Source organism: Dactylosporangium thailandense (assembly GCF_059739745.1).
The window spans coordinates 3,002,177-3,117,519 of record NZ_AP029195.1 but is presented as its reverse complement, the minus strand read 5'-3'; the positions used below and the strand labels follow the sequence as shown (position 1 = coordinate 3,117,519).

Annotated in this window: 97 protein-coding genes and 1 pseudogene (2 of these 98 running past the window's edge); 17 read left to right on the top strand and 81 right to left on the bottom strand. The window is 71.9% G+C overall.

Annotated features, from left to right (window positions below):
* Positions 1-266, bottom strand: the beginning of a protein-coding gene (locus tag AC6JBM_RS14010) for a sensor histidine kinase (RefSeq protein WP_497984043.1). 913 nt of this gene lie to the left of the window's left edge; 266 of the gene's 1,179 nt are visible here — the first part of the coding sequence; its start codon is at positions 264-266; the stop codon falls past the left edge of the window.
* Between the two features lie 161 nt (positions 267-427).
* Between AC6JBM_RS14010 and AC6JBM_RS14005 the strand changes: the two genes are divergently transcribed.
* Positions 428-2,578, top strand: a complete 2,151-nt coding sequence (locus AC6JBM_RS14005; RefSeq protein ID WP_497984042.1) for an MMPL family transporter — start codon at positions 428-430, stop codon at positions 2,576-2,578.
* A 390-nt stretch (positions 2,579-2,968) separates the two neighbouring features.
* Positions 2,969-3,589 carry a helix-turn-helix domain-containing protein gene (locus tag AC6JBM_RS14000; protein ID WP_497984041.1) on the top strand — a complete coding sequence of 207 codons (621 nt, stop codon included), beginning with the start codon at positions 2,969-2,971 and terminating at the stop codon, positions 3,587-3,589.
* A 16-nt stretch (positions 3,590-3,605) separates the two neighbouring features.
* On the opposite strand, the gene AC6JBM_RS13995 is transcribed toward AC6JBM_RS14000, so the two are convergent.
* From AC6JBM_RS13995 to AC6JBM_RS13880, 24 genes are all read right to left on the bottom strand, one after another.
* A complete protein-coding gene (locus AC6JBM_RS13995) occupies positions 3,606-4,664 on the bottom strand; it encodes an alpha/beta hydrolase (RefSeq protein ID WP_497984040.1) in 1,059 nt (352 codons plus the stop codon).
* Positions 4,661-5,680, bottom strand: coding sequence for an LLM class flavin-dependent oxidoreductase (locus AC6JBM_RS13990; protein ID WP_497984039.1), 1,020 nt, complete (start codon positions 5,678-5,680; stop codon positions 4,661-4,663). Before AC6JBM_RS13990 ends, AC6JBM_RS13995 begins: the two co-directional genes overlap by 4 nt.
* Positions 5,677-6,000: a TIGR04076 family protein gene (locus tag AC6JBM_RS13985; RefSeq protein ID WP_497984038.1), complete on the bottom strand. Its 324-nt coding sequence runs from the start codon at positions 5,998-6,000 to the stop codon at positions 5,677-5,679. Before AC6JBM_RS13985 ends, AC6JBM_RS13990 begins: the two co-directional genes overlap by 4 nt.
* A gap of 3 nt (positions 6,001-6,003) precedes the next feature.
* Positions 6,004-6,978 carry an NADPH:quinone oxidoreductase family protein gene (locus AC6JBM_RS13980; protein ID WP_497984037.1) on the bottom strand — a complete coding sequence of 325 codons (975 nt, stop codon included), beginning with the start codon at positions 6,976-6,978 and terminating at the stop codon, positions 6,004-6,006.
* Complete coding sequence (locus AC6JBM_RS13975; RefSeq protein ID WP_497984036.1) at positions 6,975-7,355, bottom strand: nuclear transport factor 2 family protein; 381 nt, start codon at positions 7,353-7,355, stop codon at positions 6,975-6,977. Before AC6JBM_RS13975 ends, AC6JBM_RS13980 begins: the two co-directional genes overlap by 4 nt.
* Entirely contained in the window at positions 7,352-8,569 is a 1,218-nt protein-coding gene (locus AC6JBM_RS13970; RefSeq protein ID WP_497984035.1) for an amidohydrolase family protein, read from the bottom strand. Before AC6JBM_RS13970 ends, AC6JBM_RS13975 begins: the two co-directional genes overlap by 4 nt.
* Positions 8,566-10,224 (bottom strand): hydantoinase B/oxoprolinase family protein, encoded by a 1,659-nt coding sequence (locus tag AC6JBM_RS13965; RefSeq protein WP_497984034.1) that lies wholly within the window; start codon positions 10,222-10,224, stop codon positions 8,566-8,568. The genes AC6JBM_RS13970 and AC6JBM_RS13965 overlap by 4 nt, the downstream gene beginning before the upstream one ends.
* Complete coding sequence (locus tag AC6JBM_RS13960; protein WP_497984033.1) at positions 10,217-11,881, bottom strand: hydantoinase B/oxoprolinase family protein; 1,665 nt, start codon at positions 11,879-11,881, stop codon at positions 10,217-10,219. The genes AC6JBM_RS13965 and AC6JBM_RS13960 overlap by 8 nt, the downstream gene beginning before the upstream one ends.
* Complete coding sequence (locus AC6JBM_RS13955) at positions 11,878-13,914, bottom strand: hydantoinase/oxoprolinase family protein (protein ID WP_497984032.1); 2,037 nt, start codon at positions 13,912-13,914, stop codon at positions 11,878-11,880. Before AC6JBM_RS13955 ends, AC6JBM_RS13960 begins: the two co-directional genes overlap by 4 nt.
* Positions 13,911-15,815, bottom strand: coding sequence for a dipeptide ABC transporter ATP-binding protein (locus tag AC6JBM_RS13950; protein WP_497984031.1), 1,905 nt, complete (start codon positions 15,813-15,815; stop codon positions 13,911-13,913). Before AC6JBM_RS13950 ends, AC6JBM_RS13955 begins: the two co-directional genes overlap by 4 nt.
* Positions 15,816-15,825: 10 nt before the next feature.
* Complete coding sequence (locus AC6JBM_RS13945; protein WP_497984030.1) at positions 15,826-16,683, bottom strand: ABC transporter permease; 858 nt, start codon at positions 16,681-16,683, stop codon at positions 15,826-15,828.
* Positions 16,683-17,693, bottom strand: coding sequence for an ABC transporter permease (locus AC6JBM_RS13940; RefSeq protein WP_497984029.1), 1,011 nt, complete (start codon positions 17,691-17,693; stop codon positions 16,683-16,685). The genes AC6JBM_RS13945 and AC6JBM_RS13940 overlap by 1 nt, the downstream gene beginning before the upstream one ends.
* Positions 17,694-19,328, bottom strand: coding sequence for an ABC transporter substrate-binding protein (locus tag AC6JBM_RS13935; RefSeq protein ID WP_497984028.1), 1,635 nt, complete (start codon positions 19,326-19,328; stop codon positions 17,694-17,696).
* A gap of 242 nt (positions 19,329-19,570) precedes the next feature.
* Positions 19,571-20,563, bottom strand: a complete 993-nt coding sequence (locus AC6JBM_RS13930; protein WP_497984027.1) for an amidohydrolase family protein — start codon at positions 20,561-20,563, stop codon at positions 19,571-19,573.
* The gene (locus tag AC6JBM_RS13925; RefSeq protein ID WP_497984026.1) at positions 20,560-21,078 is read right to left on the bottom strand and encodes a 3-hydroxyanthranilate 3,4-dioxygenase; all 519 of its coding nucleotides are present in this window, start codon (positions 21,076-21,078) and stop codon (positions 20,560-20,562) included. Before AC6JBM_RS13925 ends, AC6JBM_RS13930 begins: the two co-directional genes overlap by 4 nt.
* On the bottom strand, positions 21,071-21,484 hold the full coding sequence (locus AC6JBM_RS13920) for a RidA family protein (RefSeq protein ID WP_350611345.1): 414 nt from the start codon (positions 21,482-21,484) through the stop codon (positions 21,071-21,073). Before AC6JBM_RS13920 ends, AC6JBM_RS13925 begins: the two co-directional genes overlap by 8 nt.
* Positions 21,484-22,206 carry a 2-keto-4-pentenoate hydratase gene (locus tag AC6JBM_RS13915; RefSeq protein WP_497984025.1) on the bottom strand — a complete coding sequence of 241 codons (723 nt, stop codon included), beginning with the start codon at positions 22,204-22,206 and terminating at the stop codon, positions 21,484-21,486. Before AC6JBM_RS13915 ends, AC6JBM_RS13920 begins: the two co-directional genes overlap by 1 nt.
* A gap of 174 nt (positions 22,207-22,380) precedes the next feature.
* Positions 22,381-23,394, bottom strand: a complete 1,014-nt coding sequence (dmpG, locus tag AC6JBM_RS13910; RefSeq protein ID WP_350611136.1) for a 4-hydroxy-2-oxovalerate aldolase — start codon at positions 23,392-23,394, stop codon at positions 22,381-22,383.
* A complete protein-coding gene (locus tag AC6JBM_RS13905) occupies positions 23,391-24,272 on the bottom strand; it encodes an acetaldehyde dehydrogenase (acetylating) (RefSeq protein ID WP_497984024.1) in 882 nt (293 codons plus the stop codon). The genes dmpG and AC6JBM_RS13905 overlap by 4 nt, the downstream gene beginning before the upstream one ends.
* Complete coding sequence (locus AC6JBM_RS13900; protein WP_497984023.1) at positions 24,269-25,069, bottom strand: 2-keto-4-pentenoate hydratase; 801 nt, start codon at positions 25,067-25,069, stop codon at positions 24,269-24,271. Before AC6JBM_RS13900 ends, AC6JBM_RS13905 begins: the two co-directional genes overlap by 4 nt.
* Positions 25,066-26,520 (bottom strand): 2-hydroxymuconic semialdehyde dehydrogenase, encoded by a 1,455-nt coding sequence (locus tag AC6JBM_RS13895; protein WP_497984022.1) that lies wholly within the window; start codon positions 26,518-26,520, stop codon positions 25,066-25,068. The genes AC6JBM_RS13900 and AC6JBM_RS13895 overlap by 4 nt, the downstream gene beginning before the upstream one ends.
* Complete coding sequence (locus tag AC6JBM_RS13890) at positions 26,517-27,830, bottom strand: FAD-dependent oxidoreductase (protein ID WP_497984021.1); 1,314 nt, start codon at positions 27,828-27,830, stop codon at positions 26,517-26,519. The genes AC6JBM_RS13895 and AC6JBM_RS13890 overlap by 4 nt, the downstream gene beginning before the upstream one ends.
* Positions 27,827-29,074, bottom strand: a complete 1,248-nt coding sequence (gene kynU / locus AC6JBM_RS13885) for a kynureninase (RefSeq protein ID WP_497984020.1) — start codon at positions 29,072-29,074, stop codon at positions 27,827-27,829. Before kynU ends, AC6JBM_RS13890 begins: the two co-directional genes overlap by 4 nt.
* Positions 29,074-29,886, bottom strand: a complete 813-nt coding sequence (locus tag AC6JBM_RS13880; protein WP_497984019.1) for a tryptophan 2,3-dioxygenase — start codon at positions 29,884-29,886, stop codon at positions 29,074-29,076. Before AC6JBM_RS13880 ends, kynU begins: the two co-directional genes overlap by 1 nt.
* A gap of 119 nt (positions 29,887-30,005) precedes the next feature.
* Between AC6JBM_RS13880 and AC6JBM_RS13875 the strand changes: the two genes are divergently transcribed.
* Positions 30,006-30,437, top strand: coding sequence for an Lrp/AsnC family transcriptional regulator (locus tag AC6JBM_RS13875; protein ID WP_497984018.1), 432 nt, complete (start codon positions 30,006-30,008; stop codon positions 30,435-30,437).
* A 241-nt stretch (positions 30,438-30,678) separates the two neighbouring features.
* Here AC6JBM_RS13875 and AC6JBM_RS13870 read toward each other — a convergent pair whose 3' ends face one another.
* On the bottom strand, positions 30,679-31,860 hold the full coding sequence (locus AC6JBM_RS13870) for a beta propeller repeat protein (RefSeq protein WP_497984017.1): 1,182 nt from the start codon (positions 31,858-31,860) through the stop codon (positions 30,679-30,681).
* 189 nt (positions 31,861-32,049) lie between these two features.
* On the opposite strand from AC6JBM_RS13870, the gene AC6JBM_RS13865 reads away from it, so the two are divergent.
* The gene (locus AC6JBM_RS13865) at positions 32,050-32,805 is read left to right on the top strand and encodes a DUF6928 family protein (protein WP_497984016.1); all 756 of its coding nucleotides are present in this window, start codon (positions 32,050-32,052) and stop codon (positions 32,803-32,805) included.
* A 132-nt stretch (positions 32,806-32,937) separates the two neighbouring features.
* On the opposite strand, the gene AC6JBM_RS13860 is transcribed toward AC6JBM_RS13865, so the two are convergent.
* Positions 32,938-33,810: an MFS transporter gene (locus AC6JBM_RS13860; RefSeq protein ID WP_497984015.1), complete on the bottom strand. Its 873-nt coding sequence runs from the start codon at positions 33,808-33,810 to the stop codon at positions 32,938-32,940.
* A complete protein-coding gene (locus AC6JBM_RS13855; protein ID WP_497984014.1) occupies positions 33,765-34,028 on the bottom strand; it encodes an MFS transporter in 264 nt (87 codons plus the stop codon). The genes AC6JBM_RS13860 and AC6JBM_RS13855 overlap by 46 nt, the downstream gene beginning before the upstream one ends.
* Here AC6JBM_RS13855 and AC6JBM_RS13850 point away from each other — a divergent pair.
* Positions 33,935-34,420 carry a substrate-binding domain-containing protein gene (locus AC6JBM_RS13850; protein ID WP_497984013.1) on the top strand — a complete coding sequence of 162 codons (486 nt, stop codon included), beginning with the start codon at positions 33,935-33,937 and terminating at the stop codon, positions 34,418-34,420. The genes AC6JBM_RS13855 and AC6JBM_RS13850 overlap by 94 nt on opposite strands.
* Positions 34,421-34,525: 105 nt before the next feature.
* Here AC6JBM_RS13850 and AC6JBM_RS13845 read toward each other — a convergent pair whose 3' ends face one another.
* A complete protein-coding gene (locus AC6JBM_RS13845; RefSeq protein WP_497984012.1) occupies positions 34,526-35,479 on the bottom strand; it encodes an aldo/keto reductase in 954 nt (317 codons plus the stop codon).
* A gap of 125 nt (positions 35,480-35,604) precedes the next feature.
* On the opposite strand from AC6JBM_RS13845, the gene AC6JBM_RS13840 reads away from it, so the two are divergent.
* On the top strand, positions 35,605-36,522 hold the full coding sequence (locus AC6JBM_RS13840) for a helix-turn-helix transcriptional regulator (protein ID WP_497984011.1): 918 nt from the start codon (positions 35,605-35,607) through the stop codon (positions 36,520-36,522).
* Positions 36,523-36,578: 56 nt separating this feature from the next.
* On the opposite strand, the gene AC6JBM_RS13835 is transcribed toward AC6JBM_RS13840, so the two are convergent.
* Positions 36,579-37,445 (bottom strand): aldo/keto reductase family oxidoreductase, encoded by an 867-nt coding sequence (locus AC6JBM_RS13835; protein WP_497984010.1) that lies wholly within the window; start codon positions 37,443-37,445, stop codon positions 36,579-36,581.
* A gap of 142 nt (positions 37,446-37,587) precedes the next feature.
* On the opposite strand from AC6JBM_RS13835, the gene AC6JBM_RS13830 reads away from it, so the two are divergent.
* A complete protein-coding gene (locus AC6JBM_RS13830; protein WP_497984009.1) occupies positions 37,588-38,031 on the top strand; it encodes a winged helix-turn-helix transcriptional regulator in 444 nt (147 codons plus the stop codon).
* 55 nt (positions 38,032-38,086) lie between these two features.
* On the opposite strand, the gene AC6JBM_RS13825 is transcribed toward AC6JBM_RS13830, so the two are convergent.
* The 20 genes from AC6JBM_RS13825 to AC6JBM_RS13730 all read right to left on the bottom strand — a co-directional run bounded on the left by AC6JBM_RS13825 (position 38,087) and on the right by AC6JBM_RS13730 (position 71,132).
* Entirely contained in the window at positions 38,087-38,365 is a 279-nt protein-coding gene (locus tag AC6JBM_RS13825; protein ID WP_497984008.1) for a hypothetical protein, read from the bottom strand.
* On the bottom strand, positions 38,356-45,198 hold the full coding sequence (locus AC6JBM_RS13820) for an NIDO-like domain-containing protein (protein ID WP_497984007.1): 6,843 nt from the start codon (positions 45,196-45,198) through the stop codon (positions 38,356-38,358). Before AC6JBM_RS13820 ends, AC6JBM_RS13825 begins: the two co-directional genes overlap by 10 nt.
* 740 nt (positions 45,199-45,938) lie before the next feature.
* A complete protein-coding gene (locus AC6JBM_RS13815; RefSeq protein WP_497984006.1) occupies positions 45,939-47,513 on the bottom strand; it encodes a methyl-accepting chemotaxis protein in 1,575 nt (524 codons plus the stop codon).
* A 206-nt stretch (positions 47,514-47,719) separates the two neighbouring features.
* Positions 47,720-47,947 carry a hypothetical protein gene (locus tag AC6JBM_RS13810; protein WP_497984005.1) on the bottom strand — a complete coding sequence of 76 codons (228 nt, stop codon included), beginning with the start codon at positions 47,945-47,947 and terminating at the stop codon, positions 47,720-47,722.
* Positions 47,944-48,435 carry a hypothetical protein gene (locus tag AC6JBM_RS13805; protein WP_497984004.1) on the bottom strand — a complete coding sequence of 164 codons (492 nt, stop codon included), beginning with the start codon at positions 48,433-48,435 and terminating at the stop codon, positions 47,944-47,946. The genes AC6JBM_RS13810 and AC6JBM_RS13805 overlap by 4 nt, the downstream gene beginning before the upstream one ends.
* Positions 48,432-50,246, bottom strand: a complete 1,815-nt coding sequence (locus tag AC6JBM_RS13800) for a hypothetical protein (RefSeq protein ID WP_497984003.1) — start codon at positions 50,244-50,246, stop codon at positions 48,432-48,434. Before AC6JBM_RS13800 ends, AC6JBM_RS13805 begins: the two co-directional genes overlap by 4 nt.
* Positions 50,240-51,610 carry a lipopolysaccharide biosynthesis protein gene (locus AC6JBM_RS13795; protein ID WP_497984002.1) on the bottom strand — a complete coding sequence of 457 codons (1,371 nt, stop codon included), beginning with the start codon at positions 51,608-51,610 and terminating at the stop codon, positions 50,240-50,242. Before AC6JBM_RS13795 ends, AC6JBM_RS13800 begins: the two co-directional genes overlap by 7 nt.
* On the bottom strand, positions 51,607-52,473 hold the full coding sequence (locus tag AC6JBM_RS13790) for a polysaccharide deacetylase family protein (RefSeq protein WP_497984001.1): 867 nt from the start codon (positions 52,471-52,473) through the stop codon (positions 51,607-51,609). The genes AC6JBM_RS13795 and AC6JBM_RS13790 overlap by 4 nt, the downstream gene beginning before the upstream one ends.
* Positions 52,470-54,857 carry a glycosyltransferase gene (locus tag AC6JBM_RS13785; RefSeq protein WP_497986452.1) on the bottom strand — a complete coding sequence of 796 codons (2,388 nt, stop codon included), beginning with the start codon at positions 54,855-54,857 and terminating at the stop codon, positions 52,470-52,472. Before AC6JBM_RS13785 ends, AC6JBM_RS13790 begins: the two co-directional genes overlap by 4 nt.
* The gene (locus AC6JBM_RS13780; RefSeq protein WP_497984000.1) at positions 54,802-55,815 is read right to left on the bottom strand and encodes a phosphotransferase family protein; all 1,014 of its coding nucleotides are present in this window, start codon (positions 55,813-55,815) and stop codon (positions 54,802-54,804) included. The genes AC6JBM_RS13785 and AC6JBM_RS13780 overlap by 56 nt, the downstream gene beginning before the upstream one ends.
* A 26-nt stretch (positions 55,816-55,841) precedes the next feature.
* Positions 55,842-57,143, bottom strand: coding sequence for a nucleoside/nucleotide kinase family protein (locus AC6JBM_RS13775; protein WP_497983999.1), 1,302 nt, complete (start codon positions 57,141-57,143; stop codon positions 55,842-55,844).
* The gene (locus tag AC6JBM_RS13770; RefSeq protein ID WP_497983998.1) at positions 57,140-58,603 is read right to left on the bottom strand and encodes a GH39 family glycosyl hydrolase; all 1,464 of its coding nucleotides are present in this window, start codon (positions 58,601-58,603) and stop codon (positions 57,140-57,142) included. Before AC6JBM_RS13770 ends, AC6JBM_RS13775 begins: the two co-directional genes overlap by 4 nt.
* Positions 58,604-58,667: 64 nt before the next feature.
* On the bottom strand, positions 58,668-59,708 hold the full coding sequence (locus AC6JBM_RS13765; RefSeq protein ID WP_497983997.1) for a GNAT family N-acetyltransferase: 1,041 nt from the start codon (positions 59,706-59,708) through the stop codon (positions 58,668-58,670).
* Positions 59,709-59,829: 121 nt separating this feature from the next.
* Positions 59,830-60,762: a glycosyltransferase family 2 protein gene (locus AC6JBM_RS13760; RefSeq protein ID WP_497983996.1), complete on the bottom strand. Its 933-nt coding sequence runs from the start codon at positions 60,760-60,762 to the stop codon at positions 59,830-59,832.
* 464 nt (positions 60,763-61,226) lie between these two features.
* Positions 61,227-63,464 (bottom strand): hypothetical protein, encoded by a 2,238-nt coding sequence (locus AC6JBM_RS13755; RefSeq protein ID WP_497983995.1) that lies wholly within the window; start codon positions 63,462-63,464, stop codon positions 61,227-61,229.
* 421 nt (positions 63,465-63,885) lie between these two features.
* Positions 63,886-65,730, bottom strand: coding sequence for a sensor histidine kinase (locus tag AC6JBM_RS13750; RefSeq protein WP_497983994.1), 1,845 nt, complete (start codon positions 65,728-65,730; stop codon positions 63,886-63,888).
* 172 nt (positions 65,731-65,902) lie between these two features.
* Positions 65,903-66,652: an ABC transporter ATP-binding protein gene (locus AC6JBM_RS13745; protein ID WP_497983993.1), complete on the bottom strand. Its 750-nt coding sequence runs from the start codon at positions 66,650-66,652 to the stop codon at positions 65,903-65,905.
* A 1-nt stretch (position 66,653) separates the two neighbouring features.
* The gene (locus AC6JBM_RS13740; RefSeq protein WP_497983992.1) at positions 66,654-68,537 is read right to left on the bottom strand and encodes a dipeptide/oligopeptide/nickel ABC transporter permease/ATP-binding protein; all 1,884 of its coding nucleotides are present in this window, start codon (positions 68,535-68,537) and stop codon (positions 66,654-66,656) included.
* Between the two features lies 1 nt (position 68,538).
* Positions 68,539-69,507: an ABC transporter permease gene (locus AC6JBM_RS13735; protein WP_497983991.1), complete on the bottom strand. Its 969-nt coding sequence runs from the start codon at positions 69,505-69,507 to the stop codon at positions 68,539-68,541.
* 26 nt (positions 69,508-69,533) lie between these two features.
* Entirely contained in the window at positions 69,534-71,132 is a 1,599-nt protein-coding gene (locus AC6JBM_RS13730) for an ABC transporter substrate-binding protein (protein ID WP_497983990.1), read from the bottom strand.
* A gap of 230 nt (positions 71,133-71,362) precedes the next feature.
* Between AC6JBM_RS13730 and AC6JBM_RS13725 the strand changes: the two genes are divergently transcribed.
* A complete protein-coding gene (locus AC6JBM_RS13725) occupies positions 71,363-73,000 on the top strand; it encodes a DUF885 domain-containing protein (protein WP_497983989.1) in 1,638 nt (545 codons plus the stop codon).
* On the opposite strand, the gene AC6JBM_RS13720 is transcribed toward AC6JBM_RS13725, so the two are convergent.
* From AC6JBM_RS13720 to AC6JBM_RS13670, 11 genes are all read right to left on the bottom strand, one after another.
* Positions 72,980-74,209, bottom strand: a complete 1,230-nt coding sequence (locus AC6JBM_RS13720) for an amidase (protein ID WP_497983988.1) — start codon at positions 74,207-74,209, stop codon at positions 72,980-72,982. The two genes, AC6JBM_RS13725 and AC6JBM_RS13720, sit on opposite strands and share 21 nt — an antisense overlap.
* Positions 74,210-74,226: 17 nt before the next feature.
* Positions 74,227-75,429, bottom strand: a complete 1,203-nt coding sequence (locus tag AC6JBM_RS13715) for a CaiB/BaiF CoA transferase family protein (protein ID WP_497983987.1) — start codon at positions 75,427-75,429, stop codon at positions 74,227-74,229.
* Positions 75,413-76,642, bottom strand: a complete 1,230-nt coding sequence (locus AC6JBM_RS13710; protein ID WP_497983986.1) for a methylaspartate ammonia-lyase — start codon at positions 76,640-76,642, stop codon at positions 75,413-75,415. Before AC6JBM_RS13710 ends, AC6JBM_RS13715 begins: the two co-directional genes overlap by 17 nt.
* Entirely contained in the window at positions 76,642-78,582 is a 1,941-nt protein-coding gene (locus AC6JBM_RS13705; RefSeq protein ID WP_497983985.1) for a S9 family peptidase, read from the bottom strand. The genes AC6JBM_RS13710 and AC6JBM_RS13705 overlap by 1 nt, the downstream gene beginning before the upstream one ends.
* Before the next feature lie 194 nt (positions 78,583-78,776).
* Positions 78,777-80,423, bottom strand: coding sequence for a PucR family transcriptional regulator (locus AC6JBM_RS13700; RefSeq protein WP_497983984.1), 1,647 nt, complete (start codon positions 80,421-80,423; stop codon positions 78,777-78,779).
* An 82-nt stretch (positions 80,424-80,505) separates the two neighbouring features.
* Positions 80,506-81,621 carry an o-succinylbenzoate synthase gene (gene menC / locus AC6JBM_RS13695; RefSeq protein WP_497983983.1) on the bottom strand — a complete coding sequence of 372 codons (1,116 nt, stop codon included), beginning with the start codon at positions 81,619-81,621 and terminating at the stop codon, positions 80,506-80,508.
* 10 nt (positions 81,622-81,631) lie between these two features.
* Positions 81,632-83,146 carry a serine hydrolase domain-containing protein gene (locus AC6JBM_RS13690; RefSeq protein ID WP_497983982.1) on the bottom strand — a complete coding sequence of 505 codons (1,515 nt, stop codon included), beginning with the start codon at positions 83,144-83,146 and terminating at the stop codon, positions 81,632-81,634.
* The gene (locus tag AC6JBM_RS13685) at positions 83,130-84,329 is read right to left on the bottom strand and encodes a diaminopropionate ammonia-lyase (protein ID WP_497983981.1); all 1,200 of its coding nucleotides are present in this window, start codon (positions 84,327-84,329) and stop codon (positions 83,130-83,132) included. The genes AC6JBM_RS13690 and AC6JBM_RS13685 overlap by 17 nt, the downstream gene beginning before the upstream one ends.
* A 1-nt stretch (position 84,330) precedes the next feature.
* Positions 84,331-85,149 carry an HpcH/HpaI aldolase/citrate lyase family protein gene (locus tag AC6JBM_RS13680; protein WP_497983980.1) on the bottom strand — a complete coding sequence of 273 codons (819 nt, stop codon included), beginning with the start codon at positions 85,147-85,149 and terminating at the stop codon, positions 84,331-84,333.
* Entirely contained in the window at positions 85,146-86,126 is a 981-nt protein-coding gene (locus AC6JBM_RS13675) for a MaoC family dehydratase (RefSeq protein ID WP_497983979.1), read from the bottom strand. Before AC6JBM_RS13675 ends, AC6JBM_RS13680 begins: the two co-directional genes overlap by 4 nt.
* Complete coding sequence (locus AC6JBM_RS13670; protein WP_497983978.1) at positions 86,123-87,565, bottom strand: leucyl aminopeptidase family protein; 1,443 nt, start codon at positions 87,563-87,565, stop codon at positions 86,123-86,125. The genes AC6JBM_RS13675 and AC6JBM_RS13670 overlap by 4 nt, the downstream gene beginning before the upstream one ends.
* Before the next feature lie 190 nt (positions 87,566-87,755).
* Here AC6JBM_RS13670 and AC6JBM_RS13665 point away from each other — a divergent pair, with 190 nt between their 5' ends.
* From AC6JBM_RS13665 to AC6JBM_RS13650, 4 genes and pseudogenes are all read left to right on the top strand, one after another.
* A complete protein-coding gene (locus tag AC6JBM_RS13665; RefSeq protein WP_497983977.1) occupies positions 87,756-88,883 on the top strand; it encodes a M20/M25/M40 family metallo-hydrolase in 1,128 nt (375 codons plus the stop codon).
* Positions 88,880-89,662 carry a GNAT family N-acetyltransferase gene (locus AC6JBM_RS13660; protein ID WP_497983976.1) on the top strand — a complete coding sequence of 261 codons (783 nt, stop codon included), beginning with the start codon at positions 88,880-88,882 and terminating at the stop codon, positions 89,660-89,662. The genes AC6JBM_RS13665 and AC6JBM_RS13660 overlap by 4 nt, the downstream gene beginning before the upstream one ends.
* On the top strand, positions 89,659-90,978 hold the full coding sequence (locus AC6JBM_RS13655) for a M20/M25/M40 family metallo-hydrolase (RefSeq protein ID WP_497983975.1): 1,320 nt from the start codon (positions 89,659-89,661) through the stop codon (positions 90,976-90,978). The genes AC6JBM_RS13660 and AC6JBM_RS13655 overlap by 4 nt, the downstream gene beginning before the upstream one ends.
* An 83-nt stretch (positions 90,979-91,061) precedes the next feature.
* Positions 91,062-91,193: pseudogene (locus AC6JBM_RS13650) on the top strand (TetR/AcrR family transcriptional regulator); the annotation flags it as partial.
* A gap of 4 nt (positions 91,194-91,197) precedes the next feature.
* Here AC6JBM_RS13650 and pqqB read toward each other — a convergent pair.
* The 4 genes from pqqB to AC6JBM_RS13630 all read right to left on the bottom strand — a co-directional run bounded on the left by pqqB (position 91,198) and on the right by AC6JBM_RS13630 (position 94,819).
* The gene (gene pqqB / locus AC6JBM_RS13645) at positions 91,198-92,055 is read right to left on the bottom strand and encodes a pyrroloquinoline quinone biosynthesis protein PqqB (RefSeq protein ID WP_497983974.1); all 858 of its coding nucleotides are present in this window, start codon (positions 92,053-92,055) and stop codon (positions 91,198-91,200) included.
* Positions 92,052-93,473, bottom strand: coding sequence for a pyrroloquinoline quinone biosynthesis protein PqqE (gene pqqE, locus AC6JBM_RS13640; protein WP_497983973.1), 1,422 nt, complete (start codon positions 93,471-93,473; stop codon positions 92,052-92,054). The genes pqqB and pqqE overlap by 4 nt, the downstream gene beginning before the upstream one ends.
* Positions 93,470-94,168 carry a pyrroloquinoline-quinone synthase PqqC gene (gene pqqC / locus AC6JBM_RS13635; RefSeq protein WP_497983972.1) on the bottom strand — a complete coding sequence of 233 codons (699 nt, stop codon included), beginning with the start codon at positions 94,166-94,168 and terminating at the stop codon, positions 93,470-93,472. The genes pqqE and pqqC overlap by 4 nt, the downstream gene beginning before the upstream one ends.
* A gap of 291 nt (positions 94,169-94,459) precedes the next feature.
* Positions 94,460-94,819, bottom strand: a complete 360-nt coding sequence (locus tag AC6JBM_RS13630) for a hypothetical protein (protein WP_497983971.1) — start codon at positions 94,817-94,819, stop codon at positions 94,460-94,462.
* Positions 94,820-94,992: 173 nt separating this feature from the next.
* Here AC6JBM_RS13630 and AC6JBM_RS13625 point away from each other — a divergent pair, with 173 nt between their 5' ends.
* Positions 94,993-95,490, top strand: a complete 498-nt coding sequence (locus AC6JBM_RS13625; protein WP_497983970.1) for an SHOCT domain-containing protein — start codon at positions 94,993-94,995, stop codon at positions 95,488-95,490.
* Positions 95,491-95,591: 101 nt separating this feature from the next.
* On the opposite strand, the gene AC6JBM_RS13620 is transcribed toward AC6JBM_RS13625, so the two are convergent.
* From AC6JBM_RS13620 to AC6JBM_RS13575, 10 genes are all read right to left on the bottom strand, one after another.
* Entirely contained in the window at positions 95,592-97,037 is a 1,446-nt protein-coding gene (locus tag AC6JBM_RS13620) for an aldehyde dehydrogenase family protein (RefSeq protein ID WP_497983969.1), read from the bottom strand.
* A complete protein-coding gene (locus AC6JBM_RS13615) occupies positions 97,030-97,716 on the bottom strand; it encodes a GntR family transcriptional regulator (protein WP_497983968.1) in 687 nt (228 codons plus the stop codon). The genes AC6JBM_RS13620 and AC6JBM_RS13615 overlap by 8 nt, the downstream gene beginning before the upstream one ends.
* Before the next feature lie 41 nt (positions 97,717-97,757).
* Complete coding sequence (locus AC6JBM_RS13610) at positions 97,758-98,909, bottom strand: M24 family metallopeptidase (protein ID WP_497983967.1); 1,152 nt, start codon at positions 98,907-98,909, stop codon at positions 97,758-97,760.
* The gene (locus AC6JBM_RS13605) at positions 98,906-100,036 is read right to left on the bottom strand and encodes an aminotransferase class I/II-fold pyridoxal phosphate-dependent enzyme (protein WP_497983966.1); all 1,131 of its coding nucleotides are present in this window, start codon (positions 100,034-100,036) and stop codon (positions 98,906-98,908) included. The genes AC6JBM_RS13610 and AC6JBM_RS13605 overlap by 4 nt, the downstream gene beginning before the upstream one ends.
* Before the next feature lie 4 nt (positions 100,037-100,040).
* On the bottom strand, positions 100,041-101,684 hold the full coding sequence (locus AC6JBM_RS13600) for a phytoene desaturase family protein (protein ID WP_497983965.1): 1,644 nt from the start codon (positions 101,682-101,684) through the stop codon (positions 100,041-100,043).
* A 64-nt stretch (positions 101,685-101,748) separates the two neighbouring features.
* The gene (locus tag AC6JBM_RS13595) at positions 101,749-102,519 is read right to left on the bottom strand and encodes an amino acid ABC transporter ATP-binding protein (protein WP_497983964.1); all 771 of its coding nucleotides are present in this window, start codon (positions 102,517-102,519) and stop codon (positions 101,749-101,751) included.
* Positions 102,516-103,454: an amino acid ABC transporter permease gene (locus AC6JBM_RS13590; protein WP_497983963.1), complete on the bottom strand. Its 939-nt coding sequence runs from the start codon at positions 103,452-103,454 to the stop codon at positions 102,516-102,518. Before AC6JBM_RS13590 ends, AC6JBM_RS13595 begins: the two co-directional genes overlap by 4 nt.
* Positions 103,447-103,839, bottom strand: coding sequence for a cupin domain-containing protein (locus tag AC6JBM_RS13585; RefSeq protein ID WP_350625112.1), 393 nt, complete (start codon positions 103,837-103,839; stop codon positions 103,447-103,449). The genes AC6JBM_RS13590 and AC6JBM_RS13585 overlap by 8 nt, the downstream gene beginning before the upstream one ends.
* A gap of 12 nt (positions 103,840-103,851) precedes the next feature.
* On the bottom strand, positions 103,852-105,336 hold the full coding sequence (locus AC6JBM_RS13580) for an asparaginase domain-containing protein (protein WP_497983962.1): 1,485 nt from the start codon (positions 105,334-105,336) through the stop codon (positions 103,852-103,854).
* An 11-nt stretch (positions 105,337-105,347) separates the two neighbouring features.
* On the bottom strand, positions 105,348-106,241 hold the full coding sequence (locus AC6JBM_RS13575; protein WP_497983961.1) for an ABC transporter substrate-binding protein: 894 nt from the start codon (positions 106,239-106,241) through the stop codon (positions 105,348-105,350).
* A gap of 621 nt (positions 106,242-106,862) precedes the next feature.
* Between AC6JBM_RS13575 and uppS the strand changes: the two genes are divergently transcribed.
* Both uppS and AC6JBM_RS13565 read left to right on the top strand, forming a co-directional pair.
* Positions 106,863-107,633: a polyprenyl diphosphate synthase gene (uppS, locus tag AC6JBM_RS13570; RefSeq protein WP_497983960.1), complete on the top strand. Its 771-nt coding sequence runs from the start codon at positions 106,863-106,865 to the stop codon at positions 107,631-107,633.
* Positions 107,634-107,955: 322 nt separating this feature from the next.
* On the top strand, positions 107,956-108,309 hold the full coding sequence (locus AC6JBM_RS13565; RefSeq protein ID WP_497983959.1) for a hypothetical protein: 354 nt from the start codon (positions 107,956-107,958) through the stop codon (positions 108,307-108,309).
* A 105-nt stretch (positions 108,310-108,414) separates the two neighbouring features.
* On the opposite strand, the gene AC6JBM_RS13560 is transcribed toward AC6JBM_RS13565, so the two are convergent.
* Positions 108,415-109,473: a lysylphosphatidylglycerol synthase transmembrane domain-containing protein gene (locus AC6JBM_RS13560; protein WP_497983958.1), complete on the bottom strand. Its 1,059-nt coding sequence runs from the start codon at positions 109,471-109,473 to the stop codon at positions 108,415-108,417.
* Positions 109,474-110,098: 625 nt separating this feature from the next.
* Positions 110,099-110,785: a DUF7933 domain-containing protein gene (locus AC6JBM_RS13555; protein ID WP_497983957.1), complete on the bottom strand. Its 687-nt coding sequence runs from the start codon at positions 110,783-110,785 to the stop codon at positions 110,099-110,101.
* A 95-nt stretch (positions 110,786-110,880) separates the two neighbouring features.
* On the opposite strand from AC6JBM_RS13555, the gene AC6JBM_RS13550 reads away from it, so the two are divergent.
* The gene (locus tag AC6JBM_RS13550; RefSeq protein WP_497983956.1) at positions 110,881-112,743 is read left to right on the top strand and encodes a serine/threonine-protein kinase; all 1,863 of its coding nucleotides are present in this window, start codon (positions 110,881-110,883) and stop codon (positions 112,741-112,743) included.
* 156 nt (positions 112,744-112,899) lie between these two features.
* Here the strand turns inward: AC6JBM_RS13550 and AC6JBM_RS13545 are convergent, their stop codons facing one another.
* Both AC6JBM_RS13545 and AC6JBM_RS13540 read right to left on the bottom strand, forming a co-directional pair.
* A complete protein-coding gene (locus AC6JBM_RS13545; protein WP_497983955.1) occupies positions 112,900-113,565 on the bottom strand; it encodes a GNAT family N-acetyltransferase in 666 nt (221 codons plus the stop codon).
* 23 nt (positions 113,566-113,588) lie between these two features.
* Complete coding sequence (locus tag AC6JBM_RS13540) at positions 113,589-113,975, bottom strand: hypothetical protein (protein ID WP_497983954.1); 387 nt, start codon at positions 113,973-113,975, stop codon at positions 113,589-113,591.
* 62 nt (positions 113,976-114,037) lie between these two features.
* Between AC6JBM_RS13540 and AC6JBM_RS13535 the strand changes: the two genes are divergently transcribed.
* Entirely contained in the window at positions 114,038-114,226 is a 189-nt protein-coding gene (locus tag AC6JBM_RS13535; RefSeq protein WP_497983953.1) for a hypothetical protein, read from the top strand.
* A gap of 75 nt (positions 114,227-114,301) precedes the next feature.
* Here the strand turns inward: AC6JBM_RS13535 and AC6JBM_RS13530 are convergent, their stop codons facing one another.
* Entirely contained in the window at positions 114,302-114,856 is a 555-nt protein-coding gene (locus AC6JBM_RS13530; RefSeq protein ID WP_497983952.1) for a hypothetical protein, read from the bottom strand.
* Between the two features lie 366 nt (positions 114,857-115,222).
* A protein-coding gene (locus AC6JBM_RS13525; protein ID WP_497983951.1) for an NAD(P)/FAD-dependent oxidoreductase crosses the window boundary here: on the bottom strand, positions 115,223-115,343 show its 3' end. It continues 1,181 nt past the right edge of the window; the window shows 121 of its 1,302 coding nt (coding positions 1,182-1,302); its start codon lies beyond the right edge, outside the window — the gene reads right to left on this strand; it ends in the stop codon at positions 115,223-115,225.

Here is a 115,343-nt window from a genome sequence, read left to right as displayed (position 1 = left end):
GCGAGGAAGGCGCCGCCAGGGGCATGGCCGGCAACGACGACGACGCCGGGGACGACGACGCCGGCGAACGCCATGGACCAGGGCCCGATGCGCACATCGCCGGCCACGATGGCCCACGGGACCAGCGAGGCGACCACACCGACCGCCAAGCCGGCCGACAGCGGCGCGGTGGCGAGGACAAGGATCGCCGCCACGAGCGCCGCCAGCGGGAACACGAGCCCGGTGGCGAACGCGCCGCCCCATGACCGCAACGTCACCTGATCCACTGCAGCAGCGTACGACCAATCCGCTGCCACTGGCACCGTCCCGTGGTACCGGTCGGACCGGTCGGTGGGCCGTACCCGGAAACGGTCCGCAGATCGATGTGGCCGCCGCTCCCGCAGCGCACGATGGGCCGATCCGCGACCCCGGCAGCTGGAGGCTCGTCATGTTCACCCGACTCGGACATCTCGCCGTGCGCCGGCGCCGGCTGGTGCTGGCATTCACCGTCCTGTTCATCGTCGCCGCCGGCGCCGGCGGGGTCGGCGTGTTCGGTGCCCTCGACGGCGCCGGCCTCAGCGACCCCGGCTCAGAGTCGTACCGCGCCCGGCAGTTCCTCGAAGACGACCTCGGCGTGCGCAAGCATGAGGCCATCCTGCTCGTGCAGGCCGCCGGTGGTGGTGCCGACACCGACGACGTGGACGATCCGGCCGTCACCGAGGCGGCCACCCGCCTCACCGACTCGGTGCGGGCCGATGGGCATGTCGCCTCCGTCAGCTCCTACTGGTCGTTGGGCGACGGCGACCCGCGGCGAGCGACACTGCGCTCGACCGACGGGTCCGCGGCTCTGATCGTGCTCGACCTCGCCGGCACCGCCGGCGACGTCAAGGACGCGGTCGTTGCGATCCGCGACCGGTACGCCGGAACCCACGGCCCGATCACCGTCGGCGTGGGTGGGGCCGCGGCGATCGACGTCGCCATCGGGGATCAACTGGACACCGACCTGATCCGGGCCGAAAGCCTTGCCGTCCCGGTCACGCTGGCGCTGCTGGTCCTCGTGTTCGCGGGCGTGGTGGCCGCCGCGCTCCCGCTGGCCGTTGCGACGGTGTCCGTGACCGGCGCTTTCCTGGTCCTGTTCGCCATCTCCCGAGTGACCGACGTATCGGCCTATTCGATCAACCTCACCACCGGCCTCAGCTTCGCTCTGGCCATCGACTACTCGCTGTTCATCGTGACCCGGTTCCGTGAGGAGCTGGTCGCCGGCCGGTCGAGCGACGAGGCGGTCGTCCGTACCGTCGAAACCGCCGGGCGAACCGTGGCCGTCTCGGCGCTGACGGTGGCGGCCTCGCTGTCGGCGCTGCTGGTGTTTCCCCTGTACTTCCTCAGGTCGTTCGCTTACGCCGGCATCGCTGTTGTCGTCGTTGCCGCGGCCGGCTCGCTGCTCAGCCTGCCGGCGCTGCTGGCCGTCCTGGGTCCTCGAGTCAACACCTGGTCGCTACGGCGCCGGCGCGACCGGCGCCGGTTCTGGCACCGCCTGTCCAGCCTGGTCATGCGCCGGCCCGTGCCGGTGGCGACCGGTGTGGTCTTCATGCTCCTGCTGATCGGCGCCCCGTTCCTCAGGGTCAACCCCGGCCTGCCGTCCTACCAGGCCCTGCCGCCGTCCAGCGAGGCCCGGCAGGTGGCCGACGCGCTGGCCACCCAGTTCACCGGCAACCACAGCGACCAGTTCGCGATCGTCCTGCCCGGCGTGGCGGCCGACGACGCGACCGGTTTCGCGGACGATGTCCGAAACGTCCACGGCGTAGCGGCGGTAGCGGTGCAACAGGCCGAGGCCGGCACGTGGCTGACCGTCACTCCCTCGGTGCCGCTACGCTCCGCCGCGGGTGAGGACCTGGTCAGGGACCTGCGGGATCTTGATGCCCCCTTCGCGTTCGGGGTCGAGGGCCGCGCCGCCGAGCTGGTGGACACCAAGGCCGCCATCTACGACCGGCTGCCGATCGCCCTCGGCATCATCGGGCTGGCTACGGTGGTATTGCTGTTCGCCGCATTCGGCAGTGTTCTGGTGCCGGTCAAGGCTGTCGTGCTCAACCTGCTGTCGCTGACCGCCACGTTCGGCGCGATGGTGTGGGTCTTCCAGGATGGCCACCTGTCGGGCGTCCTCGGCTTCACGGCCACCGGGCAGCTCGATGTGGCCATGCCGATCCTCATGTTCTGCATCGCCTTCGGTCTGTCCATCGACTACGAGGTGTTTCTGCTCTCCCGTATCAAGGAGGAGTACGACCACATCGGCGACAACACCCGGGCGGTGGCCACCGGTCTGGAGAAGACCGGCCCGCTGGTCACCGCCGCAGCCGCCGTGCTGGCCGTCAGTTTCACCGGGTTCGCGGTCGCCGGGATGAGCTTCATGAAGCTCATGGGCATCGGCCTGGCACTGGCCATCGTCATGGACGCCACCGTCATCCGAGGGCTGTTGGTACCGGCCTTCATGCACCTGGCCGGCACGGCCAACTGGTGGGCGCCGGCACCGCTGCGAAGGCTGCATCAGCGGTGGGGCCTCACCGAAGCGCGTACCGCTCCCGGCGAGGCGGCGACCCCGTGATTCGATTCGGCGCCGCGCTACTACACATCCTCGACATCCGTCGGATATGACGGTCGTGGCGCCGCAAGCCCAGACCGCCTGAGCGACGGTGAAGTGGTGGTAGTTTGCTGTGCCGCCGCCGATTGGCGCAGCAAGTTTCCGTGAGTGTGCACGGCGGCGAGCATCCGGTGCTCGCCGCCGACGAGACCCGACGAAATACCACAGTGGACATCCGGCGCGGAGGGTAGCGAAGCTTGATGCCAGCGCCCCGGCAGGCCCGTTCGGAGTCCGGATGTACGTAAGAACACCCCGAACTGTGGCACGGACGACCGCGAATCGGGGACTTTCGGGGGTCCTCACCGCCGGACCAAGTTCGATAGGATCGAACAAGTTTCGGCAGGAGGTTCGAAGGTGCGCACGACGGCAAGGCAGGACCGCGTCGAGAACAACGGGCAGGCGCTGGTCGGGGCGCGGATGCGCCAGTTCCGCAAGGAGCGCGGCCTGACGCTGCGGGGCCTCGCCACCCAGTCCGGCCTGTCCATCGGGTTCCTCTCCCAGGTCGAGCGGGGCATCTCGGCGATCGGACTGACCGCCCTCAACGGCGTGGCCGCGGCGCTGGACCGCCCGGTCTCCGAGTTCTTCCACGCCGACGATCAGGCGGCACCCCCGCAGGTGCCGGTCGACGACCTGCCGGAGCATTTCACGTTGATGCGCGCCCAGAACGGCGCGACCGAGTACGTGTCCGGCCAGACCACCTACCGCATGCTCTCCGACCGCGGCCCGCACCTGGTGCTCGAGCCGATGGTCGTGCACATCGCCCCCGGCGGGCGCCGCGAGGAGGCCTACGGTCACGCCGGCGAGGAGTTCGCCTACGTGGTGTCGGGCGAGCTGCTCTACGAGGTCGACGGCATCGAGCACCGGCTCTTCCCCGGCGACAGCCTGCACCTGCGCTCCAGCACCCCGCACCGGCTCTACAACGACACCGACGAGGTCACCACCGTGGTCTCGGTGGTGACCCCTCGCCTGTTCTGATGATCGTTGTTCACTCTCACATCAAAATTTCGTTGACCGCGTCCATCGTCGCCGCCCAGGCCGGTGTGCGCGGGTCGATCACGTCGAAGTGGTCGGCGGGCAGCTCCAGCCGGACCACCCGGTCGCCGGCCGCCAGCGCGGCCCGGGCATAGCGGCGGGACATGTCGACGAGATCCAGGCCGTCGCCACGGCCCTGGACCACGACCACCGGCACGCCCAGCGGCAGCCGCAGCAGCGGGTCCGCCGCCGCCAGCGCGGCCTCGTCGCCGCGCAGCGCCGCGGCGACCGCGCCGGTACCGATCCCGCGCCGCTCGCCCTCGGCCAGGTCGAGCACGCCCGCCTGCGACACAACCACCGACACCGCACTGGGCGCGTCGGCCGCCGCCCGCACCGCGAGCTGCCCGCCGGCCGAGTGACCGAACAGCACCAGCCGCGACGGATCGACCCGCGGGTCGGCGGCGTCCGCGAACGCGAGGCCCGCGGCGACGTCCGCGGTCGTCGCCGGCCAGCCGTGGCGGTCCGGACGCCGGTACTCGAGGTTCCAGGCGGCGAATCCGCGGTCGGCCAGATCGATCGCCATCGCGTCCATGAGGTCGGCGCCCCAGACCGACCGCCAGAAGCCGCCGTGCAGCAGCACCGCGACGGGTGCCGGCCCGGTGCCGGCGGGCAGCCGCAGCTCGCCCCACTGCTCCGGGCCGGGCCCGTAGGCGATCCGCCGGGCCGGGCGCCGCAGCCGGTGCACCGCCCGCCGCACGGCCCAGGTGACGCCCCAGATCTCACGGCCCTGGTAATGCTCCGACCCGGGCGCGACGGGTTGCGGCCCGGTCGCGGTGAGGTCGAGCCACACGGTCCGAGCGCAGTGGGCGCCCGGCGCCGTCATCAGCCGCCGGGCCGGTGCCGTTGGCCCGGGCAGCGCGACGACGGCGCCGGTCGTCTCCCCCAACGCCGGCGCGAGGTCGTGTGCCTCGCGGACGGCGCCGTCCACCCCGAGCCCGGCGAACTCGGCCTCGGCCAGCTCGCGCACCAGATCGAGGTCGGCGACCAGGCCCGGACCCACGATCACGTCGACGTTCATGCCGCCTCCCGGCGCAGCAGGGGCAGCACCGCGCCGCCGAGCAGGTCCACGCCGCCCTCGTCGGTCAGCCCGTGCGGCGTGCCGAACTCCACCCGCCCGACGCCGGCGTCGATCAACGCCTGCGCCTGCGCGGCGACCTGCTCCGGCGTGCCGGAGAACGCGAAGAGGTCGAGCACGTCGTCCGGCACGAGCCGGCCGGCGGCCTCGTCCTCACCCTGGTCGACCAGGTCGGCGACGCGACGCACGAGATCCGCCGGTACGCCCGCGGTCGGGTCGAGCTCGGCGACGACCGCGAGGTACATCGCGACCTCGGTGCGGGCCTTGGCCCGGGCGGCGGCCCCGTCGCGGTCGACCACGGTCACCGCGCCGAGCACGATCCGCACCTCGTCTACCGACCGGCCGGCCGGTTCGGCGCCCGCCCGCAGCCGCTCGCGCACGACGCCGACCATCGCCGGGTTGGCGCTGCCGCCCACCTTGATCTCGGACGCGATCCGGCCGGCGAGCGCCGCGCCCTGCGGGCCCCAGGCGCCGATCAGCAGCGGCGGATCGGGTCGCTGCACCGGATAGCGCAGGGCGGCGCCCGGCGCGAGCTGGAACACCCGGCCGTCGAAGCCGTCGGTCCGGCCGCCGAGGAGGCGGTAGACGACCTCGGCCGCCTCGCCGAGCGCGGCGATCGGCCGGCGCTGGTCGATCCCGACCGCGCCGAGCCAGGTGCCACGGGCCAGCCCGAGGTAGGCGCGGCCGGCCGATGCGAGGTCGAGCGCGGCGACCTGCCCGGCGATCTCGTAGGGCGCCATGGAGTACGGGTTGAGGCAGGCGGCGCCGAGCCGGACCCGGGAGGTGGCGCCGGCCATCTCCAGCAGCGGGAAGATCGGCGGCTGGAACATGAGGTCGCCGAAGACCGTCAGCACGTCGAAGCCGTGCGCCTCGGCCGCCCGGGCGAGGCGGGCGTAGTCGCCGGGCCGCTTGTCGCTCTGGATGCCCAGCCCGACCTCGACCCGCGCCTGGGCACTCACGTGAGATCCGCCGACCGCATCCCGCGCAGGCGGGTGCGCTCGACCCGCATCACCAGGCGCTCCTCCGGATCGGGGCAGCAGAACAGGGTGTCGCGCTCCAGCCAGTCACCGGCCGGCAGCGCGCGCTGCTTGGCCGCCAGGAACGGCAGGACGGCCGCCAGGGCGTACACGCAGAAGTGCTTGCCGTCGGGCAGCCGCAGATGGGCGCTGCGCTCCAGCTCGAAGCAGTCACCGACCGCCATCCCGCAGACCGAGCGGCCCTCGATGCGCTCGACGGTGACTCTGAGGTCGTAGATCTCCATGTCGTTGTCCTGGGACATGCCTCACCCTCCGATGCGGACGACGATCTTGCCGGTGGTACGCCCGGCCGCCAGGTCCTGCAGCGCCGCCGGCGCCCCCTCCAGCGGCTCGACCCGGTTGACCGGCGGCCGGACGGCGCCCGAGGCGCACAGCGCGAACAGCGCCGCGTATGCGGCGGCGACCTCGTCGGGCCGGCGCCACGGGTAGGCCGAGCCCCACGACAGGCCGACGAGGGTGGCGTTGCGGGCGACGAGGCGCATCGGGTCGACGGCGGGTGGCGGCCCGGCCGCGGCGCCGACGGCGACGAGGCGCCCCTCGAAGGCGAGGCAGTCCAGCGAGCGGGCGAACACGTCCCCGCCGACGGGGTCGATCACGACGTCGGCCCCGGCGCCGCCGGTGGCGGCGTCGACGGCCCGGACGAAGTCCTCGGTGTGGTAGTCGATCGCGACGGCGGCGCCGTTGGCGCGGCACGCCTCGGTCTTCGCCGGGCCGCCGGCGGTGCAGATCACCCGCGCGCCGCGGGCGACCGCGAGCTGGGTGGCCGCGATCCCGACCCCGCCGGCCCCGGCGTGCACCAGCACGGTGTCCCCTGCGGACACTCCGGCGCGCTCCAGGCTGAACCACGCGGTCTGGTACGTCACCGGGATGCCCGCGGCGATCACCGGGTCGAGCGCGGCGGGCCGCGGCACGAGCAGGCCGGCGTCGATGGTGACGGTCTCGCCGAGGGCGCCGTGCGGCAGCGCCGGGCACCCGATCACCGCGCGGCCGGCGTCGGGCCCGGTCAGGACCTGCCCGCTGAACTCGACCCCGGGGGTGACCGGAGGGTCCGGCCGCACCGGGTACGTCCCGCGGCACAGCATCACGTCGAGGAAGTTGAGGCCGACCGCCTCGACCGCGACGGTGACCAGGCCCTGGCCCGGCTCCGGGTCGTCCGGCACGTCGGCGACGGCGAGCACGTCGAGCGGCTCGCCGTCGCGGTGGGCGACGAGGCGTTTCACGGCCGCACCAGCTCGGCGTGGTGGTGGACGATCAGCCAGCCGTCGCCGGTGCGGCGCAGCACGTCGGTGACGCGGGTGACGGACGCGTCGTCCTCGCCGCGGCAGTGCAGCTCGTAGCGGGCCACGCCGACGTCGCCCCACACGTCGATGCGCTTCGCGCGGGCGACCATCTCGGCCAGCACCGGACGCCGGCCGGCGGCGTCGCGGGTGTCGCGGTACTCGTCCAGCTCGGCCCGGGTGCGCAGCGGCCCCGGCAGGTGCGTCTCCCAGGTGGTGACATCCGCGTCGAGGTGGGCGTCGAAGCGGGCCCGGTCGCCGGCGAGGAACGCGGCATACATGTCGTCGATCGCGGCGGCGATCTCCACACCGGCGGTCACGGCCGCACCCCGGCCCGGTCGTCGCGCACCACGGCGCCCCCCTTCATCACCCATCGCACGCCGCGGAACGCCGAGGTGTCCGCGGCCGGGTCCCGGTCCATCGCGATCAGGTCGGCCAGCTTGCCCGGCTCGACCGTGCCCAGGTCCTGCTCGGCCCGCAGCCAGCGCACCGGCCCGAGCGTGCCGGCGTAGAGCGCCCGCTGCGGCCCGACGACGGCCGACATGTGCTCCAGCTCGCGGACGGTCGCGTTGGTGCCCTCGAACGGCCAGAACGGCGGCATGTCGCTGCCCAGCAGCACCTCCACCCCGGCGTCGACGGCGAGCTCGTAGCTCTTGAGGTGCCGCTCGCCCGCGCCCAGCGACCGCCGCTGCATCCACTCCGGGACGCCCAGCTCGTCGAAGAACGCCTTGCACCGGGTGACGAGCAGGGTCGGCACGAGGGCGGTGCCGCGCTCGGCCATGAGTGCGGCCAGTTCCGCGGTCAGCTCGTAGCCGTGCTCGACACAGTCGAGGCCCAGTTCGACCGCCTCCGTGATGACCGGCGCCGGGCCGGCGTGGGCCGTGACCCGCCGCCCCCAGTCGTGCGCGGTCTTCAGGACCGCCGCCAGCTCGTCGGGGTGCAGCTGGCGGGTGTCGATCGACTCGTGCTGGCCGGCGATGCCGCCGGAGATCATCACCTTGATCAGGTCCGCGCCGGCCTTGACCTGCTCGCGTACCCCGCGCCGGAACCCGTCGGCGCCGTCGCACTCGAGGGTGTCGCTGCTCTCGTGGCCGTGCCCGCCGGTGCACACCAGGGCGCGGCCGGCGGTGAAGATCCGCGGTCCGGGCGTGCGGCCGGCCTCGATCGAGCGGCGCAGCGCGAAGTCGGCATGGTCCTTCTCGGCGACGCAGCGGACCGTCGTCACTCCACAGTGGAGGGTACGGCGGGCGCCGTCGGCCATGTAGAGCGCGAGCTCGTGCGGGCCCATCTGCTTGAGCCGGTCACCGGCGGCGCCCGGCAGGGTGAGCGACAGGTGGGTGTGCATGTTGGCCAGGCCCGGGGTGATCCAGGCGCCGTCGAGGTCGATGCGGGTCGCGTCGCCGCCGGCCTCGGCCAGCACCCGCTCGCGGGGGCCGACGGCGGCGATCCGCTCGCCGACCACCCAGACGGCGGCGTCCTCGACCGGCTCGATCCGCGCGTCGACGACCGTGCAGTTCTCCAGCAGCAGGCTCATGGTTCTACTCCGTAGATCGTGCGGGCGGCGTCGGCGGAGACGTAGCCGTCGGCCACGTCCTCGCGGACCGCGTCCGGATGGCGCAGGGCGGGGTCACCGTGTCCCCCGCCGCCGGCGGTCAGCACCGTCACCCGGTCGCCGGCCGCGACGGTCGTGCGCCTGGTGCTCACGGCGCGCTCCCGCGCGGTGCCGGGGAAGATCACGACGCGGTTGGCCTCGGGGGCCGCGCCGCCGTCGATCGCCCACGGCCGGGACTTCGTCTTCTTGATCACCGACAGGAACTCGCCCGGGGTCACGAACCGGATGTCCCGGCGCAGCCCCGGTCCGCCGCGGAACCGGCCGGCCCCGCCCGAGTCGGTGCGGATCTCCATCCGCTCGAAGAACATGCCGGTCTTCGCCTCGAGCACCTCGACCGGCGTGATCCGGGCCTGGGTCTGACACGGGTGGTTGGCCGGCCCGATGCCGTCGTGACCGGGCGTCCCGCCCCAGCCGACCGGCTCGTTGTTGGACACCGCGAACAGCGCGCGGGTGTCGGGGTGGACGCCGACCATCATGAACCCGGGCACGTCACCGCCCGACGAGGCCGGCAGCCGGCCGCCCATGCCCTGCGCCAGCGCCTTGTAGATCAGCTCCAGCGCGACGGTGCCGGTCCATTGGGTGAACGTCGCGGCCGGGTAGACGGCGTGGAAGAGCGTGCCCGGCTCGGCCCGGACGACCAGCGGCGCGAAGTGGCCCGCGTTCGTCTGCTCGGTCGGCGTGGTGATCGCCTTGAACGCCACCCGGCACGTGGCGATCGTCGCGCCGAGGGGCAGGTTGACCGGGCCCGGCACGGCCGGCGACGAGCCGGCGAAGTCGACGGTGAACGTGCCGCCGGCGATCGTCACGGTGACCCGCATCAGGATCGGGTCGTCGGTGATCCCGTCGTCGTCGAGCCAGTCCTCGGCCGTCCACGAGCCCTGTGGCAGGGCGTCGACGGCCTCCCGGGCGGACGCCTCGGCGGCGGCGACGACGGCGTCGACCACCGCGTCCACGGTTTCCCGGCCATAGGTGGCGAACAGCTCGGCGACCCGCCGCTCGCCGGTGCGCAGGCACGCCACCTGGGCGTGCAGGTCGCCGAGCACCGCGTCGGGCATGCGCGAGTTGAAGCGGATCAGCTCGAGGATCTCCCGGACCGGCTCGCCGCCCGCGAACACGCGGGTGCCCGGGAACAGCAGACCCTCCTGGTGTACGTCGGTGGAGTCGAGCACGTAGCCGGGGTCCTTGGCGCCGAGGTCCATCCAGTGGGCCCGGACGCAGAGAAAGGCCACGAGCGCGTCGTCGACGAACACGGGCGCGAACAGCGTCGCGTCGTAGGCGTGCGCGGCGTTCCAGTACGGGTAGTTGAGCAGCACGATGTCGCCCGGCCGCAGCGTGTCCCGGCCGACGTACTCCACACCCTTGCGGATCGAGTAGTCGTTGGCGCCGAGGAAGCGCGACAGCCCCGTCGACTCGGCGACCAGGCGCAGGCCGGCGTCGTAGATCGAGATACCGAAGTCGTGGACCTCGTAGATGACCGGGTTGAACGCGGTGCGTACGAGCGCGGCGCGCATCTCCTCGGCCGCGGCCACGAGGTAGCTGCGCACCACCTCGGCGGTGGCGCCGTCGACCTCAGGCATCCTCCACCCCGTAGACCTCGCGGGCCTGCTCCGGCGACACGTACCCCTCGGCCACGTCCTCGCGCACCAGGTCCGGGTCGCGCTCGCGCGGTTCGCCGTGCCCGCCGCCCCCGGCGGTCAGCAGCGTGACCCGGTCACCGACGGCGACGGCGGTGCGCTTCGTGCTGACCGCCTGCTCCCGGTCGGTACCCGGGAAGATGATCACCCGGTTCGGCTCCGGGGACCGCCCGCCGGACAGCGCCCACGGCCGGGCCTTGGTCTTCTTGATGACCGACAGGAACTCCCCCGGCGTGACGAACCGGATGTCCCGGCGCAGGCCCGCCCCGCCCCGGAACCGGCCGGCCCCGCCAGAGTCGGTGCGGATCTCCATCCGCTCGAAGAACATCCCGGTCCTCGCCTCCAGCACCTCGATCGGCGTGATCCGCCCGGTGCTGCCCGAGACGTGGGTGGCGGCGTTCATGCCATCGTGGTGCGGCGTGCCGCCCCAGCCGACGGGCTCGTTGTTGGAGACGGCGAACAGCGCGCCGGTGTCGGGGTGGATGCCAACCATCATGAACCCGGGCACGTCGCCGCCCGAGGAGGCCGGCAGCCGGTCGGGCATGCCCTGCGCCAGCGCCTTGAGGATCAGCTCGACCGCGACGATGCCGGTCCACAGCGTGAACGTCGGCTGCGGGTACACGGCGTGAAACAGCGTCCCCGGCTCAGCCTTCACCACCAGCGGCGCGACGGTGCCGGCGTTGGAGGGCTGGTCCGCCGAGGTCAGCGACTTGAGGATGACCTTGCAGATCGCCTCGGTCGCACCGTAGGGCATGTTGACCGGCCCGGCCACGGCCGGCGACGACCCGGCGAAGTCGACCGTGAACGTGTCATCGGCGATCGTGACGGTCACCTTCATCTGGATCGGCTCGTCGGTGATGCCGTCGTTGTCGAGCAGGTCCTCGGCGGTCCAGGAGCCCTGCGGCAGCGCGGCCAGGGCCGAGCGGGTGCGGGCGGCGCCGTCGGCGATCATCCGCTCGACCGTCGCCTCGACGGTCGGCCGGCCGAACTTCTCGACGATCTCCAGCAGGCGGCGCTCGCCGGTGCGCAGCGCGGCGATCTGGGCGTGCAGGTCGCCCATCACCTCGTCGGGCATGCGCGAGTTGAACCGGATCAGCTCGTGGATCTCGCGGACCGGCTCGCCGCGCGACACGACCTTGGTGCCCGGGAACAGAATGCCTTCCTGGTGTACGTCGGTGGAGTCGAGCACGTAGCCGGGGTCCTTGGCGCCGAGGTCCATCCAGTGCGCCCGGACGCACAGGAAGCCCAGCAGCGGCCCGCCGGGCTCGAACACCGGGGCGAACAGCGTCGCGTCGTAGGCGTGCGCGGCGTTCCAGTACGGGTAGTTGAGCAGCACGACGTCGCCCGGGTGCAGGTTCTCCCGGCCGACGTACTCCACGCCCTTGCGCAGCGAGAAGTCGTTGGCGCCGAGGAAGAACGTCAGCCCGGTCGCCTCGGCCACCAGGCGCAGGTCGGCGTCGTACAGCGAGAGCCCGAAGTCGTGGACCTCGTAGATGACCGGGTTGAACGAGGTGCGGATGAGCGTCGCGCGCATCTCCTCGGCCGCGGCGAGCAGGTAGGAGCGCACGACCTCGGCGGTGGCACCGTCCAACTGGGTCATGCCGCACGCACCAGGAGGTAGCCGTGCTCGTCGACCGACACCCGCTGGCCCGAGGGGACCACCGTCGTCGAGGTGCCCTCGTCAACCAGCGCCGGGCCGTCGAACGCGTCGCCCGGCGCGAGCAGGGCCCGGTCGTAGACGTCGAACGGCACGACCGCGCGGGCGCCGAAGTCGAATGCGTCCCGGCGTCCGAGCAGGGCCCGGGCGGGGTTGCCGTCGCCCGGCGGCGGCTCGACCAGCGTCGGGCTCGCCGTGCGGCCCACCGCGCGCAGCCGCAGGTTCAGGATCTGCAGGCGGTTGGCCATCGCGTGGCCGTACCGGGCGGTGTGCAGCTCCTGGAAGGCGGCCCGCACGGCTTCGGCGTCGAGGGTGTCGCGACCGATCGTGACCGTGAGGCTGTGCTCCTGCCCGAGGTAGCGCAGCTCCAGCTGCCGCTGCAGGACCGCCAGCTGCGCGGGCACGCCTTGCGCGCTCAGCGACGCCAGCGCCTCGGCCTCGACCTCGGCGAAGGTCGCCTCGACCGCGGACGGCTCGACCTCGTCGAGCGGCGTCATCAGCGTACGGCTGAAGTTGTCCTCGATATCGGCGCTGAGCATGCCCCACGCCGAGAAGCCCGACGGCGCGAACGGCACGACGACCTCCGCGATGCCCATCTCCCGGGCGAGCAGCGGCGCCAGCAGCGGCCCGGCGCCGCCGAAGGCGAGCAGCGAGAACTGCCGCGGGTCCCGGCCGCGCTCCACGGTGATCTGGCGGACCGCGCCGACGGTGCGCGCGAGCAGCACGTCGAAGATGCCCGCGGCCGCCGCCTCGACCGGCAGCCCGAGCGGCCCGGCCACCTGCTCGTCGAGGGCCTTGCGGGCCGCGTCGGCCTGCAGTCCCATCTCACCGCCGAGGAACCGGTCGGGGTCGACGTAGCCGAGCGCGACGGCCGCGTCGGTGACCGTCGGGCGGGTGCCGCCGCGGCCGTAGCAGACCGGGCCGGGGTCGGCGCCCGCGCTCTGCGGGCCGACCTTGAGCAGGCCCCGGTCGAGCCAGGCGATCGAGCCGCCGCCCGCGCCGATGGTGCGGATGTCGTACGTCGGGATCAGCAGCGGGAAGTGCTCCAGCTGCGCCTCGTGGGCGGCCACCGCACTGCCCTGCTCGATGACGCAGGCGTCGAGCGACGTGCCCCCGATGTCGAAGGTGAGGAGGCTGTCGCGGCCCAGCGCGCCGGCGAGGTAGGCGGCGCCGACGATGCCGCCGGCAGGTCCGCTCAGGACGGTGTGGGTCGGCGAGCGCTTGGCCGCCTCGCTGGTCATCGAGCCGCCGCCGGAGCGCATGATGAGGAAGCGCCCGGCGAAGCCGCCGTCGGCCAGCCCCCGCTCCAGCTCGTCGACGTAGCGCTCGAAGATCGGGCGGATGTACGCCTCCAGCACGGTGGTGCTGGTGCGCTCGTACTCGCGGTACTCCCGCGCGATGTCGGTCGACAGGGAGAGGCTGACGTCGGGGTACCGCTCGCGGATGAGGGCCGCCGCGGCGCGCTCGTGCGACGGGTCGAGGAACGCGTGCAGGAAGCAGATGGCGATCGACCGCACGCCCTGCACCTCGACCAGCTCGCGGGCGGCGGCCAGCACCGAGCCGGCGTCGAGCTCCTCGACCACGCGGCCCTTGTAGTCCAGCCGCCCCCGCACCCCGGCCGTGTGCCGGCGCTTCACCAGGCTCGCCGGGCGCTCGTACTGGAAGTCGTACATGTGGTCGGACGGCACGTTGCCACGCCCGATCAGGAACACGTCCCGGAAGCCCTCGTTGGTGATGATGCCGGTCGCCGCGCCGCGGCGCTCCAGCACCGCGTTGAGGCCCAGCGTGGTGCCGTGGATGAACAGCTCCACATCGGACAGATCCGTGCCGAGCGCGGCCACCGCGGCGAGCACGCCGTCGGCCGGGCGGGCCGGGGTCGTCGACGCCTTGCGGAACCGTACCTCGTTGGTCCGGGTGTCCAGCTCCATCGCGTCGACGAACGTACCGCCGATGTCGACGGCCAGCCTGAGGCTCACAGCAACTCCCCAATCTCCGGCACCCGCCAGCAGGCGGCCCGGCTCTCCCCGTACTGCTGCAACTGCTGGTCCTCGCCGCGGCACCGGTCGGTGACGAACGGGCACCGGGCCGCGAGCGCGCACCCGGTCGCCGCGTCGGCCTCCTCCAGGTCGCGGACCAGGGCCACACCGCGCGACAGCAACGCCCGCGTGTAGGGGTGCCGCGGCCGCGTGAAGACCTCCTCGACCGGCCCCTCCTCGACGATCCGGCCGAGGTAGAGCACGACGACCCGGTCGGCGAACCCGCGGACGGTGGCGAGGTCGTGCGAGATGAACACCGAGCCGTGCGAGCGGTCGGCGGTGAAGTCGGAGGCGACCTCGTCGATCACCGCGAGGATCTGCGCCTGCACGGTCACGTCCAGCGCCGACGTCGGCTCGTCGAAGACGATCAGGTCCGGCTCGGCGACGAGCGCGCGGGCGATGCCGACCCGCTGCGCCTGCCCTCCGCTGAGCTCGTGCGGCCGGCGGGCGAGGATCGAGCGGTCCAGCTCCATCCGGTCGAGCACGGCGGCCGCCCGGGCGGCCCGCTCCGCGGCCGGGATGCCGAGCGCGCGCAGCGGTTCGCCGATCGCGTCCTCGACGCTGCGGCGCGGGCTGAGCGAGCCGATCGGGTCCTGGAAGACCAGCGCGCTGCGGGCGGCCGTGACGCGGCCGCCGGTCGGCTTGGCGAGCCCCACGATGAGCCGGGCGAGGGTGGACTTGCCGCACCCGCTCTCGCCGACGACGCCGATCCGCTCGCCCTTGGCGACGGTGAGGCTGACCCCGCGCAGCGCGTGGTGGCCGCCACGGCCGAACCGGCTCTTGTAGACCACGTGCGCGTCGTCCACGACGAGCACGGGCTCGGCATCCGCGGTCGTCGCGGCCCGCCGCGCGGGCGCGCCGACCGTGACGTCGGTCGCCTGCCCCGCCTCGACGGCGTCGTGCAGCGGGTGGAAGCAGGCCGCTGTCCACTGCCGGCCCTGCTCCGTCAGCCGCGGACGGGAGGCCCGGCAGTCGTCCTCGGCGTGCGCGCAGCGCGGCGCGAAGGGGCACGCGGCCGGCGCCTCGCGCAGCAGCGGCATCGCGCCGGGCGTCACCACCACGGGCCGGCCGTCGAGGTCCGGCACCGAACGCAGCAGCGCCCGGGTGTACGGGTGCGCCGGGGCGGTCAGCACCTGGCGGGCGGGGCCGGTCTCGGCGACGGTGCCGGCGTAGAGGACCACGATGCGGTCGCACACGGCCGCGATCGCGTTGATGTCGTGGGAGATCAGCAGCACGCCGCGGCCGTCGGTGTCGGCGGCGTGGCGGAACTGGCGCAGGATCTCGGCGGTCAGCGTGACGTCGAGGCCCGTGGTCGGCTCGTCGGCGATGAGCAGGCGCGGCGCACACCCGGTGGCGAGCGAGATCATCACCCGCTGGGCCATACCGCCGGAGAGCTCGTGCGGGTAGGCGCCGAGGCGGCGGCGGGCGCTGCGGATGCCGACGGCTTCGAACAGCTCCAGCGCCGACTCGCTGGCCCGCTCGCCGTCCATGTCCTGATGGGTCCGGAGCCGGTCGACCAGCTGCCGGCCCGCGGTGCGGGTCGGGCTGAGCGCGCCGCGCGGGTTCTGGAAGCACATCGCCGCGCCGTGGCCGCGGTGGTGGGCCAGCCGCTCGGCGGACATGGTCAGCACGTCGACGCCGTCGAAGCCGACCCGGCCGGTCGCCACCGTGCCGGTCGGCAGCATGCCGACGATCGCCCGGCCGACCATGCTCTTGCCGCCGCCGCTCTCCCCGACCAGCCCGACGACCTCGCCGGCGTCGACGGTGAACGAGACGTTGCTGAGCGCGGCGACGCGGCCGCCGATGACGACGGAGAGGTTGTCGATCGAAAGCAGGCTCACGTGCGGCTCCTCACCGTCGGACCCGGTCGGCGCGCTCCTGCAGACCCTCGCCGAGGAGGCTGAAGCCCAGGACGCAGACGAGCAGTGCGATGCCGGGCGGCACCGAGGTCCACCACCGGCCGGCCACCACGTCGCCGGTGCCGAGGCTGATCATGGCGCCCCACTCGGCGTCGGGCACCGGGATGCCCAGGCCGAGGAACGACAGGCCGGCCAGGGTGAGCATCGCCCAGCCGCAGTTGAGCGGGGCGATCACCCGCACCGGTGTGAGGCTGTTGGGCAGCACGTGCCGCCACAGCAGCCCGATCGTCGAGGCGCCGGAGGTACGCGCGGCGTCGACATAGGTCAGGTCGCGGATCGTGCGGACCTCGGCGCGCACGAGGCGGGCGTAGGCGGGCGCGTTCACCAGCGCGATCGCGACGGTCAGGTTGAGCGGCCCGCTGCCCAGCAGGGCGGCGACGGCGAGCGCGAGGATGAACGTGGGGAACGCCTGGAAGATGTCGGTGAGGCGCATCAGGACGTCGTCGAGCCAGCCGCCGAAGTAGCCGGCGACGACGCCGAGGATGCTGCCCAGCACGACGGCGATCGCCACCGCGGCGATGGCGATGCCGAGGTCGACGCGGCCCGCGTACAGCAGCCGGCTCCACACGTCCATGCCGTTGACGTCGGTGCCGAACAGGTGCGCGCCGCCGGGCTCGGCCAGGGTGGGGCCGGCCCCGTCGATCTCGTTCGGCCCCCACGACGTGAGCAGCGGGCCGAGCAGCACGGCGAGGGCGACGACGGCCAGGATGCCGGCGCCGGTGGCCACCAGGACGGTGCCGAAGCGGCCCTCGCGGCCCTCCCGGCGGCGGCCGGTGCGCAGCAACGACATCAGATCCTCACCCTCGGGTCGAGCATGGCGTGCACGACGTCGGCGATCAGGAACACCACCACGTAGCAGAGCGCGATCACCAGCACCGACGCCTGCACCACCGGGTAGTCGCGGTAGAGCAGGCCGCGCAGCGCCCACTGGCCGAAGCCCTGCCAGGAGTAGACGTACTCGATGAGCACCGTCGAACCGATCGCGAAGCCGAAGACGAGGGCGGCCAGCGACGGCAGGCGCACCAGGGCCGCCCGCACCAGGTAACCGCGGCGCAGCACCCGTCCGGGCAGCCCGTGGGCCTCGGCCGCCGCGTAGGGCTCGGAGCGCAGTACCTCCAGCGCCGACGCGCGCACGCTGCGCAGCAGCGGGGCCACGATCACGATGACGAGCGTGAGCACCGGCAGCGCCAGGTGCCACAGCGCCGACGTCAGCGCCGGCATGTTGCCGGTCAGCAGGGCGTCGAGCGCGTCGGCGCCGGTGATCGGGGTGAGGTCGGTGTCCGGGTCGACGCGGCCGCTGGGCGCCGGGAACCAGCCCAGCCCCGCATAGCCGACGAGGATCAGCACCAGGCCCAGCCAGAACTCCGGCATCGAGTTGCCGACCAGCGCGAGCACCCGGATGCCGTGGTCGCCGGCCCGGTTCGCGTGCCGGGCCGACCACAGGCCCACGACGGTGGCGATCACCACGGCGACCGCCACCGCCAGCACGACCAGCTCCATCGTGGGGCCGATCCGCAGCGCCATCTCACCGCCGACCGACTGTCCACTCTGGATGGACGTGCCGAAGTCCCCGGTGACCAGGCCGCCGAGGTAGTCGGTGAACTGCCGCCACAGCGGCCGGTCGAGGCCGAATCGGGCCCGCGCCGCCGCCTCGTCGGCGGCGGTCGCGTTGGGCCCGAGAATGGTCCGGATCGGGTCACCGGGCAGCACCCGGACCAGCAGGAATGTCAGCACGACCACCCCGAGCAGGACCGGAATGAGCTGGAGCAGCCGGCGGGCGACGAACCGGAGGACGCGCATCTACGCCGACGCCCCCAGGTAGCGCAGGCGGGCCAGGCCGTCCATCGGCTGCACCCAGCCGGCCACCGACTTGCGCACCGGCAGGTTGAAGTTGGGCTGGCAGATCACCACCCACGGCACGTCCTCGGCCATGACGTCCTGCACCTGCGCCCAGAGCTGGTTGCGCGCGCCGGTGTCGACGGTCGTGTGCGACTGCTGGTAGATCTGCTCGATCTTCGGGTTGGTGTAGTTGGAGTAGTTGAGGTTGGCGCCCTGCACGAAGCTCGTCGCCAGCATGTACTCCACGTCGTTGACCCACAGCTGGCCCGAGGTGATCTGCAGCGGGATGTTCTTCTTCCCGCGCCGGTCGGCGAGCGTCGCCGGGTCGAGCGGCGTCAGCTTGAGCTCGATGCCGGCCTTGCGGGCCTCGCTCTGCACGAGCACGGCGAGCTGCTGCTGTTCGTCGTTGTCGGCCTGGAAGACCAGCTCCGAGGCGATCGAGCTCTTGCCCGACGCGGCGAGCGCCGCCTTGGCCTTGTCGATGTCGTACGTGTACGGGTACCCCTTCTCGGAGTATCCCGGCATGTCCAGCGGCACGACGCTCTTCGTCGGCCGGGCGTCGCCGCCGTAGACGTTCTTGATGATCTGCTCGTACGGCGTGGCGTAGGCCAGCGCCTTGCGCACGTTGACGTCGTCGAACGGCGCGGTGGTCGTCGACATCTGGATGGCGATCTGCGAGTTGCTGGCCGCGGACAGCACGGTGATGCCGGAGGCGCTCTTGAGGTCCTTGATGTCGCGCGGGCTCGCGCCGAGCGCGATGTCGATGTCCCCGGCCTGCAGCTGCAGCCGCTGGTTGGCCGCGGCCGGCACGACGGAGATGCGGATCGTCTTGGTCTTGGCCCGGTCCGGGCCCGGGTAGGCGTCGTTCGCGGTGAGCTCGATCTCCTGGCCCTGGGTGGCCTTGGTGACGTTGAAGTAGCCGCCGGTGGGCGGGTTCTTGGCGAACCACTCCTTGGCCCACGGGTCCGCGTCGGTCGCGTGCTTCTTCGCCTCGACCGAGTCGAAGACGTAGAGCGAGATGGCCTGGATCTGCCTGGTCAGCGCGCTCGGGAACTCCTGGTGGAACTCGACCGTGTAGTCGTCGACCACGACGACCTGCTCGGGCTTGGTGAGGCCGATGGTGCGGTAGATGCCGGCGACGTTGGCCTTGGCGGCGAACGCCCGGTCCTTCGACCATTTCACGTCGGCGGCCTTGAGCTCGTTGCCGCTGGGGAACTTGAAGCCCTTGCGGAGCTTGAGCGTCCACACCTTCTTCTCGGCGTCCGGCTCGAAGGACTCGGCGAACGTCGGCATGATGTTCTCGGTGTCGAGGATCCGGCTGCCACCGGCGGTCTTCACGCCGTAGTCGATCATGTATGGGAAGACGTTCTTGTACAGCATCAGCGCGGTCAGGTCGAAGCCGACGAAGTCCTGGTCCCAGCTGCTGAGGTAGCTGGACACCGCGATCTTCAGGGTCGACGACTTGGCGCCGCCGGAGGACGACGACGAAGGGTTGTTCTTGCTGCCGCTCGCGCAGGCACCGGTGGCGAGCAGGAGCGCGCCCACGCCGCCGAGCTGGAGTACGGAGCGGCGGGAGAGAAGGGGAGAGTCTGCCATGTTCACTCCTCTGTTGGCCCGACCTGCTCGATGTTCTATCAGGCATGAGTTCAGTGAACAAGATGCGTCCTGCAGTGAACAGGAAAGATCCAGCTCACGGCGGCACTGTCCGACCGTACGGAGGATGCTTCGGATCAGGTTTGTTCACAGGATTTCACAAGCGCGAAACCGCTGTCTGAGCACGCGAAAAAACAAGCCGGGCCGTGCGACGTCGTCACACGGCCCGGCTTGTTCAGGGGCGGTCAGCGTCCGAGGAACCGCAGTGCGTTGACGCCCAGCAGCTTCGCGCGCTGGGCCTCGCTCAGGTAGCCGGCCCGGTCGACCACCGCACCGACCGGGCGCTCGCCCAGAGGGTAGGGATAGTCGCTGCCGAGCATGACCCGGTCCTCCCCCAGCGTCTCGACCAGCAGCCGCAGGGCGGCCGGGTCGAAGACGACGGAGTCGACCGAGAAGCGGTCCAGGTAGTGCGACGGCGGGTGCGCCGAGCGGCCCCGGACCACGTCGCCGCGGCGGAGCCAGGCGTTCTCGGCCCGGCCGAGCCAGAAGGCGAAGCTGCCGCCGCCGTGCGCGAAACAGATCCGCAGCGACGGCGGTACCGCGTCGAACACGCCCCCGAGGATCATCGCCAGGATCGACAGGTGCGTCTCCGCGGGCATGCCGGTCAGCCAGCGGGCCATCCACCGGTCCAGCCGCGGACCGCCCGGCATGTCCCACGGGTGCACGAACACCGGCGCGCCGACCGACGCGCAGTGCTGCAGGAACGACACCACGCCCGGGTCGTCGAGGTCACGGTCGCCGACGTGGTTGCCGATCTCGACCCCGGCGTGCCCGGCGGCCAGGCAGCGGTCGAGCTCCGCGCAGGCCGCGTCCGGGTCCTGCAGCGGCACCTGGCAGAACGGCACGAAGCGCCCCCCGCCCTCGGCGGCCAGCTTCAGCGTGAGGTCGTTGAAGATCCGGGCGACCTTGACCGCCTGGCCGGCCGGGCGGTCGTAGGAGAAGAACACCGGCGTCGGGGAGATCACCTGCAGATCGACGCCGTCGGTGTCCATGTCCGCCAGGCGCGTCGAGGCGTCCCAGGCCGACGGGCCGATCGGGCGGAACTCGGTGTCACCCACCATGATCATCGCCGCGCGTTCGGAGTCGACACGCAGCCACGGCCACCCGGTCCCGCCGCACTCCGCCGCGAGGTCCGGCCAGCCACGGGGCACCAGGTGGGCGTGGACGTCGGCCCTCATCCCTTACCCGGATGCACGGTGCCGCACTGCCCGCACGTGCGCGCCTGCTCGTCCTCGTAGAACGCCTGGAACACCGGTGGCAGGTCGACCACGATGTCGCGCACCTGCAGCTCGACCTCGTGCACCCGGTTGCCGCACGACGGGCAGTACCACTGGAACTTCTCCAGGGTCCCCTCCTGGCGCACCCGCTCCACCACGATGCCGATCGAGCCGGCCTCGCGCTGCGGCGAGTGGGGCATGTTGCCGGGCAGCAGCCACATCCCGCCCTCATTGATGTGTACCGTGTCGGGGCCGTCGGGCGTGATGACGTTGAGGTGCATGTTGCCCTTGATCTGGTAGAAGAACTCCTCGTACGGGTCCACGTGGAAGTCGGTGCGCTGGTTGGGCCCGCCGACGACCATGACGATGAAGTCCGACCCGGCCGGGAAGACCTGCTTGTTGCCGACCGGCGGCTTGAGCAGGTGCTGGTTCTCGGCGAGCCAGTCGGGGAAGTTCACCGGCGACATGTCAGTCATCTCCACCTCCACGGGGGATCAGCGCAACGGCCTGGATCTCGATCAGCAGGTGCGGGTGCGGCAGCTGGTGCACTGCCACGGTGGTGCGGGCCGGCCCGGTCTCGTCGAAGAACTCGCCGTAGACCTCGTTGTAGCCGCCGAAGTCGTTCATGTTGACCAGGTAGGTGGTCACCTGGACCACGTCGGCGAGCGAGGCGCCGACCGCGGCCAGGATGCCGTCGATGTTGCGCAGCACGGCCCGGGTCTGCTCGCGGATGTCGAGGCTTGTCGTGCCCATCGCGTCCACCGACGCCCCGGCGATGCTGTTGTCGGGCCGGCGCGACGACGTGCCGGAGACGAACGCGAAACCGCCCGCGACCTTCACGTGCGGGAACCGGCCGCGCGGCCGCGCCGCGCCGTCGACGATCACGGCAGCGCCCGCAGGGAGGCGGTGCCCAGGCCCTCGACGACCGCGCGCACGTGCGCACCGGGCGCCAGGGGCACGGCCGCCGTCGCCGCGCCGGCGAGCAGCACCCACCCGTCCTGCAGTGCCACCCCCGCCGAGGAGGCCAGCGCGGCCGCGGCCGTGAGGGCCCGGCGGGGATCGCCCAGGATGGCGGCCGTGGATCCGATCTGAGCGACCCGCCCGTCGACCTCCAGCAGCACGCCCAGATTGGCAAGGCCCGCCGGCAGCGGCTGCCAGGCACCGATGACGAACCCGGCCGCCGAGGTGTTGTCGGCGATCACGTCGGGCAGCGCGAACTTGAAGTCGGCGTAGCGGGAGTCGATCAGCTCCAGCGCGGGCGCGACGGCGGTGGCCACGCCGGTCGCGTCGAGGCGGAACGCGACCTCGGGCTCGACCCGGGGGTGGATGTACCGGCCGGCGTCGACCGTGCCGCCGTCGTCGATCCGCATCGCGTCGGTGAGCCGGCCCCAGATCACCTGGTCGACGCCGACCTGTGCCATCTTGGCTCGGCTCGTGAGGCCCAGCTTGAGGCCCACGAGCCGCTCGCCGCGGCTCACCCGCCGCGCCACGAGCGCCTCCTGGATATGGTACGCCTCGCCGGCGTCGGCGCCGCTCTGCGAGACCACCTGGGGGATCGCCGTGCGGGTCCGCTCGGCCTCATCGAGCCGCTCGGCCAGGCTCATGCCGACACCTCCGCAAGCTCCGGCGCCGGACTGAGCCCACCCTGCGCTTGCCCGATCGCGGCCACTCCGCTTCGCTCCGTACCGCTCATGCCACCACCTCCGCAAGCTCCGGCGCCGGCCTGAGCCCACCCTGCGCTCGCCCGATCGCGGCCACTCCGCTCCGCTCCGTACCGCTCATGCCCGCTCCTTCACCAGATCGAGGGCGACGTCGACGATCATGTCCTCCTGGCCGCCGACCATCCGCCGGCGGCCCAGCTCCACCAGGATGTCCCGCACGTCCACGCCGAAGCGTTCCGAGGCCCGCTCGGCGTGGCGCAGGAAGCTCGAGTAGACCCCGGCGTAGCCCAGCGAGAGCGTCTCCCGGTCGACCCGCACGGGACGGTCCTGCAGCGGCCGCACCAGGTCCTCGGCCGCGTCCATGAGCGCGAACGTGTCGCAGCCGTGCGCCCAGCCCATCAGGTCGGCGACGGCCACGAACACCTCCAGCGGCGCGTTGCCGGCGCCGGCGCCCTGCCCGGCGAGGGAGGCGTCGACCCGCACGGTGCCGTGCTCGACGGCGACGACGCTGTTGGCGACGCCGAACGACAGGTTGTGGTGGGCGTGGATGCCGATCTGGGTGGCCGGGTCGAGCACCTGGCGGTAGGCGTCGACCCGCTCCGCGACGTCGTGCATGAGCAGCCGGCCGCCGGAGTCGGTGACGTACACGCAGTGCGCGCCGTACGACTCCATCAGCTTGGCCTGCTCGGCGAGCGCGGCCGGCGGGTTCATGTGCGACATCATCAGGAAGCCGGAGACGTCCATGCCGTTCTCCCGCGCCCAGCCGATGTGCTGGGCGGCGATGTCGGCCTCCGTGCAGTGGGTGGCGATCCGCACGCTGGTGACCCCGAGGTCCCGGGCTTGCTTGAGGTCGGCGATGGTGCCGATCCCGGGCAGCAGCAGCGTGGTCAGCCGCGCGTTGGTCATCGCCTCGGCGGCCGCCGCGATCCAGTCGGCGTCGGTGGCGGCGCCGCGGCCGTAGTTGACGCTCGACCCGGCCAGGCCGTCGCCGTGCGCGACCTCGATGGCGTCGACCCCGGCCGCGTCGAGCGCGGCGGCGATCGTGCGCACCTGCTCGACGGTGTACCGGTGCGCGATGGCGTGCATGCCGTCGCGCAGCGTGACGTCCTGGATGTACAGACGCTCGCTCATGCGGTGGCCATCCTTTCGGCGACCTGGAGCGCCGCGGAGGTCATGATGTCGAGGTTGCCGGCGTAGGCGGGCAGGTAGTGCCCCGCGCCGGAGACCTCCAGGAACACGGTCACGAGCAGCCCCTCGGGGTCGGCGGAGAACTGGACCTCCTGCTTGAGGCGGTAGCCGGGCACGTACCCGCCGACCGTCTTGACCATCGCCTCGACCGATGCGGCGATCGCGGTGCGGTCGGCGTCGCGGTCGGGGCAGACGCAGTACACGGTGTCGCGCATCAGTAGCGGCGGGTCGGCCGGGTTGAGCACGATGATGGCCTTGCCCCGGGCGGCGCCGCCGACGACCTCCAGCGCGCGGGCGGTGGTGACGGTGAACTCGTCGATGTTGGCCCGGGTGCCGGGGCCGGCCGACTTCGAGGCGATCGAGGCGACGATCTCGGCGTAGGCGACCGGGGTCACCGCCCCGACCGCGGCGACGATCGGCACGGTCGCCTGCCCGCCGCACGTCACGAGGTTGACGTTGGGCGCGGCAAGGTGCTCGTCGAGGTTGACCGGCGGCACGACGTACGGCCCGATCGCGGCCGGCGTGAGGTCGACGACCCGGCGGCCGTGCGCCTGCAGCACCTCGTTGTTGTGCCGGTGGGCCCCGGCGCTCGTCGCGTCGAAGACGATCCGCACGTCGGCGAACTCGGGCATGGCGACCAGGCCGTCGACGCCGGCCGCGGTCGTGGCGACGCCGAGCCGCCGCGCCCGGGCGAGCCCGTCGGAGTCCGGGTCGATGCCGGCCATCGCGACCATCTCCAGCGACTCGGAGAGCCGCAGTACCTTGATCATCAGGTCGGTGCCGATGTTGCCCGAGCCGATGATGGCCACGCCCACGGTCATTGCGCGCTCCCTTCGAATACTGCCCGGACCGACCCGAGCCCGGAGACCCGCGCCTCGTACACAGGCCCCGCGGCGGTCACGGGCACCGGAACCATCGGGCCGAGCGCGCCGGACAGCACGAGGTCGCCGGCCCGCAGCGGGCGGCCGGCGGCGGCCAGCGTGGTGGCCAGCCAGGCGACGGCGTGCACCGGGTTGCCCAGGCAGGCCGCACCCGCACCGACCGACACCGGCTCGCCGAGGTGCTCCACGACGGCTCCGCACAGCCGCAGGTCGACGTCGGCCAGCCGGCGCGGCGCGGTGCCGAGCACGAACATGCCGCTGGACGCGTTGTCGGCCACCGTGTCCACGATGGAGATGTCCCAGCCGGCGATCCGGGAGTCGACCACCTCGATCGCCGGCAGCAGGTGGTCGGTGGCGCGGATGACGTCGACGACGGTGACCTGCTCGTGCGGCAGGTCACGGCCGAGCACGAACGCTACCTCGACCTCGACGCGCGGCTGGAGCAGCTTGCCGGCCGGGATCGGGGCGCCGTCGGGCACGGCCATGTCGGCGTACAGGACGCCGAAGTCCGGCTGGAAGACCCCGAACGCGTTCTGCACGGCCGGCGAGGTCAGGCCGATCTTCGCGCCGACCGGCCGCCGGCCGGCCGCCTCCCAGCGCTCGGCCTGGGCCTGCTGCACGGCGTACGCCGTGGCGACGTCGCCCTCCGGCAGCACCGTCCCGCGCAGCGGCGGGATCGGGGTGCCCGTCTCGTAGGCGGCCAGCAGCGCCTCCGCCGCCTTGTGCACATCGGTCATGAGAGATCCACGCAGACGTTGGTGAGCTCGGAATAGAAGTTGAGCGAGTGGATGCCGCCCTCGCGGCCGATGCCGGAGGCCTTGACCCCGCCGAACGGGGAGCGCAGATCGCGCAGGAACCAGGTGTTGACCCAGACCAGCCCGGCGTCCAGCGCCTGGCCGGCCCGGTGCGCCCGGCCGACGTCGCGGGTCCACACCGTCGCGGCGAGGCCATAGTCGCTGTCGTTGGCCAGCGCGAAAGCCTCCTCCTCGGTGTCGAACGGCGCGACGTGGCAGACCGGCCCGAAGATCTCCTCGCGATTGGTGCGGGCGTCGGGCGGGAGGCCGACGAGCACGGTGGGCTGGACGTACGCGCCGCTGTCGCGGGCGTCGTCGAACGTCGGCACCCCGCCGCCGGTCACCACCGTGGCGCCCTCCGTGCGGGCGAGGTCGTAGTAGCCGAGCACCTTCTCGCGGTGCTGCCTGGAGATCAGCGGCATCGTGGCGGTGCCCTCGTCCTGCGGCCATCCCCAGGCCAGGGCGGAGGCCGCCTTGCCCAGCCGGGTGACGAACTCGTCGAAGACCGGCCGCTGCACGTAGAGCCGCTCGGTGCACAGGCACACCTGGCCGCCGTTGGTGAAGCTGGAGCGCACCGAGCCGGCGACGGCCGCGTCGAGGTCGGTGTCGGCGAACACCAGGCCGGCGTTCTTGCCGCCGAGCTCGAACGAGATGGCCTTCACCCCGTCGGCGGCGGCCCGCATGATCGCCGAGCCGGTCGCGGACTCGCCGGTGAACGTGATCGCGTCGACGTCCGGGTGGCGGGTGAGGAACTCCCCCGCCGAGTCCGGCCCGAACCCGTGCACGAGGTTGAACACGCCGTCGGGCACGCCGGCGGCGCTCATCACCTCGGCCAGTACCGTCGCCGAGGAGGGAGTCTCCTCCGAGGGCTTGACCACGACCGCGTTGCCGCAGGCCAGCGCCGGGGCCACCTTCCAGGTCAGCAGCAGCAGCGGCAGGTTCCACGGCACGACGATCGCGACCACGCCGACCGGCTTGCGCACCGCGTAGTTGAGGGCGCGCCCACCGGCCGGCGTGACGGTGGTGAACGACTCGTTCGGCGCCGCGGAGACGATGTCGGCGAAGGCCCGGAAGTTGGCCGCTCCGCGCGGGATGTCGAGCGTGCGGGCCTGGCTCACCGGCTTGCCGGTGTCGGCTACCTCGGCGGCGACCAGGTCGTCGAAGCGCCGCTCGAGCTCGTCGGCGATCCGGCGCAGTACGGCCGCGCGCTCCAGTTCGCCGGTGCGCCCCCACGGGCCCCGCACGGCCGCCCGCGCCGCGGCCACCGCGGCGTCCACAGTGGACCGGTCCGCCTCGCACACCTCGGTGACGCGGTTGCCGGTGACCGGGCTCAGCTTCGCGAACGTCGAACCGGTGGCGACGAACCGCCCACCGATGAAGTGCCGCAGCGTCACCGCCGCCACCCCCTGACCACGGCGGCGCCGACCGCGCCGATCGCGAGCGCGCCGAGCGCCCCGAGCGCCTGGTGCTGGCGGCGCACCCGGTCCCGCACCTGCGCGTAGGGCGTGGTGCTGAACGAGACCAGCTCGTAGCGGGAGACGTACCGGCCGGGCAGCGCGCGCTCCAGCGCGTGCTCGACCTTCTTCCCGAGCTGGAACACCGGCGAGGCCACCTTGTCCCTCATCTCCACGAAGTTGTTGAGCGCCATCGTCGCGATCGCCTCGACGTCGTCACGGCGCCGCGCATCGAACAGCGGCAGCGCGGCGGCGAAGTCGTCGCCGGACTCGTCGAGCACCCGGTCGAGCACGACGCAGTCCTCGAACCCGCAGTTGGCGCCCTGCCCGTAGAACGGCACGATCGCGTGGGCGGCGTCGCCGATCAGGCCGACCGGGCCGCCCGGCGTCGCGGCCTGCCACGGCCCGCAGCGCACCGTGCCGAGCAGGCCGACCGGGTTGAGCCGGTAGTCGTCGACCAGGTTCGGCATCAGCGGTACCACGTCCGGATAGACCGCCCGGAAATGCCGCTCGATCGCGGCCGGGCTGCCCAGCGACGCGAAGCTCGACGTGCCGCCGTTGGGCCAGAAGAGCGTGCAGGTGAACGTCCGGTCGGGGTTGGGCAGCGCGATCATCATCGACGTGCCGCGCGGCCAGATGTGCAGCGCGCCGGGGTCCATGGCGAAGTCGCCGTCCGGGCCCGCCGCGATCGTCAGCTCCTTGTAGCCGTAGTCGAGAAAGTCGACGGACTCGTCGAGCAGCCCCATGCCGAGCAGCTCGCCGCGCACCGCGCTGCCCGCGCCGTCGGCGCCGATGACGACATCGGCGCTCGCCGTCACCTCCCCGGCCGGCGTGGCGAACACCAGCGGGTCGAGCCCGGTCAGCCGGTGCTCGAAGACGATCTTCACCCCGCGGGTGGCGCCGGCCGCGTCGAGCAGCGCGTTGTTCAGCGCGCCCCGGCTGATCGAGTTGATCGCCCGCCGGCCGTCGAGGCTGTACTGCTGGAAGTCCAGGTCGCCGGCGACCGGGTGGATCATCCGCCCGCGCATCGGCAGCGCGTCCACGAGCACCCGCTCGTGCAGGCCGATCCGGCGCAGGGCGTCGATGCCCCGCTCCGACAGCGCCAGGTTGATCGACCGGCCGCGCTCCGCGCCGGTGGTGCGCGGGTCGGGGCGGCGCTCGTAGACGGTCACGGTGTGCCCGCGCCGGGCCAGGAAGCAGGCGAGCAGGCTGCCGGTGAGACCGGCCCCGACCACGGCGACGTCCGTCATGCCCCCACCTCGTGCGCGATCGCGGCGGCGGCCCGCCAGCAGTCGTGGTACGTCGAGTACAGCGGCACCGGGGCGAGCCGCACGATGTCGGGCTCGCGGCTGTCGGCGATCACCCCGTGCCGGTGCCGCAGGGTCTTGCTCAGCCCGCCGGCATCGGCGACGCGCAGCGACAGCTGGCAGCCGCGCCGCGCCGGGTCGCGCGGCGTCACCAGCTCCACGCGATCCGAGCGGATCGGGTCGAGCAGCGTCTGCAGGTATGCGGTGAGCCGCTCGCTGCGCGCCCGCAGCGCCGGCATGCCGACCGTGTCGAACAGCTCCAGGGACGTGCGCACCGGGCTCATCGCCAGGATCGGCGGGTTGGACACCTGCCACGCGTCGGCGGTCCTCGGCGGGCGGGACACCGGCGCCATCTCGAACCGCGTCGCCGGCTCGGTGCTCCACCAGCCCTCGAACCGGGGCAGGCCGCCGCCGGTGTGCCGCTCGTGCACGAACGCGCCCGCCACCGCCCCCGGCCCGCTGTTGAGGTACTTGTACGAGCACCATGCGGCGAAGTCGACGCCCCACTCGTGCAGCCGCAGCGGCACGTTGCCGGCCGCGTGCGCCAGGTCCCACCCGACGATCGCCCCGGCCGTGTGTCCGGCCGCCGTGATCCCCGGGATGTCCATCAGCTCGCCGGTGAGGTAGTTGACCCCGCCGAGCAGTACCAGCGCGATGCGGTCCCCGCGCTCGCGGATCGTCGCCAGCGGGTCGTTCGTGCGCACGACCGTGAGATCCGGGTCCAGGCCGTGGAAGGCGGCCTGGCTGCGGACCGCGTAGCTGTCCGACGGGAACGCCGTGTCCTCGACGACGATCAGCGTGCGCGCGCCGGCCGGCCGGTAGAACGACACCATCAGCAGATGCAGGTTGACGGTCAGCGAGTTCATCACCACCGTCTCGGCCGGGAGCGCGCCGACCAGCCGGGCGGCCGGCTCGCGCAGCAGCTCGTGGTAGGGCAGCCAGGGCCGCTCGGCCTCCAGGTGCCCCTCGACGCCGAGCCGGGCCCACGCGTCGAGGTCCTCGAGCAGCTCACCCCGCACGGCGCGGGGCTGCAGGCCGAGCGAGTTGCCGGCCAGGTACGCCGTGTCGGGGTAGTCGCCGCCCTCGGCCGGCGGCACGAGGAACAGCTCCCGGCGCCCGGGGTCGGCGGCGTCGAGCCGGCGCGCCTCGTCCTCTCCGGCTTCCGTGTGGTCTTGCGCGTGCACCATCAGATCACCGTCCGTGCGGACCAGAGCTCGGGGAACACTACCCGGGCCATGCTGCGGGTCAGCCAGGCCGCGCCGGAGGAGCCGCCGCTGCCGGGCTTGTTGCCCATTGTCCGCTGTACGGCGGTCAGATGCTTGTACCGCCAGTCGCCGAACGCCTCCGCGACGTCGGTCAGCGCCTCCCCGAGCACGTAGAGCGGGTTGTCGCCGCGGTCGTCGCGGTAGATCTCCACCCAGGCCTGCTCGACGGCCGGCGACGGCTCGTGCTCCTGCGCGTGGTCGCGGGTGAGCACGTCGGCCGGGATGTCGAAGCCGCGCCGGGCGAGCAGCGCGCTGACGTCGTCCCACACGCTCGGCGCCGCCAGCGCGACGCTCAGGTCGTCGTACAGGTCGGCCTGCCGCTTGAACGGGCGAATCACGGACTCGCTCTTGAGCCCCAGCAGGAACTCCAGGTGGCGGTACATCGCCGACTGGAACCCGGACGCCTCGCCGAGCTGTCCGCGGAAACGGTTGAAGTCGGACGGCGTCATCCAGCGCAGCCCGTTCCAGGCCGCGATGAGCCCGTCGAGGTGGAGTTTGATGCGCCGCAGCGTGGCGACGGCACCCCACACGTCATCCTCGCGCAGGAGCCGCTGGGTGTCGCGCAGCTCGTGCCGCGCCAGCCCGAACCACAGCTCCATCACCTGGCTGACCATGAGGAAGGACATCTCGCCGGGGTCCTTGGTCAGCGGCTGCTGGAGCGAGTGCAGCGTGCCGGCGTGGACGTACGCGTCGTATGGGACCTGATCGGGGAACTCCAGGATGAGACCACTCACCGCCCTATCGTCGTCTCGTGACCCACCTGCGCGAAATAGTGGATCAACGGTCGTTTACGCTGCTCACGTACGGGACGCAAACCGTCCAGTATGTTCGACTTTCGGAACGGAAGGTGCCCGTGGACAACATGGACTGGGCGCTGCTGCGCGAGTTGCAGGACGACGCCCGGCTGTCCTACTCCGAGCTGTCCCGCCGGGTGCACCTGTCACCCCCGGCCGTCGCCGAGCGGGTGCGCCGGCTGGAGACCGCCGGGGTGATCACCGGCTACCACGCACACGTCGACCTGACCAAGGCCGGCCGGCACGTGGTCGCCCTGATCAGGATGTCGTGCTACGGCGCGCGCTGCGTGCTGCGCGATCCCAGCGTGCTGGACTGGCCGGAGGTGATGGAGATCCACCGCGTGACCGGCGACGCGTGCTCGATCCTGAAGGTCGTGACGGCCTCGATGCAGGACTTCGAGTCGACGATCGATCGCCTGGCCCCGTACGGCCAGCCGTCGAGCACGATGGTGCTCTCGACCCCGCTGCACTGGCGCCCGCTGTCGCCCTAGTGTCCGGCCCGCTCAGCCAACTGCCAGCACGTCTTGACCTCCACGTCGGACAGCAGCCCAGCCACGAACGCCGCCGCGGCGGCGCATTCTCAACTGCTGAACGAGCACCGCACTCGCGGCTCGGCTCCAAACGGCTGAGTACGACCGGAAGCCGGCCGGGACGGTCGATGTTGCCAGCGCAAACGTCCGACGGCCACCGGGGTCTCGGTTGCCGTTCACGAGGGCCGCGATCGCGTGATCGTCAGGGCTTGCGAAGCCAGAGCGTCGTACCTCCGACGGCGGCGAACCGGCCGTCGGCGAGCTTGAGGAGCGCGGTGGGGGTGCCGTGACAGCCGAGCGGCTCTGGCCTCCACGCTGCCGATTCTCGGTGCCAGGCGGTGGCGCACTGCTCACCTGCCCCAGCCCGGCCGACCGCGTACACCTGTCCGGGCCCCAGTACCTGGATGGTCTGCAGGAGTCCGGTGCCTTTCGGTAGGGCGGCGGTGTCGGTATTCCAGATGGCGCCGTCGGCGGATGTCAGCACCTGGGCTGTACCGTCGGCCGCAGCGCCGATGGCGAGAAACAGCTCGCCGTCGTGTACGACCTCGGTGAGTTCGGTCAGGTCTGGTGATCGTCGAGTCGACCAGGTGGCTCCGCCGTCACGGCTCGACCAGACGATGGCGACTCCGCCGGCCCGCCCCACGATCACGGCCGGGCCTGTCGGTGCGCTGGCGATGCCGAGCGGCTCGGCCGTGCCGAGATCTCCCGACGGCAGGTCGCGCTCGTTCCACGAGCCGCCGGAGGAGAAGTATGCCGCCGGTTGCCTGCCGCGCTGGCCGACGGCGACGAACTCGTTGCCGATCACCCCGACGGCCGTCGGGGTGTCGTCCGTGTCGTCTGGCGGTTCCCGCAGCCGGGTCTGCTCCCAGTGACCCGGGGTGCCGCGCAGTACATCGCCCCAGGCTGAGCCGGCTGCGGTGGACGCTACGAGCGTCATCCACGTGCCGTTGCGCTCGACGGCGTCCACGACGGTGTTGCGTTCGGTGATTCCGGGTGCGGCGGACGGCAGTTCGGTCGGGTTGATCAGCTGGGTCTGATCGCATGCGCCGGTCCCGAGCCACACCCCGACATGCCGCCGGCTGCCGTCGTCGACGGCCCCGACGGCGTAGAAGCAGCCATTCGGCGCCGGCATGAGCAGTATCGCGGAGGCGGAGGCTCCGGCCGGCGCCGCGAACGCTCCGGGGATGCTGCGCCATCCGGCGACGGGGGCCTCTTGGGGCGCCTGCCTGTGACATGCGGTGGCGGCGAGCACTGCTGGGGCCACGATCAGAAGCCATCGCCCGCGCCGCACGATTCCGAGCGTACTGAACCTTCGCGGTGTCGGCGGCAGAAGCCCGGCAACGGTCTTCACCAGTCGAGGTAACCCGTCGGGCGTGATCTCCACCGGGTCGCCGTCGGATGCTGCCCAGGCCGGCTCCACACGTCGGCGCCGGATACGTGCGCCCGCCCGGACTCGAGGTGGTCGCGGAGCGCGGCGAGCGCCGGATGCGCTCCTGGGACGGCTGCCCCTTGTCGAGGCGTCGGCGGCCGGCCGTAGCCTGTGGAGACCATCCCGGCCGGAGGCGAAGGTTCGATGGGCGCGAAGACAGCACTGCTTGCTTTCACCGATGGTGACCTTCGCCCCGCCCTGCGAGGCGCGATCCGCTCGGAGCCGGCGCAGGTCATCGACCGCGTGCGCGAGCTGCACCCCGGCTACGAGGTGACGGCGATCGGTGACGGCTCGCTCGGTGACCATGCCTATCCGCCAGACGACGCGAGCTACGCGACCGTCCTGGCCGGCGCCGAGCTGTTCTGCGACCGGCGACTCATCCGCGACCGCCCGTCGCAACTGCCGGACCGCCTGCTCGAAGCCGGCGCCGGCCGGCGGATCATCATGCACGGGATGCACTCGGCCTCCGACTGGCTGTGCTTCGCCGTGTGGGACAACGGCGACCTCGTCCGCTCGCTGAGCGTCTCACCAGACGGCGGCATCGGGGAGAACATCGGCGAGCCATTCGCGTTCGAGCTGCCTTACTGGGCGGGCGCGCATCCGGTCGAGCCGACGTTTCCCGGCAGTGGCCCGTACCCGCTGCCCTTCCACCCGCTGGAGCTGGGGGAAGACGCCCTGCGCGCGTTGTTCGGCTTCATTCTCGAAGGCCGCCCCGGCCCGGACGACATCGACCCGTTCGACGTGCACCTGCACGCCTTCCGGGTCGCCGACCCATCCGGTCGAGAACAGGCCGAACGCGAGGCGCGGATGCGACAGGTACTGCAGATGATGCGACCGCCGCGGCGCTACCGCTACATGCACGACGGCTCGCTCCGCGAAATCAGCAACGACGAGGTCTGAGACCTGAATCGGGATGCCGTACAGGGCAACCGCCGTCGTCCAGGGCGGCCACGGCTGAACGGACCAAGGGCAGCCCACCCAAGCCGGCACCGGCCCCAGCCGATCAGGTCCTGGTCATGCCGCGGCCGACCGCTACCCCTTCGCGTTCTCCGGGCGGCTCCGGTGCCGACCACGGCCGCCGAGGCCGAACCACGCCGCGGCCGTGGCACAGATGACGGCAGCCAGCGCGAGAGCACCGCCGGTGCCGGTGCGGACATTGGTGTGCAGCAGAGCGCCCATCGCGGCCACGCCCGCGGTCGCGCCGAGCTGTCGTACGGCGTTGAGCAGGCCGCTCCCGGCGCCGGCGACAGCCGCCGGGGCGACGCTCAGCACCGCGGCGACCACGGCAGGCAGCACCAGCGACACACCGATCCCGACCACCAGGAGAGCAGCGGCGTGCCAGCCGTATCCGGCGGCCGACCAGGTTGCCAGTGCCAGCCCCGCGCTGCCGGCGGCGAGCAGCCCGAGTCCGCTGAGCACGGGCCGACGCGGCCCGAAGCGGCTCACCAGGCGGCTGGTCAGTGGCGGGTTGATGACGAACGGCAGTGTCAACGGCAGCAGGGCCAGACCACTGGCGGCAGCGCCCAGGTGACGGTCCTGCTGAAGCAGCAGCGGCAACACGAACAGGGTCCCGTTCAGGGTGAAGTTGACAGCCGCACCGACGAACAGGCCAGCCGGAATACCGGGGCCGGCCAGCAGCCCCCGGGGAAGCACCGGTGTACGACCGGTCCGCTCCAGCCGGGCGAACACCGCCACCGCAAGCACCGCCACCGTCGCTGCCCCGCCCGCGTGCAGCCACGATGTCGCGCCGACGGCGATCACCGCGTCAGTGCCCGCGGCCACCGCGACGCCGAGGGCGGCTTGTGCCGTCCAATGGATACGCCGGCCGGTGGCCGGGCAACACACCAGCGCACCCGAGGTCAACGCGAGCACGAGGACGGTGATCGGCACGTTGACCACGAACACCGCCGCCAGCCGGCCAGGTCGACCAGCACACCGCCGACGACCGGGCCGACGGCTACGGCGGCCCCGCTGATCGCCGCCCACGTGCCGACCGCCCTGGTACGTCGCGCCGGATCCGGATACAGCCGTGCGATCAGAGCCAGCGAAGCTCGACGCGGCCCTGCTGCTCGACACCGGCACCACCCTCGGCGAACTCGGCTTCCAACCGCCAGCCGAATCATTGAGCTTCCTCGACCTCGCCCCAGTCCCGCTGACCCTCGTCACCCAACCCGACCACCAGCTACAACGTGAACAACCCCGCCCCACGAACCTGCACGGCCAACGGCTGCTCCTCAACGCGCCGAACTGCTCGTTCGCACTGGCCGCCGATAAACTCCTCGGCCCCGGCCCCGAACGCGCCTTCGTCGGCTCGGTCGCCACCGCCCGCTCCTGGGCGGAACAGGGACTTGGCGTCGCTCTCCTACCGCGGTTCGCCATCACCGGCGCCGTCCAAAGCGGGACCCTGGCCGTCCTCGACTTCCCGCTGCCCGCGCTGACGCTGCGCCTCGTCTGGCGCACTGACCGCGAAGAGCGACCACAAGTCCGCGACCTGCTCTACGCCGCCAGCGCATAGTCCCGCACCACACGGGCCCCGAGCAACATTCTCGCCCGCGGTCGCAGCCGACCGGGGACGGGCCGAAGATGACCCGACCCCTGTACCGGCTCAGCGAAGCGCTTGCTACATCTCGTGCTCCCACCAGCCGCGCGTGTCGACGTCCGCGGCGTCCGCCAGCGCCTCCAGCTCCGCGATCTCCTCGTCGGCGAGCTCGATGCCGCGAGCTCGGACCAGCCCGTCGATGTAACTCGCCTTCGTGACGCCGATGATCGGGGTGGTCCCCTTGGCGATGGCCCAGGCGGTGGCCACGTCGGCGGCGGACGCGCCTCGGTCCCCGCCGATCGCGCGCATCCTGTCCGTCAGCACCTGGAGTTTGGGCAGGATGCCGTCGTACGCGGCCGCCCGGTTGCTGCCCGCGGGCAACGGACGGGCCGGGCCGTACCGGCCGGTCAGCGCTCCCTGCTCGAGGACCATGTAGGAAAAGAACCGCACGTCGTGCTCGCGGCAGTAGTCGAGAATGCCCGCGCGCTCGGAGCTGCGGAACAGCAGACTGTAGTGGTTCTGGACCGCCTCCACGCGAAAGCCGGCCTCGCCGAGGATCTGGTCGGCAAGAGCGATCTCCCGCATGTTGTGGTTCGAGACGCCGACATGCTTGATCTTGCCGCTCCGCAGCAGCGGAATCAGCAGCGGCGTCCAGCGGGCCACGTCGGCGGGGTTGTGGATCCAGTACCAATCCACATATTCCGTACCCAATCGGTCGAGGCTCTGCTCCAGCATCCCCGCGACCGGATCGTCGCCGTCGCCCGCGGCCTGTGGGGTGAACTTCGTCGACAGCTGGTACTCGCTGCGGGCGTAGCCCTTCAGCGCCTGAGCGAGGACCGTTTCCGAGTGACCCATGCCGTACACCACCGCGGTGTCCCACAAGGTGAACCCGTTCGCTTGCGCCTTCTCGACGACCTCGCCCAGACCGGACGCGGTCAGCCGACTGCCGAAATAGCCGTCGCCCGCCTCGCCGCTGTCCCCCCAGGCCCATGTGCCCAGCGCCACCGCCGGCATTGTCAGCGTCTTGCTCGTCATGTCCCCTACCTCCGTTACGCGTTCGACCCCAGAAGACCGCGATCGCCGCTGCCGGAGAAGGTCGCGTTTATGGGGGTACAACCTCTACCCCTCTCGCGCCGCGACCGGCGGATACCGTGAAGGACATGGACCAGCAGCCCGGACACCGCGGCGAGATCCGGGACTTCCTCGCGAGCCGACGCGCCAAAATCACCCCGGCGCAGGCCGGGCTGCCGACCAGCGCCCGTCGCCGGGTCGCCGGGCTGCGGCGCGAGGAGGTCGCCGTTCTCGCCGGCGTGAGCACAGAGTGGTACACACGGCTTGAAAAGGGTCATATCGGCGGTGTGTCCGAAGACGTCCTCGACGCGGTCGCCCGCGCCCTGCGCCTGGACGACGACGAACGCACCTACCTGTTCGACCTGGCCCAGTCATCGCGGGCCGGGAGTCGCACGCCATCGCGCCGCCGGGACGTCGAGGTCCCGCCCCGAGTCCAGTGGCTGCTCGACTCCATGACGATGTCCTCAGCGTTCGTGCGCAACGGCCGCACGGACGTCATCGCCAGCAACCTTCTGGCCCGAGCCCTGTACGCGCCGATGTTCGACAGCGCCACCATCGACAAGCGCGGCCGCCCCAACATCGCCCGCTACATCTTTCTCGACCCCGGCGCGCACGACTTCTTCGTCGACTGGGACGCCGCCGGCAACGCCACCGCCGCCCTGCTGCGCGCCGAGGCCGCTCGCGAGCCCCGCGACCGGGCGCTGCGCGACCTCATCGGCGAGCTGTCCACCCTCAGCCCCGAGTTCCGCGACCAATGGGCCGCGCACGACGTCCTGATCCGCCACGACGGCATCAAACGACTCCAGCACCCCGAGGTCGGCCACCTGGAGCTGACCTTCCAGCACCTCGACCTGCCCCTGTCCAGCCGAGCCGTGCACAACCTGATCATCTACACCGCCGAACCCGGCACCGCGTCCGAAGACCGGCTCAAAGTCCTCGCCAGCTGGTCGGCCACCCCAGCTCGGGCCGCAGACCCTCTTGATCAGCGCGGCGCTGCGGCCTCATGAGCTACGGCGACAATGCCCCTGCCGGCCTCGTCTGACCGGGCCGAGGGCCTGTTTCGCTAGCGACCGATGTTGTCCAGCTCGGCGTGGTCGTTGTCGGAGAGGGAGAGGCCCGCGCCCGCGATGTTCTCGCGCAGGTGTGTCGTGGACGAGGTGCCGGGGATCAGCAGGATGTTCGGCGAGCGCTGCAGCAGCCACGCCAGGGCGATGGACATCGGTGTCGCCTCCAGCCGGGCGGCCACGGTCGAGAGCGCCGAGGACTGCAGCGGGCTGAAGCCGCCGAGCGGGAAGAACGGCACGTAGGCGATGCCCTGCTCGGCGAGCGTGTCGATCAGCTCGTCGTCCTGGCGGTGTGCGAGGTTGTACATGTTCTGCACGCACACGATCGACGCGATCGTCTGCGCCTCAGCGACCTGTTCCGGCGTCGCATTGCTCAGGCCGAGGTGCCGGATCAGGCCCTGCTGCTGGAGTTCGACGAGCGTCTCGAGCGCCTCGGCGACCGAACCGGGCTGGGGCCCCTCGGCATTGCCCAGCCGGAGGTTGACCAGGTCGAGCACGTCGAGACCGAGGTTCTCGAGGTTCTCGTGCACAGCCCGGCGCAGGCTCTCCGGGTCACGGGCCGCAGGCCAGCCGCCCTGCTGGTCGCGGATCGCGCCGACCTTGGTCACGATGTGCAGCGACTCCGGGTACGGGTGCAGCGCCTCCCGGATCAGCTGGTTGGTGACATGCGGCCCGTAGGCGTCGGCGGTGTCGATATGGGTGATGCCGAGCTCGACGGCCTCGCGGAGGACGGCGAGTGCGCCGTCGCGGTCGGCCGGCGGTCCCATGACCCAGGGGCCGGCGAGCTGCATGGCGCCGTAGCCGAACCGGGTGACGGTCAGGTCTCCCAGCGTCCAGGTGCCGCCGGGAAGGGAAGTGGAGGCCATGCTCATACCTCTGTCTGTTCGTGTCGCGCTGAGCGGTTCGGTGCATCGCGGGATGCCTGCTTCACTATCAGGGGGTAACTTCCCTGCGGGAAGTAGGCACCTAGAGGTTCGTAACGCACCCAGCGGTGGAAGGAGCGGTTGGATGGCAACGACGACAGCGGCGCAGAAGAGGGCACAGGCCAAGGTGGAATATGACGCTTTCCTGGCGCAATGTCCCAGTCGCCAACTGCTCGACCAAATCGCGGACAAGTGGGTCACGTTGGTGCTGGCCGCGCTGCGCAGCGACGGCTCGCATCAGTTCGGCGCCGACTGCGCCGGTGAACCCCGGCCGATGCGGTACTCGGAGCTGTCACGCCTGCTGGCCGGCGTCAGTCAGAAGATGCTGACGCAGACGCTGCGCTCCCTGGAACGCGACGGTCTGATCACCCGCACTGTGACGCCGACCGTGCCCGTCACGGTCACCTACGAGCTGACCGACCTCGGCCTCTCCCTGCACCAGATGATGCGCGGCTTGAAGGCCTGGGCCGAAACGCACATGGACGACGTGCTCGCCAACCGCGCGACGTACGACAACCACGTCGCCTGAACCCGGCAGACAGGGCCCGAGGACGGATCCTCGGGCCCGTTCTCGCTCCGCCCGGTCAGCTCGGACCGGGCACGTCGGCGCGGTGCCGGCGCCGATCAAGCCACCGCAGCCCGATCGTCGCGCCGATCAGCACCGGGGCCGCAAGCAGTGCCCAGGTGACGCCTCGCACGATGGCGGCGTACGTGACGCCCGCGAGGGCAACGTACGACGCCTCGGCGGCGGCGATCAGTCGACGGCCCGCGCGGAGCGCGACCGCGGCCCCGATCAGGGCGACGATCGCCGTGAGCGCCAGGACGACGGACAGCGCCACGGCCGGCCAGCCGGTCACCACCATTTGCTGCTGCCCTTCCACAGGCCGTAGGCGATCCCGATGCCCCGGCCGATCCCGTTGCCGATCGATCCGCCGGCCAGGATACCGATGCCGCAGTACCGCCAGTCATGGCCTCTGCCGCAGCTCAGCGACGCCCCGAAGCCCATGCCGATCGTGGTGCCGACGTTGCCGAATTTGCCCGAGTAGTAGATCGCGCCGCGGACCCGGCTGTAGGCCCACTTGGCCGCCTTCCACACCTTCGCCGCCCCGATGATGGCCCCGCGGAATACGGCGTTGTTCGCCGACCGCCAGATGCTGCCGAGGCGGCTGGCGACCTTGTTGCCGACATTCTGCAGCGGCCGCCGCCAGTCCGGCCATCCCCATCGTCGCGGCTTGTTCTCCTTGCCGTCGAGGTCCGAGCCGTTGAGCGGGTCGGCGCAGGTGTAGTCGTACGCGCCGCAGCTGCCGCCGTAGACCGGGTCCACCGACAGGAACCGGCCGACCGTAGGCAGGTAGAGGCGAACGCCCATCAGGACCAGGCCGGACGGGGTGTCCGCGGCCCGCTGCTCCGCACCGAGCCAGCCGTAGCGGCGGGCGCCGGTGTCGGCGGCGTTGCGCTGGCCGCCGAACTCGGTCGAGCCGCCCGCCGTGCTCAGCCCGGAGTCTGTGTTGTGCACGGTGGCCACGACGTCGCCGTGCAGGTTGGACAGCTGCCAGTCCGTGTCGGTGACGCCGAACGTGGTAGTGATCGCCGCCATGCCATCGACTCCGGCCACGACCCGCGTCCACTCACCACCCGCCTCGTCCGTCCACTTGGGACGGTCGTCGTCGGACGCGTAGTGGTTGGTCTTCGTGGTGGTCGTGGTGCCGTCGGAGTCTGTCCAGCCGCGCACGCGCTCGCCGCCGACGTCGAGCGTGTAGGTCGTCGTCCGGCCGCCCTGGGTGAGCGTGCGGACCAGGTCGGTGACGTGGTATCCGGCGGTCAGGTTTCCGCCGCCCGGGTTGCTCGTGTCGGCGGCCGGCACGGTGCTCGCGCGGCCGAGGACGTCGTAGCCGTAGCCGGCGCTGGTGAGCCGGTCCGCGGTGTCGTAGGTCCAGCTCTTCGTGGTCGCCGCGGTCGTGGTCTGGCAGGCGCCGCCCGTGCCGGGGTTGTAGGTCGCCGTGGACGTGCGGCCGGTGGCGGTGTTGTAGCCGTACACGCGGGTCGTGCACGCATTGCTCACCGTGTCGTTCACTGTGGTCAGGCGGCCCGCGTTGTCGTAGAGGTACCGCTGGCTGGACAGGCTGGAGCTGTTCTCGCGCTGCTGGCCGTGGGCCGACGAGCGGACAGTCTCGCTGTAGAGGGTGCAGTCGGACTGGCCGCAGCCCGGCTTGGTGTAGGTGATCGAGCGTTCGTCGCCGACCTCGTCGTAGCCGGTGGTGACGACGATGCCGTTCGGCCACGTCTGCCCGGTCAGGCGGCCGTCGGCGTCGTAGGTGCCGGCGAACGTCCCCGCCTGGGCGTCGGCGACGCCGGTCGCCAGGCCGCGGCGCTCGCTGCCGCCGTCGTAGGTGTACGTGCGGGTCGCCTTGCCGTCGTTGACCGTTGCCGGCCGGCTCAGCAGGTCGTAGGTGGTGGTGGAGGCGTTGCCGTCGGCATCGGTGTAGGCGGTCGCCCGGCCCAGGGTGTCGTAGGCGCGCACGTTCTCGGCCGTGACGTTGTTCGAGCCGTCGAGCGTCTGCGTCCGCGTGTGGCGGCCCGTCGCCGGGTCGTACACGTTGCGCCGGATCGGCACGGCCTGCCCGGTGCCGGTGGCGCCGGTGACGGCGACGGTGAGCTGCCGGCCGGCGGTGTCGTAGGTGGTCGTGGTCGTGCGCTGCGGGCCGGCCGAGGTCTTCTCGACGACGGTGCGCGGGTTGTTGTACATGTCGTAGGTCGTCGCGGCGACGGGCAGCTCGGGTCCGGAGCCCGCCTGGCCGCCGGGCTGCACCCGGCAGACGAGGTTGGCCCACTCCGGCCGGTTGTCGCACTCGGTCTGCCCGGAGCCGGTGCCGGCGCGGTAGTACACCGTGTTGCGGGTCGCCGGGGTGTTGGTCGTGGTGCCGCCGGCCGGCGCGGTCGTCGACGTGAGCAGGCCGGTGTTCGGGTCGTAGGCCTTGCGGGTGGCCAGCGCCAGGCCGCCGGCGTCGAGCGTCTCGACTGTCGGCTGGCGCAGCGCCCAGTCGTAGGCGGTCGTGGTGGTCCGCGCGTCGGCGTCGGTGCCGGTGCCGCCGGAGCTGGTGTAGCGGGCCGTGGTGGTGCTGGAGGTCAGCAGGCGGTACGGGCCGCCGGTGTTCGGTGCGCCCTGGTCGTAGACGTTGACGGTGTGGTTGCGGCCGCGGACCACGGCACCGCTGTTCAGCACGACGTCGTGCTCGGGGCCGAAGGTCTCGCGCAGTTCCTGGCCGTCGGCGGAGTACACATTGACGGTCGAAAGCCGCTCGGCGAGCGCCGCCTCGACGGCCGCGGCGTCCGATGCCGATGCGTCCAGGGCCCGGGCGCGGTTGCCGGCGCTCAGCGTGCGCACCGTGTTGCCGAAGGCGTCGTACCACGTGGTGGTGGTGTGCCCGCCCGGCCGGGTCTCGTCGACGGTGCGCCCGTTGGCATCGAGGTAGGTGATGGTGGCGCGGTCGTAGGAGCCCGGCATCGTCCCGGTGGCCTGGTTGCCGGTCGGCACCTCGGCCGGGGTGAACACCGCGGTCGCGTCCACCGGAGCCTCGGCCTGGCCCCAGCGCGCGGTCTGCGCGGCGGACAGGTCGAACGGCGCGCCGGAACCGCTGATCGGTACCTTGTACACGACGGTGTGCCGGGCGGTGCCGGCCGTCAGCGCGGAGCGACTCGCCTGGGCGAAGCGGCCCTTGCCGGGGTCGCCGGGCACGGTGGTGTACGTGAGCTGCCAGGGCTCCTCGCCGCCGGAGGGCGCGACGGTGGTGATGACGCCGTCGGTGTCGTAGGTGTAGGTGTCGGCGAGGTGGCGTACCACGGCCGGCACCACCGACGTGTCGGTCCAGTCCAGCCGCGGGTCCCAGGCGGCGCGCAGCCGGCCGGTGTTGTCGTAGCTGTAGCGGGCCATGACGACGGTGCGCATCGCGGCCGGTGCGGCATCGGGATCCCAGGCGGTGAAGGAGATCTGGGTGACCCGGCCGGCGTAGTCGCCCCACTGAGCCGACCCGGTGCCGGTGGCGGTGGTGCTGGTCGCGTAGCTGAAGTCCAGCGCTCGGCAGCCCTTCACCAGGGTGCCGCACGTGACCCCGGTCGGCACCGGCGCGAGCGTCCTCGTCGGACGGATCACCTCGGCGCCGGCGATGGTGACCTTCTCCCAGCCGATACTGGTCGTCTGCCCGGAGCCCGGCAGGGTGACCGAGGTCGGGTTGTAGGTCCCCGACGACGATCCGGCGATCCGGGTGAAGAGCACGACGTTGCCGTCGTAGTCCCTCAGGGTGTACGTGTCCCCGGTGCTCGCGTAGCTCAGGGCGAGCTGTTCGAGCCCGGTCTCGGAGTCGTATGTCTTCGCCGACGCCGACGTGGTCTTCTCGGTGAAGCCGAGCGTGTCGCCGCCGGGCAGGCCGACCTGGACGAGCGAGCCGGTGACGGTCAGGTTGGTGTAGGGCGCCTCGGCCTCGGTGACGACGACGCCCGAGACCCAGCCGGGCCCGAACATGCCGGCCTTGTCGACGGCGGCCGGGCGGCGGGTGTTGAACGACCGCGTGACGGTCAGGTCCGAGCCGTAGGAGTCGACGGAGACGTCGGTGTCGCTCAGCGTGTAGTTTCCCGTGAGCAGGTTGACCGTGCCCGGGCCGACCGAGCCGGTCGCGGCGGTCGCCTGGTTGCGGTCGTAGCTGATCTTGACCGGAGCGGATGCGCCACCGGCGAAGAGGGCCCGGACCTGCAGCGGGCCGTCGAGCGGGTCGGGCCCGGCCTCGGCGTCGTTGACGGTCGTGTCGAGGCTCCAATTGAGCTTCGGGAACTGCCCGCCGGACTTCGCCAGCGGCCAGGTGACGGCGCCGCCGCCGGCCGCCAGCGTGACGTCGGCGGCCGGGATGCTCTGCCAGGTGTCCGTGTCGGCGCGCCGCCACTGATAGGTGACGCCGGTCGTGGCCGGGCTCGCGGCCGCGGTGAGGGCGACCTTGCCGGCGCTCACGTCGCCGGCCCTGGGCGAGGTGAGACCGCCGTGGCCGACGTTGAACTGGTACGCCTTGATCGGCGACTGGTTCCCGGCCCGGTCCTGGGAGCGCACGTAGAGGGTGTGCGGCCCGTCGGAGTCGGGGGTGATCGAGACCGTGGCGTTACCGCCGACCGCGGCCGCGTTCACGACGGTCGCCGGCGGGTTCGTGTCGACGCCGTACTGGTACGAGGCAACGTCGGCCACGCCGCCCGGCGTGAACGTGAAGCTCGCCGCGGTGCCGGCCGACGCGGGCGGGGTGCCGGCGTCGTAGGTGAAGACGACCTGGGTGTTGTTGGCCAGGCTCGGCGTCAGGTAGGAGTACTGCGTCGCCGCGGTACCGGTGGCGTTCTCGACACCCACGAGGGCGAGCGAGCCCTTCTCAGGGTCATCGGTGTCGATGCCCGTGTAGTTGGTCCGCACCGTGGTGCTGCCCTCGGTGAGGACGATCTCGGCGCTCTCCCGGTTGTTCTGGTTCGCGTAGTGCTTGAAGTTGTTCCACTCCACGATGAAGGTGCGGTTGGGCGCGGTACCGAGGGTGGCGGTGCGCATGCTGCCCGAGCCGTCGATCCAGATGTCCTGGCCGAACGCGTAGATGGCACCGTTCGGGTCGGCCGCGTTCGGCAGCGCGGAGAAGTCGTCCGGGTGGGAGCGGCTTGGGTTCACGAACGACATGACGCCGTTGGTGTCGACCCAGGCCGTGGTGTAGGTCTGGCCGTAGAACGTGACCGGGAACGGCAGGGTGACCTGCTCGACGTTGTCGTCGCCGGTCAGGGCCAGCACCGTGGTGCCTGGCACGAACGCGGCGCTCGCGGTGCTGGTCGTATAGCCGGTGACCGACCCGGTCCAGGTGTTCTCCGGAAACGTGGCCGACGAGACGCCGGGCTGTGTGCCGGGCTCGGTGGTGTCGACAGTGAATTCGCAGAATCCGGTGTACGGCCCGCTCGTCCCGCCGTCGGTACCCCTGACCTGCCAGCTGTACGTCCCGCCGTTCGTGAACGCCCCCGCCGGGACGGTAACCTCGAAGGTCGAGCCCGACGCCTGCGGGCCCACCGTGCCTGAGCCGATCTTCGAACCGCCCGTGGTCCACCAGTCGAACGTCGCCGACACCGGCGAGCCCTCCGGATCGGTCACCTGCGCCCGCAGCTTCGGCTGCAGTTTGTTGACGAAGGGGCGGCCACTGCCGGTGGCGCATTGGGTCGAAGGCTCGGTCTGCTGCGAGGTGACCTGCGGTACGGCGTTGAAGTTGACGACGGCGTTCGGCGGGTTGCTGCCCTCCGAGGACGAGAGGCGCTTCCATCCGTTGTGGTTGGACTCGTTCGCGGCCCACAGACCCATGCCGGTCGTCGCCCAGCCGGAGTTGGCCGCTTCCTGGAAGAAGCCCGGGATGCTGGCCGAGACCCAGCCGTCGTTGCAGGAGGAGTTGTACCCCTTGGTCTGCGTCGAGGAGCCCTGGAGGCTGATCAGCGGCGGCTGGGACGTCCAGCGGGTCGAGCTGTTCGGCCCCCACGTGGTGTAGACGTTCCACTGCGCGGCGGTGCAGGACCAGGAGTGGGTCTCCCACAGGTTCAGCGTCGCCGAGTTGACGACCGCGCCGGTGAGGAACGAGGTGTCCCAGTTGAGGTACGACCGGGCCGTCCACGAGCCGCCGTCGTCGGAGTAGCCGAGCTTGAGCTCGGTGCTGCCGGACTGGTCGGTGGTGTAGCCGGTCTGCACGAACGTATCGAACAGCAGCGTCACCGACGGGTCGATGGTGACGGGGAACGTCAGGTCCTTCATCGCCATGAGGGCCGGGTCCGGCGTGAGGTCGAGCGTCAGGTTCGGGCCGCGCTGGCTCGCATCGAGCCCGACGGCACCGACGTGCAGCGGCTCGAGGGAGTGCTCGCCGATCGCGGCGTCCCACATCGTCGGCTGCGGGATGCGGCCGGCCTCCCGGCCCGTCTTGTCCTTGAACACCAGACCGCCGTGACCGTCGGAGACCGCGGTCAGCCCCGGCGAGCGGAACCGCAGCCGCAGCTTGCCCGAGCGGGCCAGGGCCTCGCGGGTCTTGACGACGTAGTACTGCTCGTAGCCGCCACGGGTCGACTCGATGACCAGGTCGACGCCGTCGGTCACGTCGGCGTACGTCGCCTTGGTGCCCTCGATCCGCGGCCTCGGCAGGCGGCCCTGCCACAGGAGCCCGACCGCGTCGTCGCCGCTGCCGAGCCGGACGACCTCGTGCTCACCGTCACCGGCGGCACCCGCCAGCTTCAGGCCGCGTGGGTGCGCCTTCGCCGAGACGCCGCCGTCGCCGTCCGCCTGCAGCGCCGGGTCGACGGTCTTCCAGCCGCCCTTGCCGTCGCGCATCCGGACGGGCCCGGTGCTCTGCTCCGCTGTCAGCGACCCGTCCGGGTTCGCCCACAACTGCAATGTCTCCGACTTCTCGCCGGTCACCTCGACCTTCGCACCGCACAAGCGGGCGGCGGAGACGGCCGAGGGGCGGTCGGGCCGGCCGGCCGGGCACGCCGGCTTGGCGGGCGGGGCGGCCTCGGCCGGTGCCGGCGGGGTCACGGCGCCGAGCAGGGTGACTGCCAGCGCCAGCGCCATTGCGCAGCGCAGCAGACGGCCGGGGCGTCGTTCGAGGTGTCCGGCGAAAGCGATCAGCGAGCTGCCGCGCCGCCAATAGGCACGATTCATCCAAGGGCCTCTTTCCCCCGTGCGGTCCTGTTGGGCGGAACGGTACGGAGACAGTTCAACGCCGGTCAATCAGTCGCACGAGAGCGGCATCACCCGCGGCGAACCTCAAATACGGCCCGCCAGCACGGACCATGACGCACAGTAGCGAGCCACCGGTCCACGATGTGCACCAACAGACTTTCACCATATTTCGCACACGGGACGAAGTGGCGGCGATGCTCCCACAACACCGCGCTTCGCCGATCGTCCGGGCACGTCGCCGACGCCATCCGCCGCGGCAACCAGACAGCGTCCATAGGCGGTGACCAGCACACGGTTACCGCTGGTAATGGGACCTAAAATGCCCGGAATCGTTGTTCGCGAGCCATTCAAATGACGTTTCCGGGACTGGGAACCGGGTTGTTCCACCCGATTTCCGAGACCGTTTTCGCGCTTACCACCCATTGCGGTGTAATCTCCCCTCCGCTCCGGGCCTCGCGCGACGCTGTGCCGTGCGTCGCGGACAGCTCCCGCCGGAGGTGTGAGAACGGCTCGGTGGCGGCTCGGGGGGGGATCTACCCGGCCGGTCACCTCGGCCGGCCACGCCAGCACGGGCACTCCGCGAGTTCGCCGGCGAGCGCCGCGAAGCGGGTCACCCGTGTGGCCGCAGGTCGACCTTTCGCCGGGCGCCGGGAGCGGCGCGAGGACCAGCGGGCGGGCTGGTGGTGCGGGGCAGCCCGGTTCGTACCGGTCGCCGCGCGTCAGTATCGGAAGCGGGACACCAGCGCCTGCATGCGGGCCGACATGCCGGCCAGGTCATCGGCGGCCTGGCGGGTGTCGCCGACGGTGTCGGTGGTCCGCAGGGTCGCCTCCGAGACGCTGGCGATGGTCGCGGCGATGCCGCTCGCGCCGCCGGCGGCACGCGACAGCGTGCGGCTCATTTCGTCGGTGGTCGCCGACTGCTCCTCGACCGCGGACGCGATGGTGACCTGGATGTCGTTGATGCGCTCGATGATCGCGGAGATCTCGCCGATGGCCGTCACCGCGCTGGTGGTGTCGGACTGGATGGTCCCGACCCGGGCGACGATGTCCTCGGTGGCCTTGGCGGTCTCCTGCGCGAGGTCCTTGACCTCGCTGGCGACGACGGCGAAGCCCTTGCCGGCCTCGCCGGCCCGGGCGGCCTCGATGGTCGCGTTGAGCGCGAGCAGGTTGGTCTGCTCGGCGATCGCGGTGATGACCTTGACCACGGTCGCGATCTCCGTCGAGGACTCGCCGAGCCGGGCGACGGTCGTGCTGGTGGTGTCGGCGACCTGGACGGCCTCGGCGATGACGGTGGTGGCCTCCGAGGTGGAGCGGCTGATCTCGCGGATCGAGGCGCCCATCTGCGCCGAGCCGGCCGACACGATCTGCAGGTCGCCGGAGACCTCACCGGCCGCGGCGGCGACGTGCGAAGCCTCCGTGGACGCCTGCCCGGCGGTGGTGTCGACCGCCTGCGACACGGACGTGAGCCGCTGCGCCGACTGCTGCAGGGTGGCGGCGTTGCCGGCCAGCTCCAGAACGTCCTCACGCAGCCGCGAGATGCCCCGGTCCAGGGAGACGGCCATCCGGCCGACCTCGTCCTGCGCGAGCACGCCGGAGGTGCGGGTGAGATCGCCCTCGGCCAGCCCGTCGGCGACGTGCAGCACCCGGTCGAGTGCGCGGCGGGCCCGGCGTACGACCGCGAATCCGATCGCCAGGCTGAGCGCGATGCCGACGGCGAGTACGACGGCGATGATCCGGGTTTCGGTCGCCGCGCGGTCGCTTGCGACCTTGATGCTCGCCTCGGCCTGGGCCCGCGCGGCGTCCTGCAGCGCGGTCTGGTCCGCACCGAGCGCGGCATAGATGGTGTCGTACTGCTGGACCGCGGCCGCCAACTCCGCCGGGGTGGCCTTGGTCCGGTCAACCGCGATGAAGTCCGTGTAGGCCTTCCAATCCTGACGCGCCTTCGCCACGCCGCCGGGCCCGCCGGGCGCCCCGGCCAGGCTGGTCTCCAAGCTGGCCAAAGACTCCTCGACGGCGCGCCGATTGGCGTCCAGGTTCTGGTTGAGCCGATCGGTCAGAGTCGGGTACAGCCGCAGCGCCGAGATGTTGCCGCTGAACGCCTCGATGTTCTTGGCGAACGTCCCGGCCGCGGCGAGCGAGACGACACTCGTGCGCTGCGCCTCCGCCGCGCCCCGCTGCGTCGACCGGACGCTGGCGATGGCCAGCCCTCCGACGATCACCCCGCTGGCCGCGGCGACCAGGATCGCCGCCGTGACCTTCGTGCCCAGCGAGCGATTGTCGAACGCACCACCCATCGAGCTCCGCCCCATCGCCCTGCCTCCGGTCGCCAGCGCATCAGTAGCCGTCACGGCCACCATCGGCGGCACGCCGGAGTACTGAAGGATTTCCGGTCTCGGGCCGAATGGCAGATAGGATCCGTCATCGGAGAAGGCGTTGCGGGCCCTGCCCGAGCACCTGGAGAGCAAGCCGGCCCAAGACGAGCACTGATGGATCACGATCGCTAGCTGAGCCCGCGAAACCGTTGCAGCACCACGACGAGAAAGACGACGAGCAGCGGCGCGATCGCCATGTTGAGCACGCGAAGGGCCTTCTGGTTCGGCGACCGCAGAGCACCCTGCAGCACGACCCTGGCGACGAGCGTCCCGAACAGCAGGGTGAGCAGGACGGCGTGGACCCACGCCCAGGGGCCCGCGCCGATCCACAGCGATCTGACGAACAGGGGGCTCATGAGGAGTTCACGCTCCCGCGTCGCGTCGCGCGCCTGTTCCGGATCAGTTCGGTCAGCGCCGCGACCGATCCTACGGTCACGAGGGCACATAGCCCGAGCAGCGGTGACCAGCGCCGCAGCTGCACCATCGCCTGGGCGACGAGGGTGCCGAGCGCCAGGCTGAGCGCGACGCCGAGGACGAACTGCGTGAGGCGGCCCGGCAGACGGATCAGCCGCACGCAGGCCAGCCCCGGGACGACCGTGAGGTAGGCGAGCACGGCGACCGCTCGTACGGTGGCGGGTCCGCTCAGCAGGACGAGGGCGAGGACCCCAGCGCCGGCAAGCAGCGTCAGCAGCGGTGGCCAGACGTTGGGCGGCCGGGATCCGTCCGGCCATCGCCGCGTCGCGGCCCGGTGCTGGGGCATTCCGGTCGCCTGGCGCGGGCTGGGAATGCTCTTCCGCTCTGCCACGCTCGGCTTCGCCGCTCTCGGCTCGGTGGTGTCCGTCATCGGCTTGTGCCTCCCGCGGCGGCGAGGACGTAGATCCTCGCTTCAGGGGTGGCGTAGACCGGCCGGAACCGGCCGGAGCCGACAACCTCGCGTTCCATGCTTTCGCCCCAGCCCGCCGGTTTGCCGAGGAACGACTCGGCGAAGACGAACTGTCCCTTCGTGATGACCAGGTATGCACCATGCGGGTTGGCCCGCATGTCGTCCTCGATCTCGGACAGTGAGGCCGGCCCGAGGTCCTCGCCGAGGGGCACGTACCGGTACCGCTCGATGCTCTCCGCACGCCAGGGCACGTTCGACGTCAGCGAGACGAACGAGGTGCCCGCCGGCGCATTCGCATAGAGCCAGTCCACCGCCTGCGAATCGCCGGGGCGGACCTGTTCGAAGGCCTCGTTGCCGTACCGCGCGACAAGAAATGCGCCGATGAGCACGACGCTGAGCGCCCCGGTCAGAGCGGCGGCGAGGGCGCGACGCCGCCCCGGCCAGCCTGCCGTCGTCAGCGTGGCGACGAGGATCACCATGAACGGCAGGGCGAGGGCGTAGACACGAAGGAAGATCTCGCCGCCGTAGCTTTGCAGGGCCAGCAACAGGAACGGAGCGGCGGCGAGCGACATCAACGCGAGGTCCCCCCGCCCGCGCCGCATCCGGCGCCACGCAGCCACGGCCGCCAGACCCCAGACGGCCGCGGCGAGACCGAGCCGCGACAGCACCACGATCTGGTGGCCGGTGTCGCCCCGGACGCGCTGCACCGCTCCGCTGCTGACGGTACCGCCGACCTGGCCGACGGAGCCGAACATGTCGTGCAGGTGCCCCGACCAGTACGGGACCGTGCCGTAGCTGATGTAAGCGGTGACCACGACGCCCAGCAAGATCGGCAGTGTACGCATCGTGCAGCGTCCGGTCAGCACCAGCACGCCGGCGGAGACGACGATCGCGATCGGGGTGAGCTGGTGGCTCACGGTGCTGGCGGTGAAGATGACGAGGACCACGCCGATCAGGCCCGCCAGCGACGCCGGGCCCGCCGGATGCGGGTCCGGGGCAAGCCGCAGCGCCCTCGGCGGGAGCCGGAACGCGCGCAGGAGCCAGCCGGTGACCTGTCCGGGTGGCCGCGGCGGGGCATCCCGACGCCGGCCGAACCACGCCACCAGCACCAGCATCAGCACCAGGTAGAACAGGTAGTTCATCCCCTGCGGCCCGAAGTAGTCCTGCCCCACCCAGTTCGCCGGCACGAACAGCCAGACGGCCAGCCACGCCGTGCGCGCCCGCGACGACAGCTCCCGGGCCAGCCGGAAAACGGTCGCGCCGAACAGCAGGTTGAGGAAGACGGCGGTCCAGGCGAGCAGCGGCATGGCATTCGGCATCCCCGCCGCCCGGGTCGCCATCGCCACCAGGGCGAAGAACCCGGGCCAGTTGAATCGGGCGTCGAGATGCGGCAGCGTGTCGCCGGTCCGTGCGATGTAGTCGGCGAAGCCGACATGCAGCCAGCTGGGGATCATCCGCGGCAACGGCTCGACGACCGCCGCCGCGCCGTGCAGCAGGACGACGAGCACGACGACGTGCGCGGCGAGCAGCGGGCCCGCAGCGGGCCGGGGACGGAACACGGCGACGACGAAACTGGCGGTGAGCAACGCGAGCGCGACGTACAGTCCGGGTTGCAGCGCTGAGACGAGGCCGAGGGATCCGATGTCGGCGACGTCCGAGCCCCGCAGGGACAGGAGTCCGAGCCCGAGCGCGATCACGGGCGCGCACCACATGGGGACAGCTCGCAGATCGACGCGCACCCGGCGCTCCGGCACGGCCGCCGTGGTCAGCATGGCTCCCTCGCCGCTCTCGGTTTGCCCCACCCGAGTCGCAGCAGCGCCGGCAGGACGGCTCCCGCCACGATCAGCTGAGCGATCAGGTAGGCGACGCCGACCCCGGTCACCCCGAGTTCGTCCACGGTGAGAAGGGTCAGCGACAGCACCAGCGTGCTCGCCGCGGCATTGACCAGGATGATGCGCCCGATCCTGCGCTGCACCCTGGATGCGGCAACAAAGACGATCACCACCACCTTGGGTAGCACCGCTACGGCGAAGAGCCGCAGGGTGTTCGCGCCGGCTCCGGCGTACTGCTCACCGAACACCTTCAGCAGCAGCGGCGCCGTCGCGCAGAGCAGGGCGACCGCCGGCGTGAAGAGGAGCAGCGCCCTGCGCAGCATCTGCCGTGTGTACGCCGCGAGCCGGGACTCGTCGGCGGCGGCCTCCACGGTGAGCGAGGTGCCGAAGTGGTACGCCACGAGCTCCGCCGAGCTTCCGAGCAGCCACGCCACGTAGAACACGCCGTTGGCCTCCGCGCCCAGTTCGGCGGTCACGACCAGGGGCAGCGCGTTCGTGCCGGCCTGCATGAACAGGTACCCGACGTAGTCCAGCGCCACGAACCGGGCCAGGGCCCGGCGGCCGGGCAGGGCGGCCGCGTCGCCCCGCGCGTGCAGCCGGGGCAGCAGCCTGCGGAACACCAGCAGGTTGATGGGGACGAGCGCGGCCACGACCGCGAGATTCCAGGAGGCGAAGATCCCCAGGCCCGGTGCCGCACCGGCCAGCAGTACCAGCAAAGCGATCTTGAGGATGCCGAAAACCGCGTTCTCGGCCGGGACCCAGACGGCTCCCCGCAGCGCGGTCAGCACGCTGTCCTGCAGCGTGAAGACGCTCCAGCCGGCGACCGCCAGCGCAAAGCAGAGGGCGAGCAGCGGGGTGCGGTGCAGGAACTTGAACTGGCCGGCGACGAGGGGGGCGATCGCCAGGAAGGCGCCGCTGATGCCGAGGGCCACCAGGCAGCTGGTCCCGTAGGCGTAGCCGACCAGCCGGGTCCCCTGCCGGCCCGCGGCCGGCAGGAAGCGGGCGAGCGTCCCGTTCAGGTTGAGCTGGGACAGGTTGCTCAGGAACGTCATCGTCGACACCGTGGCGGCGCCGATTCCCAGCTGTGCCGGGGAGTACAGCCTCGCCGCGATCGCCCAGTACGCGACGCCCAGCAGCGAGCTGAGGACCGTGTTGACCATCAGCGCGTAGACGTTGCTGTTCAGCGGATTGCGCAGGTGGCGGCGCAGCCGCGTCGCGACCGGAGCGGTTTCGGCGACGAGGTCGAGGGCGGTCGTGCCGTCCGTGATCGCCGGATCGGCGATGCCGGAGTGCCGTCCGGTCATGACGCCACCTCCCGGCCGCGGTCAGGCGGCTCACCCCGGTCCGGCACGCGCGGTTGACCGGCGGCGGGGCGCGCCGCGTGGACGACCCGGCGGACCTGCCGGTACGCGCGCCAGCCCCGCGTCCGCAGGTGCTCGCCGCGCCAGGCCAGCGGCCGGCCACGCCCGTCGAGCAGCGCGTCGAGTGCCTCGGTGCCGGTGTCGCGCTCGATCAGGACCCGGGCGATGGCGAAGACGTCGTCTTCCTCGTGGCTCAGCGCGTTCTTCACGGCACAGGCCGCGGAGTAGCCGGCCGCCTGTACCGCGCGGCAGACGGCCGGGCTGTGGTAGCCGTACGGGTAGGCGAACGACGACACGGGCGCCTGGAGCCCGTCCTCGAGCTCCCGCCTGCTGTGCGCGATCTCCGAATCCAGCTCTCGGCGGCGTAGGCAGTCGAGCGCATGGTGCGTGCGGCTGTGCGACCCGATCTCCACCCCGTGCGCCCGCAGCTCTGCCAGCCCGTCCCAGTCGAGCGCCGGATCGCTGCCGGTCGTCGGCGGGGTCACGCCCAGCCGGGACGTGATGACGTACGCGGTCGCCGTGAGGTCGTACCGCCGCAGCACCGGCAGCGCGGCCTCGGCGAGGTCGGGGAACCCGTCGTCGAAGGTGATCAGCACCGGTCGCGGCGGCAGCGGTGCCACTCCACGCAGGGCGGCGGCATACCGGCTGACCGTCAACGGGGTGCACCCCCGCTGCCTGATCAGCGCCATCTGCTCGTCGAAGTCGCCGGGGGAAACCGACCATCGCAGTGTCCCGTCGCGGCGCTCGTCGCTGATGCTGTGATACCCGAGCACGGGCACGACCGTCCTCGGTCGCGCGGCGCTCATCGACGGCTCCGCCGCGAGCGGGCCGACCACGCGGCGGCGGCGTAGTAGGCCGGGCCCAGCGCCAGCCCGCACAGCTCCAGCGCGGTGAACGAGGTGGGGTAGCCGTCCCGCTTCCGCGCGTTCTTGCCGGACTGTGGCAGGAGGGCGTACGCCATGCCGCGCGGCAGCCGTCTCAGCAGGTCCACGCGGGCCGAGGCATCGGTGGCGACGCACTTGGCGAGCACCGCGCTGAGGCCGGTGCCGTACTGGTACACGGTGCGCCGCAACGCCCGGACCTCACGCCGATGCGTGTGCCACACGATCGCGCCCGGTTCGTACACCAGCGCGTGGCCGGCCAGCACCAGGCGCAGCAGCACGTCGATGTCCTCGCCGCTGGGCAGTCGCGGGTCGAAGCCGCCCAACCGGCGCAGCTGCGCGGCACGGAACGCCATGTTCGCCCCGGAGCCGTACGAGCCCGGGAGGTACGGGTAGAGCGAGCGGGGCGACGCGGAAACCCGGTGCACACGCTGCGCCTCGAGCGTCTCGAACCCGGTCCGGTCGAACCGCCGGCGCCGGCAGCCCTTGCCGTAACCGCCGTACTGCTCGATCCAGATCTGGGCCGGCGCCTCGAGCTCACGGGCGAGCACCTGTCCGGTCACTGCGGCGACGTCGGCGTCGGTGAAGCCGTCGACGAGGGCTCGCAGCCACCACCGGTCCACCATCACGTCGTCGTCCGCGAAGGCCACGATCTCACCCCGGGCCTCGGCGAGCCCCCGGTTGCGTGCGTGGGTGACGCCGGGTCGCGGTTCACGGGTGCAGCGGAACCGGGGATCGGCAACGGCCCGCCCCGCGACGATCCGTGCCGTGTCGGACCGCTGCGTGGCGTTGTCGACGACGACAATCTCGTACCGGGGGTAGTCCAGCGCGGCGAGCGAGTCGAGTGCCGCCTCGAACAGCGGTGTCCGTCCGCACGTCGGCACGATCACGCTGACGAACGGGCTGGGCTCCTGCGGTGGCCGCCGCAGTTGGCACGACATGCCACCGCCGACCGTTCCGGCCTCGCCGGACATGCTGGAGTCCGGCCGATCGAGCGGCGGCAGGCCGTCCTCCCGCAGGTGCTCGCCGATTTCGCCGCCGAGTCGTTCCCGGATCACCGAGGCCAGCGCCGGCGCGGTCAGGCCGCCGGGCGGCAGCGGGACGTCGAGCAGCCCCAGCGGCTGCCCGTGCAGCCGGACCAGGATCTGTGCCGCCGCGTACCGGCTCCCGTCCGGGCCGCCGTCGGGCACGGCGGGCAACCCGTCGGAGAGTTCGACCGTGAGCACGCGTATCGGTGCCGGCCCCGGCTTGCGCCGTTGCCGGGCGGGCTTGCCGGCGGCGTCCGAGGCGCGCATCGCCTGACCGGAGACGTAGCCGGAGGCGGTCACGAGCAGCCCGGCGACGATCGCCCCGGCCCGCAGCAGCCCGGCGCCGTCGCCGTCGCGGATCTGCCGCAGCCCGCGGCGCACCCCGTCCGGCAGCGCCTGGCGGGTGTACGCGCGCTCCGCGGAAAGTCCCGCGTCGCTGCCGACGAGGCGGGCGACCACCGCCTTGGACCGCCCTTCCGAGAAGCAACGCTGGCGGAAGTAGCGCCAAGTCGTCCGGTCCGTGGTCACCCGGTGCCGGACTCGCGCCGCCGGGTCGTACAGGACGATGCCGTCCGGGTGCTCGCGCCGGATGCGGATGCACAGTTCCGTTTCCTCACAGCCGACCGGCGTTCGCCCGATCCGTCCGAGCGCGGGATTGAAGCCGGCGATGCGGTCCAGAACGGTCCGGCGGAACGACATGTTGCACCCGATGACGTTGCGAACCGGGGAGACATCCGTCGGTTGCCCGGTGAAGCTGCACCCGACGACCCAGTCGAACTCGGGCGGCAGCCACCGCGGGCGCCGCTCCTCCCACGCCGGTAGGGCCCGCCCCCCGACGGCCAGCACCTGCTCCTCGCGGTAGTGCGGCACCAACCGGGCCAGCCAGTCCGGCTCGGCCTCCGCGTCGTCGTCGAGAAAGGCGACGATTTCCCCGCGCGCCTCGGCCACGCCGGTGTTGCGGGCCGCCGAGAGGCCTCGCGGGCCGTCGTTCGCCACGACCGTCACCCCGCGAAAGGTGCGCCGGACGCGTTCCAGCAGCGCGAGGTTGTGATCCACGACGAGGACGATCTGCGTTGCCGGGGTTTCCTGCGCCCGCACCGACTCGACCGCCCGCACGATCTGCGGCCAGCGCCGTTCGGTGTACACGCAGATGATGACGGTGACGGTGGGCGCCGCCGGCCCGGCAACGTCGACCGGCGATGCTGGGTCGCGGTCGCCGACCGGTTCAGATATTGGCAAGGACGCGTTCAACGTTGGCGCGAAGCCACCGTGGGTTGCCATGATCACCTTCCGAGTCGATAAACAGCAGGATGTGGCGCAGCCAGTACAGGAGCAGGGCCGCCCGCTGCGGGATCGCGTCCAGCCAGGCGCCGACCTCGGGGGCGGGAACGTTGAGCGTCTCGTCGATGCCGCGGCGCAGGGCGTGAACGACGATGTCGCCGAGCTCTTCGCCGACGGTGAGCCGCCGGGCGAGGACGTGCAGGTGCAGCAGGTCGTACAGGGGAAGCTGGCCCGGTGTGGCGCAGTCCCAGTCGACGACCCCGGTCAACCGCACGCCCGGCGGCGCGGCCAGCAGGTTGCCCGGCCAGAAGTCGCCGTGGATCCAGGACACGCGCACGGTCCGTCCGACAAGAACGGCGATCAGTTCCTCGCGCAGACGCCCGACCACATCGACGACCCGGGCGGGCTGGGACAGCGTGAGCGCGAACTGCTCGAGCCGCCTCAGCGGTGCGTCCACCCACCCCCACACGGTGGGCCGGTCGAGTGCGGTCTGTTCCCCGGTTCGGGCGTGCAGGTCACCGATCAGCCTGGTGGCGGCGCGCAGGAGCATGGTTCGGCAGGCCCGCCGTACCATCAGCGCCGTCGCGGAAACCCCCGGCAGCGCCTCCTCCACGCAGTAGTAACGCCCCTCGATCGTCGCTTGGTCGAGGCAGCGGGGCAGCACGGGACGCAAGTCGGGCAGCCGCGGGTCCTGCTGAAGGGTCGCGAGCACCGTCGCCTGACGCCGCAGGCTGTCGGCGCCGGCGGCGGTCCACGGAACCTTGACCACGTACCGGTCGGGCGATCCGGAGCGGATGACCGTGGCGACCGCGACGGAGGTGCTGGTGAAGCTGACGCTCTCGGTCCGCCAGCCGGTGTTCCGTGTCCCCGTCGCGCCGGCGACCAGCCGCGGTGCGACCGCGGCGGTCCAGCGCCGCTCCTCCCGGTACAGCCAGCCGGCGAGGCGGTCGCGCAGCACCGGCCGGGCCTTCTGCAGCGTGGCCCTCACCGGGCCGCCCGCCTCGCGTAGTACTGCCAGATGCGCGCGATCGCGTCGGCGAGCACCAGCTCTGGCGGTCGGTCGGCGTCCAGGCGCTGCAGGTGCGGAATCCGCCGGCTCAGCCGGTGGTAATGCTCCCGCTCGGCCTCCAGGTGTGAGGGGTCGTACTCGCCGGACCGCAGGTGCATGACGCCACCCGGCACGTCCAGCAGCAGGACCAGGTTCGGCGCCGGGCAGAGCCGGCTCAGCAGCAGGAAGTATGGCCGTTTGAGCCACACCAGCGGCCCGCGTGGCGGCAGCAGCGCGTCGTAGACGTACCGGTCGAATACCACGACCCGCCCGAGCATCCGGTGGCGCAGTGCGGTCAGGTAGCGACGCCATACGGTGAAGGGGCGCTGCAGGATGCGCAGCCCGTGCGCGGCCACGCCGACCGGCGCCTCGTTCGACGGCCACAGTCCCATGTAGACGCGGCGCACCGGGAAGTAGAACGCCGACTGGATGCCCGTGGCGAGCGTCGACTTCCCCGAACCGTCGGGGCCGAGCAGCGCGACGCCGATCCCCCGTCTGCTCCAGGCCTGCAGCGGCCGCTCCACGAGCCGCAGCGCGGCCGAGGCGACGAGCTGGCGGGCCACGCTGACCGGGCGGGTCCGCCGCCAGGCGGCAAGCAGGGCGGGGCGCCGGGCGGCGAGGGCGTCCCGTCGTCCCGCCCGCCAATCGTGCAGCAGGGCTCGCGCGATGCCGGCCGGCATCGCGCGTGCCAGCGGGCCGTCGAGCGACGCCGCGTGGTCCAGCTCGTCCAGCCGGCGCACGTGGCGTGCCGCGAAGGCGCCCTTGTCGAGGACGCAGTGCAGCAGCAGCGCCCAGAACTCGTCGCCGGGCGCGAGCACCCACACGCCGTCCTGCCGCCGGCGCCGGGCCAGGCACTCGTCGGTGGCGTCCGTACGCACCTCGAAATGGCGGCCGTAGGCGATCTCGGTCACGAGATCGAACTCGACCCAGGTGCTGGTGAACGCGTCGAGACCGAGGTAGAAGCGGTGGGTTCCCCGGCCGTGACTGCGCAGCCGGATCAGCCCGTGCGCCTCGATGACGGCCGCGGCCCGGGAGCGGTCGGCCGCCGCGACGAGGATGTCCAGGTCGTCCCCGGCGGTGAGCCCGTCGGGGCCGCCGCGCAGCAGGCACCACCGGACGCCCGCATCGTCGAGCCCGGCCAGCACAGTACGGGCGAGCCCGAGTTCGGCTACAGCGGGTTCCGGCCACCGATGCGGATCTCCCTGTACCGTCCGATCGGTCGTGTCGTCGCTTGTCATCGAGTGCTCTCCGACGGTCGTGTGGTTGCGGCTGCGGGGAGGAGGCACGGATCCGCCGGTCCCGTTGCCGGCGAGGGCTGGGCGGCCAGGGCGAAGTCCGCCGGCCGGTCGGTCCGCAGGGGGATGTACCGCACCTGGTACGGATCCAGCCACAACGACCGCCCCTGCACCGTGACCTCGACCCGGCCGGCGCCGAGGTGGACGAGCAGCAGCGCCGTTCGGCCGCGAACCAGTCCCAGCTCCGGCGTCGGCCACGTCACGGCGTTGTCCCCGGCCCGGTCCGCGAGCACCTGCTGCAGCCGCGCGACCGCCTCGGCGTACGCGAGGGGACGGCCGCCGTCCGAGCGGCCGGTCGCGCTCCACAGCGCCGGCGAGTCCGCCTCGCGTTGGTCGCCGTCGCGTTGCGGTTGCCAGATGAGTGCCACGGCGGCCTGCTGATCGACCATGTGCAGCAGGGAACCGACGGCCCGGGCGACCAGTTTCGCCTGGCCGTCCACAGTGGCCTGGCCGACGTGGAACTCGCTCCACCACACCGGCAGCGACGTCCGCTGCCGCAGCCATCGGGTCAGGGCACCGAACAGCGCGCTGCTCGTACTGGTCGCGGCGATCCGGCCGCCGTCACGGGTCGCTGAACCGGCGTCGACCGCGACGAAGTCCGCGCCGTGCTTGTGCTGCAGCCAGTAGTCGAGCACGTCGAGGCTGCGCTGGTCGATCGTGCCGCAGGCGCCGGCCAGGTCGGACGGGTGACCGCCGGCGTTACGGCTCGCCCAGAGGTCGAGCACGACGTACGGCCCACCGACGGCGACATTGCGGTCGACCGCCTTCAAGGCGTCGTACACCGCGTTGTAGAGCTTCGTGTACGCCTCGTAGTCCCACCGGTTCCGGGTTTTGTCCCAGAAGCCCTTCAACTCGTTCCATACCTGAAAATGCCGCACATCGGGATACCGGCGGGCGACTGCCGCAGCGAGCGCGGCGAAGTCGGCGTAGTGCTGCGGCTGGGGCGCCACCTCCAACTGGTCCCAGTCGGTCTGCCCGGGGCGACCGCCCTTCATCCAGTCAGGGGCGCAGCACAGTGTGATCACAGGGGTGCCGCCGGTCGACCTGATGAGCTTCATCCGGCGGTCGAGCGATGACCAGTCGAACGTTCCCGGGCTCGGCTCGGGGTTGCCGGCCCCCCAGCCGTAGATGTGCTGGTTCTGGTAGGACGCCGTGGCGGTCAGGACGGCCTGCGCCGACGCGGAGGCCGTAGGGTTGCCCCAGTCGTCGATCGAGTTCTGGGTGTGGGTGACGCCCACGGCCAGGGTGCCCGGGTCGGGACGGTGGATCTTCGGCGCGGACCAGTCGTAGCCGACGGGGTCGGCGGGGTCCGACGGGACGGGCAGCGGGTCCGGCGCGTGTCTCCGGCCGGTGCTCCAGGCGACGATCAGCAGCGCGGAGACCAGCGACATCGTGATCAGCACGACCAGGACGCGACGGCGTCCGGCGCGGGGTTTCGGCAACCGCGATGATCTGCGGAACACGGGCCTACCCACGCCCTCTCACGCGCCGTAGCGTCGCGCCGGCCAGGCCACGCGCACGACGCGCCAGCGAGCCCATGGGGATTCGATCGAGCCGGTAGCCGGCGTAATGCTGTTCAGCGGCGCCGAAGCGGCTCTTGAAGAGCGCCAGCGACGAGCCGGGGGCGGAGTCGCCCAGGTGGTAGGACACGCACCCGGCCTCGGCCGCGTCCTCGATGGCGGTGCGGTGCAGCAGGTAGGTGGCGTACGTGGGGCCGACGAGCTCCTCGTCCATCGCGCCCCGCCACATGCACGCCACCGCGTGGCCGAGCAGTACGACGATCGCGGCGGCCGGCCGCCCGTCGACGAACGCGGCGTAGATCCGGCAGCGCGGACCGAGGACCTGGGCGACCGTAGGCAGCTTGTGCGGCGGCTCCAGGCGTGCCGCCCGCCAGCGCGCCAGCCGGAGCGGTACGCCGTCCTGGTGTGCCCACCGGTCGACGGATCTGGCGTACAACTCCTGCACGACCGGGACGAGCCGGCCGGTGTCGTCCCGCTCGACAACGACGTTGGCGCGTTCCGCTCGCCGGACCCGGTTACGGGTGTCACTGCGGAACCGAGTCCGCCAGACCTCGTCGAAGCCACCGGCGAGGGAGAGCGTCTGCGCCATGCGCGGCTCGCGCTGAACCCAGGGCGGACAGCCTTGCTCCCAGGATTCCACGGTCGAAGGGTCGGGGCGGAGCGAGACACTGACCGTGCGTCGCGCGGCAAGGTCGGCCACGACCATGCGTACGTCCTCCGGCCGGACGGTACCGCCCTCGCCGAGCAGACCGGCCGCTCCCCAACCGACCGGAAGCGAGGATTCCAGCGCGATCAACGGGGCGACGAGTGTGCGGCGCACCAACGGCAGCACCAGCCGCCGGCCGTCCGGGCTGTGGTAGAGCCGCGAGGCGTTCGTGTACCCGTCGACCGCGCAGACGCACTCCAGCCATTCCGGGGACTGTGTCGGCAGCGCCCGCGGGGCGGAGGCAAGCACCTCCTTCCACACGTCGACCGGTGCGGGGCTCATCACAGACGGCGCGCTCGTGCCGGCGGCCTGCCCCGGCCGGGGCCGCAGGCCAGGACCCGCGCTCACGGCGCCGCGCACAGCGCACCCGTCGAGTCCTCGGCGGACGAGCCCGCGTAGCCGGTCACGGCCGGACCTCCTCGGTGAGCGCCGCGACGTCGGGCAGGTCGACGGTCTGCGACTGCCAGGTGTGCAGGACCCGGTGGTCGATCGGGTCCACGACCGGCCGCGGCCGCCGCACGATCCGCTCCCGGATCAGCGTGCGGAGCACCCGCTGGCCGTCGCGGAACGTGTGGAGGTTCGAGGTACCGCACCGTCTCGGCAGTTCGGTGCTCGGCACCTCGGCGATGCGCAGGCCCGCCTTCAAGGCGTGCACGACGAGTTCGGTTTCGATCTCGAAGCCGTGCGCCGTGAGGGCGAGCGCCGGCAGGCACTCACGACGGAACGAGCAGAACCCGTAGCACAGATCGGTAAAGCGGACCAGGAACATGCTGTTCGTCATCCGGACGAGCATCTGGTTGCCGAACCGCCGGAGCGCGGTCAGATCCGTCGAGCCGCCGGCGGTAAGGAACCGGGAGCCCTTCACGAAGTCGTACCCGTTCATCAGCGGCGTGACGTACCGGTGGATCTCGCTGGGGTCCATGCTGCCGTCCGCGTCGATCATCACGATGAGGTCGCCGCTCGCCGCGGCGAAGGCGACCCGCGCCGCGTCTCCCTTGCCCCGGCAGTGCTGGGACAGCATCACGATGTCGGGCCGGACGGCGCGCGCGACCTCTACCGTGCGGTCGGATGAGTGCCCGTCGACGAGGACCACTTCGTCCACAATGGATGGCATCCGGTTGAGCACCCAGGCGATGTTCCTCTCCTCGTTCAGCGTGGGGATCACCACGCTCACGGTCTGCCGCCCCGGAACCCCGCTGATGGGTTCGGCCGGTATGTGGTCGGTCCAGTCCCGCATTCGCGGGAGGCGCATCGATGACTCGTCGTCCCGGTCCGGCTCGGGGGACGCGCCGACGGCGGAATCCAGGGCATTGTGGATGTCGCCGGAACCCGTCATCGATTCCCCCCGATGACGCGGACCGCTCGGTTGCTTCCCAGCACGCCATTGGTCGTTCGCGTTTCACCCGGACCGAAACGTGGAATAGTTTTCATCAAGCCCCTCCCCCGATGGGCGCCCGAAACGATTGCATCGGTACGCAGGGCCGAGATGGCCGCTGCGCCCTTGTTCGAACGCGACGTTAACAGCCGGTGAACGCCCGTAGTCGCGACATCGGCGACGTCGCTGGCCGTATCACCCGGGATCGCGAGCGACTGGACAGTCCTATGTGGACTTTTGCCCGACCGAGATGCTCTCGACGCCGTAGGCCTGGCCACGGTGATCAGGTTTCACCGCACGCGCCCCGGGCGAGAAGACGGGTGAGAAGGCGGCCGAGCGGGAGTAAGCCCGCGCAGCCGGGAAAAGCGACGGATGACCGTGCCTTAATCAGGTCCTGCGTCGGCTCACCGGGCTGCCCTCATTGATCACCCCAGCGAGATGTCCGCGTGCCAGTACCGCTGGGTCGTGTCGTTGCTGGTCATGATGACCAGGCCGGTTGCGCTGGTGACCGGCTGCTTGCTCGAGGTCACGTTGTTCAGGTGCGGCGACACCGCGTCTCTGATGACTGGCGTGCCCCGGCCCAGCGGGAAGGAGACGCTGCCCATCGGGGAGCTCTTCATGAAGATCGTCCCGTCGGACCCTGAAAAGGGACACCCGCTGTCCGGCGCGGTCATGAACACGTAGATGACCTGGTGCTCGGAGTCGAGCATGACGACCGGCCGGGTGTGGCAGTCGCTGAGGCGGCCGACCGGATAGCTCGCCCAGCCACCGGTCGAGGGGTCCCGCACCAGGAGCATGATCTGCGGATCGGACCCCGAGCCGCCGACGTCGTCCAAGCTGGTCTTGACCGCTGCGTAGACGCGCCCGGACCGATCGGCCTTGAGGTTGATGTGGTCGTCGGCCCAACCCGAACCGCCGAGCACCGTGGTGGTCGCCGACCACGTTGCCGCCGCCGCACCGTCTGCGTGGGTGGCGAAGTACATCGCCGAATCGGCCTGGTTGCTCCACATCACGCCGACCTTGTCGCCCATGGCGACGATGGACGAGATGTCGTCGGGGTCCAGCGACGATGCGCCGGTGACCGGGAGCACGAAGGGCGTGCCCCACGTCGTGTCGCCGCCCGTCGTGGAGTTCGCGTAGACCTTCGAACCCTGGGTCCAGGTCGCCCACAGCGCGCCGGTGGAGTCCTTGTCGATGGTCAGCGTCTCGCTGGAGTAGTTGTCGATCTGGACCGGAAATCCGGTGTTCAGGGTGTACGTCCTCGTCGCAGGCGTGTAACTGTAGCGGTACAGCCGCGCTGGGTTGCCGGACGTGGCCCCGCTGGACGAACTGGCCTTCACATGGGAGGCGACATAGAGGTGGGTACCGTCCCACAGGGTGTCGGAGTGCGTCGCCGCCCGGTTGTCAGTCTGCGTTCCGGTGTCGATCCAGGTCTCCGTCGAGCGATCCAGCCGGAAGATGTGGTGGGTCTGGCTGATTGTGTCGTAGAGCGTTGCCCACCAGACGCCGTCGTTCCACCACAGCTTGCTCTCCGGCTTCTCGCCGGTCGCGGCCGCTCCCGATGTCGACGGCCCGACATAACCGATGCTGCCCGCAGTGCTGGTGGTGAAGGTAGCGTCGGAGCCGTTGCTGGTGCCTGCCGAGTTGGTCGCGACAAGCCTGTAGTGGTACATCGTGGAGGCAGTCAGACCGCTGAGACCGGCCTGCAGCTGAGTCCCGGTCGTGCCGGACCCGGCCGAGCCGTCCGGTGAGGGCGCCCGGGTGCCGTAGGACGTGGTAGTGCCGTACTCGAAGTGATACGTGGTGCTCAACCCATTGGGGTTGATGGTGCCGGCGATGGTCGCGGCAGTGCTGGTGACGCCCGTAGCGCCGCCGGTGGTCACCGTCGGACGCCCCGGCTGCGGCGCCTGACCGCTCGGCTTGATGTTCCCGGCGAAACTCACCTGCACCGACGTGCCGCCCGACTCAGTACTCGAGTAGGTGATCGGGCTACCGGTGGCGATGACACCGTTCGAGTCGTTGGTCTCGAGTACGGCCTGGGCCGATGCGGCGGCTCTGGTTTCGGAGCGTTCGGTCAGTCCCGCTCCCGGCGTCCAGGTCTCGGAGGCGCGGGAGGCGAAGGCGGCGAAGCCCCAACTGCCTGCCACCGTGGGCGTGAAGGCCGGGGCAGTGTGGGTGGTGGTATTGGTCCCGCCGGGTTCCGCTTTGTAGCCGTACCTCTCGAACGGATAGACGCCGTTCGTCGCGTTGATCGTGGTGTCGGCGCCGGAGTACGCCAGCACCGAGATCACCATGCCGGCCGGGGCGCTCGCGAATCCCCACGTGCCGGACTCCGCTCCCCCCACCGCCGCCTTCACGACCAGCGCCAGGTGCGAGCCGGTGGTGATCGAGACATCGAACAGCTCGCCCGGAATCTTGGTCCAGCCACTCGGCGCCGTGTTGGCGATGTCAGTCAACCCCGGAGTCTTGTACGACAACGACGCGACGAGGAGGTCGCCGGCCACCGCCGCGCTGGGAGTACTGAACGACTTGGAGACAACGCTGCCGGTGCTGTCGGTGGTGTTGACCGGCATGCCGCGCAAGGCCACGTTCGCGGCATCGACTGCCGCAACCGTCAAGGCGGCGGCGTGCGCGACCTCCAAGCTCGCGATGTTGCCGACCACGACAACCACCGCGGCCGTGGCGACACGTCTCCAGCCAAGTCCCATCACTGCGGGCCCCGGACCGATGTGCCCGCGCGGGCTCGTGCTCCGGCGCCTCGGCCACGATCACCGCCGCTGGGGCGCATCACCGTTGCCCGCTGACTCGGCAATTCGCGGGATGCCGTGCGCGTGTCCATGGCGCCTCCATGCGACGAGGCCTCAGGCGACTAACGCGGCCACATCGCTCGAACGAGGCGTTCCTGCGCATCACAAGGTGACGTGAGAAGCGCGTCCAAACACCTGCGGACGCATTGACGCCCAAGTATGCACCCGCCCGGCCCGTCCCGGTAGCAAAGTGTCGCTGACGTGACATGCCGTTTCCAGGGGCGGCACAGGTGGATCGTCGCGCCCCACCGTGAGCCGATCTTCCTGGTGAGATCGCTTACTCAGGAGCAGTGCAGGGCATGGACGTGGTCGGGATGGCGGCCAGCAGCCGGGTGCCGCCGCCGGCGGGGCTGGTGATGGTGAGGTGTCCGCCGAGTGCCTCGACGCGATCCCGGAGGCCGGTGAGGCCGGTCCCTCGGCGCAGGTCGGCGCCTCCGATGCCGTCGTCGTGGATCGACAGGTGCAGGACGTCGTTCCGGGATGTCGCCTGGACGTGCACGACTGTGGCGCGGGCGTGTTTGGCCGCGTTGGTCAGCGCTTCGGAGACGACGTAATACGCGGCCATCTCGACCACCGGCGGCATGCGCCGGCTGGTGTGGAGGTCGAGGTCGACCGGTACCGGCGATCTACGAGCGAGTGCTTTGAGCGCGGTCGGCAGGCCGCCTGAAACGAGCAGCGTCGGATGGATGCCCCGTGAGATCTCGCGCAGGCTGTCCATGGCACTGTTCAGACCGCACAGGGCGCGGGCCAGTTGCGCCTTGGCCTGCCGCATCTCCGGCGGCAGGTCGGCCTGGGTGGCACCAAGCTGCATCGCGACGGCGAGGAAGTGCTGCATGGCGCCGTCGTGCAGGTCGCGCTCGATGCGCTGCCGGGCCTGGTCCGCGGCGGCTACGAGCCGGGCCCGGGACGCGGCGAGCTCGGCCTTGCTGTCGGCGTTGGCGATGGCGGTGGCGGCGAGGTCGGTGAAGTCCGCGACGCGTGCCTCGGTGTCGGCCGGCAGAGGCTCGGGCCGGGCCCACGCAACGCCTGCCGCGCCCCACAGCCGCCCGTCAACCACGATCGGCACCCCGACCACGGAACGGATGCCCAGCTCACGGGCGAACGCGGCGAAAGCGCCGGCCGCGTCCTCGAAGTTGTCCACCCTGGCGGCGCGCCCTGTGTCGTGCACCTTGACCAGGACGTTCTCGCCTTCGATCGGCCAGCGCTCCTGGTCGGTGTTCTCGTCAGTAAGGTTGGTCGCGACAACGCTCGCCATGCCGTCGGGCTCATAGCGACACAGCCACGTGCTGTATTCACGCAGCAGTCCGTGCAGCTCGGTGGTGATCGCCCGGAAGACCTCGGACGGAGGACTGCCGTGGGCCACGAGCTTCGCCACTCGCCCCAACGCCGCTTGTTCGGCGGCGAGCCGGCGCAACTGCTCCCGGCTTGATTCCAGCGAGTCCAGCACGCCCGCACGTTCCCGGCCGGCGCGCAGCAGCGACGCCAGACACGGCACGACGCACTCCCGCAGCCGCCGCGTCGTCCGCTTCGGCACGCCGACCGGCACCACCAGGGTCCCGAACTGGGCAGTGCCGGAGCACAGCGGAAACGCCGCGTGCCGGTCATCGGCAGGGACGGCCGCGAGGTGGATCGCGGCGTCCGGCAGTTCGAGGGATCGCGCAATGCACCGTGCGACAGCCGGCAGCGCCGGTTGCAGGTCGTCGGCGTGCATCAGTAACCGGGCCATCTCAGCGGTGAGCTCAGTATCCTGGGCTTTGGCGGCGCGCAGCCGGTACAGGTCCGCCACCGCGCTCATAGGCACCACGACGAGGAGCAGGACCGCCACCTCGACGACCTGCCGCATGTCCGAGACGGCGAACGTCCCGACGGGCTCAACGTGGAAGAAGACGAACGCCAGCGTGCTGGCCACCGCGGTGGCCAGCCCGAGCCACGTACCCCACACCACTGAGGCGACCAGCACGCCGAGGACGTAGATCAGGCCCGGGATGTACGGTGGCATGACCTGCCGGAGCGGATAGACCAGCAGGGTCTCGACCATGATCAGCAGGGCGGCGACCGAGATCCCCAACCCACGGGGCGGGGGTGTCGGCCGCACCAGCCGGGACGGCGAACCGACATGCACTGACAAAATTCTAGCCCGGCCGCGGCGCGCCGGGTGCTTGCGACCAGGCGAATCGCGCCGAGGACCGGACACAGTTCGAGCCGCCCGTGCCACAGCCCGGTTCATCTCAGGTCGCAAGGTCGCCTCGCCGGCTCCGTAGCCGGCCACGTGTCACTCCTCCGGCGCACGTTCGCTATGAGCGGCTACTGCCCGTCGTCATGGTCGGGACGGCTTCGAGGAGCTGCTTGGTGTACGGGTGCGTGGAACGCTCGATGACGTCCTCCGTCGTACCGTGCTCGACGAGCCGGCCGGACTTCATGACCGCGATCGAGTCGGCCATGTAGCGGACCACGGCGAGGTTGTGGGAGATGAACAGGATCCCGACGCCGGTCCGGGTCTGGATCTCCTTGAGCAGGTTGAGCACGGCACCCTGGACCGAGACGTCGAGCGCCGACGTGATCTCGTCGGCGATCAGGACCTCGGGCTCGGCGGCAAGGGCGCGCGCGATGGCGACGCGCTGCCGCTGCCCGCCGGAGAGCTGCCGGGGTCGTTTGTGAACGTCGCCGGGATCGAGCCGGACCATCTCGAGCAGGTCGGTGACCCTGGCCGGCCGATCCCGCCGCCCGCTCGCCCGGGGCAGGCCCTCGGCGATCGACGCGCCGACGCTCATCCGCGGGTTGAGGGACGCGTACGGGTCCTGGAACACGTACTGCAACGGCGGGCGGCCGCGCGGGTCGAGCGCCGCCCCCTTCCAGAGGATCGTGCCCGAGGCGAGCGGCGCGAGGCCGACCGCCGCCCGGGCGAGGGTCGACTTGCCGGACCCCGACTCACCGACGAGCCCGACGATCGAGCCGGCCGCCACGGTCAGGCTGACCCCGTCGACGGCCGTCACGGCGCCCTGACCGTGGCCGTACCGGATGACGATGTCGCGGAGCTCGAGCATGTCACGCCTCGCTTTCCAGGACCGGCAGCAGCGGATGCCAGCAGGCGACGGCGCCGCCACCGCCCGAGTCGGCCAGTTCGGGACGCTCCTGCCGGCACCGGTCGTCCGCCCGGCCGCACCGAGGCGCGAACGCACATCCCGGCGGCAGGTCAGAGGCGTGCGGCGGGCGGCCGGGAATGTTCGCGAGCGGCCGCGACCGGTCCGTCGACATGTCCGGGATGCTCGCGATCAACGCGCGGGTGTACGGATGCGCGGCCTCGGCGAGCCCGCTGACCGGCAGCTCCTCGACCACCCGGCCGGCGTACATGACCAGGACCCGGGACGCGTTCTCAGCCACCACCGCGATGTCGTGGCTGATCAGCAGGACGGCGGCGTCGGTCTCCCGGGAGATGCGCCGCAGCAGGCCGAGCACCTCCTTCTGGACGGTCACGTCGAGCGCGGTGGTCGGCTCGTCCGCGACGATCAGCGCCGGCTGGGCCATGAGGCCCATCGCGATCGACGCGCGCTGGCGCATGCCGCCGGAGAACGCCATCGGGTACTGCTTCGCCCGCGCCTCCGGGTCGGTGATCAGCACCGCGCTGAGGCGATCGACGGCTCGCCGCCACGCGTCCCGGCGGCCGAGGCGTTCGTGGGTCTCCGCGACCTCGGCGAGCTGGCGGCCGACCTTGAGGGTCGGGTTCAGCGACGACATCGGGTCCTGGAACACCATCGCGAGCGAGGTTCCGAGCAGCCGCTCGCGGTCGCGGGGGCGCATCCGGCGCAGCTCGTTGCCCTTGATCCGATGCACGTCGGCCTCGGCGACATTCGGGTACGAGGTGAGCTGCGCGGCCGCCATGGCGGTGAGGCTCTTGCCCGATCCCGACTCGCCGACCAGCCCGACGATCTCGCCGCGGCGCAGGCGCATGCTGACGTCGACGACCGGGGCGAACGGCGCGGTCTCGCCGGGCACGGTGACGGTCAGGCGCTCGAGCTGGAGCACCTCGTCGCCCGGTGGCGGCGTCTCGGCCGGGGCCGGCTCCCGGCGCGGGAACCTGAGGGACGGCAGCCGGAGGTGACCGTGCTGGCTGCCGCCGAGGACCTGGGTCAGCAGCTCGCCGGCGAGGACGAACGCGAGACCCGCGACGACGATCATGATCGACGGCGCGAGCGCGGCCGCCGGGTTGGTGTAGATGGCCGGCAGCCCGTCGGCGAGCATGCGTCCCCAGTCGTACTGCGGTGGTTGCACGCCGAAGCCGATGTAGGACAGCGCCGAGATGCTGAGCAGCGCCGCACCGACCTGGCTGGTCGCGTTGACGACGAGGGGCTCGGAGATGTTCGGCACGACGTGGCGGGTCAGGATCCGCCACCGCGGGACCCGCAGCAGTCGCGCGGCGGAGACGTAGTCGGCGTTCGCGACGCCGCTCGCGGTGGTGTGGGTCAGCCGCGCGAACGACGGCGCGAAGGCGATCGCCATCGACAGCACCGCGCCGCGCGCCCCCACTCCGAAGATCATGGCGAGGAACAGGGCGAGCAGCAGCCCGGGGAAGGCGACCATCAGGTTCAGGCCGGCGACCACCGCTCGGCCGGCGCGCCGGCCGAGCACGACGGGGACGGTGCCGATGATCAGGCCGCAGGCCACGCCGATGCCGACGACGAGCACGGCGAGCACGAGGGACAGCCGGGTGGCCACCAGCGTCCGCGCGAGGACGTCGCGGCCGAGGGCGTCGGTGCCGAACGGGTGCGCCGCCGACGGTCCCGCCTGCAGCGCGCCGCCCGCGATCTGCGTGGCCCGGTCGCCGAACAGCGACGGCGCCACGACGGCGGTCGCGATCAGGAGCAGCAGCAGGACGACCGTGACCACGCCGAGCGGTGAGGACAGGTGATGGCGGGCACGCGACCGGGACACGTCAGCTCTCCTTGATCGTCGAGCGCGGGTCGATGACGGCGATCACGATGTCGACCGCGAGGTTGATCAGCAGGATGCCGGCGCCGAAGAAGAGCGCGACCGCCTGGACGACCGGGTAGTCCTTGGCGAGCACCGAGTGCACGAGCTCGGCGCCGACGCCGGGCCAGGCGAACACGTTCTCCACAAGTACCGTGCCGGCCACCATCGACGCGAGGATCATGCCGGAGACGGTCAGGGTCGGGGTCAGCGTGTTCGGCAGCGCGTGGCGCAGGTAGATCAGCCGGGCCGGGAGGCGCTTCGCGCGCGCCGCCCGGATGTAGTCCTCGCCGAGCACCCGCTGGGTCTCGGCCCGCACGATCCGTGCCAGGTAGGCGGCCGGCCCCACGACGAGGGCGGTCACCGGCAGCACGAAGGACTCGGGACCGGACAGGCCCGCGACCGGCAGTGCCTTGAGGGAGACGGCGAAGACGAACACGAGTCCGACCGCCACCAGATAGTCCGGCACGGAGAGCGCGAGCCCGGTCACGCCGCCGAAGCCGAAATGCAGGCCGCGGCCCCGGCCGTCCCGGGTGGCGATACCGAGGAGCAGGCCCACCGGTATCGCCACCGCGAGGCAGACCACGAACGCGGTCAGGCCGAGCTGGAGGGTCGCGGGCACCAACTGCGCCATCCTCTCCAGCACCGGCGTCTGGGTGTCCAGGGAAGTGCCGAGGTCGAGGTGGAGGAGGTTCCAGAGGTAGTCCAGGTACTGCCGCCACAGCGGCTCGTCGAGCCCGAGACGCTCCCGGGTGGCCGCGACGGTCTCCGGCGGCGCCATGAGGCCCAGGGCTGCGCGGACCGGGTCGCCCGGCAGCGCGTGGACCATGGCGAACGACGCGGTGACGACGACCGCCAGCGAGACCACGAACCTCCCCAGCCTGCGGATCAGGAAGACCAGCCACGGGTGTCTGGTGCGCAACGACGACCTCACAGAACCTCCCATCCTCCCCGCCGGGCCTAGCGCAGAACCCGCAGCGAGGTGGGCTCCAGCACGCGGGCGACGACGTCGAACTTCGCCCCGTTGCCCCAGTAGAGGTAGGGCGTGACGGCGATCGGCGTGATGTCCGCGTTCTTGATCAGGGCGCCCTCGCCCGCGTTCCAGTCGGCGCAGCCGCCGGTGCCGGACTTCGCCTGCGCCGCCTTGATCGAGCTGTCGTAGACGTCGTTGTGCATCGAGCCGTAGTTGACGCCGCCCTGCGCGGGGGTCGCGCCGGAGAAGAACGGCACGAGCGTGGCCGGGTTGGACACGCCGAGGCTGATGAGGGTCGCGGTCCACGGGCCCTTACCGCCGAAGACGACCTCGGACCGCGCGTTGAACGACTGGCCCTTGAGGTCCACCTTGACGCCCAGCGCCGTCCACTTCTGGCCGATGTACTCGGCCGTCGCGGCGGTCGTGGTGTCCTCGTTGTCGTAGACGAACGCGACCTCGAGCGGCTTGCCGTCCTTGGCCCGGGTGCCTCCGCCGGCGGCCGTCCAGCCGGCCTGGTCGAGCAGCGCGGCCGCGGCGGACGCGTCGTACGCCGGCTTGTTCGGAGCGACGGTGTCACCGCTGCAGATCTTCGGGTCGGTCAGCAGGCCGTTGGCCTGCTGGCCGAGGCCGCCGGTGGAGACCTGGGCGAGTTCCTTCATGTCGAGGGCGCCGACGAGCGCGCGCCGGACGTTGACGTCGGCGGTCGGCAGGCCGGCGGCCTGGTTGAAGGTGAGCTCGTCGTCGATGATGCTGGCGCCGTCCGAGAACACCTTGGCGGCCTTGAGCCGCTGGGTGTCGGCACCGGACAGGTACGAGATGTTGACGCCCTTGCTCAGCAGGAGGTTGGCCGTCGTGGTCGCGCTCGTCACGACCTTGAAGGTCACCTTCGCCGGCAGACCCTTCTCGGCGGTCGAGGCGCCGTTCGGCCCCCACGCGTACCCGTCGCGGCGGGTGTACGTGTACTGGTTGCCGGCCTGCACGCCGGAGAGGACGAACGGACCGGAGCCGGCCGAGGCGGCCTTCAGGGTATCGCGGTTCTTGATGGCGCCCGAGCAGACCAACGGCAGCTCGGCCAGGTTCTGGAAGAAGAAGGGTGCGCCCGCGGTGAGCTTGACCGCGACGGTGCCGGCGGCCTTGTCGGCCGTTGCCGTGGCGTCGGCGGGGACGGCGGCGCCGCGCATGGGCGAGCCGTTGGCCTTGGTGGCCACGTAGTTGATGTTGTCGGCCACCGTCTGCGCGTCCATCGGCGAGCCGTCCGAGCAGGTGACGCCCTCGCGGACGGTCAGCGTGTAGGAGGTACCGTCGCCGGTCCACGACTTGACGACGCCGGGCGCCACCTCGCCGGAGTCCAGCAGCTTGACGGGCGTGTCGTAGGCGAAGACGGCCATCATCTTGTTGATGCCGTTGACCGAGCGCTGCGGGTCGAGCGCACCGGGGTCGCTGTCGATCGCGATGGTGAGCGAGCCGCCGTCGGCGTAGTCGTCGCCGGAGGAGCTGCCGGTGCTGCCCCCGTTGGAGCAGGCAGCCAGCGCGACCGTGGAACACAGTACGGAAACCGAGACGCGAAACGGGCGATTATGGACCATTGGCGTGTGACTTCCTCTGCGGCCGGCGGGACGAGCCAGCTCGGCGCCGGGTGATGTAACCCACGATTGAAGCCACGGCGCGGCGGTGATTCTTGTCCAGGCCCACAAAGGTGCCCGTGCTCGATCGTGGCCAGACCCAAGCCCCACGGTCGCCCCTCACTTTAACGTCGTTCGTCAGACCGTACGCGACCAGGTGAAACATTGGTCAATTGACGGAGGGGCCCGGGTTGGTGGACATCGAAAGCCTCGGCAAGCGGTACCAGGAGCTGCGCTACCGCACGGCGCCCACCTGGGCGCACCTGATCGGTGAGTACTCGGTGGCAGGGCACTTCGAGGACGTCAGCGCGACGGCCGAGGCGGCCCAGCTCGGCGAGCTACGCGAGGTGGCGCGGGCCGCTGCCGCGCTGGCCCGTACGCCGGACGGCACGCCCGCGTCGCTGGACGGCGCGGTCCTCGCCTGGCACGCCGCGACCAGCGCCGACGTGCTCGGACATCGGTTCGCCGAGCTCGACGTCGACCCGCTCTTCGGGCCGGTGGCGCAGTTCCCGGGCCGGATCGCCAAGCTGGCGCTGCCGTCCGCCGAGGTGGCCGGCGCCCTGCCGGAGAAGTACCACGGCTTCGCGCGCAATCTCCGCGACCGGCTGGAGCGTCTCGCCGCCGGCCGCGCGGCCGGCCGTTCCCCGGTCGCCTTCGCGGTGGCCGACACCGTGGACGGGGCGCGCAGGTGGCTGCGCACCCCGCTCGACGACGACCCGCTGCTGGCCGTCGACCGCTCCGCACGCACGGATCGCCTGCGCGCGGCGGTCGGCGAGGTGGTGCGCCCCGCGCTGGCCGACTATGCCGACGCGCTGGCGCGGGAGGTCGCGCCGTCCGCGCGGCCCGACGAGCGGTGCGGGCTGTGCTGGCTCGACGACGGCGAGGGGGTGTACGCCACCCTGGTCCGCTCGCACACCACCACCGACCTGCACCCCGACCGCATCCACCAGCTCGGGCTCGCCCAGGTCGCGGCCCTGGAGGAGGAGTACGCCGCCCTCGGCCGGGAGGTCTTCGGCACCTCGGACGTGCCCGCCGTCATGGCCCGGATGCGCGACGACCCGGCCCTGCACTTCGACGACGCCGCCGGCCTCGTGCGCGCCGCGGAGGTCGCCGTGGCCCGGGCGAGCGACCGTGCCCGGGACTGGTTCGGGCGGCTGCCGCGCGCCGCGTGCGCGGTCGAGGCGGCGACGAGCGGCTCGCTCGGCCAGTACATGGTCGCGCCGAAGGACGGCTCGCGGGGCGGGACGTTCGTCGTCAACGTCTCCGATCCGCGGGCCTGGGCCCGGTACGAGGTCGAGGCCCTCGCCTTCCACGAGGGCGTGCCCGGGCACCACCTGCAGATGGGCCTCGCCGCCGAGCTCACCGAGCTGCCGGAGTTCCGCCGCACCACCACGGTCACCGGCTTCCTCGAGGGCTGGGGGCTGTACGCCGAACGGCTCGCCGACGAGATGGGCCTCTACAGCGGCCCGCTGGACCGGCTGGGCATGCTGTCGTTCGACTCGCTGCGGGCCTGCCGCCTGGTCATCGACACCGGCCTGCACGCCAAGGGCTGGAGCCGGCAGCGGGCCAAGCGTTTCCTCGCCGAGCACTCGCCGCTGAGCCCGGGGCACGTGGACGCGGAGGTCGACCGGTACATCGTGACGCCGGGCCAGGCCCTGGCCTACCTGGTCGGCCGGCTCGAGATCGTGCGGATCCGGCGGGAGGCGGCGCACCGGCAGGGTGCCGGCTTCGACCTGGTCCGCTTCCACGACGTGGTGCTCGGCGCCGGGCAGCTGCCATTGCCCTTGCTGGAGGCGCACGTCGCCGCGGCGCTACCAGGCGTCGTCGGGTAGCGCGCCGGGCGGGCGGCGGCGGTGCCAGTCGCTGACCGCCTGCACGGCTTCGCCCACGACGAGCAGGGCCCGGTCGGCGCCCCGCCGGCCGACCAGCTGTGCGCCGACCGGCAGCCCGACCGGCGAGGGCGACACCGGCAGGCCGAGGACGGGCAGGCCGGTGAGCGACCAGCAGCCGGTGAGCTGGTTGATCCGGCGGCTGACGAGGGTGAGGTCGCCGTCCCCGGCGACGGGCGCGACGAAGGGCGTGGCCGGCACGGCGATGACGTCGGCCTCGGCGAGCACCTCGCTGACCCGGGCCCGCCAGGCGAAGGCCACCGCGAGCGCGTTCTCGATCTCCTCGGTGGTGACCCGGCGGCCCGCGTCGATGCGCCCCTTGATCCCGGCGGAGACGCGGGCGTCGTGCCAGTACGGCCAGAGGTGGCGGATCGCCTCGGAGTTCTGCAGCGCGGCCATCGCCTGGTGCACCCGATCGACGTCGCGCAGGGCCACCCGCCGGACCTTCGCGCCGTGCGCGCCCAGCAGGTCGAGCAGGTCGCGGAAGCCGTCGGCGACCGCGGGCTGCAGGTCGTCGAGGAAGTACTGCTCGGGCACGGCCACGGTCAGGCTGGACAGCTCACACGGCGGAAGCGGCCGCGACCCCGTGCCGGCCATGACCTCCAGGGCGACACGGGCCTCGGCGGCGCTGCGCGCGAGCGGCCCGACGACGTCCATGCTGGGACTCAGCGGCGTGACGCCCAGCGTCGGCACCAGCCCGTGGCTCGGGCGCAGCGTGGTCACTCCGCAGAACGCGGCCGGGTTGCGCAGCGAGCCGCCGGTGTCCGTGCCGATCGCGAGCCGGACCAGGCCCGCGGCGACCGCGACGGCCGACCCGCCGCTCGAGCCGCCGGGGATCCGGTCCGGGTCCCACGGGTTGCGGCAGGCGCCCCACGTGTCGTTCTGCGTGGTCGCGCCGAAGCTGATCTCCTCGAGATTCGCCTTGGCGACGATCCGCGCGCCGGCGGCCCGCAGCCGGCGCACCACCTCCGCGTCGGTCACCGCCACGGGCGGATGCGGTCCGCGAAGCCCGTCGGTGCGCACCGTCCCGGCGACGTCCATGTTGTCCTTGACCGCGACGGTCCAGCCCGCCAGCGGGCCGTTCTGCTCGGCCGCGATGCCGTCCTCGACCAGCTGAGTGAAGGCGTTCAGCCGGGCAGCGAGCGCCCCCACTGCGGCGGGAGCACCGCTCACCGCTGACCGCCGAAGGCGCCGTCGCGCGCAAGGTCGGCCAGTTCCGCGGCGCTCATGCCGAGCTCCTCCCGGAGGATCTGGTCCTGGTGCTCGCCGAGGCCCGGCGCGCGCTCCGGCGCCGGGTTCTCCCACCAGGCGCGCCCCGCCGTGCGCACGTGGCGCACCGTACCGAAGCTGGGGTGCTCGGTGTCGACGACCAGGCCACGCTCCGCGGCCTGCGGCTCCTCGAAGGCCTCGCGCAGCCCGTTGACGGGGCCGCACGGCACGCCCGCCGCCGACAGCAGGCCGACCCAGTGGTCGGTGCCGTGCCGGGACAGGGCTGAGTCCAGCACCGCGTCCAGCTCGGCCTGGTGCGCCTGGCGGCCGGCGAGCGTCGCGAACCGGGGATCGGCGGCGACCTCACGGATGCCCAGCACCTCGGTCAGGCGCGCGAAGAACACCGGCTTGACGCAGGCGAGCATCAACCAGCCGTCCGCGGTCGGGTAGGCGCCGAACGGCACCACCGAGGGGTGCGCCGAGCGGGCCTTGCGGCGGGTCTCGTGCCCCCGGGTGAGGAACCAGGTCGCCGGGTAGGAGAGCATCGCCATCGCCGTGTCGAAGAGGCTGACGTCGCACTCTCCGCCGACGCCGTCGCGCCGGGCGACGTGGACCCCGGCCAGCAGCGACATCGCCGCGACGACTCCGCCGCAGTAGTCGACCAGCGAAAGGCCGCTCTTGGTCGGCGGTCCGGCGGGGTCGCCGGTCAGGTCCATCCACGCGGCGCGACCCTGGACGACGTAGTCGTACGCCGGCTCCGCCCGCCGTGGCCCGGTCATCCCGTAACCGGACAGCGAGCAGACCACCAGCCGCGGATTGAGGTGGCTCAGGTCGGCGTACCGGAGGCCGAGCTTCTCCGGCACGTCCCCGCGCAGGTTGTACATGAGCGCGTCGGCGCCCTCCAGGAGGCGGTGCAGCACCGCCATCCCGGCCGGAACCGAGAGGTCGAGGCAGATGCTGCGCTTGTTGCGGTTGAAGCTCTGGAAGAAGAGGCTGTCGTCGTCCTCGGCGAACGGCGGGACGTGCCGCCCGATGTCGCCGCCCGTGCGCGCGTCCTCGATCTTGATCACGTCGGCGCCGAGCTCGGCGAGGTGCAGCGATCCGAACGGGCCGGCGCCGTACTGCTCGACGGCGATGATCCTGATGTCACTGAGTCCGGTCACGGCTGCTCCTGTGCTCGATGACCGCCTGGGTGCGTGCCATCTCGTTCCTGGTCACCATCACTGCCTCGTCGACGCCCATGCCGGGCCGGGCCAGCAGCACGTCCGCGCCCGCGCCCATCGCGACGTGGGTGGCGACGCGGGCCGACAGGTCGGTCTCGGTGCACGACCCCCCGAGGTACGCCGCGACGCCCGCGGCCCTGCAGGCGAGGACGGACCGCACGGCGTCGTCGAGGCTGCCGACGTCGGGCAACTTGATCTGGATCATGTCGGCCGCCCCGGCGTCGAGGAAGGCCAGCACGTCCTCGTGGGTGTTGCACCACTCGTCGGCGACGATCTGGACGCCGGTTTCGTGTTTGCGCAGGCGCAGGAGGACGTCGATCTGGGCCTCCCGCGATGCCGCGCGCACCGGCTGCTCGACGCGCAGCGGGAACGGCGCGCACTGCTCGGCCAGCCGGGCGAGGAAGTCGGCCACGTCGGTCGTGGAAGGGAAGACGTCGCCGAGCGTGCCGTAGCAGTCGATGTGGATCACCGGTTGGTAGTCGTCGTCCGCGCGCCGCGCCAGCACTCGGTCGCGTACCCAGCCGGCATAGTCCAGCAGCAGGTGGCCGCCGGGACCGACGAGCAGATCGGCGTTGTTGATCAGCCCGTGCGGCAGGCTCTCGACCCGGCGTAGCACCATCCGGTCGACCGCGCCCCGCCGGTCCTCGCCGGACTGGGCGAGCAGCGGGACCGGACCGATCGGATCGGCGCCGCCGTACTCGGCCGCGACCACCTCGGCCATCGTGCGCCGGGTGGCGTGCGCGGCCGCGTCGAGCAGGGCCTGGCTGACCCCGTACGCGACCGCGCGCGGCAGCCCGAGCGGCGCGATCAGGGCGGAGGTCGCCCGGAACGAGTCCACGGTCGCGTCGAGCAGGACGTCGCGCAGCACCGGCAGCCAGCGGTCGCGGGCCGCCTCCGCCAGCAGGACGGGCTCGCGCCCGGAGCCGCCGGCGTACTGCACCGACACCCCGGCCCCGGCGGCCACGCGGTCGTCGTCGAGGAAGAGCAGAACCTGCAGCGACTCGCTGGGCTGGCGGATCGCGCGGTAGCCCGGCGTGAGCGGCGGGCCGTCGTAGAAGTAGCCGTCGCGTACCGCCCCGGCCTTGATCGCCGCCTGGTCGTCGTTGCTGTAGGTGCCGATGCCGGGCACCGCCAGGATCCCTGAGACGCGCATCAGCCGGCGTACCTCGTCACCCAGTCCACGACCCGGGCGTTGTAGTCGCGCCGGAATCGGGGCGGGCTGTTGAACAGCATGTTGTGCGACGCACCCGGGTAGATCACGATCTCGGTCTCCACGCCCAGCTCGCGCAGGGCCGTGTGCCACTGCCTGGCCTGGTCGAGCGGGCAGCGGACGTCCGCACCGCCGTGCAGCAGCAGCGTGGGGGTGCGCACATCGGTCACGCGGGTGATCGGCGACATCGCCGCGTAGTTCTCGGCGTCGGCCCAGAACGCGCCGCCCCACTCGCTCGTCGACAGGGCGCGCCGGTTGTCGGTCGTGCCGGCGGCGCTGCGCAGATCGCTGATGACGCCCCCGCCGACGGCCGCGGCGAACCGGTCGCTGCGGCTGGTGAGGTAGCAGGTCATGTAGCCGCCGTAGCTGTAGCCGGTCACCGCGATGCGGTCGTTGTCGACGAGCCCGTCGGCGACGAGCTCGTCGAGGGGCTCGAGGAAGTCCGCGGCGTCCGAGGTACCCCATCGGCCACTCACGGCGCGGGCGAACTCCTCGCCGTAGCCGTCGCTGCCCCGCGGGTTGAGCAGCAGCACGATCCAGCCGCGCGCGACGAGCTCGTGGTGGTACAGGTGCACGGCCTCGGCGGCGCCGTTCCAGGCGTTGTGCGGGCCGCCGTGGATGTCCAGCAGCAGCGGCTGCGGGCCGGTGGCGTCCGGGTCGCGCATGAGCCATCCGGTGACGGCCGTCCCGTCGGAGATGGTGAACGTGCGCTCGGCGCGCGGGGCGAGACGGCGGTCGCCGAGCCCCTCGCGATGGTTGGTCAGCCGGGTCGGCCTGCCGGTCGTAAGGTCCAGGACGTAGATCTCGCCGAGCGTGTCCGGCCCGCTGCCGAGGAACGCAAGCAGCGTGCCGGCCACGCTCAGGCTCGAGACGTTCTGGCCGGGCTCCGCGAGCAGCGCGGTGGGGGTGCCGCCGGTCTCGGGCATGGTGTACGGCACGACGTAGCCGCCCTCGCGCACGCAGAACACGACCGTCCCGAGCTGCGCCACCACGCGCGGCGTCGAGCCGGGATAACCGGGCGCGCCGTACATGACCTGCCGGTCCATCCGCTCGGTGAGGTTGCGGGCCGTGCCGTCCGACGGGTCGACGAGGAGCAGGCCGGTGAAGCGCGCGGGACTCTCGGGGTGGCCGCAGACCAGCAGCCGGGTGCCGTCGGCGGTCCAGGCGAGCGGCCCGGCGCTGCCGGATTCGGGGCCCGCCGGGCGCGGGACCCGTCCGGGGTCGGCGAGGTCGATGACGTACGCGGCGGACCGCCGGGTGAGGTCGGCGTCCGCGGCCATGGCGGCGGAGAAGGCGATCCGGGCGCCGTCCCCCGACCAGGCCGCCCCGGATGCGCTCCACGCGCCGGTGGTGACCTGCTCGCATGCGCCCGTGCCGGCGTCGACGACGTGGATGTGCTGCCGCGGGGCGCTCAGCACGCCGGCGCCGTCGGCGTAGTAGTCGAGGCGACGGCTCACGACCGGGGCGCCCCACGCCCACGCGCCCTCGGACTCCGCGGGGTCGGCCGGCGCGGTGAACAGCAGCCGCGATCCGTCCGGGCTGAACGCCGGGGCGCCCGCTCCGCCGGGCCGGCGGGTGAGCTGCCGCGCCTCGGACGTCCCGACGTCGAGCAGCCAGATCTGGGGCCGGCCGTCGGTGGTGCGCAGGAAGGCGAGCAGCCGGCCGTCCGGCGACCAGGCGGGGGCGGAGTCGTCCACGCCGTCGGTCAGGCGGCGCGGGTTCCCGCCGCCGGTGGGCACCAGCCACAGGGTCTGCTCGACGCGGTCCGCGTCGAGGTCGTCGGTCTGCACGACGTAGGCGACGGCGCTGCCGTCCGGGCTGATCGCCGGTTGCCTGGGTACGTCGATCCGCCGGATGTCCTCGACAGTCAGATAGCGATTCACACCGGTCCTCTCGTCGGTTGCCTCGATGCCGGACGCCGCTGATCGTGGGGCTCGCGGCGGTGCCGGACACCGCTGATCGTGGGGCCTGCCGCGGTGCCGGACACCGCTGATCGTCACAAGTTCGGGGGCGGCGGCGCTGGTGTCGCGGCACGAAATCGCGGGCACCGGGTAGCGCCGCGCGACGAGGCTGCCGGTCAGGAGCGCATGAAGAGCCGGAACTGCAGCATCAGCGACAGCCGCTCGTCGCGGTCGTCCAGGTTCATCCCGGAGACCTCTGCGACCCGCTTCAGGCGGTAGCGGAACGTGTTGGGGTGGACGTGCAGCGACGCCGAGGCGGCGATGTTGTCGCCGAAGTGGTCCAGCCACGCGCGCAGTGTCGGCACCAGGTACCCGTGGCGCTCGTCCTGCTCGACGAGGCGGGCGAGCGGACCGCTGAGGCCCATCCCCCGCGCCGACACCAGGTCGGCCATCTCCATCATGAGCAGCTCGTAGGCGTGCTCGACCGTCGAGCAGACGCGGTCGCCCTGCTGCGCGCCGCGGGCCAGCCGCAGCGCGCGGTCGGCCTCCTCCCGAGCCCGCGGGAGGGCGTAGGCGTCGGGCGCGACGGCGCTGACCCCGACCACCGCGGCGGAGCGCCGCCCGACCCGGGCGAGGAAGTCCTTCGCCATGCGCTGGCCGCGGTCCGAGTTCGGGTCGGCGGCCGGGGGCAGCGGAACGATCCCGTACACGATGTCGCCGACCAGTGCGGCGGAGGCGCCCGGCTGGCTGGTGCCGAGGTGCATGTCGAACGCGTCGCCGATGCGCAGCAACTCGGCCGCGCGGTCGCCGCGCAGGCGTGCGGGCTCGTCCTCGCCGTCCGGCAGCGCGACCGCGAGCACCAGCATCGGGCGGCGGGGCAGGCCCAGCCGGGCCGCGACCTCCTCCGCCTCCGGGCCGCCGGCCAGGACCTGGGCGGTGAGGTCCGAACGCATCCGGCGCTCCACGTTGGCGTTCGCGCGGTGGCTCAGCAGGTGCACGGCGATCGTGCCCTGCAGCTCGCGGAAGGCCTGCATCCGCTCGTCCGAGAGCGGAGCGGGGACCGCGGCCCACACCGAGCCCAGGATCTCGTCGCCGGCCCGGATGCCCAGCACGACGCGGGGCATCGTGAAACCGCCGTACCCGCTCACGGGCGGATCGACGAAAAGCGGCTCCTGGGTGCGGTACAGCTGACGGAAGATGCCGCGCTCGGTGAGATCCTGCGTGGCCCAGGGTGTGACCTGCCGGTTGAGGATCGCGCCGATGCGCGACGGGTCCGCCTCCTCCTGCCGGATCGAGAAGGCGAGCACCCGGGAGTCCCGGTCCTCGACCGTGACCGGCGCGTCGAGGATCTCGGCGATGGCGTTCGCCAGCGCGAACAGGTCGCCGGTCGGGACGCCGCCGAGCGGTGCCGCGAGCGCGGGCCCGGACGCGCCGCTCACCAGCGGCGCGAGGGTCGCGGCGAGCTGGATCCAGGAGTTCTCGTTGCCGAGTGCGAGCACCGGCGCGCCGGTGCGCGGGCCGGCCAGCGAGGCGACGGCGCTCTCGTGGACGATGAGCGCGCCGCCCTGTCGGGCCACCCGCTCGCGGAGCGCGGTGAGCTGCTCACCGGCCTGGACGCCGACGGCGAGCACCAGGGGGCGCCGCGACCAGGCGACCTGGTCGGCCGGGTCGAAGATCACCAGGCCGTCGACGATCCGGTCGAGGTCCTGGCCGTCGAACGCCGGGCGGAGCAGGGTGTGGCCCGCGTCCTCCAGGATGCGGGCCAGCGTGGTCGACGGTCCGTCCACCACGACGGACGCTTCCGGCTGTTCCGGGCGGCCCACGGCCATGATTCTAACCACGGTTGATCACCCGATCTTGTGCGACAACACTATCGGACGGCCCCATCTGGTGCGGTGGCACCACCTACAGGGGTAGCCACTCGGTGTGGACCGTTGCCGCGGCGAGGGCCTCGGGGTCGGGGGTGACGCCCAGACCCGGACCCTGCGGGACCGGCATGTAGCCGTCGCTGAGTTCGAGGGGCGGGGTGATGTCCCGGTGGTAGAAGCGCGACGAGGCGGAGACGTCGCCCGGCAGCCGCATGCCGGGCAGGGCCGCCAGGGCGGCGTTCGCGGCGCGGCCCAGGCCGGTCTCGACCATGCCGCCGCACCAGACGGGGACGTCGTGGGCCTGGCAGACGTCGTGCACGCGCCGGGCCTCGAGGTAGCCGCCCACCCGGCCGGCCTTGATGTTGACGATGCGGCAGGCGCCCAGTCTGATCGCGTCGGCCGCGGCCCGGGCGGAGGTGATCGACTCGTCCAGGCAGATGGGGGTTCGCAGGTGGCGGGCCAGCTCGGCGTGGCCCAGCACGTTGTCCTCGGCCATCGGCTGCTCGATGAGCAGCAGGTCGAAATCGTCCAGTTTCCGCAGCTGGTCGACGTCGGCGAGCGTGTACGCGGCGTTCGCGTCGACCTGCAGCGCGATGTCGCCGAACGCTTCCCGGATCGCGCGCACCGCCGCGACGTCCCAGCCTGGCTCGATCTTGAGTTTGATCCGCCGGTACCCGTCGGCCAGGTAGGCGCCGACCGCGCTGACCAGCTCGTCGAGGGTGTCCATGATGCCGACCGAGACACCCGCCGGCACCGACGTGTGGACGGCGCCGAGCGCGCGGCTCAACGGCATCCCCAGGCTCCGCAGCTCGGCGTCCCAGACCGCCATCTCGAGCGCCGCCTTGCTCATCCGGTGCCCGCGGAAGCGGTCCAGCGCGGCGCCGACGAGGTTGACGTCGACGGCGGGCAGGTCGCGCAGCGCCGGCACGAGGAAGTCGCGCAGGGTGATCATCGCGGCGTCGACGTACTCCGAGGCGTACAGCGGGTGCTGCGCGGCGACACACTCGCCCCAGCCCTCGGCGCCGGCGGTGACGGCGCGCAGGATCAGCACGTCCTTGGTCGTCTGGGTGCCGAAGGAGGTGCGGAACGGCGACACCAGGGGCAGCCGAAGCCGCCGCATCTCGATGCCTTCCAGCGCGGACGCCTTACCCATCGGGGTCACCTCAGTCCTCGGTCCGGGTCAGGGGGATATTGGCGTAGGCCGGTCCGGCGTCGCCGGCCGTCAGCACCTCGCCGGTCGCGGACAGGTAGCGGCCCGGGGCGACGGCGGTGAGCTGCAGGGTGATCGGGTCGTCGAGGGAGCCCCGGCGGGGCAGGTCGATCACGGCGCGGTCCCCGTCCTGCCGCAGGCGGTACGGCGCCATCGGCACCTCGCCGACACGGGACTCGTAGTCACCGGCCAGACCGGGTTCGAGCCTCGACGGACCGAGCTCGGGCACGACGGTCCGGTACCGGACATCGCCGGTGGCGGCGTCGAGCAGGTAGCGGACGTGTCCGGCCGCGTCGCGCAGGAACACCGACCCGCGCTCGACGCCGTGAAGCTCGCCGTCGCGGGCGACGATGTCCCGCACGTCGCCAAGGCGCCCGACGTACCGGCCGGCGGCGTCCTGCGGGTGCGGCCAAGCCGCCACCGGGGCCGGGGCGGCCTGCGAGCCGTGGCCGTCCGCGAGCCGCCGGACGATGTCGGCCGCCAGCTCGTTCTGCAGGTCGTGGTCGACGGAGTTGGTGAGCACCGCGCCGCCGATGCCGAGCTCCGGCAGCCAGAACACCTGGCAGAGGAAGCCGAAGCCGGACCCGCCGTGGTGCAGCACCCGGACCCCGGGCGCCCAGCGGTCGACGTAGAGCCCCAGCCCGTACCCCTGGATCTGTTCCTCGGTCAGCCTCGGGAACTCCACGTGTTGGCGGGCCAGCTCGGGACGCAGGACGCCGTCGCCCTCGCGCAACTGGAATCGCAGGTAGCGCAGCACATCCGCCACGCTGGTGTAGAGACCGCCCGACGGCACCATCGGCACCCGCCGCGGCACGTCGCGGCCCGCGCGGGCGAACGTGCGGGAGTGCCCGATCGCCCTGTCCTCGTCGCCGTCGAAGGTGCCGAAGTCGAACGTCGACCGGGTCAGACCGAGCGGCTCGAACAGCCGCCCGCGCATGAACTCGGCGAACGTCTCCCCGGCGGCGGTGGCGACCACCTGGCCGGCGAGGTCGATCCCGAGGTTGGAGTACTCGTGGTGGTGGCCGACGGGGAACCGCAGCCAGGTCTCGGGGATGCTGGCGAGGTGCTCCTCGAACGTGGCGTCGCCGACCTCGTAGTTGGACCCGACCGGCGCCTCGTGGGTGAAGCCCGCGGTGTGGGTAAGCAGGTGGCGCAGGGTGATCCGGCGCTCGGGCCGCTCCTCGAAGTCGCTGTGCACGGTGAAGGCCGGCAGGTGGCGCAGGATCGGCTCGTCGAGGTCGACCAGGCCCTCCTGCACGGCCAGCAGCACGCCGGTCGCGGTGACCAGCTTCGACGTCGACTGGACGCTGAACATGGTGTGCACGCCGATGCCGCTGCCGAATCCCTCGGCCCACAGGATGCCGTCGGCATCGCACAACCCGACGGCGACCCCCGGAATCCCACGCGACCTCGCCTCGCGGGGAACGGCTTCGCAGAGGTACGCGATCAGCTCATCGACCTGCGACATGAACAGCCCCTTCCTTGGTACGACCCCGCGCCGTCGACGACAGGAGCGCCTCGTATCCGGCCGGATCGGTGACCCCCTCGGTGTCGAAGAGGACGAGCGTGGAACTGGGCCGCAGCAGCGAGCCCGCCCGCGAGTCGAGCCGCAGCCGCCGCAGACCGGCCAGGCCGGCCGCGCCGCTCTCGCTGGTCGCGACGCCGATCTCGGCGAGGTCCCGGACGGCCACGGCCACCTCGAGGTCGGAGAGCCGGGTGGCGGCGCGGACGCCCCGCTGCAGGACCGGCCAGGCCACCGGCGAGACCTCGCCGCAGTTGAGCCCCGCCATCGTCGACTCGTGCGGTCCCGGCACCGTCACCCGTTCCCGGGCCGCCAGGGACTGCCACAGGCAGTCGGCCGCCGCCGGCTCGGCTGTGACGACGCTGCACGACCCGCTCGCAAGGCTGCGGACCGCGGCCGAGGCGAACGCGCCCACGCCCACCGGGACGAGCGCCAGGTCGATCGACGCGTCAGCGCCGAGTGCCGCGGCGAGCTGCCGCCGGGTCTCGGCGAAGATCGTCGAGTAGCCGGCGACCACGGCCTCGGGGATCCGGGTGTACCCGGGCCAGGACGTGTCCGAGACGAGCAGCTCGCGCCGGCCGTCGGGCCGGTCCCGCTGCGCGCTCTGGGCCGATCGGCGAACGGCGTCGTCGTACGATCCGGCAACCACCTCGACCTCGGCGCCCTCGCCGCGGATCGCCTCGACGCGCGCCTCGGCCATGTCCTCGGGCACGAAGATCCGGCTGCTCAGGCCCAGCCGGCGCGCCAGGGACGCGACGGCGCGGCCGTGGTTGCCGTCCGTGGCGGTCGACAGGACGATCGAGGCGCGCAGGGCGCCGGCCGCCTCGGCGAGCGCGTCGAACGCCGGGAAGGGCGCGCGGCCGACGTGGTCGGCGATCGCCACGCCGACGGCCCAGCTCGCGCCGATGACCTTGAACGACGGTAGGCCGAGGCGCTCGGCCTCGTGCTTGACGAACACGTGCCCGACGCCGACCTGCTCGGCGATCGCCGGCGCCGCCACCAGGGCGGACTCGGCGAATCCCGGGATCGATCGGTGAAAGTGCTCGATCACGTCCGGAGGCCGTTCGGCCCAGCCGTCGAGGGCCGACCACGCCGGGTTCCACAGGACGTCGCTCTCGAAGTGCGCCATCTCAGTCCCCAGTTCCCCTTTTCTCATCGATGGCCGCGCCGGCCAGAATCCGGCGCGCGCGCTCGACGACCGGGGCATCGACCATGACGCCCCCGACGGCGACCGCACCCTGCCCGGCCGCCGCGATCACCTCGCGCGCCCAGGACTCCTCCCGCGGCGACGGCGCGAAGGCGGCCCGGATCGCGCCGGCCTGAACCGGGTGGACCGCGAGCTTGCCCGCGTAGCCCTCGCGGCGCGCCCGCCCGGCGTCGGCGAAGGTTGCGTCGTAGTCCCGCAGCGCCATGCTCACCCCGTCCACCGGCGCGGGCCGCCCGGCCGCGCGGGACGCCAGCGCCAGCCGGCCGCGGACCTGCCGGACGACGTCGGACTCCTGCTCGCAGCCGAGATCGAGGGCGAGGTCGACAGTGCCCAGCATGAGCCGCTCCACCCCTTCGACGGCGAGCATCCCGGCGACTCGCTCGACGCCGGCGGCGGACTCCACGAGGGCCGCCACCGGCACCTGGAGCAGGTCGCGCACGCCTCGCAGGTCCGCTGCCGACTCGGCCTTGGGCACCACCACGCCCCGCAGGCCCGCGCGGCCCACCAGCGCGCGCAGGTCGTCCGCATGCCACGGTGATCCTGCCGGGTTCACCCGGACCCAGGCCGATCCGCCGGCGGCGAGCCAGCCCGCGACGTGGTCCCGGGCCGCCGGCTTGGCGTTCGGCGCCACGGCGTCCTCCAGATCGCAGATGACCTGGTCGGCGGCGCTCGCGGCCCTCGCGAAACGCTCCGGGCGGTCGCCCGGGACGAAAAGCCAGGCCGGGCCCGGCGCGATACTCATGCGATCAGCGCCGCGAAGGTCCAGTCGAGGACGGCTCCGCGGCCGGCCACCGACGCCTGGGTGTTGAGCACGGCGATCGCGGTGCCGTCCCGGTAGGGCGTGACGCCCCGCACCGTGACGCGGCTGCGCACCGTGTCGCCTTCGAAGACGGGCGCGACGTGGTCGCAGGCGAACCACTCGGTCACGGTCACCAGGCCCGGGACCATCCGGCAGGTCTGGCCGAGCGCGAGCCCGATCGTGTGGCCGCCGTAGACGAGCCGGCGGCCGCCGGCAGCCTCCGCATCGTGGTGCACCGCCGCGACGTTGACGGTGAGCCGCGCCAGCTCCGGCGCGCTCGAGACGACGTCGCCGGCCGCCAGCTCGAAGGTGTCGCCGGCCGCGAGCGGACCGCCGGACGAGGGCGCCAGCGGCTCGAGCGACCACGGCTCGAGCCAGTCGGGGGCCGCCGCCACGTCCGGCACGGACGGTGCGGCGAAGAGGCCGTGCACGTCGGGGCCCGCCTCCGGGGCCGGCCCGGTCCCGTCGCGGCAGGGCAGCAGCGCGCACCGGTCGAACGCGAGGATGACGCGTCCGGTCTGGTCCCGGGTCACGATGTGCAGCACCGCCTTGCCGCGCTCGGGCCGGTCGGGCCGGGACCGGACCCGGCGCAGCGCGACGACCTCGGTCGAGGTGGCGAGGGTGTCGCCGAGGTACGGCGTCGCCCGCGGCCGCAGCCCCCGGTAGAAGAGGTTCGCCACCACCTGGCGGGTCACGACGCTCGACTGGCCGACCGCCACGTCCCAGACCACGCCGGGATGCGCGAGGCCGGCACGCCCGGTGACCCGCTCGGCGAGCGTCTCGTCGAGGCAGAGCCGGAGCCGGTCACCGAGGATCGCCCGGTGCTGGGCCTGGAGCCCGGCATCCAGCGTGACGGCCGGCGCGGTGAAGGTGTCGCCGACGGCGAGGTCGTCGAACCAGGGACCGTCCACGATGCTCATGCTTCCTCCTGCGGTTCCGGCGTACCGGCGGTCAGGTACCGGGTGAGCAGGCGCACCCCGCGGCCGTTGGCGCCCGCGGCCCACCGGGCGTCGGCGGCCGGGCGCATCACCGTGAGCCCGAGGTCGAGGTGCGCCCACGGCACGCCGGACGCGAACGGCTCGAGGTACAGCGCCGCGGTGATGGCGCCGTACGGCTGGGGCGCGTCCGGGTCGAAGTTGCGGGTGTCCGCCACGTCGGAGGCGAGGGTGGCCCGGTAAGGCTCCCACATCGGCATCGCCCAGCCGGGCTCCCCGGCCGCGGCGCCGGCCGCCAGCACCCGCGCCAGCAGGGCGTCGTCGGTGCCGAAGCCGGCCCACATGTCGGGGCCGAGGCCGGTGACCGAGGTCAGCGTCGCCAGGTCGACGATCGCGGCCGGGCCGGCCTCCGCGGCGTACGCCATCGCGTCCGCGACCACGAGCCGTCCCTCGCAGTCGGCGTTGGTCACCTCGACGGTCCGGCCACCGCGATGACGCAGGACGTCCCCGATCCGGACCGCGTCCGGGCCCGGCATGTTCTCGGCGCACGGCAGGTAGGCCCGCACCGGCGCGTCGCAGCCCAGGCGGGCCAGCGCGACGAGGGCGCCGAGAACGGCGGCGGCGCCGGCCATGTCCGCCTTCATGGTGAGCATGCCCCGGTTGGACTTGAGCGACAGGCCGCCCGCGTCGAAGGTGATGCCCTTGCCGACGAGCGCGGTGTGCGGGCCGTCGCCTCCGCGCCGCAGCTCGATCAGGCACGGCGGATGCACGCTCCCGCGGCCCACGCCGGCGATGCCGCCGAATCGCTCGCGCGCCAGCGTGGCGGCGTCGTGTACGCGTACCTCGAACCCGAGCGCCTCGCCGAGCTCCTGGCACACGGTCGCCAGCCGCGCCGGGACGAGTTGGCCGGGCGGCGTGTTGATCAGGTCCCGGGCGAGGTTGGCGGCCGCGCCGAGCGCGATCCCTTCCCGCACGGCCTGCTCCGGTCCCCCGTGCCGATGCGGGCCGGGGTCAAGCCGGGCGAGCAGGTCGGCGACGGTCCAGTCGGGGCGGTACCGGTACGTACCGAGGGTCCAGCCCTCCGCCGCAGCGACCGCGCAGTGCGGGTCGGCGTCCCAGCACCCGATCGCGTCGAGCACCCCCGGCGCGGATCCGCAGCGCCGGGCCGCCGCCATCGCGGCCGCCCGCACGTGGTCGAACGCCAGACCCGGCCGGGGATCGCCGACGCTCACGCAGACGAGGTCGGGGCCGTCGAGGACGGGGACCCGGGCGACGTCGCCGGGCTCGGCCGGGCCGAGGCGAGCCCCGATCGCGCGCACGTCGACATCGACGCCGGCCTGCGCGAGGAAGCCGGCGACCGGGGCCGGCACCGCCCCACCGGTCCCGACCGGCACGACGACCACGTCCGTCACGCGTTCCGTCACCTGGTCCTCCTGAACACGCGGGCCGCCCGTCGCGACCCGTGCCGTTGAGCAGGCTAAACCGGCGCAGACGGCCGCCGTCGGTGTCGGACACCCAACCTCGGGGCCGCCTTTCATGTCGGGCCACAAGAGTCGCCACCACGCCGGATGAAACCTTGGCGGCGCCGTCCAACGCGCCGGAGGAAAACACCCCATGAACGCACCGTCCGCCGGCTCCCGCTCCCGGGTCGCCGACGTCGTCGCGGCGTCGGCCCGGATGATCCGCTGCGAGTCACCCTCCACCGACCTCGCCGCGGTCGCCCGCAGCGCCGAGCGCGTCGCGCGGGTCGGCGAGGAGATCCTGGGCCGCCCCGCCGAGCCGATCGTCACCGCCGGCCGCACCCACCTGCGCTGGCGGTGGGGAACGGAACCGCCCCACGTGCTCGTGCTGGGGCACCACGACACCGTCTGGCCCCTGGGCACGATCGACACGATCCCCTTCACGGCCGGCGACCGGATCCGCGGGCCCGGGTGCCTGGACATGAAGGTGGGCCTCGCCCTGGCCTTCCACGCCATCGCCTCGCTCGACGACCCGTGCGGTATCACGTTGCTGGTCACCGGCGACGAGGAGCTCGGCTCCCCGACCTCCCGCGGGCTGATCGAGGACGAGGCCAGGGGCTGCGCCGCGGTCCTGGTGCTGGAGGCCGGCGACGACTCCGGCGCCCTGAAGACCGAGCGCAAGGGCCGCGCCCACTACGAGCTGACCTTCGCCGGGCGCGCGGCCCACGCCGGCCTGGAACCGCACCTGGGCGCGAACGCGCTGGTCGGGCTGGCTGCCGCCGTCGGCGCCGTCGCCGCGCTGGCCGACGACGCGGCGGGGACCAGCGTGACGCCGACGATGGCTCGCGCCGGTACGGCCGTCAACACCGTGCCGGACCGGGCCACGCTGACGATCGACGTCCGCGCCCGGACCGCCGAGGAGCTGCGGCGGGTCGACACCGCGATCCGCGGCCTGACGCCGGCGAACGGTGGCGTCACCGTCGAGGTGGCGGGTGGCATCGACCGCCCACCGCTCGAGGCCACGATGACGGCCGGGCTGTTCGAGCGGGCCCGCGCCGTGGCGGATCGGCTGGGCATCGGCCCGCTCACCGGTGTCGCGGTCGGCGGCGGATCGGACGGCAACCTCACGGCCGCCGCCGGGGTGCCGACCCTGGACGGCCTGGGCGCGGTGGGCGGCGGGGCGCACGCCCGCCACGAGTGGGTCGACGTGGCCCGGCTCGGCGACCGCCTCGCCCTGCTGACGGCGCTGCTCGACGACCTGCTCGCCGAGGCCCCGCGATGACGCCGCAGCACGGGGTGTCGGCCCGCGAGGCGGCCGGGCTCGCCGACTTCGAGGCGATCGCCGCCCTCCTCAACCGGGTCTGGGACGGCGGGCCCGACTCCAGCCAGATCACCGTCGCGTTGCTGCGCGCCTTCAGCATGACCGGCAACTACGTCGCCGTCGCGTTCGTCGGGGAGCACCTGGCCGGCGCCGCGGTCGGGTTCCTCGCGCCGCACAACGGATCCCTGCACAGCCACATCACGGGGGTCGAGGTGAAGTACCGCGCCCAGCAGGTCGGCTATCTGCTCAAACGCCACCAGCGCGACTGGGCACTGCGCCACGACATCGGCTCGATCACCTGGACGTTCGACCCCCTGGTCCGCCGCAACGCGTACTTCAATCTGGTCAAACTCGGCGCCCGGGCGACGGCTTACCTGCCCGACTTCTACGGCCCGATGCACGACGGGCTCAACCGCGGCGAGGCCAGCGACCGGCTGTTCGTCGAGTGGGACCTGCTCTCCCCCGCCGCCGTCGAGCCGCCCGGGGGCGACCATCCGCCGCTGATCACGGTTCGCGGCGACGCGCTGCGGGCGGCGCCGTGGACCGGCGGGCCCGCCTTCGTCCCGGTTCCCGAGGACATCGAGCGGGTCCGGGTCGAGAACCCGGGCCTCGCGCGGGCCTGGCGCGCCCACGTCCGCGACGTGCTGGCCGGGGCCCTGGCCCGCGGCGCCGAGATCGCCGCCTTCGACCGGCGGCACGGCTACCTGATCACCTACCCACCCCAGGCAGGAGAACGATGACAGACCACCCGGACGTCGTGACGATCTGCTCCGATCTCATCGCGATCGACACCACCAACTACGGCAGGGCGGGCAGCAAGGGCGAGCTGGCCGCGGCCGAGTACGTCGCCGGCCTCCTGCGCGGGGCGGGGTACGACCCCGAGATCATCGAGTCCGAGCCGACCCGGGCCAACGTCGTCCTGCGGGTCCCCGGCGCCGACCGGTCGCTGCCCGGCCTGCTCGTCCACGGGCATCTCGACGTCGTCCCCGCCGAGCCGGAGCGGTGGACGGTGGCGCCGTTCGAGGGCCGGGTGGCGGACGGGTACGTCTGGGGCCGCGGCGCGACCGACATGAAGGACACCGTCGCGATGATGCTCGCCACCCTGCTGCGGTGGGCGGCCGACGCGACCGTCCCACGACGGGACGTGGTGTTCGCCTTCGTCGCGGACGAGGAGGAGGACGGCGCCCTCGGAGCCGAGTGGCTGGTACGCAACCGGCCCGAGCTCTTCGCCGGGGTCACCGCCGCCGTCGGCGAGTCGGGCGGGCGGGCCGTGCCGGTGCGGGCGCCCGACGGGACTGTACGGCGGTTCTACCCGATCGCCGTCGCCGAGCGTGGCTCCCTCCACATGCGGGTCCGCGCGACCGGCACGGAGGGCCACGGGTCACGCCCCAACCCGGACAACCCCGTCGCCCACCTGGTCACCGGCCTGGCCCGGATCGCGGCACACCGGTGGCCGCTGACGCTGACGCCACCGGTGCGCCGGCTGCTCGACACCGCCGTGCGGACCCTCGGCCTCGACGCCGACCTCTCCTCCGACGAGGGCGTCGAGGCCGTCCTCGACCGGATCGGGCCGCTGCGCGAGTACGTCGAGCCGTCGCTGCGCTGCTCGACGAACGTCACCGTGCTCGACGCCGGCTACAAGTTCAACGTGGTGCCGGGCGAGGCGCACGCCGAGATCGATGTACGCTCGCTGCCCGGCACCGAGGACGAACAGCTCGCCATCATCGACGAGCTGCTGGGACCGTCCGTCACCCGGTCATTCCTGTCCTACCGCCCCGCGATCGGCGCCGGCTGGGACAACGCCTGGTACGACGCGATGGCCGCCTCGGTCCTGCGCCACGACCCGGACGGCGTGATCGTCCCGTTCTGCATGGGCGGCGGCACCGACGCCAAGCCGTTCGCCGAGCTGGGGATGGCGGGCTTCGGCTTCGCCCCGCTCGGCGAGGATCCCGACGGCCGTACGCCGGCCGGCATGCACGGCGTCGACGAACGCGTGCCGATCGCGTCCCTGTACAGCGGCCTGGACGTGCTGGACGACTTCCTGCGCACGGTTTGACCCGCGTCCAGCCTTCCCGGCCTTGCGTACGGTCGAGCAGATCCTGAAGCGCGGAAGGGCGGAGGGCATCTTCCGCGACGACCTTCTTCCGGATCGCCAACCGGTACACCCTCAACGCGATCTTCGGCCGGGATCCGGTCGACCCGGCCCGCCGGGAGCACTACCGGCGGCTGCTCGGCGACATGATCGTGTCCCATCTGCTCACCGGCGGGTGAGGGCTCACCACTCGATCGTCTGGCCGTCCGCCGCCATCTCGGCAGGGGCGTCCGCGCCGGCGCGCGCGGCAGGGTTGGTGTTGTTGAGGTGGCCGAACAGCACCCGCACGCCGCGGTGGCGCCGAAGGGCCGGGAGCGCCTCGACGATCGGCAGGTGCCCCATCTCCCGCGGGGTCCTGGTCAGCCCGGTCTCACGGGCCATCTCGTCCCCCGTGAGGAACGTGCCGTCCAGCAGCGCGGCATCGCAGCCTTGCAGGAAGTCGTCGAAGGCATCGGTCCACTGCGGTAGGCAACTGGCGTAGAGGAACACCCGCCCGGTCCGGTCGTCCGTGATACGCAGGGCGCAGACCCAGTCGTCGCCGGTGTCGTGGCCGGCGTAGCGGGGTCGCTTGGCGCCGACGATCGCGGTTCGGACCGTGAGGCCGCCGTCGAGGCTGAGCGGCTCGCCGATCGGGAGCTCATGGAGCCGAAGGTCGGTGTAGCGGCGCAGCACCGGGATCACCGGCAGCGACGTTTGCAGCGCGCCGAGAACGGTGCCCGTGGCGTACAGGGTGAGCCGGTTCGCCTCACGCAGGCTGAGCAGGCCTGCCGTATGGTCGATCTCGGCCGTGGTCAGCAGGACCCCGCGGATCGGGGTGTCCCGCGGGCCCGGCCCGGGTTCGACGTCCCCGGCGGCGAGCAGTTGGGTGCGGATGTCGGGTGAGGCGTTGACCAGGTACCAGGCGATGCCGTCTCCGGTGACGGCGACACCGTCCTGCGTGCGGTGCGACCCGCTGCGGCGCGCCGCCGTGCAGCCGGTGCAGGCGCAGTTCCATTGCGGAAGGCCGCCGCCGGCCGCGCTGCCCAGGATGCGCACCTTCACCGTTGCCGCCGGGGAACGGCCAGTGGTCGGGGCCCCGCGTCACCGCCGCCGGCGGCGGCGAGCACGGCATCGTGGTGCGGGGACCAGCGGCAGGCCGGATCCGTGGCGGCGGGGTCGCCGGTCAGTTGGAACGCCTGGCACCGGCAGCCACCGTGGTCGATGTCGCGCAGCGCACAGCTCTGGCACGGCTCGGACATCCATTCGGTACCGCGGAATGCGTTGAACAGTGGCGCGTGCTGCCAGATGTCGGCCACAGCCATGGCCCGGACCGACGGAATCTCGATGCCCGGCAGCTGCCCCGCGGCGAGACAGGGCAGGGCGTCACCGTTGGGTGCGACGACGAGCTGGCGGCTGGCCCAGCCGTTCATGCACGGCTTCGGGTATCCGGTGTGGTAGTCGGGCTCGACATAGACGATCTCGACACGGTCACCGTGACGGTCGTGGACCGCCGCGGCCGCGACCGCCGCGGCGTCGGCCTGGGCGCGTGTGGGCATGAGCGCGGCGCGGTTACGCAGCCCCCAGCCGTAGAACTGGGTGTGTGCGAGCTCCAGCCGATCGGCACCGAGCCCGATCGCCAGTTCGGCGATCTCCTCCACCCGGGCAAGGTTGCCCGCGTGCAGGACCACGTTGACCGAGAACGGGATCCCCGACTCGCGGATCAGCGCCGCCGCCCCGAGCTTGCGGGCGTGGAAGCTGCCGCCGGCGACCTGGTCGGCGGCGGCCGGCCGGTCGTCCTGCAACGACAGCTGCAGGTGGTCGAGGCCCTCGGCCAGCAGCGCGGACAGCAGGTCATCGGTGAGCGGGATGCCGCTGGTGACCAGATTCGTGTACATGCCGAGGCGGTTCGCGCGGCCCACCAGCTCCGCCAGGTCCCGGCGCAGCAGCGGCTCGCCGCCGGACAGGTGGACCTGCAGCACACCGGCGGCGCGCGCCTGCTCGAGCACGTCGCACCACTGCCCGGTGGTCAGCTCCTCGCGGTAGGCGGCGAGCTCGAGCGGGTTGGAGCAGTACGGGCACCGCAGGGGGCACCGGTAGGTGAGTTCGGCGAGCAGGCCGGTCGGTCGCGGGTGGGCGCTGCTCCACCGGGTTGCCCCGGCGGCGCCGCCCGCCAGGGCGCCGCCGGGACGTTCACACCGGGTAGGCCCGGAAGCCAGCAGTCTTCTGCTCGTCAGGTCGGCGAGAAGCCGCTCGACGTCACCGGCGTCGACGCCGGTGTACTCGCGCGCCAGCACCTCCACGATCCCGGCGAGATCGCGGCGGCCGTCACACGCCTGGACGACATCGGCAGCGACCGTGTCGAGCAACAGCACGCCCTCCGGATAGAGCAGGGCGTGCTGCGACCGCACCGGGTCCCGAACAAGACGGACGCCGCGGTTGAGCCCGGGCCGCTCCACCGGCCGCGGGGCGGTTGTGGTCATGTGGTCATCGCCGCGTAGTCGATGGCGTCGAGCATCGCGCCGAGGACATCACACTTGAAGCGCAGCGCGGCGAGCGCCGCGTGTTGCTGCTCGGCGCCGGTGCAGTGGGTGAGGACGAGTTCGAGGGTGTCGGCGCTCTCGGAGCGGGCCACGGGAATCCTCGTCTCGAAGTAGGTGAGGCCGTCCGGTTTGATCCAGTCGTAGTGTCGCTGCCAGGCGTGCACCCGCTCGGTCATGAGTTCGGGTGAGAACAGTTCGGTCAACGCCGCGGCAACGCCTTCGATCCAGGGCCGGGTCATGCAGAACTGCACGTACCCGTCCACGGCGAACCGCACGCCGCGCAGCACATGCCGTTCATCGACGACCTCCTCCCGGGAAAGCCCCACCGCCTCGGCAAGGACGAGCCACTCGGCCAGCCCGCCCTCGCCCTCATGCGTGCCGTCGTGGAAGGTCACCCGCGGCAGCCACTTGCGCCGAACCTCCGGCAGCGGGCAGCGTGACACGACCGCCGCGTTCTTCTGCGCCAGGCACCGCTGGTAGTACCAGCGGTTCGCCACCCACGACCGGATCTCGTCCGGGCTGCAGCGCCCGTCGTGGAGGCGGAGATGGAAGCGGTGCCGGTCCCAGTAGAGCGGGCCGAGGCCCCTGAGGGCCTCGGCGAACGCCTCCCGGCTCAGCGCGACTGCCGGAGCCACGGATCCCCTGCACCGGAGTAGGCGGAGACCTCCGGCCGGGTCTCCAGGCATTCGACGTGGGGCGCACTCCACTGCCGGCGCGGAGGTTGGGGGGCGGGGAGAGTCTGGTCGGTGGTGGACATGGTCGCTCCTTGTCGGTCGGTCAGCAGATGCCGATCTTGCAGGCGTTGGACGTGAACGCGTACGACTGATGGACCAGGCCGCCGCAGAATGCGGCGGTGGGACTGGTACCCGAGTCGGCGACCCATATTCGTCGCTTCACACCACGCCCCATCCGGTCCGCCAGATGGTTCACTTGATCCGCTTGATGGACGAACCGTGGACCGACCCGAGGCGCCTCCACAAGACCGGTGAGAATTCCGGGGGGACCAATCCGCCCGTCGGCACGTTTGGACCACAATGGGTGAGTCGCGGGGCGTCCGCAGCGTCCAACGCGCGCTGGACATCCTCACACTGCTCACAGACGACCGCCCACTGGTGACGATCCGCGACACCTACCGTGACGCCGGTGGCGCCGTCGACGGCGTGGACGTTGCCGAGCGCCGTCGCGGGCGATGCCTGCGCCGCGGTTCCGGCCACCTGCACCAGTGCCGAGCGCACCGCGGTCGCGGCCGCGCCTTTGAGTACCCGCCTGCGATCGATCTCCGTCATGGCGCAACCTGCCCAGGCCACCAACCGGCCCGAACGGCCCGTCACACCAACATGATCAGCTCATTGCGGAGGAGCTCGACAAACCTGACCTCTGCGGAGGAAGCCGTCAAGCACTATCGGCACTCCGACGCGGGGAGGTCGTGATGGGTCGCATTCCGTACGCAACGACTCGGATGGAACGCCTTGATCTGTACGGTCGCACCGTGATGCATCGAGTCCGTTCCACGATCGCCGTCCTGCTCGGCGTCGTCTGCCTGGGCGTCGCGCTCTTCGCGCTCTTCCAACTGATCCGGGGCGGATCCTGCGCGTCCGGGGGCAACTACGTCTCTGCCCGGCCGTGCCCACCGGGGACCGGCACATGGGCGCTCATCCTGCCCCTGGCCATCATCGGCAGCCTCGCGAGCTTCATCCTGGGCCTGTGGTTCCGGCAGCCGGCGCCTGACGCGGCGCCGCACCCCATTGGCAACGCTGGTCCGGCGGATCGGCCGTTCGGCGCGCTGGTCACGATCAACGACGGGCAGTTGCTCACGGCCGGGCCCGGCACCGCGCAGCCGGCTCCGGCGACGGACCCGCTCGTCAGGTTGACCATGCTGCAGTCCCTGCGGGACTCCGGTGCGCTGACGCCGGCCGAGTACGAACAGGCGAAGGCGAAGATTCTGGCCGAGATGTAGGCGTCGTCCCGGTATGCCCCCGACGAGGACCCCGAGACCGCTCGCGCCGGCCGGTGGCAACGAACGCGGTCCCGGGGAGGCAACCCGAAGGGCCTTTCACCTCACCATCGGACGTAGACCGACTTGGACACCGTGTAGAAGTCCAGGGCGACTGATCCCTGTTCCTTGAACGCCGCGTTGGATGAGTCCTTCAGCCCGCCGAAGGGCACGTTCGGCTGATTTCCGGTGGTCGTCTCGTTCACCTTGACCGTGCCGGCCCGGACCTCGTCGGTGAAGGTCTGCGCCGCGGACAGCGAGTTCGTCAGGATGCTGGCAACCAGGCCGTACCGGCTGGCGTTGACGCACGTTATCGCCTCCTCGAGGGAGGAGACCTCCACGACCGCGACCACCGGGCCGAACACTTCCGTCTGCAAGATGTGCGCGCCGGGTGGAAGGTTGGTGAGGACCGTGGGCTCGAAGAAGGGCGGGGCCGCGGCTCCCGGACCATGCCGGACTGCCCCTTCCCGCACGGCGCTGTCGACGATGCCCGCGACCCGAGCGTGAGCGGCCGTGCTCACGAGCGGGCCGACATCCGCCGACGGGTCCGTGCCGTCGCCGATGCGGAGCGAGCGGGCCCGGGCGACCAGCGCCTCCACGAGAGACGACGCGATGCCCGGGGTGCAGTAGACCCGGCTGGTGGCGGTGCAGGCCTGGCCGGTCAGGCCGAACGCGCTGCGGGCGATCACGTCCGCGGCCGAGTCAGGGTCCGCGTCGTCCAGGACCACGGTGGCGTTCGATCCACCCAGCTCCAGTTGGACGCGAGCCATGCGCTGACCGCACACCGCGGCGATGCGCCGGCCGACCTCCGTGGAACCGGTGAAGCTGATGGCGTGAATGCCCGGGTGGGCGGCGACGGCGGCTCCGATCGTGCCGCCGTCGCCGACAAGGACGTTGAGCACACCCGGAGGCAGTCCGGCTGACTCGAGCAGCTCGGCGAGGAGCACACTCGGGCCCGGCGCTTCGAGGGCGGGCTTGAGAATGACGGCGTTGCCGGCGACCAGCGCCGGTCCGATCTTCCAGGCGGGGATCGCGAGGGGGAAGTTCCATGGGGTGATCAGCCCGACGACTCCCAGCGGCTCCCGCCGCGAGGTGATTCGCAGGTTCGGTTCCAGGTTGGCGAATTCCTGGCCCGCGAGGCGCCACCCTTCGGCGCCGAAGAAGGAGAGATAGTCGATGGCGCGGTCGACCTCGGCCCCGGCCTCCCGGAGCGTCTTGCCTTCCTCGAGCGTGATGGCGGTCGCGAACTCGGCGCGGCGCTGCCCGAGCAGCGCCGCGGCGCGGCTGAGGACTTCGCCGCGACGCGGTGCGGGAGTGCGCCGCCAGGCGTGCTGCGCGTCGGCGGCGGCCTCGACGGCCGCGTCGACGTCCTGGATGCCGCAGAGTGATACGTGTGCGACCGGGTCCCCGGTCGGGCCGTGCAGCATGCGGGTGCTGCCGCCGACCCGGTTGCCGTTGATGCGGCCCGCGATCACCCAGGTGTTCGACGTGCGATCCCGGACGCTACTCACGGCCGGGGTCGTCCTCTTCGAGAATGTGTCCCAGGACTTCGCGTACGTGCGCGCGCATCGCGGTCTCGGCGCCGTCCGGGTCGTGGTTGGCGATTGCCTCGGCGACCGTGACGTGCAGGTGCGCCGACGCCGCCTTGAAGCCTCGCTGCACGGGCCTGATGTTGCGCAGCGTCTGAGCGAGGTCAAGCGCATTCCGGGCGTACCGCTCGAGGTGGCTGGAGCGCGCAGCGCTGACGATCGCGAGGTGGAACTGGGCGTCGAGAGCCCGGAACTCGTTTGCCTCTCGGTTGTCGGCCGCTTCGAGGCTGCGGTTCGCCAGCTCGAGGATCGAGCCGGACTGCTCGTCGGAGCGCCGCTGCGCCGCCAGCCTCGCGGTCATCCCCTCGAGGCATTCACGTACCTCGAACGCCTCCGCCAGCGCCGGCTTCGACGGGGTGGCGATCCGGATGCCCTGGGGGTGCACCGAGACCAGGCCCGCTTCGGTCAGATGGATGAGGGCCTCCCGGACCGGGGTGGCGCTCACCCCGCAGAGCTTCGCGATTTGCGGGATCTTGAGGTCCATGCCCGGGGCGAGGGTGCCGTCGACGATCGCCTCTCGGAGCAGCGCTGCCGTGCGGACTGTGAGGTTCTGGTGCCTTGCCAGCGGAACAATCCCCGGCGAGGAATCGTCAACCTTCACTGTTCGTCCCTTTCCGTGACCCTGGAGCGAGATCTGGTACGTCATTGCGCCGCCGACAAGACTGTCCGAGGCAGGGTGGTCAAGAATCTCGTTCCATCTTCCTCGACGGCCAGGATGTCCGTGCAGCCGACTGCGCCCAGGCCCGGGACCCTGAGCGTCGGCAGCAGATGGAAGACCATGCCGACCTCGATCGGGCGGGGATCGCCGGCGCGAATGTCGAGGACGTCGCCTTCGCCGAGCCCCGGCGGGTAGGAGATGCCCATGCTGTAACCGCCGCGATTCGGCCAGTACGCGGCCGGGAACTCCGCCTCCACCAGGGATCGCCCGGCCCTGTCGACCTCGCCGATCGTCACCCCCGGCCGGGCGGCGGCGCGCATGGCCTCGCCGGCGGCCGCCGAGAGCGCGACGATGTCCCTGATCTGCGCGGTCGGCTCCCCCCGCGTCACGGTGCGGGTCAGGACCCCGTGATACCGGCCCTTCGACGCGCAGACCTCCATCCGCAGCGGCTCCTGGTCGCTGATCGGTCGCTGGGCATGCGTCGAGTGGGTCACGAGCGAGCTGACGCCCGGAACGATGTAGGCCGGCGAGCCGGTGTACTCGCTGCCACTGCGTGCGAGGCTGGCGAGCACGGCGGCCGCGACGTCGCTGTCGGTCGCGGCGGCGCGAAGACTCTCGAGCCCGGCGGTGATCGAGCCCTCGGCGAGCCCGGTCGCCCGCTGGATCAGTGCGATCTCCGCGGCCGACTTGCGAGCGCGGTGGCGTTCCACCAGGCCGGACGCGTCGATGAGGTCGTGCAGCTCGCCGCGCAGCTGGTCGTAGTACAGCGGAGGAAGGAACAGGCTGCGCCGGTCCACGCCGTTGCGCTTTCCCGCGAGTCCCGCCTGCTTGATCGCCGACAGCAGGGTGGGGATCGGATCGGTCAGGGCCTGCACCTCGATCGGCACCGTGTCCGAGATCCACGGCAGGTCGGGGACGTTGACGCGTTCGGTGTTGCGCACCACGAACCGGATGTCGCCCTCGGCCGGCACGATGAGGCACTGGAAGATGTGGTAACCGGGCGTCGTGTAGCCGGTGAGATACGTGATGTTCTCCGGTCCGGTGACCAGCAGCGCGTCCATGTCCCGCTCGGCCATGTCCGCCCGCACCGCAGCCAGCCGCGCGCCGTACTCCTCGTCGGTGAAGTACCGGTTCATTGCATTGTTCCTTTCCCAAACGACAGCTGGTTGGTATCGGCGAGTTCCTCGAGGGTGGCCGACAATCTGCCGAGTCCCTCCTCCAGGTCGTGCCGCGGTATCGAGAAGGTGAGCCGGCCGAAGACCCGGTCCCCGAACCGGCCGTTGTGCGCGATCGAGACGCGGGCCCGGGAGGCCCATGCCTCGAAGAAGGACAGCTCCTCGCCGGGGGCGATGCCGAGCTCCTCCGGGACGAGCTCGATCAGCTGATAGATGGCGCCGGACGGCCTGACCGTCCGGATACCGCGCCACCGGCCGGCCACGGCGTGCGAGAGGTCCCGGAGCTCCTGGTGCCGCCGGACGTCGTGATGGTTCTGCGGCGTGCCGGTGAGCGCGCCCCAGGCCGCCCATTGGCTGATCGAGGAGGCGCAGTTGCACAGCGATGCGTGCACCCGCCGGGCCACGTCGATGACGGCCTTCGGCCCCGCGGCATAGCCGACCCGCCAGCCGGTCATGCCGTAGGCCTTGGAGACACCGTCGATGGTGACCGTCCGGGCAAGGATCTCGGGTCCCAGCGAGCCGATACTGTGCGCGGCCCGCCCGTCGTACACGAAGCGGGAGTAGATCTCGTCGCTCAGCACCATCGCCGAGCTGTGGTTGACCACCACGTCGGCAAGGGCGGCGAGCTCATCGGCGGTGTACACCGCGCCGCTGGGATTGGCCGGCGAGTTGAGCAGTACCACGCTCGTCTCGTCGTCCAGGGCGTCGCGCAGCTGGGTCCCGGTGAGCTTGTAGCCCGTGTCCGACGTCGTCGTGAGGCCGACGAGCCGACCGCCCAGCTGCTCGACCTGACCGCGGTAGCCCCCGTAGTGCGGGACCGGCACCACGACGTTGGAGCCGGGCTTGACCAGCGCGCTGAGCACGCAGAACACGCTCAGCTTGGCCCCGGCGGCCACCATGATCTGCGAGGGGTCGTAGGCGAGGCCGCGCTCGTGCATGGACCGGCTGATGGCTTCCCTCAGCGGTGCGATGCCCGACGCGCCGACGTACCTGGTGTCGCCGCGGCCGATCGCGTCGACGGCCGCGGCTGCCGCCGACCGCGGGGATTCGATGTCCGGCACACCGGTTGCCAGGTCGATGGTCTTCATCGGATCACCCGGCCGACGGAACGTCTGGGGTCGAGACATCGTCCTGCGTCCCGGAGGTGTCGCGAAGGACCCGAGCGGCGGCGTTGTAGCCCGGGATGCCCGTCACCGTTCCGCCGGGCCAGACCCCCGAGCCGCACAGATACAGCCCCTGCACCGGCGTGCGGTAGCGGGCGAGGCCGGGGGTCGGGCGGTTGCCGAACATCCCGAGTGGCGTCATGTCGCCGTGCAGCTGGTGGCCCTCCACAAGCCCGTACTCGCGCTCGAAGTCGACGGGGCTGAAGGTTCTCTGGTCGACGATGATGTCCTTGATGTTCGGGATGAACTCCTCGATGGTGTCGATGCAGTTGGCCGCGAACTTGTCCTTCGTCTCGTCGTCCCACGTTCCGGAGGCGAGGCGGTAGGGCGCGTACCAGACGTTGACGCTCATCAGGTGCCGTCCCGGTGGAGCGAGGCTGGGGTCGACGACCGAGGGGGTCAGCCCCAGCAGTTTGGGGCGCCTCGACGGGTGGCCGTACTTGTAGTCGTCGTACGCCTCTTCGAGGTATTCGACGGTCGGCGAGTAGCGGTACTGACAGGCCGCCAGCTGCCGCGCCTCCTCGTCGGAGGTGGCGGACCGATGGATGGGAATGCCGTCGAGCGCCAGGACGAGCTTGAACGCCCCACCGGCCATGCGCAGGTCGCGCAGCCGGTCGGCGAGGCCGGTCGGGATGAGCGCCGCGTTGTCCAGCAGGCTCAGCAGCGTGGTCTTGGGGTTGATGTTGGACAGGACGGTCTGGGCCGTCACCTCGTCCCCGGAGGAGAGCACGACGCCGGTCGCCCGCTCCCCGGCCGTCAGGATGCGCTCGACCCGGGTCTCGAGGCAGATCTCCACGCCCCGCGCCTCCGCCGCCGCGCGCATGGCCTCGGCGATCGTCCCCATGCCACCCCGGGGCAGGCCGGTCGAGCCGCGGACCATGTGGCGGCGCGGATCGTCGGCCGTCGTGTTCCCGCTCACCAGCGACAGCGGGCGGCGCAGAAGCCCGATCGGTGACCCGGGGGTCGAGGGCGCGACGTTGCCCGCGCTCATGGACAGGCTCGCCAGCAGTGCTTTGAGATGCGGGCTCGACAGGCGCCGGTCCAGGAAGTCCTGGATGCTGCCGAAGAACACCTCGGCGAACGCCGCCTCGTCGTCCGGTGTGCGCATCGATGCGGCCAGCTCCGCGAGGCTCGGCGGATCGTCGAAGACCGACACGCCGAGCTTGCGCGCGAAGTCGTTGAAGAACTCGATGACCCCGAAGTAGGCATCGACGTCCTTGGGGGCCAGCGCGTGCAGGTCGGCCTCGGTCCGCTTCCGGTCCCGCCAGCCCTTGAACGAACGCCCGTCCGCGAGCGGGAACACCATGGTCGGATCGGGCCGGTCGAACGTCACCCCGAAGTGCTCGAGCTGCATGTCCTCGAAGATCCGGGGCTCCAGTGCGCTCGGCGTGTTGGTGATCGTGCCGCGGTACCCGGGGAAGAACTCCACCGGCGCGCAGAGTCCGCCGGCCTGGGCGCGCTGCTCGACGATCAGGACCCGGCGACCGGCGGCGGCCAGGTAGAAGCCGGCGACAAGACCGTTGTGGCCCCCGCCGACGATCACGGCGTCATAGTGGGCGCTTCTGGGCTTCATCACTCCTCCATATTCGATATATCGCACACGGGCGACGCCGACTTGATCACGAAAAGACCGATGGCTAGTTCGCGAAGCCCGACCTGGACAGGAACGCCTTGAGGCCGTCGGCCTGCGGATCGCGGAGCAGCCGGCTCGGGGCGCCCGACTCGACGATGCGGCCGTCCTCCATGAACACGATCCGGTTCGCGACTTCCTCGGCGAACCGCAACTCGTGCGTGACCACGATCATGGTCATCCCGTCGGCCGCCAGATCCCGCATGACGTCGAGCACCTCCCCCACCAGTTCGGGGTCGAGCGCTGACGTCGGCTCGTCGAAGAGGATCAGCTTCGGGCGCATGGCCAGCGCCCTCGCGATCGCCACCCGCTGCTGCTGGCCGCCCGAGAGCTGCCGTGGGTACGCGTCGCGCTTGTGCGCCATGCCGACCCGCTCGAGGAGGTCGACCGCGAGCGCGACGGTGTCGGCGCGCCTGCGCTTGAGCACTCGAAGGGGGCCCTCGATGACATTCTCCAGCACCGTCATGTGCGGGAAGAGGTTGAACTGCTGGAACACGATGCCGATGTGCCGCCGGTTCACCGCCGCCTTGCGCTCGGAGAGCTCGACGAGCGTGCCGTGCGACTCCCGGTAGCCGACGTACTCGTCGTCGACCTTGATGATGCCCGAGTCGACGGATTCCAGGTGGTTGATGCAGCGCAGCAGCGTGGTCTTGCCGGAGCCCGACCGTCCGATCAGGCAGACCACCTCCCCCTTGTCGACGTCGAGGTCCACCGACTTGAGCACTTCGTTGGCGCCGTACGACTTGCGCACACCGCGGATCGCGACAAGGGGCGTCATCCTCGCACCACCTTCCGCACCATGCGACCGCCGGCGAGCACACGGCCGATACGCGTCGCCCCGGGGCGAGCGACACCCTTGCCGAAGATCCGTTCGATGTAGATCTGCCCCACCATGAGAATCGAGGTGCAGAGGAGGTACCACGTCGAGGCGGCGAGCAGCAGCGGGATCGGCTGGAAGTTCCGGGAGAAGATCTGCTCCGAGACGTACAGCAGGTCGCCGAGCGACAACACGCTGACCAGTGACGAGTACTTCAGCATCCCGATGATGTTGTTGAAGGTCGGCGGGATGATGACCCGGACGGCCTGCGGCAGCACGATCCGGCGGAACGTCTGCCAGGGCGTCATGCCCAGGCCCATGGCGGCCTCGGTCTGCCCCCTGTCGATGGACAGCAGACCCCCGCGGACGATCTCGGACATGTAGGCCGCCTCGTTGAGGCCGAGCCCCAGCACGCCCGCGACCATCGCCGAGATCAGTGCGTTGGTCGGCCAGCTGTGCAGGTCGGGACCGAACGGGATGCCCAGCGTCACCTTCGGGTACAACGCGCTGAGGTTGTAGAAGAAGATGAGCTGCACCAGGGTCGGTGTGCCCCGGAAGATCCACGTGTAGAACCAGGCGAAGCTCGACAGGATCGGGTTCCGCGACATCCTGCACACGGCGATGACGACCCCGAGCACGATGCCCAGCGCCATCGCCATGGCGGTCACTTCCAGGGTCAGCAGGAGTCCGCTGAGGATCGCCTCGCTGAACATGTACTGGGCGAAGACGTCCCAGCGGTACGCATCGTTGGTGATCATCGAGACCACCATGCGGACCACGAGCAGCAGCGCGATCACGACCGAGACCCAGCGCCAGGGGTGGCGCTGCTTGACTACGCGCAACGTGTCCGGCGCCGCCGACCCGAGTTCCCGCCGATCGGTCGTAGCACTACTCATGCCGGTGCCACTCGTCGTCGGCCTGGAGCCACCGGGTCGTACCACCTGCCTTCAGGGCCATCTGGGTGAAGCTCTCCTCCTCGCTGATGGAGCCGTGCCAATGGTGGGCGTGCGCCGGGATCACCATCCAGTCGCCGGGCAGGAGCTCGTGGACCTCCCCTTCGACGGACACCGCACCCCGGCCGCTGACGGCGTAGAGGACCTGGTCGACGCTGTGGATGTGGGGCAGGGTGCGCGCCCCGGGCGCGAAGTAGACCCCGGTGACGTCGGTGCCGGCCTCTTCGCCGTGACGGTAGAGGTCCTTCCGGGAGACCGCCCCGGCAAAGCGTTCCGGCTCGTCGGCCAGCTCGGCCTCGACCGGATCGAAGTGCTTCGGCCGCATCATGTGTGCCTCCGTTCAGTGAGTGTCAAAGACCTCTTGCAGGGATCGGATGTACGCGGCGGTGGCCCGCTGCTCGGCGGCGGTGGGCCGGTTCGGGTCCTCCGCCGCGGGCGCCGCGCCGAACTTGAGCAGGCAGGCGAGCAGCAGCATCCTGGCCTTCGTGGCGCTGAGGTTGCTGCCCGCGACGAACGGCGCGGGCGTTCTGCCGACCGGGTCCTCCGGCCGGCCGCGGCCGCACCAGACAACGGGAAACCCCGAGTACACGGCGGCCGACAGGGATGACTCGACCGCGCGGCTGGCCCATCCGTTGGGGGCGATGCCCTCCAGCACGAAGCCGGCGAGGCCGTGCCGCTCGACGTTGTGCGACACGGCGTCCTTGACGCCGAGGTCCGCACAGCCGCACGCGCCGCCCGCGATGCCGTACCTGCCGTACACGACGATGTCGACGACCGGAAGCACCTCGGGGTCGAGGCGGCCGCTGCTGTCCGTCACCCGGACGGGCCGGCTACCACCGGCGCCGTCCAGCGCGCGGACCTCGCGGGGCAGCGCGGAGATGCGCACGGCCGAGTTGCGGGTGTGCCGCCGCAGCGGCCGATACTCCAGCCGGATCGGCCAACGGGTGGTGCAGGTGGCCACCGGGCCGCCGCCGGCGTACCCGCCGGGACGGCCGGCCACCTTGTAGGCTCCCCGCGCCGTGCGGACAACGCCGTCGGCGACCAGGACGGCACCCACCGCGTCTCCGCGACCGTCCAGGTTCCAAGCTTCCGAGACGATGTACCGCACGCCGTCGACAAGGTTCTGCCCGCCGTCCGATCCGATCGAGCGATGCAGCCGCTGAGCGACCTGACCGACGATGGGCTTGGCGGTGTCGATGAGCAGGCCGAGCCAGTACAACGTCTCCTCGATCACCGGGCTGCCCTCGAGCCATTGCACCCCGGCGACCTCGGCGGCACCGACGATCTCCTGGACCTTGTTGGTGATGGTCATGAGCGTGCCGATGTCGGGCTCGGCGCGGCTCTCCCAGGCGCCGTAAGGAAAGTAGTCGACGCCGAGGACCTCCGGCGCTTCGCCGCTGGTGTATCCGGCCGGCGGGCCGGCGCGGAAGTGCCGGTACCGCGCCAGCCTGCCGAGCGCGCCGGTGTGGCCCGCCTCGTCGGTCCAGAGGGCGTCCAGCTCTTCGTACAGCCGCTCGGCCGACGGGAAGAAGCTTTGTGCGGCGGGACCCGCGCCCTCCGGCAGTGGCAGCGCCACGAGCTGCCCCCGAGCCAGCGTGACCTTCCGCAGGCCGTCGCCCGACGCGCTGTTGAGATGCTCGTCGATCGGGTGGCCGCTGTGGCCGACGACCTCGATGGAGACGTCCTCGCCCAGGCGCTGCGGAACCAGCGCGGCGGGATCGGCGCCCATGGGCGGCGTGTTGAGGATTGTCGCGGTGGGACCCGCGACGACCGCGATCACCGGAAGGGAAGCCCCGTCAGGCTGCGTGCCGGGTTGGCTGTCCATTGCGTGGACTCCTAGTTGGTGCCGGCGTTGATGACGGCTTTGTCAGAAGCGATGCCCTGGACGTTCCACTTCTCGAGGATCTTCATGTAGGTACCGTCGTCCATCAGCTCCTGCAGCGCGGCCTTCATCGCGTCGCGCAGCTCCGGCTTGTTCTTGGCGACCGCGATTCCGGTGTAGCCACCGGCCATGCGCGGGTCCCCGAACAGCTTGAGCGCACTGCCGGCCTGCTTGACCGCATAGGCGGCCGGTGCCGTCGAGGCGAACACCGCGTCGACACGCTGACTGGTCAACGCGACGACCGCCTGCGGATTGCTCGGGTAGGTCGCGGGCTCGATCGCCGGCTTGCCCGCATCCACGCATTCCTTCTTGGACAGGTCCTCGATGATCAATGCTTCGGCGCTGCCGGCTCCGACGCCGACCCGCTTGCCGCACGGGATCGGGTCGCCCTGGTAGTCGCTGCGCGTGATGAAGGACTGGGAGACGCGGTAGGTGTCGAGGATGTCGACCGCCTTCTGGCGTTCCTTCGTGTCCAGGAAGCTGATTCCCGCGTCGAAGCGGCCGGCCTCGATTCCGGTGATCACGCCCGTGAACTTCGTCCGGGTGAAATTGATCTTCAATCCGAGCTTGGCCGCGATCGCGTCGAGCATTTCGGCGTTGTAGCCGATCACGTCCTTCTCATTGGTGTCGAGGAAGTTGTCGGGCGGGAAGTCCGCCGAACCCGCGACCTCGATCACGCCGCGGGCGGCGACGTCGCTGGGTACGAGGGTTCGCAGGCTGTCGTTGGCAGCCACATCGGAGGCCGGCTTCTTGGCGTCACCGCCGCCTCCGCAGGCGCTCACGGTCGCGAGAAGAGCAAGGGCCACTGGGATGAGAACACGAGATCGCTTGCGCGTGGAGAGGGTCATGGCGCCTCCAGAAGTACGTGATGCGGTACACGCTATGAGATATATTTCTGGCCCGCAAGAGCGGTCTTGCCGTGCTGAGAGCGCGTTTGAGATGCCGGTCGGGCGGGTGCCGGTTGGTGGGCGGCCACGCCCGGACCAGGTACGCCGCACCGGTGTCGCCCCGGCGGGGTGGACGAGGGTTCAGCCTTTGACCTGGACGCTGTGGGCGATGCCGCGTGCATCGACGGCGGCCCTGAGGGGGCCGCCGTCGCCGTATCCGGAATCCGCGGCCACCAGTGGCGGCCGCAACCCGTGCTGACCCTCGCCCTCCGGGATCCTGGACTTGCGGCGCCGTTGCCTTGCCGCCTCGACATCGACAGCGACACCAGCGGGGTGCGGCCGGTGCGCCGGCCCCGCGGCGCGTTCGTCAACCGCTTGCGCTGCCTCGCTTTGGCCTTCACCGCCACCGACCCGGCCTTGACGGTGCCCCACGACTCCGGCGGGCCGTTGAGGAATTGGCAGCTGCACCAACCCTCATCCCGTCCCTGACTGGCGATCAGTTGTGAGAGTCGCGTGAAGGAATGAACGAAACACCTGAACCGCCAGCTCCGCGATGATGAGATCTCGCGAATGTGGACGACGGTGAAGAAGACTGCCTACTCGCTCTACGCGCGGCGCCTCAACGCGCAGCTGGCCGGCGCGAGCCTGCCCCGGCACGTCGCGATCGTCATGGACGGCAACCGCCGATGGGCACGACAGGCCGGGTTCGCCGACGTCAAAATCGGCCACCGCTACGGGGCAGAGCACCTCGACGAGGTCCTCCAATGGTGCGCCGAAATCGGCATCCAGCACGTGACCGCGTTCGTCGCCTCCGTCGACAACCTGCAGAAACGAGGCTCCGACGAAGTCGACAACCTCCTGTGCATGATCGAGGAAGTCGTCGCTGAACGCCTGACCCGGCCTTCCAGCATCTGGCAGATCCACCCAGCCGGAAGGCTCGACGTCCTTCCCGTCTCCACCAGGCACGCCCTCAAACTGGCCGAGGAGGCCACCCGAGACAGCAACACGCCCTTCCACCTCACCATCGCCATCGGCTATGACGGCCGCGAAGAAATCCTCAACGCCATCCGATCGCTGCTCGAAGAGCAAGGGCGAGCCGGTCACACCATCGACGCCATCGCCCAACGGCTGACCACCGACCAGATCGCCACTCACCTCTACACCAGCGGACAACCCGACCCCGACCTGGTCATCCGCACCAGCGGAGAACGCCGCATGTCAGGATTCCTCCTCTGGCAAGCCGCATACTCCGAGCTGCACTTCACCGACGTCTACTGGCCCGGCTTCCGGAAAATCGACTTCCTCCGCGCCCTACGGTCCTATGCCGCACGCCATCGCCGGTTCGGTGCCTGACCCGGCACCACAGCGTCGCTGAGCCTGGCCGCGTTCGGCACCGCGGCCAATGACCGCTCCGGCTCGCGCACCACGCCCGCCTCGCTCAGCGACGGCTACGCGCTCGGCCTGACGCTCGGCGCCGTCCTGCTCGTGGCCGCCGCCATCGTCGCCGACCAAGAGCTGCGCCGCCGCACCGGCTCCCGCGCGCCCGAGCACGACCACCACACCAACGACCGCCCGGGCAGCACCACAGCCGAGACAATCCGCCACCAGCGACGCCACGGCCGAGGCGTGCGCGCGATGCGGGCCCGCTCGCCGACTGAGCGACTACCGTGGGCGCGTGCACAAACACGGACGATCGGGGAAGACCATCGTCGTCGACGGTGCGCAGTACCACGTGGCTGTGCGCAGCAACCCGGAGACGATCGTGCTCACCGCGTACCCGCTCGGCGACAAGCGGTCACTGTTCCGAATGAGCCTGCCATGGCGCGGAACCGGCTTCGAGGTGGTCTCGCACATCTACCGGCCGGCGCTGGCCGAGCGGCTGATCCGGCGGGCCCGGGAGCTGGGCTGGACCACGCGGCTGGAGATCGCGGACGGGCGCCGGTTCGTCGACGAGGTGCTCGCCGCTGACCCGCTTCCCGCTCTCCCGCCGGCACCGCCTTCACAGGACGAGGGCGCCCCGATGTCATAGGACGAAGCCGCAGCCGGCGCCGCCGCCGGAGTACGGCTACCGCCCGCGCCGGGCGGCAGGACCACGCCCACCGCTTGCTCCCCCGCCCTCACGGTCACCGCAGAACTACGAGCCGCTACCGCTCTCCCGCCCACGCTGCCGCCGCAGTACCACGGCCGCGACCCCGCCGATCGGGATCAGCGCCCAGCAGGACAGCACCCGGTACACGAGCACGGCCGCGGCGGCGCCGACACCGGTCGCGCCCGCGGCGGTCAGGCCCGCGATCAGGGCGGTCTCGACTACGCCGACGCCGCCCGGGGTCAACGGGACCTGGCGAACGATCTGCACGGTCAGGTACACCGTCGCCATCGTGGCCACGCCCACCGGCAGATGCAGCGACTCGGCCACGGCGACGAGACAGAGCAGGTCGGCGAGCCACTTCACGGTCGCGTACACCAGGGCGAACACCCAGTCCAACGCCCGCAACCCGGCCCCGGCCCGCCATGCGTCGCCGGCCGCGCGCAGCAGGCCCTGCAGTGCCCGGGTGACCCGATTGCCGGCCGTGGGCCGCGCGTCCGGCGCCGGGGCGGGACGGCGCGCGAACCGGCGGCCGGCCAGGACCAGCGCGGTGGTGAGCGCGGCCATCACGACGACGACCACGAGCGGACGCCAGCTGAGCAGGCCGTCGGGGTTGCGGGCGACCAGGGCCAGGCCGCCACCGGCGTAGAGCAGCGCGAGCCCGCCGATGGAGGCCAGCCCGGAGACGATCGCGGACGCCGCGGAGGCCTCGCGGGTCGCGCCGCCGCGCTGGTACTCCCGGATCGTGAACGCCGTCGACACGGCCGGCCCGGCGGGCATGGAAATCGACAACGCCGTGCCCGCGAGCGTGATCGCCATCACGTGCCCGCGGGTCAGATGCGCGCCGAGGCTGTTGAGCAACCGGCGCTGTTGCAGCGCGAACGACTCGATGGAGGCCACCTGGAGCAGGGCGGCAAGAGCAATCCAGCTGTACTTCGCGCCGCCCAACGCCGCCAAAATGTCCTGCGGCGACGGCAGCCGCCCGTGCAGTCCGATCGTCGCGAGGACGACCGCGATGACCCCGATGACCGCGAGCCGCACCCAACGCCGACGGCGCCGCCGCGGCGGGGCCGGGGGCGCGAGCTCGGGCGTAGTGGGCGCGGACACCGTCTGATTATCCCCAACGGGATTTCACACCCTCGCCCCCGGCACCGTGGCCAGCGTCTCAACCGGCATTCCGGGGGCGGTCAACGCCCGGCGCCCCGCCACGCGCAAGCCCCCATCCGCACCCACGAGGCATCCGCCGCCCACCGCAATCGAGCGGCGAGCGGCGAGCGGCAAGCGGCAAGCAGCGAGGCAAACGGCAAGCAGCAAGCAGCAAGGGGCAAGCGGCGAGGCAAGCGGCAAGGGGCAAGCGGCAAGGGGCAAGCGGGAAGCAGCAAGGGGCAAGCGGGAAGCAGCAAGGGGCAAGCGGGAAGCAGCAAGGGGCAAGCGGGAAGCAGCAAGGGGCAGGCGGCAAGCGGCGAGCGGCGAGCGGCTGGGCGACTGGGCGGCTGGGCGACTGGGCGGCTGGGCGGCGAGCGGCGAGCGGCGAGCGGCGAGCGGCGAGCGGCGCAAACGACGATCCGGCCGCTGTCAGCGCACCGCACACAAGCTCAGAAGGGCCCGCCTTCGCGACACCCCGCGCTGTCGGCAGGTCCTCGAGCGGGCGGCGGATTACCGAATTATCGAATTACCGGTAATCGCAATGCCGGTAATTCGATGTCAATCACACAGCGTGATCGGCGGCAGTTCACCGGATCGTGAAGGATGCGGTGACCGGCTCGGCCGCGGCGTACGTGGCGTTGCCCGGCTGGTCGGCAGTGATCGTACAGGTGCCGAGCGTCAGCAGCGTGACCGTCGCATCGGAGACGGTGCACACGGGCCGGGTCTGGCTCGTGTAGGTCAGCGGCAGCCCGGACGACGCGGAGCCGGTCAGGCGCACCGTCGTGGTCGACAGGGCCGCGTCGGCGAGCGGGCCGAACGTGATCGTCTGCGGGGCCAGCGTCGTGGTCACCGTCAGCGTCGGGGCGAGGGCGCCACAATGGTCGCCGCACGTGCCTCTGATGTCGGCGACCCCCGCCGGCACACCGGCGACCTCACTGAAAGCGACGTCCGCGGCGGCGTAGGTGCCGATCTGGTCGGCGATCACCGGCAGGATGACGCCGCAACCGCCCGGCATGGGCTCGACGCGGCCCCAGGTGGTGACCTTTGTCCCGTCTTGCGCCGTGGTGACCGGGCCACCGCAGGTGTTCTGTGGCGGGGCGCCGATCGCGGTGATCTTCAGATGTGGCGGGAAGGTGGCGGTGAACGCGAATGGGACCGCCGCCCGGGACGGGTTGAACACGGCGATGCCGAGCGCGGTGGGTTCCCCGATCGGGACGGTGGCCGGGACGGCGAAGAACGCCGCCACGTACGGCTGTCCGGTGATGGGCGGCACGGCCGGGGCAGTCGGGCCGCCCGACGCGATAGGGCCTGCGGAAACACCAGGAGCCGCGGCCAGGGAAGGGCTGACGGTGACGACGCGGTCGCTCGATGCTGCCGGTGACAGACCTGTCAGCACAGCGACGGCTAGCGCCACCGGCTGCCACGACAGTCTTGTTGCGCTTCCGCGTCCGCGTGCGATTACCCACCGTGGCTCCACGATCGCAATATAGGCACAATCCCGCACGAACCGGGCCGGATCACGGAGATCAGCAATCGATGTGTACCGTGCTCCCGATGAACGGGAGCGGTGCCGGTGACGAGCCCCGGGTGCTCGGCGGGCGGTACCGGCTGGACGACATCCTCGGCGTCGGGGGAATGTCGGTGGTCTGGCTCGCCCACGACTCGGTCCTGGGGCGCTCCGTCGCGGTGAAGGTGCTGTCCGGACGGTACGCGGCAGATGAGCGCTCCCGGCGCCGAATCCGGGACGAGGCCCGCGCCGCGGCCGTGCTCTCGCATCCGAACATCGCGCAGGTGTACGACTACGGCGAAGCCTTCCCCGGCGACGACAAGCCATCGAGGACCGGCGAGACACGGCAAGCCGGAAGACCATTCGGAAACGAGACACCACAAGCCAGAAGCGAGACGCTACAAGCCGGAAGGCCGGCCGGAAACGAGACGCTCCGAGCCGGAAGGGCAGCGGGAAACGAGACACCACAAGCCGGAAGGCCGACCGGAAACGAGACACCACAAGCCGCCGGAGGGCGAACCGGGAGCGAGACGCAACCAGGCGGCGCGACGACGGGTGACGGGCCGATGCCGTACGTCGTCATGGAGCTCGTCCCCGGCCAGACCCTCGCCCAGCGCCTCGCCGAGGGACCGCTCCCGCCCGCTGAGTCCCTACGCATCTGCGCCGAGGTCGCGGCCGGCCTGGCCGCCGCGCACGCCCACGGCCTCGTGCACCGCGACGTGAAGCCGGCGAACGTGATCCTGTCCCCAGCCGGCGCCAAGCTCGTCGACTTCGGCATCGCCACGCTCGTCGGGCCGGAAGCGCTCACGGACACGAACGCGAGCGGGCGGCCGGTGTTCGGCACCCCGCAGTACCTGGCGCCGGAGCGCCTCGGCTCCGACCCGGTCACCGCGGCGTCCGACGTGTACTCGCTGGGCGTGGTGCTGTACAAACTCCTCGCCGGCACTTTGCCCTGGCCGGTCGCCGGCGGGCCGGACGTGCTCGACGCGCACCAGCACCGGGTCCCGGCACCGCTCCCGCGGCTGCCCGGCGTGCCGCCCGCCGTCGCCGACCTGTGCCGCCGCTGCCTCGCCAAGCATCCGCGGTCGCGGCCGAGCGCCGCGGAGGTCGCCGGGGTCCTGCGCGCCACGGCGGAGCCGCGCATGTCGAGGATTCGGGACACGGCGTGGCCGGCGGTGGCGGCGGCCGGGGGCGCGACGGCGGCCGTCGTCCTCGCCTGGGTGCTCGCCTCGGCGCCGGACCACGCGGTGCCGGCGGAGTCCCTGCCCTGGTTTGCGGACCCGGCCGTCTCCCCGGCGGTTGCGAGCCGGTCCGACAATTCGTCCGGCGCCGCCGCGAACCCGGGCAACGCCGCCACCGGCAAGGGGCCGAGCGTCGCGGGCAACGGCGGCGGCACCGCGGTGGCGACCATCGGCGGGGACCCCGGCCCGACCGGCGGCGCGACCGGCGTGGCGACGACCACGGACCCGGTCACACCGCCGGCGACCGACCGGCCGCCGGCTTCGCGGACGTTCACCTCGGAGGGCGGCGCGGTCACGGCCGAGTGCGCCGACGGGATGGCGCGGATCACCGATCGGACGCCGGCGAAGTCGTGGAAGGTCGACGACGAGCAGACCGGGCCGGCCGCCGTCGCGAGCGTGACGTTCCGGCACGGCAACACCCGCGTCACCATGACCGTCACGTGCCCCGGCGGGACGCCGTCGCTCAGCACCGACACGCCGTGACCAAGTCACTTCAGGCCGGATGACCGCCACGTGCCCCGGCGGGACACCGTCGCTCAGCACCGACACGCCGTGACCAAGTCACTTCAGGCCGGATGACCGCCACGTACCCCGGCGGGACACCGTCGCTCAGCACCGACACGCCGTGACCAAGACGCTTCAGTCCGGGTACTCGACCCCCGGCGTCGACGCGATCAGCACCTGGGCGGCCTCGCGCCACCCGAGCGTGCCGTAGAGCAGCCGGCCCTCCTCGCTCGCGACGAGGATGCCCTCCTCCGCGCCCCGCTCGGCGGCGGCGGACGCGAGGGCGCCCATGACGGCGGCGGCCAGGCCGCGGCGCCGATGGTCGGGGCCGGTCAGAATCCGGTCGGGCACGGCCGTGCGGGCACTGAGGCCGGCGAAGCCGCGCGCCGCCCACGCGTCGCCGGGCGCGGAAACGGACACGCGGATGCAGGACCCGTCAGCCTGAATTTCCATCCGGTACGGCTCTCGCACCGCAACCCGCGGATGCGCCCCCAGATCGGTGGCCATCAGCCGCTCCGAGGACCGCAGCAGCACCAGCCCGGCCCGCTCGATCGCCGCGGCCGAACGGGCCGTATCGGTCGTCGGCACGGTCAGCCACGTGATCGCGTCCTCGGCCGCGACGAGACCCGCCAGCCGGGTCAGCGCGCCGGGGTCGTCGTCCAGCGCGAAGTACTCGATCTCGCGCCCCAGCTGCCGGCAGTGCACCCGCAGCCCGTCGCCGAGGTCGTCGGCCGCGGGCAGTTCCCGCGCGGCGGTCCAGCCTTGTGCCCAGCGCGCGAACAGCCCACGCAGCTCACTCATGCCGCCAAGTAGATCAAACCTCGTCAGACCGACAGCAGCCGATCGAGCAGGTGATGGTACTGCAACACAGCGTCACGCATACCCTCCGTACTGTCCGACGAACGCGCGCCGGCCCGCTCGAGCTGCTCCTCCCGCCCGCGGACGCTGGCCGTGAGACCCTCGACCGCCTCGTCCACGAGCTGCCGGGCCTCCCCGACACTGCGGCCGGGGTTCTCGACGAAATTGGTCTGCAAATCGTGCCAGCGCCGGCGGATCTCCTCGGCCCGCGCGCTGTCCCAGATCGGCGTCTCCCGCGTCCCGGCACCCGGCGCGGCCTCGGCCGCCGTCTGAGCGCCCGTCGGGGAGGGCGTCTGAGCAGGCGTGGTGGCGGGCGAATCGCCGGCCGTCCGCGAAACGGTCTCACCCGGCACAGGCGCCCCCGCAGCAGGCGACTCGGGCGAAGACGCACCAGGCGAAGACGCACCAGGCGGAGGTGCGGCAGGCGAAGACGCACCAGGCGCGGGCGCGGCAGGCGAAGGCCCACCAGGCGGAGGCGCACCAGGCGGAGGCGCGGCAGGCGAAGACGCACCAGGCGCAGGCGCGGCAGGTGAAGGCCCACCAGGCGCAGGCGCGGCAGGCGGAGGCGCACCACGGGAAGGCGCACCGGGTGATGGTTCGGTAGGCGGCTGTGCAGCCGGCGGCTCCGAGGTCGGGTAGGTCGGCTGCTCGGGGTCCATTGACGGGTCACGCATGGCGATCATGCCTTTCCGGTAGCCGGGCGGTCGCCGAGCAGATCGGCGAAGAGGGCTCGGTAGTGCATCAAGGCCTGGCGCAGCTGCTCGGTCGAGGCCTGGCCGCGCTCGTTGACCTTGTTGATCTCGTGCGCCTCGCGGTAGTGACCCAGGGTCTCGGCGTGCTCGACGCTGAGTTCCTGGGCCCGCGTGTCGAAGTCGTCCACCGGGTAGCCACGCTCGGCCATGACCTGCGTGACGAGCTCGTCGGCCTCCCGCGTCGCCGCCTCAGGCTCCTCGACGAAGTGGGCCTGGGTCCGCTGCCACCGGTCCGCGTACACGCGGCGCTGGTTCGGGTCCAGCTCCCGCAGCGCGAGGCTGTCGTGGTGCTGCTCGCGCTGGCGCAGGTCGCGTTCGGCCGCGCGCCGGGAGGGTTGTTCCGCGACCGCGCGGTCGTACTCGGGGCCGAACCGCCGGCGCAGATCCTTGGAGCGGCGACGCTGGCCGATGCCCGTCGCGACCGCGGCGATGACGATCAGCACGATCACGATGACGGCGAGGGCGGTGGCGGTCGTTGACATAGGGCCGACCCTAATTCGGCCGGGTGGGACCCGGCCTCACCCACGGTGATGGAGCGGCCGACGGCCGGTCGTGCCTGCCCAGACTCGCGCGAGTCGCGGCAGCGGGCCGGCGACCGGCACTGGCCCGGCCAAGCCGCTGTCGAGCGAAACCCCGGCCGCGCCGACCAAGCCGAACTACACGCCGCAACGACCGAACACCACAGCGTGCCCGGCAACCCGCACGCGCCCGCCGGCAGAAACACCGACACACCGCAACATCCGGACAGCGAAGCGTGCCGGGCGACGGCTAACGGTGCCGGGGACGGCTAACGGTGCCGAGCGAGGGCCTAACGGTGCCGAGCGACGGCTAACGGTGCCGAGCGACGGCTAACGGTGCCGGGCGAGCTCGGGCGCCTCAGTGTCGAGCGGCACCTCGTGCCCCCGGACCAGCCCCAGCTGCACGCCCGGGCGCGAGCCGGCCGCGGTGAACAGCCAGCCGGTGGCGGTC

Coding starts and splice junctions, on each gene's coding strand:
- AC6JBM_RS13865 (WP_497984016.1), top strand. CDS start 32,050: ATGGGCGCGAAGACAGCACTGCTTGCTTTCACCGATGGTGACCTTCGC.
- AC6JBM_RS13575 (WP_497983961.1), bottom strand. CDS start 106,241: ATGACCCTCTCCACGCGCAAGCGATCTCGTGTTCTCATCCCAGTGGCC.
- AC6JBM_RS13590 (WP_497983963.1), bottom strand. CDS start 103,454: ATGAGTAGTGCTACGACCGATCGGCGGGAACTCGGGTCGGCGGCGCCG.
- AC6JBM_RS13610 (WP_497983967.1), bottom strand. CDS start 98,909: ATGAACCGGTACTTCACCGACGAGGAGTACGGCGCGCGGCTGGCTGCG.
- menC (WP_497983983.1), bottom strand. CDS start 81,621: ATGGGTAAGGCGTCCGCGCTGGAAGGCATCGAGATGCGGCGGCTTCGG.
- AC6JBM_RS13600 (WP_497983965.1), bottom strand. CDS start 101,684: ATGAAGCCCAGAAGCGCCCACTATGACGCCGTGATCGTCGGCGGGGGC.
- AC6JBM_RS13660 (WP_497983976.1), top strand. CDS start 88,880: ATGACGCCGCAGCACGGGGTGTCGGCCCGCGAGGCGGCCGGGCTCGCC.
- AC6JBM_RS13795 (WP_497984002.1), bottom strand. CDS start 51,610: ATGACCGGACGGCACTCCGGCATCGCCGATCCGGCGATCACGGACGGC.
- AC6JBM_RS13995 (WP_497984040.1), bottom strand. CDS start 4,664: ATGAACGTCGACGTGATCGTGGGTCCGGGCCTGGTCGCCGACCTCGAT.
- AC6JBM_RS13810 (WP_497984005.1), bottom strand. CDS start 47,947: ATGAGCCCCCTGTTCGTCAGATCGCTGTGGATCGGCGCGGGCCCCTGG.
- AC6JBM_RS13690 (WP_497983982.1), bottom strand. CDS start 83,146: ATGTCGCAGGTCGATGAGCTGATCGCGTACCTCTGCGAAGCCGTTCCC.
- dmpG (WP_350611136.1), bottom strand. CDS start 23,394: ATGAGCGAGCGTCTGTACATCCAGGACGTCACGCTGCGCGACGGCATG.
- AC6JBM_RS13675 (WP_497983979.1), bottom strand. CDS start 86,126: ATGAGCATCGTGGACGGTCCCTGGTTCGACGACCTCGCCGTCGGCGAC.
- AC6JBM_RS13815 (WP_497984006.1), bottom strand. CDS start 47,513: ATGGGTGGTGCGTTCGACAATCGCTCGCTGGGCACGAAGGTCACGGCG.
- AC6JBM_RS13605 (WP_497983966.1), bottom strand. CDS start 100,036: ATGAAGACCATCGACCTGGCAACCGGTGTGCCGGACATCGAATCCCCG.
- AC6JBM_RS13915 (WP_497984025.1), bottom strand. CDS start 22,206: ATGAGCCTGGCCGAGCGGCTCGATGAGGCCGAGCGGACCCGCACGGCG.
- AC6JBM_RS13940 (WP_497984029.1), bottom strand. CDS start 17,693: ATGCGCGTCCTCCGGTTCGTCGCCCGCCGGCTGCTCCAGCTCATTCCG.
- AC6JBM_RS13845 (WP_497984012.1), bottom strand. CDS start 35,479: ATGACGAGCAAGACGCTGACAATGCCGGCGGTGGCGCTGGGCACATGG.
- AC6JBM_RS13985 (WP_497984038.1), bottom strand. CDS start 6,000: ATGTCCCAGGACAACGACATGGAGATCTACGACCTCAGAGTCACCGTC.
- AC6JBM_RS13835 (WP_497984010.1), bottom strand. CDS start 37,445: ATGGCCTCCACTTCCCTTCCCGGCGGCACCTGGACGCTGGGAGACCTG.
- AC6JBM_RS13970 (WP_497984035.1), bottom strand. CDS start 8,569: ATGAGCCTGCTGCTGGAGAACTGCACGGTCGTCGACGCGCGGATCGAG.
- AC6JBM_RS13595 (WP_497983964.1), bottom strand. CDS start 102,519: ATGACGCCCCTTGTCGCGATCCGCGGTGTGCGCAAGTCGTACGGCGCC.
- AC6JBM_RS13930 (WP_497984027.1), bottom strand. CDS start 20,563: ATGAGGGCCGACGTCCACGCCCACCTGGTGCCCCGTGGCTGGCCGGAC.
- AC6JBM_RS13800 (WP_497984003.1), bottom strand. CDS start 50,246: ATGCTGACCACGGCGGCCGTGCCGGAGCGCCGGGTGCGCGTCGATCTG.
- AC6JBM_RS13530 (WP_497983952.1), bottom strand. CDS start 114,856: ATGTCAACGACCGCCACCGCCCTCGCCGTCATCGTGATCGTGCTGATC.
- AC6JBM_RS13840 (WP_497984011.1), top strand. CDS start 35,605: ATGGACCAGCAGCCCGGACACCGCGGCGAGATCCGGGACTTCCTCGCG.
- AC6JBM_RS13545 (WP_497983955.1), bottom strand. CDS start 113,565: ATGAGTGAGCTGCGTGGGCTGTTCGCGCGCTGGGCACAAGGCTGGACC.
- AC6JBM_RS13760 (WP_497983996.1), bottom strand. CDS start 60,762: ATGACGGGTTCCGGCGACATCCACAATGCCCTGGATTCCGCCGTCGGC.
- AC6JBM_RS13580 (WP_497983962.1), bottom strand. CDS start 105,336: ATGGACAGCCAACCCGGCACGCAGCCTGACGGGGCTTCCCTTCCGGTG.
- AC6JBM_RS14005 (WP_497984042.1), top strand. CDS start 428: ATGTTCACCCGACTCGGACATCTCGCCGTGCGCCGGCGCCGGCTGGTG.
- AC6JBM_RS13965 (WP_497984034.1), bottom strand. CDS start 10,224: ATGCCTGAGGTCGACGGCGCCACCGCCGAGGTGGTGCGCAGCTACCTC.
- AC6JBM_RS13785 (WP_497986452.1), bottom strand. CDS start 54,857: ATGGCAACCCACGGTGGCTTCGCGCCAACGTTGAACGCGTCCTTGCCA.
- AC6JBM_RS13550 (WP_497983956.1), top strand. CDS start 110,881: ATGCTGCCGGTGACAGACCTGTCAGCACAGCGACGGCTAGCGCCACCG.
- AC6JBM_RS13890 (WP_497984021.1), bottom strand. CDS start 27,830: ATGACGGACGTCGCCGTGGTCGGGGCCGGTCTCACCGGCAGCCTGCTC.
- kynU (WP_497984020.1), bottom strand. CDS start 29,074: ATGGTGCACGCGCAAGACCACACGGAAGCCGGAGAGGACGAGGCGCGC.
- AC6JBM_RS13745 (WP_497983993.1), bottom strand. CDS start 66,652: ATGCTCGAGCTCCGCGACATCGTCATCCGGTACGGCCACGGTCAGGGC.
- AC6JBM_RS13830 (WP_497984009.1), top strand. CDS start 37,588: ATGGCAACGACGACAGCGGCGCAGAAGAGGGCACAGGCCAAGGTGGAA.
- AC6JBM_RS13925 (WP_497984026.1), bottom strand. CDS start 21,078: ATGACTGACATGTCGCCGGTGAACTTCCCCGACTGGCTCGCCGAGAAC.
- AC6JBM_RS13625 (WP_497983970.1), top strand. CDS start 94,993: ATGGAACGCCTTGATCTGTACGGTCGCACCGTGATGCATCGAGTCCGT.
- AC6JBM_RS13805 (WP_497984004.1), bottom strand. CDS start 48,435: ATGACGGACACCACCGAGCCGAGAGCGGCGAAGCCGAGCGTGGCAGAG.
- AC6JBM_RS13680 (WP_497983980.1), bottom strand. CDS start 85,149: ATGAGTATCGCGCCGGGCCCGGCCTGGCTTTTCGTCCCGGGCGACCGC.
- AC6JBM_RS13960 (WP_497984033.1), bottom strand. CDS start 11,881: ATGACCCAGTTGGACGGTGCCACCGCCGAGGTCGTGCGCTCCTACCTG.
- AC6JBM_RS13630 (WP_497983971.1), bottom strand. CDS start 94,819: ATGACGGAGATCGATCGCAGGCGGGTACTCAAAGGCGCGGCCGCGACC.
- AC6JBM_RS13685 (WP_497983981.1), bottom strand. CDS start 84,329: ATGGCGCACTTCGAGAGCGACGTCCTGTGGAACCCGGCGTGGTCGGCC.
- AC6JBM_RS13790 (WP_497984001.1), bottom strand. CDS start 52,473: ATGAGCGCCGCGCGACCGAGGACGGTCGTGCCCGTGCTCGGGTATCAC.
- AC6JBM_RS13945 (WP_497984030.1), bottom strand. CDS start 16,683: ATGTCGTTGCTGCGCACCGGCCGCCGCCGGGAGGGCCGCGAGGGCCGC.
- AC6JBM_RS13855 (WP_497984014.1), bottom strand. CDS start 34,028: ATGATTCGGCTGGCGGTTGGAAGCCGAGTTCGCCGAGGGTGGTGCCGG.
- AC6JBM_RS13665 (WP_497983977.1), top strand. CDS start 87,756: ATGAACGCACCGTCCGCCGGCTCCCGCTCCCGGGTCGCCGACGTCGTC.
- AC6JBM_RS13585 (WP_350625112.1), bottom strand. CDS start 103,839: ATGATGCGGCCGAAGCACTTCGATCCGGTCGAGGCCGAGCTGGCCGAC.
- AC6JBM_RS13655 (WP_497983975.1), top strand. CDS start 89,659: ATGACAGACCACCCGGACGTCGTGACGATCTGCTCCGATCTCATCGCG.
- AC6JBM_RS13820 (WP_497984007.1), bottom strand. CDS start 45,198: ATGAATCGTGCCTATTGGCGGCGCGGCAGCTCGCTGATCGCTTTCGCC.
- AC6JBM_RS13900 (WP_497984023.1), bottom strand. CDS start 25,069: ATGACCGATGTGCACAAGGCGGCGGAGGCGCTGCTGGCCGCCTACGAG.
- AC6JBM_RS13935 (WP_497984028.1), bottom strand. CDS start 19,328: ATGGCAGACTCTCCCCTTCTCTCCCGCCGCTCCGTACTCCAGCTCGGC.
- AC6JBM_RS13710 (WP_497983986.1), bottom strand. CDS start 76,642: ATGCGCGTCTCAGGGATCCTGGCGGTGCCCGGCATCGGCACCTACAGC.
- AC6JBM_RS13730 (WP_497983990.1), bottom strand. CDS start 71,132: ATGGTCCATAATCGCCCGTTTCGCGTCTCGGTTTCCGTACTGTGTTCC.
- AC6JBM_RS13775 (WP_497983999.1), bottom strand. CDS start 57,143: ATGACAAGCGACGACACGACCGATCGGACGGTACAGGGAGATCCGCAT.
- AC6JBM_RS13825 (WP_497984008.1), bottom strand. CDS start 38,365: ATGGTGGTGACCGGCTGGCCGGCCGTGGCGCTGTCCGTCGTCCTGGCG.
- pqqE (WP_497983973.1), bottom strand. CDS start 93,473: ATGACCACAACCGCCCCGCGGCCGGTGGAGCGGCCCGGGCTCAACCGC.
- AC6JBM_RS13765 (WP_497983997.1), bottom strand. CDS start 59,708: ATGAGCCCCGCACCGGTCGACGTGTGGAAGGAGGTGCTTGCCTCCGCC.
- AC6JBM_RS13905 (WP_497984024.1), bottom strand. CDS start 24,272: ATGACCGTGGGCGTGGCCATCATCGGCTCGGGCAACATCGGCACCGAC.